A 111884-nucleotide genomic window follows, 5' to 3' on the forward strand; every position below is an offset into this window, starting at 1 on the left:
GCGGGAGCCGTCCCCGCCCGCCCTGCGGGCCGACGGCTCGGCGGCGGCGAGCGTGGAGCCGTCCGGCGACGTCATCAGCTTCACCAGGCTCCGCTGCCACAGCCACATCAGGCCGCCCAGCGCGAGCACGGTGACCAGCAGCTGGCCGAGCGCCGTCCCGTACGCCCCTTCGGATGCGGACCCCACGGCGCCCGGAGCCGAGGCCGGCGGCAGCCAGCGCACCACGTCCGCGAGCGGTTCCAGCGAGGACAGCCCGCCCGCCCGGCCCAGACGCTGCGCGCCGAAGTTCACGAACTGGATGCCCACCGCGATCACCAGCCCGCTGAGCACCGCCAGGTCGCGGCCCTTGCGCGAGGTCAGCAGCCGGATGTTGGCCGTGGCGACGGACCGGGCCAGCGCCACACAGATCAGCAGCGTCAGCGGCACGGCGAGCACACCGAAGGCCACGGCGGCGGCGCCGTGCGCCACCGCGATCACCGAGCCCAGGGCCAGGGCGAGCGTGAAGAGCGGCCCGATCCCGATCAGCGAGGACACCAGCAGCGCCCCGATCAGCGGGCGGGGCCGCAACGGCAGCATCACCAGCCGGCTCGGGTCCAGGGTCTCGTCACCGCTCGGGAAGAACAGCGGCATCACCGCCCAGCCGAGCGCCACGACCGCCGTCAGCAGCACCACCAGGGTGCCCGCCTGCGCATGGCCGCGGAGCGCGATCAGGCCGATCACCTGGGCCACCGCGAACAGCAGGGTGACGACGAGGGAGGCGATGTAGGCGGCCCGCCGCCCGGACGACTGGCGCAGGCCGTTGCGCAGGAGCGTCAGCTTGAGCCGTACGAAGACGGGGACGATGCCACGGCCGGGCACGGCCGGGACGGCGGAACCCGCGGGGGCGTCCAGCACCGTCATCGGGCACCGCCCAGCCAGTCCAGGGAGTCACCGGTGTCCCGGGCGCCCGCGCCGACGAGCTCCAGGAAGGCGTCCTGGAGCGAGGCCGCGTCCCCGCGCACCTCGGTCAGCGTGCCCTGGGCGCGGATCCGGCCCGCCGCCATGACGGCCACCCAGTCGCACAGGGACTCGACGAGCTCCATCACATGGCTGGAGAACACCACGGTCGCTCCGGAACGCGTGTAGCGCTCCAGCACCCCCCGGATGGTCTGCGCCGACACAGGGTCGACGCCCTCGAACGGCTCGTCGAGGAACAGCACCTCGGGGTTGTGCAGCAGCGCGGACGCCAGCCCGATCTTCTTGCGCATGCCGGTGGAGTAGTCGACGACCAGCTTGTGCTGCGAGCCGGCGAGGTCCAGTACGTCCAGGAGCTGGGTGGCCCGCTTGTCCACCTCGGCGCCCGGAAGTCCGCGCAACCGCCCGGTGTAACCGAGGAGTTCGCGCCCGGAGAGCCGCTCGAAGAGGCGCAGGCCCTCCGGCAGCACCCCGATCCGGGACTTCACCTCGACCGGGTCACGCCATACGTCGTGGCCGCCGATCTCGATCCGCCCCATGTCGGGCCTGAGCAGCCCGGTCACCATCGAGAGCGTGGTCGTCTTCCCCGCGCCGTTGGGGCCGACCAGGCCGATGAACTTGCCCGCGGGCAGGTCGAGATCGATCCCGGCGACCGCGACCTGCTCCCCGAACCGCTTCCACAGCCCCTCCACCCGTACGGCGGGCCGTGGCGCCGCGGCCACGCCCGCCGTGTCGGTCCCGCCCGCACTCTCCACCTGGTCCGGCATGGCACTGCCTTTCGATATCCCCGCGTGTGGGGACCACCCTACGAAAGACGGGTACGGGCGTCGGCCGCCTCCCGCGCGCAGGCGTACGCCAGCGGGCTGATCAGCTGGTCCGCGTCGGGCAGCCACAGATCGGCGCGGGAGGGGCGGCGGGCCCACTGCACCGCGCCGCGGCCGGCCACCCGGGTCGGCGGCGCGGCCACGTAGTGCCCCTCGCCGCGCCCCACCAGGCCGATCGCGGCACTGTCCCAGCCCAGCTCCCGTACGAGCGCGGGAGCCTGGGCCGCCGCGCCCGGCAGGGCGAAGAACAGCATCCGCCGGTCCGGGGTGCGGGTCACGGGGCCCGGAGCGAGGCCCATCCGCTCCATCCGCGCCAGCGCCAGGAAGCCGGCGGGCTCCGGCACGTCCAGGGCGTCGAAGGTCCGGCCGGCCGGCAGGAGGACCGACGCCCCGGGCTGCCTCGACCACATCCGGCGCGCGGCGGCGGCGCTGCCGGTCGCCAGCCCCGCCCAGTCGGGCCGGTCCGGATGGGCCCCGGGAGCGGCGCAGCCGGCGTCACCGCACGAGCAGCGCTCCGTCCCTCCGGCGGCCACGAGCCAGGTGCCGGGAAACACGTCCCAGCGGCGTTCCCCGGCGTACCAGGCGGCGGCGTCGAGCAGCTGTTCACCTCGCTGTTGGGGGACCCGGGCGGCTTCCGTCACTCCGATGAGCTCTTCCACGCCCCGCTCAACTCCCTTTGCCGACAGGGGTTACGGGCGCGCGTGCGCCCTTCCGGAGGGATCGATCCTGCACGCGGGGCGCACGGGTGCACGGCCGGGGGCGCGTGGGAGGAAAGGCACCGATGTGCGGGTAACCAGGTGCAGAACTGTGCCAACTCGCCACCGCTCGTACCCGATACAGATGAATATGCGCATTTCTTGTGTCGTGCCGGGCAGTGATCCCGTCGTCGGATCACTGCGGTCTCAGGGGGAAACATGGCAGCCAGGCCTCTCGTCGCCCGCCAGCCGAACGAACGGCTCCAGACGCTCATCCAGGAGGCGGCGTGCTCCAACGCCGGTCTCGCCCGCCGGGTCAACATGGTCGGGGCGGAGCGGGGGCTCGACCTGCGCTACGACAAGACCTCCGTGGCCCGCTGGCTGCGGGGGCAGCAGCCGCGCGGGAGAGCGCCGGGGATCATCGCCGAGGCGATCGGGCGCAAACTCGGCCGCACGGTCACGATCGACGAGATCGGCATGGCCAACGGCAAGAGCCTGGCCTCCGGCGTCGGCCTGCAGTTCGCGCCGACCGTGCTCGGTGCCGTCGAGCAGGTCTGCGAGCTCTGGCGCAGCGACGTGGGCCGCCGCGACCTGTTGTCCGGATCGGCGGTGGCCGCCTCCGCCCTGGTCGAGCCCAGCCGTGACTGGCTGATCACGGGCGCCGACCCGCAGGTGGCGCGGACGGCCGGGAGCAGGGTCGGGATGCCGGACGTGGCGGCGGTGCGGGCGATGACGGCCGCGCTCGTCGACCTGGACCACCGCTTCGGCAGCGGACATGTGCGGCCCGTCCTGGTGCACTACCTCAACAGCGTGGTGTCCGGGCTGCTTTCGGGCTCGTACCGCGAATCGGTCGGCCGTGAGCTGTTCGGCGCGGTCGCCCGGCTCACGGAGCTCGCCGGGTACATGGCCGTGGACACCGGCCAGCCCGGCCTCGCCCAGCGGTACTACATCCAGGCGCTGCGGCTGGCCCAGGCGGCCGGCGACCGGGCGTACGGGGGCTATGTGCTGGCCGCGTCGATGAGCCACCTGGCGGCCCAGCTCGGAAACCCGCGTGAGATCGCCCAGTTGGCGCGGGCCGCGCAGGAAGGGGCGCGGGGCCGGGTGACCCCGCGGGCGGAGGCGATGTTCCACGCGGCGGAGGCCCGGGGGCACGCGCTGATGGGCGACGCCCGCACCTGCCAGGCCGCGGCCGCCCGGGCGCTGGCCGCGCTGGACCAGGCCGACCCGGAGAAGGGCGACGACCCGGACTGGATCAGCCACTTCGACGCGGGCTACCTCGCCGACGAACTGGCCCACTGCCACCGTGACCTGGGACAGGCCGAGCCGGCCGCCCGCCGGGCGAAGGAGGCCCTGGCCGCCCTCCCGGAGTCCCGCACCCGGCGCCGTGGCATCGGCCTGGTGCTCCTGGCCACGGCGCAGGTGCAGCAGCGCGAGGTCGAGCAGGCCTGCCACACGGGGCTGCGGGCGATGGAACTGCTGGGTACGGTCCGCTCCAGCCGGGGTGCCGAATATCTCGACGACCTCCAGCAGCGGTTGGAGCCTTACGCCGACCGGCCCGCGGTACGGGAGTTCGGCGCCAGGCTGGAGTTGCAGGCCGCCTGACCGGCGTATTCGGCGAGTTGACCATGAACAGCGCCGTGGGTGCCGCATGTGTTACCCGCGGTGTGAAGGGGTGGTGAGCGCTCCTGGGCGCTTGGCGCCGGGCTCCGGACACCCGGTAGCGTGAGCCGACGATTCCATAGGTTCACACGTAGGAGTCCCGGTGACGCAGAGCGGACAGGGTGACGAGCGGCAGCTTCCCGCTGTACGGCCCGCGCACGAAGGTGTCGTGCTGCCCGCGGAGGGTGGTGCCCCCTGGACCCCGGGGGGTCCGGCGAGCGGGCAGCCGGACCAGGCCGCCCCCGCCGGCGGCCAGCCGTGGGGCCAGCCCTGGGGGCCGGGCGCCGCGCACCAGGACGGTCCGGGGCAGCTGCCACCGGAGCAGCACCAGCAGGGTGGCTACCAGCAGCAGGGGCAGTACCAGCCCCCGCAGCAGCCGTACGCCGCCCAGCCCGGCCCCTACCAGCAGGAGTCGTACCAGCAGGACGGGTACCACCAGCAGCAGTACGCCCAGCCCCTGCCTCCCGAGGCCGCGCCCACCGGGCACGGCATGGGGCAGGGCGGGGACGCGGACGCCACGCAGTACATCGCGCCCGTCCCCGGCGGCCCCCTCCCCGGGGGACTGCCGCCCGAGCGCCAGGCGGAGTCCACCCAGTACCTGGGGCAGTCCTCCGGCGCCTCCGGCCAGTCGTCCGACGCCGACGCGACCCAGTACATACCCCCGGTCCCCGGCGGCGCCCCGTACGGGATCCGGCCGGGAGCCCCCGGTGACCGGCAGCCGCCCGCGGAGTTCGACAGCCTCTTCCGCAGCGACGAGCCCGCGGGCGCCACGCAGCAGATGCCCCGCTTCGACGGGCCCCCGCAGCAGCGACGGCCCCAACCGGGGCCGTCGGCCGCCCAGCAGCCGCCGCAGGCGTACCAGCCGGGCCCCCAGGGCTTCCACGGCGGACACGGCGGCCACGACGCGGGCGGGCAGGACCAGGGCGGTGACGAGCCGCGCAGGCGGTCCGCGCACATCCCGCTCATCGCGGCGGTCGTCGTCGGCTGCGCCGTCATCGGGCTGGGCGCCGGAGCCCTGATGAGCGGGGGCGACGACAAGACCTCGGACGACAAGCAGCCGGTGGCCGCGCAGAGCTCATCCGCGGGCGAGGCGTCCCCGAAGGCCGCCGACGACCCCGCCGAGCCCCAGGCCCAGGAGCTCGACAAGCTCCTCGCGGACAGCAACAACAGCCGCTCGGCCGTGATCAGCGCCGTGGAGAAGATCAAGACCTGCCGCGAACTCGACCAGGCGGCCACCGACCTGAAGGGCGCCGCGACGCAGCGCCGGGGCCTGGTGACCCGGCTGGAGGCGCTGAGCGTCGACCAGCTCCCGAAGAACGCCGAGCTGAAGGACTCCCTCACCAAGGCGTGGCAGGCGTCGGCGGAGGCCGACGACCACTACGCCACGTGGGCGGGCCAGGCCAAGGACAACAAGAAGGTCTGCAAGGGCGGCAAGGCCCGTTCGACCGACGCGACCGCCAAGGCCGGTGCGTCGAGCAGCGACGCGACCATCCAGAAGCGCAAGGCCTCCGGGCTGTGGAACGCCATCGCGCGGAAGTACGGGCTCACCGAGCGGGCCCCCACGCAGCTCTGACGCGGCGGCGAGCGGTTCCCCGGCGGCCGCCGGGGAGCCGGAGGCGGGGCGGCCGGGTGGCCGTCAGCCGCCGGGCCGGGCGTCCACGAGGGTCTCCGTGACGTCCACGAAGCCCTTCTTCTCCGCGGTCAGCCGCCCCTGGCGGACCACCTGGAACGTCACCCGGCCGTTGACGATGCGCCCGTAGGCGGCCGTGCCGACCATGTCCTGGAAGCGCCAGCGCAGGACCGGGGTCAGGCCGCCGGTGTCCACCTCGGTACCGCGGTTGAGGCTGACGGAGATCCCGCCCGCCGTGATGTCGGGCCGGTCCATCGCCTCGACGACCGCCCTGAGCGCGGTGTAGGCGATCCACGTCGTCTGCACGCCCGGGTCCGTGGGGTCGATCCGGTTGTCCCCGAAGGCGTACTTCCCGATCACCTCCCGCATCTCGTTCCAGCGCGAGTCCCCGGACTCCGGGTACCAGCCCGTGACGAGGGCCCCCTCGAAGGGGCTGGACGGGCCGCCCGACCGGTTGATGAGGCCCTGCCCGACGCTGCCGAGCACGGACGAGATCCGCACCTCGCTGCCCTCGGGTTCGAGCCGGCGGAAGGAGTCGAAGAACGTCTCCGTGCCCTGGCCGAGCACCGCGGTCACACAGCCGTCGCCCGCCTTGTCGAGAGCCCTGGCCGCCTCGGAGTCGTACGAGGTGGCTCCCTCCGCCGCACTGATGTCGTACGGCGCCGGGCGGTCGCTCCGGCCGAGGGCCGCGTCGAGGAGGCCGGGCATGCTGTCGCCGACCAGCGTGTCGGGCCGCACGAGCGACACCCGCTCGCAACTGGCCGCCAGCTGCTCGCCGTTGCCCGCCATGAGCGCCGGCTGCCCGCCGTTGACCGGGTAGGAGAGATAGCTGGTGAACTCGTCGGACGAGGCGCCGTACCCGCCGATGTACGGGATCCCGGCCGCCTCCAGGGGCGCGAGGAACGCCCGCCCGTGCCGGCTGTACGAGCCGACGACCGCGGCCACCTCCGCGTCGGCCGCCCGCCGGGCGCACTTCGAGGCCCCGGCCGAGGTGTCCTGCTCGTTGCAGGTGAGCACCCGCAGCTCGTGGCCGTCGATCCCGCCGTTCTCGTTGATCCAGCGTGCGTAGGTCCTCGCCATGGCGGGCATGCCCGCCATGTTCACGGTGTCGGTGCCGGTGGTGTCGGGGGCCCAGGTCATCACGGTAACGGGCTCCCTGGATCCCCCCGAGGCTCCAGGAACGACGCCGCAGCCGGACATCAGCAGCGCCCCGGCCGCCACCGTTGTGAGGAACCTGTAGGGGCGGGGGGAGGTGAGGCGTCGCCATCCGGTCATGGGCATGAACCTTTGCGGTCCCCGGGTAACGCCTCGGTGCGGGGCGGTCGACGCACGGTGACGTGGAGGTGAATTACGGGGGGCCGCGCACGGCCCCGGGGAGGGAACGTACGATCGGCAACCGTGCAGCAAGGTTCGGAGAACACTTCCCGTCGCGGCCGTCGCTCCTCCACCATGGGCGGCATGCCGCTCAACGACATGCCGTGGTGGCGCTGGCGCAGCAACGTGCGCTCGGCGCTGCACATGCTCTCCGACCCCGTCTTCCACCACGAGTGCTGGCTCGCCGGCCGGGAAGGGTACGGCGACGTCACCGACGCCGTGTACCGCCTGGTCGAGGACACCTGGCTGGACAACTGGTCCGCCGAGAAATACGTGGGGACGATCTTCCGCGACTCCGCGGAGGCCGCCCTCGTGGACGTCGCCGCGCTGCGGGTGCTGCGCATCATGCACCAGATAGGCGCGGACGCCCCCGTCTCCGCCTACCTGGAGCATCCGGGCTGGCAGGAGGCGGTCGTCGCCGCCCGCGAGGCCCATGTGATGCTCGCCACCAACGACGCGGAGGACCCCGACACCCCGCCGCGCTCCCTGGACGTGCTCCGCATCATGACCAGATCGGCGTGACCTGCGGACGGTGTGGCACCCTACGGGGATGACCGCGCCGCAGCCCGCCGAATCCGTATCCGCTGCCTCGGACACCGCCGCCGAGCAGTACGTCCTCACCCTGTCCTGCCCCGACAAGCAGGGCATCGTGCACGCCGTGTCGAGCTACCTCTTCATGACCGGCTGCAACATCGAGGACAGCCAGCAGTTCGGCGACCACGACACCGGTCTCTTCTTCATGCGCGTCCACTTCTCGGCGGACGCCACGGTCACCGTGGACAAGCTGCGCGCCAGCTTCGCCGCGATCGGGGACTCCTTCCGGATGGAGTGGCAGATCCACCGGGCGAGCGACCGGATGCGGATCGTGCTGATGGTCAGCAAGTTCGGGCACTGCCTCAACGACCTGCTGTTCCGCTCCCGCACCGGCGCGCTGCCCGTCGAGATCGTGGCCGTGGTCTCCAACCACACGGACTTCGCCGAACTCGTCGCCTCGTACGGTGTCCCCTTCCGGCACATCCCCGTGAACCGGGAGAACAAGCCGGAGGCCGAGGCGCAGCTGCTGGAGCTGGTCCGCGGGGAGAACGTCGAGCTCGTCGTCCTGGCGCGCTACATGCAGGTGCTCTCGGACGACCTCTGCAAGCAGCTGAGCGGCCGGATCATCAACATCCACCACTCCTTCCTGCCGAGCTTCAAGGGTGCCAAGCCCTACCACCAGGCCCATGCCCGCGGTGTGAAGCTGATCGGTGCGACGGCGCACTACGTGACCGCCGACCTCGACGAGGGGCCGATCATCGAGCAGGAGGTCGAGCGCGTCGGCCACGGCGTCACGCCGGACCAGCTCGTGGCCGTGGGGCGCGACGTGGAGTGCCAGGCGCTGGCCCGCGCGGTGCAGTGGCACGCGGAGCGGCGCATCCTGCTCAACGGCCGCCGCACGGTCGTCTTCCCGTAAGGGGCCCCGCGCTCAGAGCCTGCTGAGGGAGGCCGCGGCGAACAGGACGTCGCGGATCGCCTCGCGGTCGCCCTCCTGACCGGCCGCCGCCTCGGCCGGCGGCACATGGCCGGCGACCAGCCGGCAGAACTCCACCCCGTCGAGCGCGACCTGCGCGACCGCGTGGTCGGGGGAGCCCAGGGCGGCCGGTGAGTCCAGCGCGATGTACCAGTCACCGCCGCCACGGCCCTCGACCTCCAGGTGGAGGGAGCGGCCCGGGGACCCGGCGGTGACCAGGTGGCGGGCCGGCGCGGCCAGTCCCGCACGGCGGCGCGCGGCCAGAGTGGCGGGCAGCAGCCGGGCCGCCAGGTCGATCATCCCGTGGAGATGGGCGGCGGCGGGCGGCTCGTAGGGGTAGTCCACCGCGTCCGCGATGTCGCCACCGTGCACCCAGCACTCGAAGGCCCGCTCCAGGAGCGAGTCCTGCAGCGGCAGGGCGAAGTGCCCGTACGGGACGGAGAGCTCCGAGACGCCCCGGCCGGCGAACGACACCGTGCGGACGAGGGAGTGGCTCTGGTCACGCCAGGGGTCCCGTACGGTCCGGGTGGGCGGCCTGCGGGCGGCCGACCAGTACGTCTCGGTGCGCTCCGTGGGCGGCAGCGGCTTGTCGCCCCCGCCCAGCGGGTCGTCCAGGCCGAGCGCCTTGGACACCAGCCCGTCGACGGCCGTCAGATGGCTGATCACCCCGGCGACCGTGGTCTTGCGGTTCACCTGACGGTCGCCCTCGAACCACTTCAGCCGCACCGGCGCGTGCCACTCCGCGTCGCCGATGTCGCGCAGCAGCGCGTCGAGCCGCGCGGTCTCGGCGTCGTACGGGGCGGCCCAGGACGGCACCGGGATCCGGGCGGGCCGGCGGCCGAGACAGCCCTCCAGGACGCGGGACCGGAGCATCGGGTCCAGGTCCAGGGTGCCGTCGGTGTGCAGCAGCCCCACCGCGTCGCGCAGCCGGTGCGCCTCGGCGGCGCAGGGCGCGCACGAGGTGAGGTGCTCGTCGACGGCCGCCGTCTCCTCGGCGGAGCAGGCGGCCAGGGCCCAGGCGCCGAGGAGGGACTTCAGCACCTTGTGCGGCAGCGGCGGGGCGGGCGGCTCCGGCTGGCCGGGCGGCTCCGGAGGTTCGGGAGGTTCGGGCGGCTCCGGCGGGGGCGGCGGTGCGGGCGGCTCCGGCGGGGGCGGCGGTTCCACGCCCGCCGGCCGGGCCGGGGGCAGCCTCTCCCGGTCGTCGGCGGCCGGCCGGGGGCCCGGTATGCGCCGCTCGACCGGCGGGCGCTCCCCGTCGCGGCCGTCGCCGCCCTGGGCCCCGTTCACGGCGTCGGTCCGTAACCGGGAGGCGCGGAGTCCGCCGACGGCCGGGTGTTCGCCGTGGAGAGCAGCTGGAGGCCGAGCCGCAGCCGGCGCCTGGCCTCGTCCCCGGTGACCCCGAGGTCGGCGGCGGCCTGCCGGTAGTCACGGCGCTGTACGTACGCGAGCTCCAGGGCGGCACGCAGCGGCGCGGGCATGGAGGCGACGATGTAGTCGGCCCGGGCCGCCGCGGTGGCCCTGAGGACCCGGCGCTCCAGCTCCTCGGCGCGTACGGCCGCGTCGGGCCCCTCCGCGCCGTCGTCCGTGTCGCGGAGCCGCTGCACCGAGCGGCGGTGGGTGAGCCGCGCCACCCAGGAGCGCATCGAGCCGTGCTTGGGGTCGTAGGCCTCGGGGTTCTCCCAGACGTAGCCGAAGACCTCGCGCGTGACCTGGTCCGCGGCGTCCTCGTCGTCCAGCATGCGGTGGGCCTGGCTGTGCACGAGGGCGGCGAACCGGTCGTAGAGCTCACCGAGGGCGGCCGCCTCGCCACGCGCAAGACGCTGCTGCATCCTGCGGTCCCAGCGCGGTGGTGCGTCCTTCACCATCCAGCCCCCAGCCCTGTGCCTCTCGTCGTGTCGAATGTAGTCGGCGGCATGGCCGGAGCACGCACCTTTGCGGCAAGTACGTCCCTCACGTGGCGCCGAATGATAGGGAATGCTTCACCCCTTGCCCTTTCCTGATCGCGTAAACGATCCTGAAGTGATCATTTCTGGATGGAACCTGTGCCAGGCCGGTGGGCGGAAGGGTGTTTCGCGGGCCGGGAAGCGGGCAGCCGCGAGGAGGAACGGAAACTTCCGGATCCTCCGGAGCCCCGGACGAGAGGCCGAGTCGCGTGACGCTGAAGGTGTACGAGACCGAGCAGGACGCCTGGACCGTGCTGCGGATCCACGGCGAGCTCGACCTCGTGAGCTCACCCGTCGTGCGCCAGTCCGTCCACGAGGCGGTGGCCGAGGGGCGGCACGACGTGATCCTCGACCTCTCCGGCGTGCTCTTCTGCGACTCCAGCGGGGTCGGCGTCCTGATCGCCTCCCGCCGCCTCATGAAGTCCTGCGGCGGCCGGCTGCGGATCGTCCTCCCGGCCCGTGGCGCGGTCGACGGCTCGCACGTCAACAAGGTGCTCGGCGCGCTGGGCGTACGCCGGCTCTTCGACGTCTACCCCGACTCGGACGCCGCCACCGACGACGAGTTCCGGCCGCTCAGCGCGTGACCACGGGCCCGGCACGCCGGACCGGCGCCAAGTTGTCACACTCCTGAACAGGCTCGGTGACACGTGACGCCGCTCGGCGTCGTACGCTCCCTCGCATGGACAGCGCAGAGTACGAGCGCAAGATCGCGCACCGGTTCGCCGCCTTCGACCAGGACGGCAACGGCTACATCGATCGCGCCGATTTCAACGCCGCGGCGGCCCGGCTGCTCGCCGAGTTCGGTACGACGGCCCGCTGCGACCGGGGCCAGTCGCTCTACACGGGCGCAGAGGCCTTCTGGCAGGGCATGGCGGGCATCGCCGACGTGGACGGGGACCAGCGCGTCAACCGCCAGGAGTTCGTCGGCGGCGCCGTGAAGCGGCTGCGCGACAGCCCCGAACGCTTCGCGGAGATCGCGCGGCCCTTCCTGCGCGCGGCGATCGCCGTCGCCGCGGGCAAGGACCCCGAGGGCGCGGGCCCCGTCTCCGCCCCGGTCGCCTCGGTGGAGCGCGCCCTGCGGGTGCTGGGAGCCGCGGACGACATCGCGAGCGTCGCCGCCCGGAGCCTGGACACCGACCAGGACGGCCGGATCGGCGAGGCGGAGGCCGTCGCCGCCTTCTCCGCCTACTTCACCGTGATCGAGCCCGACGCCTGAGCGACACGCCCCGGGGCAACACGCCCAACCTCACGACCAGTTCGCGCTCGTCCGCAGCCCGGCCCCGGCCTCTCCGGTGCCGGGCCGCGGTGCCGGTCCCGGGGTGGTCGTGGCTGACGGGGGGCGCACGGGCCGTGCCGTGCGGGTGACGCAGCGCATCCGGAGAGCGAGTGCGCCCCCGGGGCGGTCCGTCACCGGGCGGAGTCGTGGGTCCGCGCTCGGGTACGCTCCGTTGGATGCGAGTGGTACTGGAACCGGAGGATCCGGGTACGGCCCCTGAGGTCGCCCCGGGCACCGCGCGGTGTCCTGCTCGCGACCCATGGAGCTGCGACGGGCCCGCCGGGGACCCGGTCCCCGGGGCGCCGGCGCGGCTCTGTTCGACTCACCGCGGCACGCGTCGCACAGTATGGACCACGCGTACTCCTTCGCGCTGGAATATGCCCGAAGCGCTTGTTGCGGTGACTGTACGTCAACCATGCTGTCTCACAGGGGAGTCACGTTCCGTGACCCTGAGGAGGCGCTAGGCGATGTGTCCGCCGGTTCGGATGGTGTGAGCGGTGCAGGTGCTTCAGGTTCAGCTGGAGGTCGGGCCGGATCCCGCGGAGGTGGGACGGGCCCGCAGATGGGCGCGTTCGCGCCTGATCGGTTCCGGGATGGAGGACGACGAGCCGCTCGCGGAGACCCTGATCCTGCTGATCTCCGAGCTCGTCACCAACGCGGTGGTCCACACGGGCTGTCCGGCCGTGCTGCGGATGCTGTTCGGCTCGGCGAACCCGGCCGGCACCGCGAGGACCGTGCGGGTCGAGGTGGCCGACACCAGCTGCCGCCCGCCCCAGCCGCGCCACGCGGAGGGCGAGGACACCGGCGGGCGCGGACTGGAGCTGGTGGACGGCCTGGCGGACCGCTGGGGCTGGCAGCCGGAGGGCGCCGGCAAGCGGATCTGGTGCGAGATCGACCGCGGGGGGCCGGTGACGATCCCGGTGGTCCAGGAACAGCCCGGCGACCCGGCCCGCGCCTGAGGCGCTGCCCCGGGAGGCCGCTCAGCGCCCCGCGACCGTGGACCGGAACGTCCGCCGGTAGACCGTGGGCGACACCCCCAGCGCGGCCTGCACATGCTGCCGCAGGGAGGTGGCCGTGCCGAACCCGGCGTCCCGCGCCACCTGGTCGACCGACAGATCCGTGGACTCCAGCAGCTGCCGCGCCCGCTCCACCCGCTGCTGGGCGAGCCACTGCCCCGGGCTGACGCCGACCTCCTCGCGGAAGCGGCGGGTGAAGGTGCGTACGCTCATCGACTCCTGGCGCGCCATGTCGCGCAGCAGGATGGGCTGTTCCAGCCGCCCGAGCGCCCAGGTCCGTGCGGCCGTCGTGGTGGCGAGCCCCGCCTCGGGCATCGGACGCCGGATGAACTGCGCCTGGCCGCCGTCGCGGTGCGGGGGTACGACGGTGCGGCGGGCGACGTCGTTGGCGACGGCGGTGCCGTGGTCGCGGCGCACGATGTGCAGGCAGAGGTCTATCCCTGCGGCCACACCGGCCGAGGTCAGCACGTCCCCGTCGTCGATGAACAGGACGTCCGGATCGACGCGGACCTCGGGGAAGAGCCGCTGGAAGTGTTCGGCCGAGGACCAGTGGGTGGTGGCGGGGCGCCCGTCCAGGAGCCCGGCCGCGGCGAGGACGTAACCGCCGGTGCAGATGGAGACCATGCGGGTCCCCTGCCCGATGTACGCGAACGCGGCGGCCAGTTCGTCCGTGAGCCTGCCCTCGTGGTGGACGGGGCCCAGCTCGTAGGAGGCCGGGACGACGACGGTGTCGGCGGTGGCGAGCGCCTCGGGTCCGTGCTCGACCATGATGCTGAAGTCGGCGTCGGTGCGGACCGGGCCGGGCGGGCGCACGGAGCAGGTCACCACCTCGTACAGCCTCGCGCCGTCGCCGGTGGGGTCCATGTCCCGTGCGAGACCGAAGATCCGCTGGGGGATGCCCAGTTCGAAGGGGATGACCCCGTCCAGGGCGAGCACCACGACACGTCGGCGCATCTGGCTCCTGCTCTCTCTCCCGCGAATTGTGTGTGACCGGTGACGGCCTGATAAACGTACCGGCCATGAACGAAAAGCCGGGCCTCCTCTCGACTGTTCCCCCGACCCTCACCGTCCGCGCGGCGGCCCTGGCCGCAGCGCTCGTGACCGTGGCGGCGGGCCTCGGGGTCCGCTCGGCGGCCGGCGGGGACGTGGCGAAGTACGCGGGCGACGCCCTCTACACCGTGCTGATCCACACCCTCGTGGTGCTGCTCGCGCCCCGGGTGCGGCCCCTGACGGCGGCGGGCGCCGCGCTGGCCTTCAGCTGGGCGGTGGAACTGGCCCAGCTCACGGGCGTACCGGCGGACCTCGCGCGGCGGAGCACCGTGGCCCGGCTGGTGCTCGGCTCGACGTTCAACGCCCCGGATCTCCTCTGGTACGCGGCGGGAGCGGCCCTGGCCTGGGCCGTCCACCGCGGTCTCCGGTCCGGGCCCCGGGGCGCACGCTCCTGAGCCCGGTGGCCCGATCCCTGCGAACGGTGTCCTCCGGGCCACTCGCCCGGGGGTGGCCCCCGGCCGGATGCTGAGCGGCGTGACCCAGACAACCGACAGCGCGGTGACCGAGCGCGCCCCACGCCGCCGCTCCCGTCCGCTGATACACCGCGCGTGGATCGTCGCCGCCGTCACCTTCGTGACGATCATCGGCGGCGCGGCCTTCAACTCCCTGCCGGGCCTGCTCATCGACCCCCTCAACGCGGAGTTCCGCTGGTCCCGGGGCGAGATCGGCCTCGCCGTCTCCCTCGACATGGCGCTGTACGGGCTGACGGCGCCGTTCGCCGCGGCGCTGATGGACCGCTTCGGCATCCGCCGGGTCGTGGCCGTCGCGCTCGCCGCCGTCGCGACCGGGGCGCTGGCGAGCGTCTGGATGACGGCGTCCTGGCAGCTGCTGCTCTACTGGGGCCTGCTCGTCGGCCTGGGCACCGGCTCGATGGCGCTGGCCTTCTCGGCGACGGTCACCAACCGCTGGTTCGTGGCCCGGCGCGGCCTGGTGACCGGGATCCTGACCGCCGCCGGGGCCTCCGGCCAGCTGGTCTTCCTCCCGCTCTGCGCCTGGATCGTCAAGGACCACGGCTGGCGTCCGGCCTCGGTGACCGTCGCTCTGGCGGCGCTCGTCGTGATCCCCTTCGTCCTGCTCCTGATGCGCGACCACCCGGCGGACGTGGGCCTGGCCCCGTACGGCGGCGCGTACGCGGAGAAGCCGGCACCCGTCACCGGCGCCGCGAAGCGCACCGTACGCGTGCTGTTCGAAGCGGCCCGCACGGGCCCCTTCTGGCTGCTGGCGGGCTCGTTCGCGATCTGCGGCGCCTCCACCAACGGCCTGATCCGCACCTACTTCGTGCCCTCGGCCCACGACCACGGCATGCAGATCACCGCGGCGGCCTCGCTGCTGGCCGTCATCGGCGTCTTCGACATCATCGGCACGATCTTCAGCGGCTGGCTCACGGACCGCTTCGACGCCCGCAGGCTGCTCGCCGTCTACTACGCGCTGCGCGGCGTCTCGCTGCTGTTCCTGCCCATGCTGATGGCCCCCACGGTCCACCCGCCGATGGTCTTCTTCATCGTCTTCTACGGACTCGACTGGGTCGCCACGGTCCCGCCGACCCTGGCCCTGTGCCGCGAGCAGTACGGCGAGGACAGCGCGATCGTCTTCGGCTGGGTCCTGGCCTCCCACCAGGTGGGGGCGGCCCTGGTGGCATTCCTCGGCGGGTTGGTACGGGACGTGACCGGCTCGTACGACCTGGTCTGGTACGCCGCGGGCGCCCTCTGCGCGACGGCGGCCCTGATGGCCCTGGTGATCCACCGCAAGGACGCCCCGGCCGTGCAGCCGGCCGGCTAGCCCTTCCTGGCCACCCGGCCGGCTATCTTCCGTGCGTCCAGCGCCATCTCGCGGAGCATCCCGCTGATCGGGTTGGTGAAGCCCGTGAAGTAGAGGCCCGGTGCTCCCTCCGGGGTGCGGGCGCCGTGCACCACCGGGCGGCCGCGCGGGTCCAGGACGCCGAGGTGGCCGACCAGGCCCTCCAGGGCGCGTTCGTAACCGGTGGCGGCGATCACGGTGTCCGGGGTGATCCGGGTGCCGTCGGCCAGGACCACGGCGTCGCCGTCGAGTGACTCGACCGCGGCCACGGGCACCACCCGGCCCTTCCTCACCGCGTCGATCAGCCCGACGTCCTGGACGGGGATCGCGCCCTCCTTCACCCGGGAGTACAGGCCCGTGTCGGGACGGGGGAGGCCCTGTTCCGCCAGGTCGGGGACCGAGACGCGGCACATCAGACGGCCCGCCCGGTCCACCAGGCGGACCGGCAGTCTGCGGACCAGGACGGCGGTCGCCTGGGCGGGCCATCCGGCCGTGGAGCGGCGCACGATGTGCGGGGTCGTGCGGACCGCTATCCGCACCCGGGAGGCGCCGCCCTCCACCAGGTCCACGGCGATCTCCGCCCCGGTGTTGCCGATGCCGACGACGAGGACGTCCTTGCCCTCGTACGGGGCCGGGCCACGGTACTCACCGGCGTGCAGCAGCTCGCCGGTGAACTCCTCGCGGCCGGGCCACGCGGGAACGCGCGGGGTGTGGTTGAAGCCGGTGGCCACCACCACCGCCCGGCCGGTGAGCACCCGGCCGCCGGTCGCGCTCAGCTGCCAGGCGGTGCCGTCCTCGGTCCGGTCGATCCGGGACACCTCGACGCCCGTCACCACTTCCAGCTCGTGGTGCTCGGCGTACTTCTCCAGGTAGCGCACCATGTCGTCGCGCGACACCCAGCGCCCGAAGCGGCGGGGCATCGCCAGCCCCGGCAGCGCCGACCAGCGCCGGGTCGTGTGCAGGTGCAGCCGGTCGTAGTGGCGGCGCCAGGAGGCCCCGACGCTGCCGGACTTCTCCAGGACCACCGCCCGTACGCCCTGTTCCCGCAGGGCCGCCGCGGCGGCGAGACCACCCGGGCCACCGCCGATCACGTAGACCGGCCGGCCGTCGGTGCGGTCGATGGAGGCGGGCAGGGCGGCGCCGGGGGCAGGGGTTGATTCGGGCATGCTTCGGAGCGTAATAGGACATGGACATGATGGGTTCCGGTCCGGGCGGGAATCGGTTGCGAAATGATCACGGGCCCGTGCGCGGGGTCCGGTCAGAGCCCGGGGGCGCCCCACACCGGGAACCAGCGCCCCAGGTCCTCCTCCACCCGGAGGTCGTCGCCGAGCACGGCCCGCACCTGGAGTTCCAGCTGGTTGTCGCGCTTCTCCCCGCCGCCCGGGGCCGGGGCGAACGGGTAGAAGGTGCCCCTCTTGTAGAGGTAGACCAGCGCCAGCGAGCGCCCCTCCGGATCCCGGAACCCGATCATCGAGCAGAGCAGATGCGGGCCGAAGCCGCCGTCCTGGAGCAGGGTGTTGACCGCGTGCAGGTCGTTGACCAGGGCGGCCGTGCCGTCGACACCGGGCTCCTGCCGGGCGAGCAGCCAGGTGTAGCCGTAGGAGTCCCTGCTGAACTCGACCGGGATCCCGCCCCGCCCGGTGTCCGCGTCGAGCAGCTCCCGGACGTCCTGCTGGATCCGGGCGAACGTGCCGCCCTCCACCCCCGCGAAGCACACCGAGCCGAGGCCGGTCGGCGCGAAACCGGTGCCGGCCTGGAGGGTGAGCGCGGCGGACGGCACGGCGAAGAGCTGGTCGAGGTCGGGGCGGACCGGTTTGCTGCGCCCCAGGATGCTGTCGATCAGGCCCACGGAGGCTCCTTACGGGTGGGACAGGCCGGCGGAGATGCGGGCCAGCTGGTCCAGACGCTGTTCGAGGGTCGGATGGGAGGAGAGCAGCCGGCCCAGGCTCTCCTTGGCGGCGAACGCGGGCACGAAGTAGAACGCGTTGTACGGCTCCGCCTTCCGCAGGTCCTCCGTCGGGATCCTGGCCATCTGTCCGCTCACCTTGGTGAGGGCGGAGGCGAGCGCCGAGGGCCGACCGGTGAGCAGGGCGGCCGTGCGGTCGGCGGAGAGCTCGCGGTAGCGGGAGAGCAGCCGGGTCAGCAGGAAGCTGAGGGCGTACACCACCGCGCTGATCAGCGGGATGAGCATGATGATGATGCCCGCGGGGTCGTTGCCCCGGCTGTTGCGGGCGAAGCCGCCCCACAGGGCGACGCGGGTGATGATGCCCGCCAGGACGCCCAGGAACGACGCGATCGTCATCACGGCCACGTCGCGGTGCGCGACGTGCGACATCTCGTGGGCCAGGACGCCTTCGAGCTCCTCGGGCTCCAGTCTGCGCAGCAGCCCGGTCGTGGCGCAGACCAGGGCGGTCTTCTCGCTGCGGCCGGTCGCGAAGGCGTTCGGCACGTCGCTCCGCGCGATGGCCACCCGGGGTTTGGGCATGTCGGCGAGGGCGCAGATCCGGTCGATCGCACCGTGCAGCTCCGGCGCCTCCTGCGGGGTGACCTCCCGGGCGCCCATGACGTACGCGGCGATGCGGTCGCTGAACCAGAACTGGGCGATGAACAGACCGCCCACGGCGACCAGGATCACCGGCCAGGCGCCGCGCAGGACGGCCAGCAGTACGCCCACGAGGACCACGTACAGCAGGCCGATGAAGAACATCGTGCTCACCATGCGGGTGGTCAGTCCCCGGTCGGGGGCGTAACGGGAACGCGTTCGTGCCATGGGTGCCTCCAGCCCTCACCTGACTCCCATAGTGCTCCTTTCCCGGATAAACCGGAGGTGAGGGCTCAGGGCCTCTCGTCTGGATCTTGCCGGGCTCGCGGAGTCCGGCCTGATCCAAACGAAAGGCCCTAGGGCCAGAGGAGCTCGCGGGTCCAGCCGGCGCCGTCCCTGCGGTAGCGCAGCCGCACGTGCCGGCGCCGCTCGTCGCCCTGGAAGAACTCCACCTCCCGGGGTTCGACCACATAGCGCGTCCAGGTCTCGGCCTCGGTGTCCGGCTCCTTCCGGGCGCGCTCCCAGGCCGCCTCGGAGGCCCGTACGAGGTCCTCGTGCGCCGGGAGCACCTCGCTCTGCGACCCGGTCAGGGCGGCGGCCAGCGCCCCGGTGGACCTGGCCCGCAGATCGGCCCGGCTCTCCTCCCGGGTCGCGGGGGCGGCGTCGCCCCGTACGCGCACCTGGCGGCCCTGGGCGGGCCAGTAGAAGCCGAGCGCCGCGTGCGGGCGGGCGGCGAGCTGGCGGCCCTTCGCGCTGGTGGCGTGCGTGGCGAAGTGCCAGCCGCGCTCGTCCGCGTCGTGCAGCATCAGCGTGCGCACATCGGGCCGGCCCTCCGCGTCCGCCGTCGCCAGGGTCATGGTGTGGGGCTCGGTCTGCCCGGCGGCCACCGCCTCGGCGAACCAGGTGTGGAAGAGGGGCAGGGGAGCGGCGGGGGTGGCGGACGGGTCGAAGCGGGGGAGGGGCACGTCCCAGACGCGCTGGGCGTGGAGCAGGTCGCGGAAGTCCTTCTGTGCATCGCTCATGGCCCCATTCCACAGCGTTCCGCGCCGGCGCGGAAACGCCGACGGCGGACCACAGGGGTGGTCCGCCGTCGGTGAGACAGGACGTGGGGGCCGCGGAGGGGCGCGGCGCCCGGCGCGTGCGGGGAGTCTCCGGCCCGGGCCTACCTGACCGGCTTCTTGCCGGTGATGCCCAGGTGGACCAACAGGGCGAGGTTCGGCCGGATTTCGGCCTGCTTCACGCCCCAGGTGGTGAAGCCCTTCTGGTGCGAGGCGACCCCCGCCAGCATGACGACCAGGGAGCCTGCCACCGCTCCCGGACTGACGTCCTTGTCGACCCTGCCCTTGGACTGGAGCTCCTTGACCGCGTCCGTAAGGGAGTTGGTGACGGAGCTCAGGACCTTCATGCGGATCTTGTAGAACCGCTTGTCGCCCTCGGCCGCGCCGAGATCGACGACGCGGAGGATCGCGTCATGTCGTCGCCAGAAGTCGAGGAATCCGTCGACGAGTTCTTCGGAGGCCTGCCAGCCGGCCTTGCCGACCCAGGAGCGGCCGCCGACCAGTTCGGTCAGTCCGGCACCTTCCTTGGCCATTTCCTCGGCGAGTTCGAGAACGGCGCCCTCGACGTCGGGGAAATACTGGTAGAAAGTCGCGGGTGAAGTCCCCGCCTTCCGTGCGACGTCGATGACTTTGACGTCCCGGTACGGCGAGGAGCTGAGCATCTCGCTGAGGCAGTCGAGCAGCTTCTGCCGCGTCGCCTGACCTCGCCGACCAGCCACGCGGCCGTCGACGGTGCGTACTTGTCCTGTCATGCCGTCAGCTTACCGAGGGGTGATCCGAGCGCGATCTGACCGACTGCAAATGGGGAACGCCCCAGTGCGGGCGGGGTGAACAGCGCAATTCCCGACACGGTGCGATCGGATTTCGATCCGTTTCCGCGCGGGCGTGCGCGTTTATGGAATTGCGCTTCTCCCGGTGCCTCAGGGGCTCCGATGCGATGGTGTTATCAACAGCCTGTGGATAACTTCGGTGGACAACTCCGGTCCACGTGGGTCATGGAACCTTCACGATTCGGGCAAAGGTTCTATTCGACCCGCTCGGGGCGCGCCGGAAGGTCCCCGACGTTACGTTGAGTGTGACGGGCGTCACGGCTGCCCTCGCGAGCGCGCCGTGCACGCACCCCGACCCACTGCGACGGAAGGACCCGGGCCATGGCCGTATTCGCACAGTCCGCGCCGTGCTGGGTGGATGTGCAGCTCTCCGACCTGGAGGCCGGCAAGCGCTTCTACGGCGGGCTCTTCGGCTGGACCTTCCACGCGGAGGACGGCATGCCGTTCGCGGACGCGTACAGCGAAGGCGAGCTGGTGGCGGCACTCGCGGCCAAGCAGGACGGCCGTATGCCCACGACCTGGGGCGTCTACTTCTCCACCGACGACATCCGCGCCACCGTCGCGCTGATCCGTGAGGCGGGCGGCCAGGTGATCACCGATCCCGTACGGGCCGGCGCGGCCGGGGTCCTCGCTCAGGCGGCCGACCCCGGCGGCGCGGTCTTCGGCCTCTGGCAGGCGGGGGAACGCGCGGGATTCGAGAAGCAGAACGCACCGGGCTCCTTCTGCTGGACCGAGGTCTACACCCGGCAGCCCGCACGCGTGGACGCGTTCTACGAGGAGGTCTTCGGGTTCGGGGGCACCGACATCGACCTGCCCGGCGCGGAGGAGGGGGTTACGGAGCCGTTCCGGACCTGGTCCCCCGCCGGGACCGAGCCCGGTGAGGACACCGCGGTCGGCGGGCGCGCGGTCCTCACGGACGCGTTCCCCGCGATGCTGCCCAGCTACTTCCTCAGCTACTTCGCGGTCACCGACTGCGAGAACGCCGCCGACACCGCCGTACGCCTCGGTGGCCGGATCACGGCCCCTCCGCAGGACATCCCGTACGGGCGGATGGCGGTCCTCCAGGACGACCAGGGTGCGGCTTTCGCCGTCCTCCAGCCGACCGAGCTGCTCCCGTAGGCATCCCGGAGCCTTTCCGGAGGTGTCCTGAAAGGGATGGAGTGCCACACAACACTCCGTTCCGCCCCCGGGTTCGCCACCGGGCCCCGAGCCAGGAAGAATCAGGGTGCGCACCGCCAAGTGGTGCCCACTGGTGAGACGCTGCACAGGGCGGGATTTCGCGGGCTTCTGTTCCTGAGGTCCGTACGGGGAGGTGGCAGGCAAGTGGAGCAGCTGACGCAGCATGACCCGAGGCGGATCGGCCCGTTCGAGGTGCTGGGACGGCTCGGGGCCGGCGGCATGGGGCTGGTCTATCTGGCGCGGTCGGCGTCGGGCCGACGGGTGGCGATCAAGACGGTCCGTACGGAACTGGCCGAGGACCAGCTGTTCCGGGTCCGCTTCACACGTGAGGTGGAGGCCGCCCGCGCGGTCAGCGGGTTCTACACGGCCGCCGTGGTCGACGCCGACCCGAGGGCGGCCGTCCCTTGGCTCGCCACCGCCTACGTCCCCGCTCCCTCCCTCGAGGAGATAGTGAATGAGTGCGGGCCGATGCCGACCCAGGCCGTGCGCTGGCTGGCCGCCGGGATCGCGGAGGCCCTCCAGTCGATCCACGGGGCGGGGCTCGTCCACCGCGACCTGAAGCCGTCCAACGTCCTGGTGGTCGAGGACGGCCCTCGGGTGATCGACTTCGGTATCGCGTCCGGGGTCTCCAACACCCGGCTGACCATGACGAACGTCGCGGTGGGCACCCCCGCGTACATGTCCCCGGAGCAGGCCCGCGACTCGCGCAGCGTGACGGGCGCCAGCGATGTGTTCTCGCTCGGCTCCACCCTCGTCTTCGCCGCGACGGGCCACGCGCCCTTCCACGGGGCGAATCCGGTCGAGACGGTGTTCATGCTGCTGCGGGAGGGGCCTGACACCGAGGGGCTGCCCGACGATCTGCGGCCGCTCATCGAGTCCTGCATGCAGATGGACGCCTCCCGGCGGCCCACCCCCGCCGACCTCCAGTCCCAGCTGGCCCCGCACCTCTTCGCCTCCGGCAGCGACGACAGCGGCACGGCCTCGGCCTGGCTGCCGACCGTCGCGACCGCGATGATCGAGCAGCGCCGCGGCGGTGGCCGCGCCGTCGCCGTCGCGCCCCCCGTGGCCGTACCGCCGCCCCCGCAGCAGCCGCCGCCCGGCGCCGGGTACGGGGCGTGGCGCGGCGGAGGCGACCTGCGGACCGCACCGGCGCCCGCCCCGGTGTCGGCGCCCGCCCCCGACGGCGGTCCCGTGCAGCTGCCCGGCGCCAAGGTGCCGATCGGCCCCGGGCCGCGCCCCGTGGACGTACGGGGGCCCGCGGCCGCGCACGCCGACCCGGCCACCGGCTGGGTGCGCGCGCCCGGCGGTCACACCTCGGCGGCCCCGGCCGCTCCGGTGCCCGCCCCCGCGCAGCCCCCCGAGGCGGCGCCGGACCGCTGGCGGCCGTGGCGGTTCCGTATGTCGAACGACGTGTGGGGCACGCCCGTCGTGGTGGGCGATCTGCTGTACGTGACGTCCTTCGAGGTCCACGCCCTGGACGTGGGCAACGGGCGCCGCCAGTTCAAGACCCGCGACGTGGCCTGGTCGATGGCCGTCGACGGCGGCCGGATCCACGCCTCGGACGGCCCGTCGCTGTACGCGCTGGACGCGGCGACCGGCGCCGAGCGGTGGCGGCTCCAGACCGACGCCTGGGTGTACGCCCTCAAGGCCGACCGGGGCACCGTCCTGACCGGGACCAGGGGCGGCGGCGTACAGGCGTGGGAGGCGTCCAGCGGCGAGAAGCTGTGGGAGACCTCCGGGGTCCAGACGGACTTCGAGACGCCGGAGGCCGGGCCCGTCATCCACGAGGGCACGGTCTACCTGTGGCAGGACGCCCGGCTGCGGGCCGTCGACGCGCGCACCGGCACGGAACGCTGGTCGTACCCCGTCGGCGACGCCGCCTCCTGCGGAGGGGTCCCGGTCCGGATCACCCCCGCGCCCGACGGCTTCGTGTACGTCGCCGCGGGCACCCGGGTGCTGGCCGTGGACGCCGTCTCCGGCCGGGTGCGCTGGCACTTCGAGTCCCCGGCCGTCTTCCTCTCGCCACCCGCCTTCGCCCCGGGGCCCGCGGTCACCGGCGGCGGGGTGTACCTCGCGGACTACCTGGGCACCGTGTACGCCCTGGACGCCTCCACCGGCAAGGACCGCTGGCGGATCGCCACGGAGGCCCGGCAGTCCATCGAACCCGTGCTGGTCACGGCGGGCAACGTGCACGTCGGCAGCGGCAGCGCGCTGTACACCCTGGACGCGGTGACCGGGACGCCGAAGTGGCGGTTCGCGGCCGGCGGCGAGGTGGTCGGCGCACCGGTGGTCGCCGACGGCCGGGTCCACTTCGGTTCGGCGGACCACGTGCTGTACACCCTGGACGCGGCGGGCGGCCAGCTCCGCTGGAAGCTGGCCACGGGCGGCGAGATCACCGGCTCCCCGGTGGCGCAGGCGGGCGTCGTGTACGCGTGCAGCAAGGACCGCTGCGTGTACGCCCTGGACGCGCTGAAGGGGACCGGCACGGGCAACAGGGCCCGGGCCTGACGGCTCAGGGGTGGGGCGGGTTGTACCGCCCCTGGCCCCGCTGCTCCCCTTCGTCGGGGTACGGGCCCTCCTGGTACCGGCCCTCCGGGTGCTGCACCGGGTACGGGGCGGTGTCCTCGTCGGCGGGGGCCGCCCGGTGCCGGCCCGGCCCGGTGTACGGGTCCCTCTCGGGCTCCGGCGCCGGAGAGGTCTGTGCGGCCGGGCCCGGCTCCTGGGTGGGCGGCCAGGTGTCCGGGCGGTCGTCCGGCGGTACGGGATAGGGATCGGCGGTGTACCCCGACCGCGCCGCCCGCTTCCGCCGTCCCGACATCAGCAGCGCGCCCAGCAGGAGCAGGAGACCGCCCGCCAGCGCCTGCGCCACGCCCCAGCCCAGTCCGTTCCCGTCACCGTCGACCGTCAGGTTCCCGGCCTCCTGGCCCTGCCGGACCATCCACAGCACGGTGAAGCCGATGACGATCAGCCCGGCCAGGACCACCACCCAGCGCAGCCGGAGGACGACCCCCACGAGCGTCACCAGCGCGGCGAACAGGAAGGGCAGCAGGATCGAGCCCATCACGGACGACGAGACACCGCTGATGCCGCCGAACAGGTCCTGGATGCGGTAGTCCCGCCCGGGACGGCCGTCGAACCAGCTGTGGAAGGGGCTCTGCACGGCCGCCGCCGCCCCCACGAGCGCGACGACGGAGCCGAGGACATTGCGGATCATCGACAGCCTCCCGGGCCAAGGCGCACGGCTGTGCGCGCCGCTCCCCGGACCGACGCTACGCCCGGCCGATCCGGCCTGCCATCGGAGACCATGACGAGACCGTGACAGGGCCATGACCGGACTGCCCGTGAGCGCCCGGGATGCTGTGCGTTACGGTGTCGCGCGGCCGCGCGGCGGCCGGGAGGTCGACTACAGCAAGGGGGGCTGCATCGATGATGCGGCGACAGATGAGGTTCGCGGCCGTACTGGTCGTGGTGGTGCTCGCGCTCACCGGATTCTCCACGTCGAGCAGCGGCGGGAAGAGCAAGAGCCGCAGCGGCAAGAGCAGCAGCTCGGGCGGCGGCTGCTCCAACTCGAAGAAGAGCAACGGCAGCTACCACCACTACGACGACGATGACGATGACTACGACAGCTCGTCCGGCTCCTCCGGCGGCTCCACGTACGAGTCGGCCACCCCCGCGGCGTCCGCCTCCGAGTCGCCCGCCCTGCGCGTGATCCGGTGCGCGGCGCCCAAGAAGGGAAAGCGCAGGGCGACGACGGCCTCGTCGGTCGAGATCCGCTCGACCGCGGCGGCCACGCACACGTACGAGGTGGACGTGACGTTCGTCGACGCGAAGGGCCTGACCGTCGACACGGGGGAGACCGAGATCGATGTCGACGGCGGCGGTACGGAGATCATCTCCGTGGCGATGGACAGCCCGCGCCTGGTCTCCCGTGTGAAGCGCTGCCTGGTCACGGCGGAGCTGCGCTACTGACGCCGACGCCGGTATGGTGTCCGGTATGGCAACCAAGAAGTACACGGTCACGCTGCCGGAGGAGCTCGCGGAGGAGATCCGGAGCGAGGTGGGTCCGGGCGCGTTCAGCGCGTATGTCACGCACGCCATAGAACGCCAGCGTGAACAGGACCGGCTGGGCGAGCTGGTGGCGTGGATGCAGGAGAAGGACGGTCCCCTCACCGAGGAGGAGCAGGCGGCGGCCTCGGCGGAGCTCCGTGAGATCGAGCGGTGGTTCGAGGAGCGGCAGCCCGGGGCGCACGGCGGGGCGACGGCGGCATGACACCTGAACTGTGTCTTGTGCTGGACTGTGAAGCTCTGTCGCGTGCCGTGTCCCGAGAACGAGTCATGACGGGGATTCTCACCAAGGCACACCAGGTGGGGAGCCGCGTGGCGACCAGCTCCATGACTCTCATCGAGGCGTACCACGGCAAGGTCCGTCGCTCGGAGTGGAACTGGGTGATGTCCCGCATCGTCGTGGAGCCGGTCACCAAGGACGTCGCCGACGAGGCGATCGGCCTGCTGAGCGGGACCGGCCTTCACGGCCACAAGTACGCCATCGACGCGGCGCTCGCGGTCATCGCGGGACGGCAGCGCGGGCGGGTGGCGGTGTTCACCTCGGACGAGGACGACATGCGGAAACTGTGCCGGCCGGAGGTGCAGGTCCGGTCGTTGTGACCGGGAGCGCGGACAGGGCCCGAGCCGGTCGGCTCGGGCCCTGCGTGTGCGCGGACGACTCGCGGCCGCGGCGGCTCCCCCTCCGCGCCGCCGCGGCCGCTCCCCGTGCGGTGAGGTCTACTTGGCCGGCTCGCTGGTGGCGTGCGCGTCCTGGGTGGTGATCTCCTCGCCGGTCGCGTGCGCGTCCGTCGGCTTGAGCGGCGAGCCGGTGGCGTGGGCGTCCTGGGTGGTGATCTCCTCGCCGGTGGCGTGCGCGTCTGCGGGCTTGAGGATGTCGCTCTTGTCGGCCATGAAGTTCAACTCCTGAAAAGGTGGTGACTGATGGGGAGCCCGCCCGGCGGTTCCCCCGTGGATCGCCGGGCGGGCCTCCTGGGGCCGATCACCCTAACGGTGAGGCCACTCGCCGATCCGTCTGCCCCCCGACGCGACGGATCGATGAGTAGAGAGTGCCGTCAGGCGATAAACGATTGATGAACGCCTGTCAGGAGGCCCTGGCGACGGGGGCCGGGGCCAGGAGTTCACGTACGGACGCCGCCTCGGGGGAGCCCAGTTCGTCGAAGATCGAGAGCGCCTCCTCCCAGCAGACCTGGGCGCGGTCGGTCTGGCCGACGCCCGCGAGCCCGCGGCCCAGTGTGGTGAGTACGTTCGCCCGCCGCCACTCGCCACCGATGCCGCGCAGGATCGCCAGCGCCTGCTCGGCGTGCGACGCCGCGTGGGCGGGCTGACGGATGGCGAGGTGCAGTTCGGCCAGCCGGAACAGCGTCATGCCGTGCCAGAGCTGCTGCCGGCTGTCGCGGAATATCGACATGGCCTCGTTCAGCGCCTCCTGTGCGGAGGTGGTCCGCCCGGTACCGGTGAGCGCCAGCCCCAGGGCGTACTTCCCGTTGGCGAGGCGCAGGGCCAGGCCGGAGGTGTCCGCCTCGTAGATGCCCACGCCCTGCTGGGCGAGGTCCACGGCGCTCGCCGTCCTCCCCGTGGCCAGATGGACTCGGGAGAGGTTGCACAGGGCGGAGGCCTCGCCGGGCTTGTTGCCGTCCGCGCGGAAGGCGGCCAACGCCTCGCTCAGGTGGTTCTCGGCGTCGGCGTGCCGGTTCTCGTACAGGGCGATGATCCCCCGTTGGTTGGGGACCTGGCCGAGGGAGACCGGGTCGTCGGCCAGCCGGCCGAGCTCCAGCGCCCGCCGGGCCTCGGTCTCGGCCTCCGCGAAACGTCCGGAGACGCTGAGGGCGTGCGTCAGCATCGTCCGCGCCCGGCCCTCGGCCTGTGCGTCGCCCGCCGCCCTCGCCGCGTCGCTCACGGCCTTCGCCGCGGTGGCGAACTGGTGGGAGTTCGCACCGGATTCGCCCAGGTCCACCATGGCCATCAGGAGGTCGGCGGCGCGCCGGGGCATACCGGTCCCGGCGGACTGGGCCACGCACGCCAGCAGCCCGCTGGACTCCGAGAAGAGCCAGTCCAGCGCGGTCTCCCGTACCTGGAACGTGAGACCGGGGTACCCGGTGTGCGAGAAGTGGTCGAGCACCCGCTCCCCGGGCCGCTCCAGCGCGTACACCCCCGCCGCCGTGGCCAGGTAGAAGTCCAGCAGGCGCGAGAGCGCCAGCTCCCGTTCCACCGGGGGCTGTTCGTCGCGTTCCGCGCAGGCACGCGCGTAGAGGCGCACCAGGTCGTGATAGCGGTAGCGGCCCGGGGCCGCGGACTCCAGGAGGCTGGTGTCGACCAGGGTCTCCAGGAGGTCCTCCGCCGTGTGGGGGTCCAGGTTCAGCAGGGCGGCCGCCGCGGCGAGGGAGATGTCCGGGCCGTCCGCCAGGCCCAGGAGGCGGAAGGCGCGGGCCTGGGCCGGCTCCAGCTGGCCGTAGCCGAGCTCGAAGGTGGCCTTCACCGCGAGGTCGCCGGCCTGGAGTTCGTCGAGGCGGCGGCGCTCGTCGGCGAGCTTCGCCGCCAGCACGGAGACCGTCCAGGTGCGGCGGGACGCCAGCCGGGAGGCGGCGATGCGGATGGCCAGCGGCAGGAAGCCGCACGCGGCCACCACGTCCAGGGCCGCCTCGCGCTCGGAGCGGACGCGTTCGTCGCCGACGATGCGGGTGAAGAGCTGCAGGGCCTCCTCGGGCGACATCACGTCCAGGTCCACCAGGTGCGCGCCGGCCAGGTCGACCATGCGGACGCGGCTGGTGACCAGGGCCGCACAGCCCTCCGTGCCGGGGAGCAGGGGCCGGATCTGGGCCGCGTCATGGGCGTTGTCGAGCAGGACCAGGACGCGGCGGCCGTCGAGGGCGGAGCGGTAGAGCGCCGCCCGCTCGTCCAGCGAGTCGGGGATCGCGGAGTCCGGTGTGCCCAGGGCGCGCAGGAAGGCACCGAGCACGGTCTCCGGTTCGGCGGCCCGCGCGCCCGCGCCCTGGAGGTCGACGTACAGCTGGCCGTCCGGGAAGTGCGGGCGGGCCCGGTGGGCAACGTGCACGGCGAGGGTGGTCTTGCCGACGCCGCCGATGCCGGCCAGCGCGGAGACCGCCATCACGGAACCCTCGGCGGTCGAGAGCCGGTCGCTCAGCTCCCGTACGAACGCGGAGCGGCCCGTGAAGTCCGGGACGGTGGCCGGGAGCTGGGCCGGGCGCAGCGGCGCGGAGGCGGGGGCCGGCTCGTCGGCGGGGCGGGCCAGCTCCTCGTCGGCCCGCAGGATCCGCTGCTGGAGCTGGGCCAGCTCGGGGCGCGGGTCGACGCCCAGCTCCTCCGCGAGCAGGCGGCGGGTGTCGGCGTACACCGCGAGGGCCTCGGCCTGCCGGCCGCTGCGGTACAGCGCGATCATCAGCAGCTCGCGCAGCCGTTCGCGCAGGGGGTGCGCCGCGGTGAGCGCGGTGAGTTCGGAGACCGCCTCCGCGTGGCAGCCGACCTCCAGGTCCAGGTCGAGCCGGGTCTCGGTGAGCTGGAGGCGCCACTCCTCCAGGCTGGTGCGCTGGTTCTCCGTGTACGGGCCGGGGAGGGAGGCCAGCGCCTCACCGTCCCAGAGGCCCAGCAGCTTGTTGATCAGGGTGCGCGCCTGGCAGCGGTCGCCGCCGGCCCGGGCCTTCTCCGCCTCGGCGGCCAGGTCCTGAGCGAGCGTCAGGTCCAGGGCCTCGCGCGGGATCCGCACGGCGTAGCCCCCGGACTCGCTGACCAGGGTGTCCTGCCCGAGGATCTTGCGGAGCCTGGAGGCGTACGTCCGTACCGTCGCCAGCGCCTGGGACGGCGGGTCCTCGCCCCAGAGGGCGTCGATGAGTTCGGCCGCGGTGGCCGTGCGGCCGTCCCGCAGGAGCAGGGCCGCCAGCAGGGCCCGTTGCTGCGGGGAGCCGGAGGGCAGGGGCTCGCTGCCGCGCCAGGCGCGTACGGGGCCGAGCACGGTGAAGCGCAGTTCGGCGCCGGCCGCCGGTTCCCGCGGAGCGCGTTGCTCCGGAACGCGCACGCCAGGTCCGTTGTCGCGGTCCATGATGCCCCCTGTCCTGCTCGCCCCGCCGGTGCCGGTGCCGCTGCGCCCGGTACCGCTGGTGTCGCGCTCAACAGTCTGCCTTGTTATGGGCGGGCTCGTCAGCATCGGGTGACGCTCTGCACAGGCCCTCGACAAGGTTGGGGGGAGAGGGCCGCGCGGCCCCCGGGGAGAAGGGCCGGGAAAGGCAGGAGCCCCGCTCCTCCGCCGAAGCGGGGGAGCGGGGCTCCTTGGGTACTGCTCACTCGGCCGCGATCGGCCGACCCGGGCAACTAGGCCGGGGTGACGTTCTCAGCCTGCGGGCCCTTGGGTCCCTGAGTGACGTCGAAGTTCACGACCTGGTTCTCCTCGAGGGAGCGGAACCCGGACGCGTTGATCGCGGAGTAGTGGACGAAGACATCCGGGCCGCCGCCGTCCTGGGCGATGAAGCCGAAGCCCTTTTCAGCGTTGAACCACTTGACGGTTCCGGTAGCCATAAAGCCCTCCTTGGGCCAAAGGGTTGCCCTGCTCCAGAACCTGCAAACAAGTCTGAAAACTACAAAAGCCTGCGGGTTACATGCTCCGCAGGCTCTGTACTGCAAGGGAAACCAAACTGCAACTTGCGGGCGAGCCTAGCACGCAGTGTGCGGGGAGCGGTAGAGGGAAAGATCGCTTCACCCGGATGTTTGATTGAGCCGCCGGAGCGCTGACGTACATGGCCCGCGTCGCACTCGGGCCACCCACTCGGGGCGCCCCCGATGGTGCCGGCCGACGCGGGCAGGTCTAGCCTCGCGATGTGGACAATTCAACCGTCTCTCCTGTGGAAGGCGACGACCGTCGCATCAGGCCGCGCGTCGGCCACATCCAGTTCCTGAACTGCCTCCCCCTCTACTGGGGCCTGGCGCGGACCGGGACACTGCTCGACCTGGAGCTCTCGAAGGACACCCCGGAGAGACTCAGCGAGCAGCTGGTCAGGGGGGATCTCGACATCGGTCCCGTGACCCTGGTCGAGTTCCTGCGCAACGCCGACGACCTGGTCGCCCTCCCCGACATCGCCGTCGGCTGCGACGGGCCGGTCATGTCGTGCGTGATCGTCTCCCAGCTCCCGCTGGAGCAGCTGGACGGGGCCCGGGTGGCCCTGGGCTCGACCTCGCGCACCTCCGTGCGGCTGGCCCAGCTGCTGCTCGCCGAGCGCTACGGCGTCACCCCCGACTACTACACCTGCCCGCCGGACCTCGGCCTGATGATGCAGGAGGCCGACGCGGCCGTCCTCATCGGCGACGCCGCCCTGCGCGCGAACCTGCACGACGCCCCCAGGCTCGGCCTGCAGGTCCACGACCTGGGCCAGATGTGGAAGGAGTGGACGGGGCTGCCGTTCGTCTTCGCGGTCTGGGCGGCGCGCAAGGACTATCTGGCCTCGCACCCCGAGTACGTGGAGAAGGTCCACGAGGCGTTCCTGGCCTCCCGCGACCTCTCTCTGGAGGAGGTCACCAAGGTGGCCGAGCAGGCCGCGCGCTGGGAGGCGTTCGACGCGGAGGTGCTGGAGCGCTACTTCACCACCCTGGACTTCCGCTTCGGCCCGGACCAGCTGGCGGGTGTGCGCGAGTTCGCCCGGCGGACCGGCCCGACGACCGGCTTCCCGGCGGATGTGAACGTCGAACTGCTCGGAGGCTGACACCACCGGCGTACGGGAATGGTGCGGGAGAGAGAAGGCGAATCCCGCACCTTCCCCGTACCTTCCCGTCCCCTTCCGGGGCCTCACTTCACCGGGCCGCTTTCCCCTGATGCGCGGTCGCGGTATTCCGTTCCCTCGAATGGGGACGAATGCCGGGAGTTCTGTCCCGGAGTGCCCGGAGCGCCTCTCCCCGCAGTGCCTCTCCGGAGCCTCGCGGACGAATAGCGGATGGCTCCCGGAACGCCTTCCGGTTTCCTCCCGGTGAACCCCGGCCGTGCGGACGGACGACGTATTCACGCCTTTCCGTGTGGCGAAATCCCTGCTTCGTGCCCATAGGGGCGATATCGGAGGAAGGGGTCTCCGTGACCGTGCGACCCGCGCCGCCTAGGCTGCCGTCCGAGTCCCGGGGACCACAGGGGGAGACCGCATGCAGCCGCTGGAAGCCGGCGAACCGCACACCATCGGCGCCTACCGGCTGCTCGGCAGGCTCGGTGCCGGCGGGATGGGCCGGGTCTACCTGGGCCGCAGCGCGGGCGGACGCACCGTCGCGGTCAAGGTCGTGCACCCCCACTTCGCCCTGGACGAGCAGTTCCGCGCGCGGTTCCGCCGCGAGGTGGACGCCGCGCGGCGGCTGGGCGCGCAGTGGACCGCCCCGGTCCTGGACGCCGACCCCGACGCGGCCGTGCCGTGGGTCGCGACCGGTTACGTCGCCGGGCCGCCGCTCTCCGACGCGGTCACCCGCCACGGCCCGCTGCCCGAGTACGCGGTACGGACCCTGGGGGCCGGGCTCGGCGAGGCGCTCGACGCCGTACACGCGCACGGTCTGATCCACCGGGACGTGAAGCCGTCCAACGTCCTGCTCGCCCTCGACGGCCCCCGGCTGATCGACTTCGGCATCGCCCGGGCGCTGGGCGCCACCGTCTCGCTCACCTCCACCGGTGTCTCCGTCGGCTCCCCGGGCTACATGGCGCCGGAACAGATCCGCGGCCTGGACATCTCCGGAGCCGCAGACGTCTTCTCGCTCGGTGCGGTCCTCGCCTACGCCGCGACCGGCCTCGCGCCCTTCCCGGGCGACTCCTCCGCCGTACTCCTCTACAAGGTGGTGCACGAGGAGCCCGAACTCGGCGATCTGGAGGGCGATCTGCGGGAGCTGGTCGCCGCGTGCCTCGCCAAGGACCCCGCCGGCCGGCCCGCCCCCGTCGAGATCGCCCGCAGGCTCGCGCCCGGCGGGGCCGCCGCGCTCGTGGCACCGGGCTGGCTGCCCGGCCCGCTGGTGCGGGAGGTCAGCCGCTCGGCGGTGGCCCTGCTGGACCTGGAACCGCAGGACGCCCCGGTGCAGTCGGGGCCGGTGCCGTTCAGCAGCGCTTCCCTGGGCGGCGCGGCCCCCGGCGCCTTCGGTCCGCCCCTGCCGCCCCGGCCCTCCGGACCGCCCGCCCCGACGTCCGGATCCCCGGCCGGCCCGGGCACCCCCGGAGAGGCCGGCCCGGGCACCCCCGGAAAGCCCGGCCCCGGCGCCCGGCTCGCCGTCACCATGGACACCGGTCCGCGACCCGGCGCCCGCCGGGGCCGGCGGATCAGCTGCACGGTCGCCCTGGCCGTCGCCGGCGCGCTCGCCGCGGTGACCGTGGGCGCCGCGACCCTGGGGGACCTGTTCACCGGCGACGACAACGGCCACGGCAACGACGCGGCGTCCGGACGGACGCAGAGCCCGTCGGACGCCGCCTCGGAGCCCCCCGCGGCCTCCGTACCGGTGAGCGCGCTGCCCCGGGCCTTCGCCGGTACGTGGAAGGGGGCCGCCACCGAACGCAGCGGACTCTCGCACGGCACGGTCACCGCCGTGTTCACCGAGGGCGCCGAGGGCGAGGACGTGGTCCGGCTGACCCACCGGCTCGACGCGCTCGGGACGAGCGTCGTCTGCAAGGGCGTCGGCAAGCTCGTCTCCGGCACGGCGAAGGAGGTGAAGATCCGCGAGCGCACCGACCCGGACCACACCGACAGCGCCCTGTGCACCGGCGGCGACGCCGACCTCGTCTTCACCCTCACGGGGTCCGGCACCCTCCGCTACCAGTCCTACGAGGAGGCGGCGGGCAACCCGAAGGGCACGCTCAGCCGGTCCGGCGGCTGACCCCCGCAGGGCCTGGCGTACGCTGGATCGGTCCGTAGATCCGTTGAAAAACCGCCGAAAGGTGACAGCCCGGTGACCGAGAAGGCCGACCTCCAGCCCATCCTCGACCGAGCCGCCGAAGGCGGCCGGATCACCCCGGAAGAGGCCCTCGACCTGTACCGGTCGGCACCGCTGCACGCCCTGGGATCCGCGGCCGACGCCGTACGCCGCCGCCGCTACGCCGGCACCGAGCACATCGCGACGTACATCATCGAGCGCAACATCAACTACACCAACGTGTGCGTCACGGCCTGCAAGTTCTGCGCCTTCTACGCGCCCCCGAAGGACACCGCCAAGGGCTGGTCCCGCGACCTCGACGACATCCTGCGCCGCTGCGAGGAGACCGTCGAGCTCGGCGGCACCCAGATCATGTTCCAGGGCGGACACCACCCGGACTACGGCGTCGAGTACTACGAGGAGCACTTCTCCGCGATCAAGAAGGCGTTCCCGCAGCTGGTCATCCACTCGCTGGGCGCCTCCGAGATCGAGCACATGGCCCGGATCTCCAAGGTCTCCGCCGAGGAGGCCATCAGCCGGATCCACGCCGCCGGCCTCGACTCCTTCGCCGGCGCCGGCGCCGAACTGCTGCCCGCCCGGCCGCGTACGGCGATCGCCCCGCTCAAGGAGTCCGGCGAGCGCTGGCTGGAGATCATGGAGATCGCGCACGGCCTCGGCGTGGAGTCCACCTCCACCATGCTGATGGGCACCGGCGAGACCAACGCCGAGCGCATCGAGCACCTGCGGATGATCCGCGACGTCCAGGACCGCACGGGCGGCTTCCGCGCCTTCATCCCGTACACCTACCAGCCGGAGAACAACAAGCTGAAGGGACAGACGCAGGCCACGCTCTTCGAGTACCTGCGGATGATCGCCATCGCCCGGCTCTTCCTCGACAACGTCGCCCACATCCAGGGCTCCTGGCTGACCACCGGCAAGGAGGTCGGCCAGCTGTCCCTGCACTACGGCGCCGACGACCTCGGCTCGATCATGCTGGAGGAGAACGTCGTCTCGTCGGCCGGTGCCAAGCACCGCTCCAACCGGCTGGAGATCATCGACCTGATCCGCAAGGCGGGCCGCGTCCCCGCCCAGCGCGCCACAACCTACGAGCACCTGGTCGTCCACGACGACCCGGCCAACGACCCGGTCGACGAGCGGGTCGTCTCGCACATCTCCTCCACCGCGATCGACGGCGGCACCGCGCACCCGGAGCTGAAGCTCCTCAACGCCAACTGAGCCGTCCGTGCTGACCGTTCACGCCGCGCCGCTGGTCCTGCCGGTCGGCGCGGCGGCCGTCGAGGGCGGGGCCGTCGCCGTCGACGGCGACCGGATCGTGGCCCTCGGACCGTACGACGAGGTGACGGCCGCGCACCCCGCGGCCCGGGTGCGGCGGTGGCCGGGCGTCCTCACCCCGGGCCTGCGCCAGTGGGACGGTGTGCCGCTGCTGACCCGCTGCTACCACCCCGACCCGCGCGAGGCCGACGAGCTCGGCGAACAGCCCCTGGCCGGGGCGGACTTCGAGCGGCTGGCCGGCCGGATGGACGAGACCCGGCGGGCCGGCAGCGTACGCCGCGGACTGCAGCGCATGCTGCGCCACGGCACCACCCATGTCGCGGGCCCGTTCGACGACCGTGCCGTACGCACCGCCGTGGCCCGCTCGGGGCTCACGGCGGTCGCCGGGCCCCCCGGCGGGCTCCTGGACGCGCCGGACCTCGACCCGTTCGTCCACGGCGGTGACCTGCCGGGTTCCGTGCACGGCCCGCTCGCCGTCGGCGGACGCGCCGACCTCGCGGTCTTCGACGTACCCGACGAGGCGGCGCTGACCGGGGCGGGCGCCGGGGCCTGTGTCGCCACGGTGCTCGGCGGGCGGCTGGTCCACCGGAGGCGGTGAGCGCGGCCCGGCGGGCCCGTTCCGTCTACGGCACGGAGGGGCCGCCCAGGTAGCGGCCCTTGTCGTCGTACGGCCAGGCGTTGGAGACGCAGCCCTTGAGCCCCTTGATCTGCTGCATCATCGCGGGGGCCGGCCTGCCCGCGCCGGGGCAGGTCTCGTGGCCGTGCCCGAGCCAGTGGCCCACCTCATGATTGATGATCAGGGCGCGGTACTCGGTCGCCGGACCGTCGAACGTGGGTGAACCCAGCTGCCAGCGGGCCAGGTTGACCATGACGTTCTTCCCGCCCCGGCAGTTCACCTCGCCCCCGGTGTTCAGCCCGTACCGCCCGCAGAGCCGGTCGGTGGTCTTCGGCGTCCCTATCCTGATCACCAGCCCGGCCGAGTCGTCGCCGACCTGACGGAAGGTGCGGGCCCCGCCCTTGCCCCAGCCCCGCGGGTCGCCGAGGATCTCCGCCACGTCCTCGGCGGCGCTGTCGGGGTCCACGCCGATGCCGTCCTCCACCTCCACGCGGTAGCGGCTGCCGCCGCCGGAGGAGACGCCCTCACGGGCCACGGTGAAGGTGCCCGGGCCCGACTGCGGTACGGAGTCCGGGTCGACGGGCTCCTCGGTGTCCGCCGGGGCCTCGGCGGACACCGACGCCTCGGGGGAGGCCGAGGCCTTCGGTGCGGCCGCCTCAGGAGAGGCCCGGGCCGGAGCGGGCGAGGAGGCAGCCCGGTCGGCCGCGACCGCCGCGCCGTCGTCCTGCCACGGCGGTCCGATCCGCAGGAACGCCACCACGGCCGCCACCGCGACCACCGCACCCCCGGTGAGGACCGCGCGCCGCCGGAGCAGCTGTCTTCGGCGTGCCACGGAACGTCTCCGGGACCGTGTGCGCGAGGGACCCGAACGCGCGGCGGGCCTCCCTGCCGTCCGGCGGGGGCCGGTCGTGTTCCGTGTTCGATGTGTGTCGTCACTGTGCATGTTCCGGTGAGTATCCGTGGTCGTGGTGTGGCCGTCCAGGACGGATGATCTTCCGCCCCGCCCGGGGTCGCCGGGTGGGCACCGCGACGGAAACCCCTTTCTCCTCGCCGGGTGAGACGTCGATCGGAGCGGTGCTGTTCCCGAAACCGAGGAAGAGGATCTTCCGCGCGGGCGGGCGCCGGAGGACGGCACGCCCCGGCCGCACGCCGCCGCCGGGCGCCGGGAGGGGGGCTGCTTGAATGGGAGGGTGACCCGAGCCTCCCTGGACAAGCAGCCGCACGAAGTCGCCTCGATGTTCGACGACGTGGCGGCGAACTACGACCTCACCAACGACGTGCTGTCGCTCGGCCAGGCGCGGCTGTGGCGCAAGGAGGTCGCCCGGGCCGTCGACGCCCGCCCGGCGCAGAAGATCCTCGACCTGGCGGCCGGCACCGCCACCTCCTCGCAGCCCTTCGCGCGGGCCGGCGCCTACGTGGTGCCCTGCGACTTCTCCATCGGCATGCTCCGGGTCGGCAAGAAGCGCCACCCGTGGATGCCCTTCACCGCCGGCGACGGCACGAAGCTCCCGTTCAAGGACGAGACCTTCGACGCGGTCACGATCTCCTTCGGGCTGCGCAACATCCAGGACACCGGCGCCGCGCTGAGCGAGCTGTACCGGGTCACCAAGCGCGGCGGGCGCGTGGTGATCTGCGAGTTCTCCCAGCCGACGTGGACGCCTTTCCGGACCGTCTACACGGAGTACCTGATGCGCGCGCTGCCGCCGGTGGCGCGGGCGGTGTCCTCCAACCCGGACGCCTACGTCTACCTCGCCGAGTCCATCCGCGCCTGGCCCGACCAGGCCGGCCTCGCGGCGCTGCTGCAGAAGGCCGGCTGGTCGGACGTCGCCTGGCGCAACCTCACCGGCGGAGTCGTGGCACTCCACCGGGGCGTACGCGCCTGACCCCGCGGGGGCTCAGAGCTCCAGCCGGAAGCAGTACGCCTCCTGCTTCGACACCGGGGACGTGTACGTCTCGGCCCGCCGCATGCCGAGACGTACGGCCACCGCCACCGAGCGGGCGTTCCGCGTGTTGATCATCGCCACGACCTCCGGCACCCCGAGCGCCCTCATCCGCTCCAGCGTGGCCCGCCCGGCGGCCGTCGCGTAACCGTGCCCCCACGCGGCCCGGCCCAGCCGCCAGCCGATCTCTATCTCGCCGACCGGCCCGAACGACACGTGCGGCCACGGCTGGGCGCCCGTGAAGCCGAGGACCTCACCCGCGTCGTCCAGCAGGGTCCACAGACAGTGGCCGAGCTCCGCGTCGTGCCGGCGCTGGCGGGCGGTCAACTCCTCGTACACGGAGTACTCCGCGGGGCGTCCGCCGTGGAACTCCATCACCTCCGGATCGTGGAAGGCGCGGTACCAGGCCAGGGCGTCCTCGTCGGTGGGGACGCGCAGATGTACGGACGGGGCGGTGTCAGGCACGTGCGGCATCGGGGAGCCCTTCGGGAGGTTGATCAGCAGGCACCCATAGACTGCACGCGACATGTGCCGCGCGGCACGCGAATTCGAGTCTTCGGGAGATCCGACCGTGACCGAGCCCCTCTCCGAGCACAGCGCGGACGTGATCGTCGTCGGAGCGGGCCCAGCCGGCTCCACGACCGCGTACTACCTCGCCAAGGCCGGACTCGACGTCCTCCTGCTGGAGAAGACGGCCTTCCCGCGCGAGAAGGTCTGCGGCGACGGCCTCACGCCGCGCGCCACCAAGCAGCTCGTCTCCATGGGCATCGACATCTCCGAAGAGGCCGGCTGGCTGCGCAACAAGGGCCTGCGCATCATCGGCGGCGGCGTCCGCCTCCAGCTGGACTGGCCGGACCTCGCCTCGTACCCGGACTACGGTCTGGTCCGCAAGCGCGACGACTTCGACGAGCAGCTGGCCCGCCAGGCACAGAAGGCCGGCGCCCGGCTGTACGAGCGCTGCAACGTCGGCGAGCCGATCAAGGACGAGCGCACCGGCCGCATCACCGGCGTCCACGCCAAGCTCGGCGAGGAGAAGACCCCGGTCACCTTCCACGCCCCGCTCGTCGTCGCCGCCGACGGCAACTCCACGCGGCTCTCCCTCAACATGGGCCTGCACCGCCGCGAGGACCGCCCGATGGGCGTCGCCGTCCGTACGTACTTCACCTCGCCCCGCCACGACGACGACTACCTGGAGTCCTGGCTGGAGCTGTGGGACCGGCGCGGCGCCGAGGACCGTCTGCTGCCCGGCTACGGCTGGATCTTCGGCATGGGCGACGGCACGTCCAACGTCGGCCTCGGCATCCTCAACTCCTCCTCCGCCTTCAAGGAGCTCGACTGGCGCGAGGTGCTCAAGGCCTGGTGCGCCTCGATGCCGGAGGACTGGGGCTACACCCCGGAGAACATGACGACGCCGATCCGCGGCGCCGCGCTCCCGATGGCCTTCAACCGCCAGCCGCACTACACCAAGGGCCTGCTGCTCGTGGGCGACGCGGGCGGCCTCGTCAACCCGTTCAACGGCGAGGGCATCGCGTACGCCATGGAGTCGGGCCAGATCGCGGCGGACGTCATCGTCCAGGCCCACGCCCGCGCCACCCCCGCCCAGCGGGAACTGGCCCTCCAGCACTACCCGAAGGTCCTCAAGGACACCTACGGCGGCTACTACACGCTGGGCCGCGCCTTCGTGAAGATGATCGGCAACCCGAAGGTCATGAAGGTCGCGACGCAGCGCGGTCTGACCCACCCCGTCCTGATGAAGTTCACGCTGAAGATGCTGGCCAACCTCACCGACCCGACGGGCGGCGACGCCATGGACCGCATCATCAACGGCCTCTCGAAGGTCGCCCCGAAGGCCTGACCACCGCACGGCGATCCGGGCGGCCTCCGGACCGGGAGGCCGCCCGGACCTCTGCGATAGGTTTGCGGACCATGCGGGCACCGGGGACAGGGAACGGCGGAAGGCACCGTCTGCTGGGGGCGGCGGGGGCGGCGGGGGCGACGGCGGCCGTCGCGGGCGGCTGGGCCGTCGGGACGCTGCCCGCCCACGACCCGTGGGGGCTCTGGGTGCCGCACGGCACCGCCGTCACCGCGGCCGGCTACGCCCTGGCGTACGGCGGGCTGACCGTGCTCGTCATCGCCTGGTGGCTGTACGGCCGGACGGGCGCGGGCGTACGGGAGAGCCTGGTCACCCTGGTGTGGTGGGCGGCGCCGTTCGTGCTGGCCCCGCCGCTCTACAGCGCCGACGTCTACAGCTACATCGCCCAGGGCGCGATGGTCCTCGAAGGCCACGACGTCTACGAGACGGGCCCCTCCGTCCTGGATCCCGCCGGGCCGGGCGGGGACGCCGCCGCCAGCGTCGGCGGCCACTGGACCGACACCCCGGCGCCGTACGGGCCGTTCTTCCTCCTCCTGGCGCGAGGCGTGGCCTGGGCGACCGGCGGCACGATCGTGCCCGCCGTCCTGGCGATGCGGCTGATCGCCCTGGCGGCACTGGCGTTGATCGCCTGGGCGCTGCCGCGTCTGGCGCGGGAGCACGGCCGCAGCCCGGGCGCCGCGCTGTGGCTGGGCGCCCTGAACCCGCTGCTGCTGATGCACGTGGCGGGCGGGCTCCACAACGACGGGCTGATGATCGGGCTGATGCTGGCGGGCGTCGTGCTCGCGCTGCGCGGCCGGTGGGCCGGCGGTTCGGTGCTCATCGGGCTCGCCATGATGGTCAAGACCCCGGCGGCGGTGGCGCTGCTGTTCGTCGCCGTCCTGGTGGGCCGGGCCGCCGGCGGAGGGCTCGTACGCCGGGCGGCGAAGGGGCTTGCCGGGCCGGGCGCGGTGGCCGGGGCGGTCGTGGTGCTGATGACGCTGCTCGGCGGGACCGGCTTCGGCTGGGTGGGCACCCAGGGCGTCGCGGGGCGGATCCACACCGCGCTCTCGATGACCAGCGATCTGGGCCTCGGCCTCGGTGAACTCCTGCGGTTGCTCGCCGGGACCGACCCGGACCCGGTGAAGGCCGCCGTGCAGAACCTCGGCCTCGCCGCCGGGGTCGCCCTGATCCTGCTGCTGGCCTGGCGCTCCGCCGCCGGGCGGCTGGAGGCCGTGCACGGGCTGGGACTCGGTCTGGTGGCCCTGGTGGCGCTCTCCCCGATGGTGCAGCCGTGGTACCTGCTCTGGGGGACGGCCGTGCTCGCGGCGACGGCGGCCGACAGCAGGGTCCGGGACGTGCTCGTCGTGCTCTCGGCGGCACTCGTCTACGAGACGCAGCCCTCGGGCTCCACCCCGCCGTACGGCTTCGTGCTCGCCGGACTCACCTGTGCGGCCGGGGCGCTGCTCCTGCGCCGGGAGCGGGCCGGCGCGCACGGGCGGCCCGTACTGCCCGGTCAGCGCCGGGCCGAGGACAGCACGGCCGGACTCCGTACCGGGGTGTGAGGCGTCCGGACACGGCGAAGGGCCGTCACCCCGGATGCGGGTGACGGCCCTTCGCCGTGCTCAGGCCCGCTCGGGCGGGCAGAGCTTGTGAATCAGAGAACGCGGACGGCGCCCGACGGCGGGTCGTAGTCCAGGGACTTCTGCACGACACCGGTGCTGGAGTTCTGCGCGCCGACGAACTGGCCGCCGCCCACGTAGATCCCGACGTGGTACGCGCTGCCGGCGCCGCCCCAGTACAGGATGTCGCCGGGCTGGAGGTTGTCGAGCGAGACCTGGGTCCCGGCGGTCGACTGGCTCTGTGAGACGCGCGGCAGGTCGATGCCCACCGAGCCGAAGGCGGCCTGGACCAGACCCGAGCAGTCCCACGAGTTCGGGCCGGTGCCGCCGGAGACGTACGCGTCGCCGATCTGGGACTGCGCGAACGCGATGACGGACGCGGCGGACCCGGTGGCGCTGGACGACGACGAGGAGGACGAGCCGGAGGAGCCGGTGGAGGCGCTGAGCGTGGTGCGCTCGGCGGTGCGGGAAGCGCGCTCGGCGGCCTCCGCCTTTGCCTTGGCGGCTGCTTCGGCCTTCTTCTTGGCCTCCGCCTTGCGGACCGCCTCGGCCTTGGTCTTCTTGGCGGTCTTGGCGGCGGTGGCGGCCGCGGCGTCCTCGTGGGCCTGCGTCTCGAGGTCGAGAGCGACCGCCTGGGTCGCCTGCGCGGACGCGGCGACGGAAGTGGAGAGCCCGGCCGTGATGGTGGGCATCTCGATGGTCTGGGTCACCGGCTCGGCCTGGGCCGGGCCCGCGGCACCTGCGACCGCGATGGTGCTGAGGACGCCACCGGCAACTCCTGCCCGCAGCGCCGTCTTCGAGGCACGCTGGCGGGGCTTCCGGTGGCTGGGTATGTGAGCGGTGTGGGACATGAGTACTAGCGCTATCAGGGCTGTAGGGGTCCCATCAAGAAACGTGTGTTGCGACACAGTTACGTTCGGAATCTGTGAATCCGCTTATTACGGGGCCTTATTGACGCCCTAACGGGCAAAACGGGCACGCTTGTGCATGCCTGTGATCACGGCGTTCTTTCAATACGCCCGAATTGCCCGTCGCTTACCATCCGTTCACACGGTTGGCCAAGCCCGCTTCTCTTGGAGCCCGCATGGAGTGGTGCAGGTCACAGCATGAGTCTTCCGTGTGAGGCAACCGCGCGACCACGCGCCGCGTGCGGAGCGGGGCCGGCCCGCCCCGCGTCCGGCGGCCGCCCGGAAGATCGTGAATGCGTGCGCATTGTCCACATCGGTACCGGAGGCCCCCCGTCCGAGTGGCCCCGAACTTCGGGCGGCTCCTATATCACCGCCTCGGTGTCCACCGCCAATTTGCTTGTAGTGGCCGTCGATTGATAGAGCCAGGCGCCTTTGACCAGCGGTAACGCCGCGAGATGTCACGTCTCGTAACCGCACGGCCGCTTCGCGTACGAAGATCACTGCTCATACGACTTCATGATCGTTCGTCAGGTGGTGGAGATCACAAAGACGTTGCTGTACCCCGTGTCGCAGATCACAGGACGGCAGGCATAGGATGCGGGGCAGTCGGGCTTGTGAACTGCCTCACATGTGCACGATCTTGATGAGGTGGCGAGCCGGTCGCCCGATGCGGTCCAACGGTCAAGGACGACTGGAAGGAGCGAGGAGCGTGAATGCCTACGCGCCCATCCTCGTGCTCGGCGCCCTCGGGGCAGGGTTTGCGATCTTCTCCGTGGTCATGGCCACGCTTATCGGCCCCAAGCGGTACAACCGGGCAAAGCTCGAAGCGTACGAGTGCGGTATCGAACCCACCCCCACTCCAGCCGGAGGCGGCCGTTTCCCCATCAAGTACTACCTGACGGCGATGCTGTTCATCGTCTTCGACATCGAGATCGTCTTCCTCTATCCCTGGGCGGTCACCTTCGACGCCCTGGGGATCTTCGGGCTCGTGGAGATGCTGCTCTTCGTGCTCACCGTCTTCGTCGCCTACGCGTATGTGTGGCGCCGGGGCGGCCTGGAATGGGACTGAGGGGCTGAGGGGCACACCATGGGACTCGAAGAGAAGCTGCCGAGCGGCTTTGTGCTGACCACCGTCGAGCAGGCCGCCGGCTGGGTACGGAAATCCTCCGTCTTCCCCGCCACCTTCGGCCTCGCCTGCTGCGCCATCGAGATGATGACGACCGGCGCGGGGCGGTACGACCTGGCCCGTTTCGGGATGGAGGTCTTCCGCGGATCACCGCGGCAGGCGGATCTGATGATCGTGGCAGGACGGGTCAGCCAGAAGATGGCACCCGTCCTGCGGCAGGTCTACGACCAGATGCCGAGCCCCAAGTGGGTCATCTCCATGGGGGTTTGCGCATCGTCGGGTGGAATGTTCAACAATTACGCCATTGTTCAGGGTGTTGATCACATCGTCCCGGTCGACATCTATCTGCCGGGGTGCCCGCCGCGCCCCGAGATGCTGATCGACGCCATTCTCAAGCTCCACCAGAAGATCCAGGGCTCCAAGCTCGGGGTCAACGCGGAGGAGGCCGCCCGCGAGGCGGAGGAGGCGGCGCTCAACGCACTCCCCCTGATCGAGATGAAGGGGCTGCTGCGATGAGCGACGAGCAGAACGGCGGCGGGCAGGTGCCCGTCCCGCGCGACGACTCCGGTGAGGTCATCGGCGTACGCAAGGGGATGTTCGGCGCCAACAACGGCGGCGACACCTCCGGCTACGGCGGACTCGTCCGCACGGTGACCCTGCCCGGCGCCACCTCCCGGCCGTACGGCGGCTGGTTCGACGAGGTGGCCGACGAACTGGAAGGGGCCCTGGAGGAGCAGGACCTGCTCCCGGACAACGCCATGGAGAAGACGGTCGTCGACCGGGGCGAGATCACCTTCTTCGTCGCCCGCGAGCACCTGGTCCAGGTCGCCCGCACCCTGCGCGACGACCCCGCCCTGCGCTTCGAGCTCTGTACGGGCGTCAGCGGCGTCCACTACCTGGGCGACAAGGGGCGCGAGCTGCACGCGGTCTACCACCTGCGCTCGCTCACCCACGGGCGGCTGATCCGCCTGGAGGTGTCGGCGCCGGACAGCGACCCGCACATCCCGTCCCTCGTCGGGGTCTACCCGACCAACGACTGGCACGAGCGCGAGACCTACGACTTCTTCGGCCTGATCTTCGACGGGCACCCCGCCCTGACCCGGATCATGATGCCGGACGACTGGCAGGGCTTCCCGCAGCGCAAGGACTACCCGCTCGGCGGCATCTCCGTCGAGTACAAGGGCGCCCAGATCCCGGCTCCGGACCAGCGGAGGTCGTACAGCTGATGACCACTCCCCACGCAACTCCCAGGGCGACCACCGAGGGGACCGTATATACGGTCACCGGCGGCGACTGGGACGAGGTCGTCGAGTCCGCCGCCAAGTCGGACGACGAACGCATCATCGTCAACATGGGTCCCCAGCACCCGTCCACGCACGGCGTGCTGCGGCTGATCCTGGAGATCGACGGCGAGACCGTCACCGAGGCCCGCTGCGGCATCGGCTACCTCCACACCGGCATCGAGAAGAACCTCGAATTCCGGAACTGGACGCAGGGCACCACCTTCGTCACGCGCATGGACTACCTCACCCCGTTCTTCAACGAGGCGGCGTACTGCCTCGGGGTCGAGAAGCTCCTCGGCATCGAGGACCAGATCCCGGACCGGGCCACCGTGCTGCGCGTGCTCCTGATGGAGCTCAACCGGATCTCCTCGCACCTGGTGTGCATCGCCACCGGCGGCATGGAGCTCGGCGCCACGACGATCATGATCTACGGCTTCCGCGACCGTGAACTCGTCCTGGATCTCTTCGAGCTGATCACCGGCCTCCGGATGAACCACGCGTTCATCCGGCCCGGCGGCCTCGCCCAGGACCTGCCCATGGGTGCGATCGACCGGCTCCGCGAGTTCGTGAAGACCATGAAGAAGAACCTGCCGGAGTACGACAAGCTCGCCACCGGCAACCCCATCTTCAAGGCCCGTATGCAGGACGTCGGCTATCTCGACCTGACCGGCTGCATGGCGCTCGGCGCCACCGGCCCGGTCCTCAGGTCCGCCGGCCTCCCGCACGACCTGCGCAAGACCGATCCGTACTGCGGCTACGAGACCTACGACTTCGACGTCCCCACCGCGGACACCTGCGACGCCTACGGCCGCTTCCTCATCCGGCTGGAGGAGATGCGCCAGTCGCTCAGGATCGTCGAGCAGTGCCTGGAACGGCTGGAGCCGGGCCCGGTCATGGTCGCCGACAAGAAGATCGCCTGGCCCGCGCAGCTCGCGCTGGGACCCGACGGGCTCGGCAACTCGCTGGACCACATCAAGAAGATCATGGGCACCTCCATGGAGGCCCTGATCCACCACTTCAAGCTGGTGACCGAGGGCTTCCGGGTCCCGGCCGGGCAGACGTACACCGCCATAGAGTCCCCCAAGGGCGAACTGGGCGTGCACGTCGTCTCGGACGGCGGCACCCGCCCCTTCCGGGTCCACTTCCGCGACCCGTCCTTCACCAATCTGCAGGCCATGGCGGCGATGTGCGAGGGCGGCCAGGTCGCCGACGTCATCGTCGCCGTCGCGTCCATCGACCCCGTGATGGGAGGCGTCGACCGGTGACCGCGTCCAACCAAGAAGTCAGCCTGGGGATGCCGCAGCTCCCCGCCCCCGCCTATCCGGCCGAGGTGCTCGCCCGCCTCGAAGCGGACGCGAAGGAGGTGATCGCCCGCTACCCCGGCAGCCGTTCCGCCCTCCTGCCCCTGCTCCACCTGGTGCAGTCCGAGGAGGGATACGTCTCCCGTACGGGCATGGCGTTCTGTGCCGACCAGCTCGACCTCACCACCGCCGAGGTCACCGCCGTCGCCACCTTCTACACGATGTACCGGCGCAAGCCGAGCGGCGACTACCAGGTCGGGGTCTGCACCAACACCCTGTGCGCGGTGATGGGCGGCGACGCCATCTTCGACCAGCTCAAGGAGCACCTGGGCGTCGGCAACGACGAGACGACCGACGACGGCAAGGTCACCCTCGAACACATCGAGTGCAACGCGGCCTGCGACTTCGCGCCCGTCGTGATGGTCAACTGGGAGTTCTTCGACAACCAGACGCCCGAGAGCGCGACCCGCCTCGTCGACGACCTGATCGCCGGCCGCACCGTCGAACCCACCCGCGGCGCGCCCCTGTGCACGTACAAGGAGACCGCCCGGATCCTGGCCGGCTTCCCCGACACGCGCCCCGGCGCCGTCGAGGCGAGCGGCGGGGCGGGCGCCGCCTCGCTGATCGGTCTGAAGCTGGCCAAGGGCGAGGCCGCACCGCACGCGCGCGTGGTCGGACAGCGGGGCGAGACACCCCGGGACGAAACGCCGCAGAAGGGCGCCGAGCACCTCAGCTCGCACGACGCACCGCAGCAGACGTCGGCCTCCGACCCGGACAACCCGGCCGGGCCCGCCGCCGAGGAGGGGGAGTGATGACCTTGGCAGCCGAGATCGACAAGAACGGGACCAGCCCGGAGAAGCTCCTGGCCCCCGTCCTCTCCTCCTTCTGGGACGAGCCGGAGTCCTGGACGCTGGACACCTACCACCGCCACGACGGTTACGAGGGCCTGCGCAAGGCCCTCGCCATGGAACCCGACGACCTCATCGCGTACGTCAAGGACTCCGGTCTGCGCGGACGCGGGGGCGCGGGCTTCCCCACCGGGATGAAGTGGCAGTTCATCCCGCAGGGCGACGGCAAGCCGCACTACCTCGTGGTCAACGCCGACGAGTCGGAGCCCGGGACCTGCAAGGACATCCCGCTCCTCTTCGCCAACCCGCACAGCCTCATCGAGGGCATCGTGATCGCCTGTTACGCGATCCGCTCCTCGCACGCCTTCATCTATCTGCGCGGTGAGGTCGTCCCCGTCCTGCGGCGGCTGCACGAAGCCGTGCGCGAGGCGTACGAGGCGGGCTACCTGGGGACGAACATCCTCGGCTCCGGGCTCGACCTGGAACTCACCGTGCACGCGGGCGCGGGCGCCTACATCTGCGGCGAGGAGACCGCGCTGCTCGACTCGCTCGAAGGACGGCGCGGCCAGCCCCGGCTGCGCCCCCCCTTCCCCGCGGTCGCCGGTCTGTACGCCTGCCCCACCGTGGTGAACAACGTCGAGTCCATCGCCTCGGTTCCCGCGATCCTGAACAAGGGCAAGGACTGGTTCAAGTCGATGGGCAGCGAGAAGTCCCCTGGCTTCACGCTGTACTCGCTCAGCGGACACGTCACCAGCCCCGGCCAGTACGAGGCGCCGCTCGGCATCACGCTCCGTCAGCTGCTCGACATGAGCGGCGGCATGCGGGCCGGGCACCGCCTGAAGTTCTGGACCCCCGGCGGCTCCTCCACCCCGATGTTCACCGACGAGCACCTCGACGTCCCGCTGGACTACGAGGGCGTCGGCGCCGCCGGATCCATGCTCGGCACCAAGGCGTTGCAGTGCTTCGACGAGACGACCTGCGTGGTGCGGGCCGTCACCCGCTGGACCGAGTTCTACGCCCACGAGTCCTGCGGCAAGTGCACACCCTGCCGCGAAGGCACGTACTGGCTGGTCCAGTTGCTCCGCGACATCGAGGCCGGCAAGGGCGAGATGGCCGACCTCGACAAGCTCAACGACATCGCCGACAACATCAACGGCAAGTCGTTCTGCGCCCTCGGTGACGGTGCCGCCTCACCGATCTTCTCCTCGCTGAAGTACTTCCGCGAGGAGTACGAGCAGCACATCACCGGCAAGGGCTGCCCCTTCGATCCGGCCAGGTCGACCCTCTGGGCCGACGACAAGGACGACAAGAACACTCACCGGGGGGTGAACGCATGACAGTCACCACGAGTGCGCCCTCCGGGGGCGGCGAGGCGGCCGTTCCGCCCGAGGACCTCGTCACGCTCACGATCGACGGCATCGAGATCAGCGTGCCCAAGGGCACCCTGGTCATCCGCGCCGCCGAGCTGCTCGGCATCGAGATCCCGCGCTTCTGCGACCACCCGCTCCTCGACCCGGCCGGCGCCTGCCGGCAGTGCATCGTCGAGGTCGAGGGCCAGCGCAAGCCGATGGCGTCGTGCACCATCACGTGCACCGACGGCATGGTCGTGAAGTCGCAGATCACCTCGCCCGTGGCGGAGAAGGCCCAGAAGGGGGTGATGGAGCTCCTGCTCATCAACCACCCGCTGGACTGCCCGGTCTGCGACAAGGGCGGCGAGTGCCCCCTGCAGAACCAGGCGATGTCGCACGGCGGCGCCGACTCCCGCTTCGACGGGAAGAAGCGCACCTTCGAGAAGCCCGTCCCGATCTCCACCCAGGTGCTGCTGGACCGCGAGCGGTGCGTGCTCTGCGCGCGCTGCACCCGGTTCTCCAACCAGGTGGCGGGCGACCCGATGATCGAGCTGATCGAGCGCGGGGCGCTCCAGCAGGTCGGCACCGGCGAGGGCGACCCCTTCGAGTCGTACTTCTCCGGCAACACCATCCAGATCTGCCCGGTCGGGGCGCTGACCTCGGCGGCGTACCGCTTCCGCTCCCGGCCCTTCGACCTGGTGTCGACGCCGTCCGTCTGCGAGCACTGCGCCGGCGGCTGCGCGACCCGGACCGACCACCGGCGCGGCAAGGTCATGCGGCGGCTCGCCGCCAACGACCCCGAGGTCAACGAGGAGTGGCTCTGCGACAAGGGCCGCTTCGGCTTCCGCTACGCCCAGCAGCGCGACCGGCTCACCACCCCGCTCGTACGCAACGCGGACGGGGTGCTGGAGCCGGCGAGCTGGCCCGAGGCGCTGGAAGCCGCGGCGGCCGGACTCTCCGGGGCGCGCGGCAGGGCCGGGGTGCTCACCGGCGGCCGGCTGACCGTCGAGGACGCCTACGCGTACAGCAAGTTCGCCCGGGTCGCCCTCGACACCAACGACATCGACTTCCGGGCCCGCGTCCACAGCGGTGAGGAGGCCGACTTCCTCGCCGCCCGGGTCGCGGGACGCGGACGGGACCTGGACGGGAGCGGGGTCACCTACACGGCGCTGGAGAAGGCGCCGGCCGTGTTGCTGGCCGGCTTCGAGTCCGAGGAGGAGGCGCCCGGCGTCTTCCTGCGGCTCCGCAAGGCCTTCCGCAAGCACGGGCAGCGGACGTTCGCGCTCGCCTCGCACGCCAGCCGGGGCCTGGAGAAGGCGGGCGGCACCCTGCTCCCCGCCGCGCCGGGCACCGAGACCGAGTGGCTGGACGCCCTCGCAGGCGGGGTCGGCCTGGACGCCGACGGGGCCGCCGCGGCCGAGGCGCTGCGCGGCGAGGGCGCCGTGATCGTGGTGGGCGAGCGGCTCGCCGCGGTGCCCGGCGGGCTGACCGCCGCGCTGCGCACCGCCACCGCCACCGGGGCCGCACTGGTGTGGATCCCGCGCCGGGCCGGCGAGCGCGGCGCACTGGAGGCGGGCGCGCTCCCGTCGCTGCTGCCCGGCGGCCGTCCCGCGACGGACCCGCGGGCCCGGGAGGAGGTGGCGTCCGTCTGGGGTGTCGCCGAACTCCCCACCGGTTTCGGCCGGGACACCGGCCAGATCCTGGAGGCCGCGGCCACCGGTGAGCTGGCCGCGCTGCTGGTCGCGGGCGTCGACCCCGAGGACCTGCCCGACCCCGCGGGGGCGCTGCGGGCGCTGGACGAGGTCGGCTTCCTGGTCTCGCTGGAGCTGCGGCCCGGCGCGGTCACCGAGCGCGCCGACGTGGTCCTGCCCGTCGCGGCCGTCGCGGAGAAGGCTGGCACCTTCCTCAACTGGGAGGGCAGGGCGCGGATGTTCGAGGCCGCGCTGAAGCCCGAGCAGCTGCCGAGGACGCTCTGCCCGACCGACGCGCGGGTGCTGCACATGCTGGCCGACGCCCTCGACGTACGCCTCGCGCTGCCCGACCTGAGGGCGGCCCGGCGCGAGCTCGACCGGCTCGGCGGACGGCAGGGCGGCTTCGCCGACGACCCGCGCGCGACGTCCCGCCCGGTGCCCCGGCCCGGTGACGGCGAGGCGGTCCTCGCGGGCCACCGGATGCTGCTCGACCGGGGCCGGCTCCAGGAGGGCGACGAGGCGCTGGCCGGCACCCGGCACGCGGCCGTCGCCCGGCTCTCCCCGGCCACCGCCGCCGAGTCCGGGGTGAAGGACGGCGATCTGCTGGCCGTCACCGGCCCCGCCGGCACCACCGAACTCACCCTGGCGGTCACCGAGATGCCGGACCGGGTGGTGTGGGTGCCGCTCAACTCCGTCGGCCGGGGCGTCCCCGCCGACACCGGCGCCCAGCCGGGCGGACTGGTCCGGATCGGTCCCGCCGCCCCGGGCTCCCACGTCGCGACAACGGAGGTAGGAGAGTGACCGGCCTCGACCGACTCGCCGCGGCACCGGGCGGCACCGTCCTCGCCGCCGAGGACCTCTCGATGTTCGGCACGGACCCCTGGTGGCTCGTCGTCGTCAAGGCGGTGTTCTGCTTCGCGTTCCTGATGGTGACCGTGCTCTTCTCCATCGTGTGGGAGCGCAAGGTCGTCGCCTGGATGCAGCTGCGCATCGGCCCCAACCGGCACGGCCCCTGGGGCATGCTCCAGTCGCTCGCCGACGGCATCAAGCTGATGCTCAAGGAAGACGTCGTCGTCAAGCGCGCCGACAAGGTCGTCTACATCCTGGCCCCGATCGTGGCCGCCGCACCGGCGTTCATGGCGATCGCGGTGATCCCGTTCGGCCCGGCCGGCAACGAGGTCTCGATCTTCGGCCACCGTACGACGATGCAGCTGACCGACCTGCCGATCGCGATGCTGTACATCCTCGCGGTCGCCTCGGTCGGCATCTACGGCATCGTGCTGGCCGGCTGGTCCTCCGGATCGACGTACCCGCTGCTCGGCGGTCTGCGCTCCTGCGCCCAGATGATCAGCTACGAGATCGCGATGGGCGCCGCGTTCGCCTCGGTGTTCCTCTACTCGGGGTCGATGTCGACGTCGGAGATCGTGGCCGCCCAGGAGGACCGCTGGTTCGTCCTCCTGCTGCCGGTCTCCTTCATCATCTACATCGTCACGATGGTCGGCGAGACCAACCGCGCGCCGTTCGACATGCCGGAGTCCGAGGGCGACCTCGTCGGCGGCTTCAACACCGAGTACTCGTCGATCAAGTTCGCGATGTTCATGCTCGCCGAGTACGTCAACATGGTCACCGTCTCCGCGGTCTCCGTGACCCTCTTCCTGGGCGGCTGGCGGGCCCCGTACCCGGTCAGCACCTTCTGGGAGGGCGCGAACCACGGCTGGTGGCCGATGCTCTGGTTCGTCGTCAAGGTCCAGCTGCTCCTCTTCTTCTTCATCTGGCTGCGCGGCACGCTCCCACGCGTCCGCTACGACCAGCTGATGAAGCTCGGCTGGAAGGTCCTGATCCCGGTCTCCGTGGTCTGGCTGATGCTGGTCGCCACCGTCCGGGCGCTGAACAACGAGGGCTACGACTACTCGAAGATCCTGCTGTACGTCGCCGGAGCCGTGATCGCGGTCCTGCTGATCTCCTTCGTCGCCGACACGTTCCGCGACCGCAAGGCGAAGGCCGCCGAGGAGGCGGCCGGACCGGAGCCGGCGTTCGACCCGATGGCGGGCGGATTCCCCGTGCCGCCGCTGCCCGGCCAGACGCTGCCGCCGGTGCCCCGCAGGGGACCGCGACGCGAGCGGGAGCTCGTTGTCAGTGGCGGGCCGGATACTCAGAGTGACGACCATGTGGGTGCGAGTGACGGAAGGGAGGCCGACGGTGTCTGAGCCATCAGACCCCTCAGGGGAGAAGTTCCAGAATCCTGTGGCCGGCTTCGGCGTGACCTTCAAGGCCATGTTCAAGAAGCGGCTCACCGAGCAGTACCCGGAAGCGCAGAAGGTGACGGCGCCGCGCTTCCACGGCCGGCACCAGCTCAACCGCCATCCGGACGGGCTGGAGAAGTGCGTCGGCTGCGAGCTCTGCGCCTGGGCGTGTCCGGCGGACGCGATCTACGTGGAGGGCGCGGACAACACCGAGGAGGAGCGCTACTCCCCGGGAGAGCGCTACGGCCGCGTCTACCAGATCAACTACGCGCGCTGCATCCTGTGCGGACTCTGCATCGAGGCGTGCCCCACCCGGGCCCTGACCATGACCAACGAGTTCGAGCTCGCCAACACCACCCGCGAGAGCCTCATCTACACCAAGGACGAGCTGCTCGCGGGGCTGGAGGAAGGCATGGTCGACAGCCCGCACGCGATCTTCCCCGGCATGGACGAACAGGACTACTACCGGGGCCTGGTGGCCGAGGCCGCTCCTGGCACGGAGCGTCAGGCCGCCGTCTCCAAGGGAGAAACGGACAAGGAGGTGGACGTATGACCGCCGGCCTGGCCGCAGCGGCCACCACCACCTCGACCGGCGAGGCCGTCCAGTTCTGGATCCTCGGCACCGTCGCCGTCATCGGCGCGCTCTCCACGGTCCTGATGAAGAAGGCGGTGCACAGCGCGCTGTCGCTCGCCGGCACCATGATCGTGCTGGCGGTCTTCTACCTCGCCAACGGCGCCTACTTCCTGGGCATCGTGCAGATCGTCGTCTACACCGGCGCGATCATGATGCTCTTCCTCTTCGTGGTCATGCTCGTCGGCGTCACCGCGGCGGACTCCCTGAAGGAGACGCTCAAGGGACAGCGCTGGCTGGCCGCCGCCTGCGGACTCGGCTTCGGCGTACTGCTGATCGCCGGCATCGGACAGGCGTCCCTGAAGACCTTCAACGGCCTGGGGGCGGCGAACACCCGGCACGGCGGCAACGTCGAGGGCCTCGCCAACCTCATCTTCACCAAGTACGTCTTCGCGTTCGAGATCACCGGCGCCCTGCTGATCACGGCGACCGTCGGCGCGATGCTGCTCACCCACCGCGAGCGCACCGAACGCGCCAGGACACAGCGCGAGCTGTCCCAGGACCGGGTGCGCAGCAGCCATGTGCCGCCGCTGCCGGCCCCCGGCGTCTACGCCCGGCACAACGCCGTGGACATCGCGGGTCTGCTCCCGGACGGCACCCCGTCCGAGCTCACCGTCATGCAGACGCTGCGGCAGCGCGGTCAGATCCGCGACGTGTCCGACGAGTCGCTCGCCGACCTCAAGGCGCTGGAACAGCGCTCGGGGGAGCGGCTCGGCCGCGGACCGGCCCGTGACCAGGCGGAAGAAGAGGAGGAGGTCTCCCAGTGAATCCCGTCAACTACCTCTACCTCGCGGCCCTTCTGTTCACGATCGGCGCCTCCGGCGTGCTGATCAGGCGGAACGCGATCGTGGTGTTCATGTGCATCGAGCTGATGCTCAACGCCTGCAACCTCACGCTCGTCGCGTTCTCCCGGATGCACGGCAACCTCGACGGCCAGATCATCGCCTTCTTCACGATGGTCGTCGCCGCCGCGGAGGTCGTCATCGGGCTCGCGATCATCGTGTCGCTGTTCCGCTCCCGCCACTCGGCCTCGGTCGACGACGCCAGCCTGATGAAGCTGTAAGGGGTCGGAATCGTGGAAAACCTGATTGCGCTGCTGGTCGCGGCGCCTCTGCTCGGAGCGGCGGTCCTGCTCTGCGGCGGCCGCCGGCTGGACCGCGCCGGACACTGGATCGGCACGGTGCTCGCCGCCGCGTCGTTCGTCGTCGCGGTCGTCCTCTTCACCGACATGCTGGGCAAGGGCGCCGAGGACCGCGCCCTGCACCAGAAGCTGTTCAGCTGGATCCCCGTCGAGGGGTTCCAGGCCGACGTGGCCTTCCAGCTCGACCAGCTGTCGATGACGTTCGTCCTGCTGATCACGGGTGTGGGCACGCTGATCCACATCTACTCCATCGGCTACATGGAGCACGACGAGCGCCGCCGCCGCTTCTTCGGCTATCTGAATCTGTTCCTCGCGGCGATGCTCATCCTGGTCATCGCCGACAACTACCTCCTGCTGTACGTCGGGTGGGAGGGCGTCGGCCTGGCGTCGTACCTGCTCATCGGCTTCTGGCAGCACAAGCCCAGCGCGGCGACCGCCGCGAAGAAGGCCTTCCTGGTCAACCGGGTCGGCGACATGGGCCTGTCCATCGCGATCATGCTGATGTTCACCACCTTCGGCACGTTCGCCTTCGGGCCGGTGCTGGAGGCGACCGGGGAGACGAGCGAGGGCAAGCTCACCGCGATCGGCCTGATGCTGCTCCTCGCCGCCTGCGGCAAGTCGGCCCAGGTGCCGCTGCAGTCCTGGCTCGGTGACGCGATGGAGGGCCCGACCCCGGTCTCGGCCCTCATCCACGCCGCCACGATGGTGACCGCGGGCGTCTACCTCATCGTCCGCTCCGGTGCCATCTTCAACGCGGCGCCCGACGCCCAGCTGGTCGTCGTGGTCGTCGGTGCCGTCACGCTCCTCTTCGGTGCGATCGTCGGTTGCGCGAAGGACGACATCAAGAAGGCCCTCGCCGGCTCGACGATGTCGCAGATCGGCTACATGATCCTCGCGGCGGGCCTCGGCCCCATCGGCTACGTCTTCGCGATCATGCACCTGGTGACGCACGGCTTCTTCAAGGCCGGGCTCTTCCTCGGCGCCGGTTCGGTCATGCACGGCATGAACGACGAGGTGGACATGCGGAAGTACGGCGGCCTGCGGAAGTTCATGCCGGTCACCTTCGTCACCTTCGGCCTCGGCTACCTCGCGATCATCGGGTTCCCCGGCCTGTCCGGCTTCTTCTCCAAGGACAAGATCATCGAGGCGGCCTTCGCCAAGGGCGGCACCGAGGGCTGGATCCTCGGCGCGGTCACCCTGCTGGGCGCCGCGATCACCGCGTTCTACATGACGCGCGTGATGCTGCTGACGTTCTTCGGGGAGAAGCGCTGGCAGCCCACTGCGTCCGATGGCGGCTCCGCCGCGGGGTCGGGCCATGAGCCGCACCCGCACGAGTCACCGAGGTCCATGACGATCCCGATGATCGTGCTGGCCTTCGGATCGGTCTTCGCCGGAGGGTTCTTCTCCATCGGCGACCGCTTCCTGCACTGGCTGGAGCCCGTCACCGGCCACGACCACGGGCACGCCCCGGTCAGCGCGACCACCGTCACCGCCGCCACCATGGTGGTGCTGGTCATCGGTGTCGCCATCGCCTGGGCGATGTACGGGCGCAGGCCCGTCCCCGCCGTCGCCCCGCGCGGTTCGCTGCTCACCAGGGCGGCCCGCCGGGACCTCCTCCAGGACGACTTCAACCACGTGGTCCTGGTGCGCGGCGGCGAACACCTCACCCGCTCCCTGGTCTACGTCGACCACACGCTGGTCGACGGCGTCGTCAACGGCACGGCCGCTTCCATGGGCGGGCTCTCCGGCCGGCTGCGCAAGCTGCAGAACGGCTACGCCCGCTCCTACGCGGTCTCGATGTTCGGCGGTGCGGCGGTCCTCATCGCCGCGACCCTGCTGATGAGGGCGGTCTGATCCCATGTCCTTTCCCCTCCTGACAGCGACGGCGGCGCTCCCGGCGATCGGCGCGATCGCCACCGCCGCCGTCCCGGCCGCCCGGCGCACCGCCGCCAAGTGGCTCGCCCTGGTCGTCTCGCTGGCGACGCTGGTCCTGGCCGGCATCGTCTTCGCCCGCTTCGAACCGGGCGGCGACCGCTACCAGCTGACCGAATCGCACGCCTGGATCAAGGACTTCGGAGTCCGGTACGAACTGGGCGTCGACGGCATCGGGGTGGCGCTCCTCGCGCTCACCGCGCTGCTGATCCCCTTCGTCGTCCTGGCCGGCTGGCACGACGCCGATCCCCTGGAGACGAACTCCAGCCGCTGGCGCCCCACCCAGGGCTTCTTCGCCCTGATCCTGATGGTGGAGGCGATGGTGATCCTCTCCTTCACGGCCACCGACGTCTTCCTCTTCTACATCCTCTTCGAAGCCATGCTCATCCCGATGTACTTCCTCATCGGCGGCTTCGGGGACCGGGCGCACTCCGGCAGCGACGAGAACGCCGCGGCGCAACGCAGCTACGCCGCGGTGAAGTTCCTCCTCTACAACCTGGCCGGCGGGCTCATCATGCTGGCCGCCGTCATCGGGCTCTACGTCGTCGCGGGGAGCTTCTCGCTCTCCGAGATCGCCGAGGCCCGCGCCAACGGCTCCCTGTCCATGGCGACCTCGACCGAGCGGTGGCTGTTCCTCGGGTTCTTCTTCGCCTTCGCGGTGAAGGCCCCGCTCTGGCCGCTGCACACCTGGCTGCCCAACGCCATGGGGGAGGCCACCACCCCGGTCGCCGTCCTGATCACCGCCGTCGTCGACAAGGTCGGCACCTTCGCGATGCTCCGCTTCTGCCTCCAGCTGTTCCCGGAGGCCAGCAAGTGGGCGACGCCGGTGATCCTCGTCCTGGCGCTGATCTCCATCGTCTACGGCGCGCTGCTCGCCGTCGGCCAGCGCGACATCAAGCGGCTCATCGCCTACGCGTCGATCTCGCACTTCGGGTTCATCGTGCTCGGCATCTTCGCGATGACCAGCCAGGGCCAGTCGGGCGCCACGCTCTACATGGTCAACCACGGGATCTCGACGGCCGCGCTGATGCTGGTCGCCGGATTCCTGATCACCCGGCGCGGCTCGCGCCTCATCGCCGACTACGGCGGGGTGCAGAAGGTGGCGCCCATCCTGGCGGGGACCTTCCTCATCGGCGGCCTGGCCACCCTCTCGCTGCCCGGACTCGCCCCGTTCGTCAGTGAGTTCCTGGTCCTGGTCGGCGCGTTCAGCGCGTATCCGGTGGTCGGCATCATCGCCACCGTCGGCATCGTGCTCGCCGCGCTGTACGTCCTCGTCCTCTACCAGCGGACGATGACGGGACCGGTCAGGGAGCCGGTCAGGGGCATGCCCGACCTCAAGGCCCGTGAGCTGGTGGTGGCCCTTCCGCTGATCGCCCTGCTGATCTTCCTGGGCGTCTTCCCGAAGCCGCTCACCGAGGTCGTCAACCCGGCGGTCCAGCACACCATGCACGACGTACAGAAGAAGGACCCCCAGCCCGAGGTGGAGGCCGCCAAGTGAGCGCAACAGCTGTCCACAGCCTGTGGACGACGGCGAGCGGGGTGACATCGGCCGCCCCGGGCGACAGGTTCACCGCTCCGACCATCGAGTACGCCCAACTGGCACCCGTCCTGATCGTCGTCGGTGCCGCCGTGCTCGGGGTCCTGGTCGAGGCCTTCGTCCCGCGACGGGCCCGCTACACCACCCAGGTGTTCCTGACGATCGTCGCGATCGCCGCCGCTTTCGCCGCGGTGGTGGGGCTCGCCGCCGACGGGTACGCCACGAAGAACGCCCACATCGCCGCGATGGGCGCCGTGGCCGTCGACGGACCCGCCCTGTTCCTCCAGGGCACCATCCTGCTGGTCTCCGTGGTCTCGGTCTTCACCTTCGCCGAGCGGCGCCTCGACCCGGCCTCGCACGGCAGCCGAGTGGACTCCTTCGCCGCCCAGGCCGGTTCGGTGCCCGGCAGCGACGGGGAGAAGGCCGCGGTCAAGGCCGGGTTCACCACCACCGAGGTCTTCCCGCTGGCCCTCTTCTCCGTGGCGGGCATGCTGGTCTTCCCGGCGGCCAACGACCTGCTGACGCTGTTCATCGCGCTGGAGGTCTTCTCGCTGCCGCTCTACCTCCTGTGCGCCGTCGCCCGTCGCAAGCGGCTGATGTCCCAGGAAGCGGCCGTGAAGTACTTCCTGCTCGGCGCCTTCTCCTCGGCGTTCCTGCTCTTCGGGATCGCCCTGCTCTACGGTTACGCGGGCACCGTCTCGTACGCCGGCATCGCGAACGTCGTCGACGGCAGCGTCCAGCAGATCGACCCGGCGCTCGCCGGGACCATGGGCAACGACGCGCTGCTGCTGATCGGCGGGGCGCTGCTCCTCATGGGGCTGCTGTTCAAGGTCGGCGCGGTCCCGTTCCACATGTGGACCCCGGACGTCTACCAGGGAGCCCCGACCCCGGTCACCGGCTTCATGGCGGCCGCCACGAAGGTCGCCGCGTTCGGCGCCCTGCTCCGCCTGCTGTACGTGGTGCTGCCCGGCCTCACCTGGGACCTGCGCCCCGTCATGTGGGGGGTCGCGATCGTCACGATGCTGGGCGGGGCGGTCGTCGCGATCACCCAGACCGACATCAAGCGGCTCCTCGCCTACTCCTCGATCGCCCACGCCGGCTTCATCCTCGCGGGTGTCATCGCGGCCAGCCCGGAGGGCATCTCCTCGGTCCTCTTCTACCTCGGGGTGTACTCCTTCGTGACCGTCGGCGCCTTCGCCGTCGTCACCCTGGTGCGGGACGCCGGCGGCGAGGCCACCCACCTCTCGAAGTGGGCCGGTCTCGGCCGGCGCTCGCCGCTGACCGCGGCGGTCTTCGCCGTGTTCCTGCTGTCCTTCGCCGGGATCCCGCTCACCTCGGGCTTCTCCGGCAAGTTCGCCGTCTTCAAGGCGGCGGCGGACGGCGGCGCGAGCGGCCTCGTCGTCGTCGGTGTGATCTCGTCGGCCATCGCCGCGTTCTTCTACATCCGGGTCATCGTCCTGATGTTCTTCAGCGAGCCGAAGGCGGACGGCCCCACGGTCGCCGTCCCGTCCCCGCTGACGATGACCACGATCGCGGTCGGCGTCGCCGTGACCCTGGTGCTGGGCCTGGCCCCGCAGTACTTCCTGGACCTGGCGAGCCAGGCGGGCGTGTTCGTGCGGTAACGACGAAAACGCGCTGCGACGCCGGACGGGCTCGGAAAGTCAAGCCCGTCCGGCGTTGTCGTACGTGGCGCCTATGGTTGCTGTGGACGGGTGAAGACGGACGGACGGGCGCGACCATGAGTGTGACGACCGAGAGCGCTGCGCAGCAGACGCTGCACCGGGTGTTCGGGTACGAGGCGTTCCGCGGCGAGCAGGGCGCGGTGATCGAGCATGTCGTCGGCGGCGGCGACGCGGTCGTGCTCATGCCCACCGGTGGCGGCAAGTCCCTCTGCTACCAGATCCCCGCCCTGGTCAGGCCCGGCACCGGCGTCGTGATCTCCCCGCTGATCGCGCTCATGCAGGACCAGGTGGACGCCCTGCGCGCGCTCGGCGTCCGCGCCGGCTTCATGAACTCCACGCAGGACTTCGACGAGCGCCGCTCGATGGAGGCCCAGTTCGTCGCGGGCGAGCTCGACGTGCTGTATCTGGCCCCCGAGCGGCTGCGCCTCGACTCCACGCTCTCGCTGCTGGCCCGGGGCGAGATCTCCGTCTTCGCCATCGACGAGGCGCACTGCGTCGCCCAGTGGGGCCACGACTTCCGCCCCGACTACCTCGCCCTGTCCGTGCTGGGGGAGCGCTGGCCCGACGTGCCCCGGATCGCGCTGACGGCCACGGCGACCGACGCCACCCACCGGGAGATCACCCAGCGCCTGGGCATGCCCGAGGCCAAGCACTTCGTCGCCAGCTTCGACCGGCCGAACATCCAGTACCGCATCGTGGGGAAGTCCGACCCCAAGAAGCAGCTCCTGACCTTCCTCAAGGAGGAGCACGCGGGGGACGCCGGCATCGTCTACTGCCTCTCGCGCAACTCCACGGAGAAGACCGCCGAATACCTCTGCCGCAACGGCATCGAGGCCGTGCCGTACCACGCGGGCCTGGACGCCTCCACGCGTGCCGCCCACCAGTCGCGGTTCCTGCGCGAGGAGGGCCTGGTGGTCGTCGCGACGATCGCCTTCGGCATGGGCATCGACAAGCCCGATGTGCGCTTCGTGGCCCACCTGGACCTCCCCAAGTCCGTCGAGGGGTACTACCAGGAGACCGGCCGCGCGGGCCGTGACGGGGCACCGTCCACGGCCTGGATGGCGTACGGACTCCAGGACGTCGTCCAGCAGCGCAAGCTGATCCAGGGCGGCGAGGGCGACGAGGCGTTCCGGCGCCGGGCCGCCTCGCACCTCGACTCGATGCTGGCCCTCTGCGAGACCGTCCAGTGCCGCCGGGCCCAGCTCCTGACGTACTTCGGCCAGGAGCCAGGCGAGCAGGCCTGCGGGAACTGCGACACCTGCCTCACGCCGCCCGAGACCTGGGACGGCACGGTCGTCGCCCAGAAGCTGCTGTCCACGGTCGTCCGGCTGAAGCGCGAGCGGAACCAGAAGTTCGGCGCCGGTCAGATCATCGACATCCTGCTGGGCCGCCGTACGGCGAAGGTCATCCAGTTCGACCACGACCAGCTCTCGGTCTTCGGCATCGGCGAGGAGCTGGCCGAGGCGGAGTGGCGGGGCGTGGTCCGCCAGCTGCTGGCGCAGGGGCTGCTCGCCGTCGAGGGGGAGTACGGCACGCTGGTGCTGACGGAGGCGAGCGGCTCGGTGCTCGGCCGGGAGCGCGAGGTGATGCTGCGCAAGGAGCCGAAGCGGCCGACGACGCGGTCGTCGTCCGGCGGCGAGCGCAAGAGCAAGGCCGCGGCGGTGGCCGACCTCCCCGCCGAGGCCGTCCCGGTCTTCGAGGCGCTGCGCGCCTGGCGCGGCGCCCAGGCCAAGGAGCTGGGCCTCCCGGCGTACGTGATCTTCCACGACGCGACGCTGCGGGAGATCGCGGCCCTGCGTCCGGGCTCGCTCGCGGAGCTGGGCGGGGTCAGCGGGCTCGGCGAGAAGAAGCTCGCGACGTACGGCGAGGGAGTGCTGGAGGTGCTGGCAGGCCTGGACACCCCTGCCCCGGCGGACCCAGCCCCGGCGGACCCTGCCCCGACGGCCCCGGCCCCGGGCACCGCCTCTGCCGCGCCGTCCCGGCCGGTCTCCCAGGCTCCTGCCCCGGACCCGGAGTTCGGCTGGGACGAGGAGCCGCCGGAGTTCGACTGAGCGGGGCCGGGCCTGCGGACAGAGATTCCGGAGAGACGACCTCGACGGCCGGCCGCCCACGGGCGGGACCGCCCACCGCGGTTCGGGCCCGCGGCCTCAGCCCCCGTCGCCGCCCCCGGCCTGCGCCGCCTTGTCCTGGCGCACATTGCGGTGCACGGCCAGGGCCGGCCACTCCTCACGGGCCAGGGCCCGCGCCGCCCTCCGCGTGCCGCGGTCGCCCTCCCGTACCACCGAGGCAGCTCCACCGCCGCCGCCAGTGCCGCGAGCAACCGCCCCCGCCGGTCCGGGTGGCCCGCGGCCCGGGACTCCTCGAACCGCTGTCGCACCTGCTGCGCCGGGGACGCGGCGCCCGCCGGATGGCGGTGGTACGGGAACAGGCCGAGGAAGCGGCGGGCCTCCCTGCGCAGGACACCGCGCTCCACCAGGGCGTCCAGATACAGCCCTTCCGCCCGCCGCCCGGACTGCCGTACCCAGCGCCGGGCCGGGATCCCCGACCCGGATCTGCTCTTGCCGGCCGGCGGAAGGCTTCCCAGGAACGCCGCCAGCAGGGGATCCGGCGGGTCCAGCGGCTTCACGACCACCACCCGGCCGCGCTCCTCGGCCACCCGCCCCTGGAGCTCCAGCTCCGCCAGGACCGCCCCCGCGACCCCGTACTCCAGGAACCGGCCCCGGCAGTGCGGCTTGCCGCGTACGGGATCGAGGGCGAGCAGCAGCAGCTCCTCGGGGAGCGTGAGCGCGGCCTCGTTCACGGCGCCGGGACGATCCGGCCGGTGACCTCGCCCAGGCCGACCCGGGTGCCGTGTGGTCCGGGCGCCCAGGCGGTCAGGGTGACGGTGTCGCCGTCCTCCAGGAACGTCCGCTTGCCCTCGGACAGGTCCAGCGGATCGCGGCCGTTCCAGGTGAGTTCGAGCAGGGACCCGCGCTGGCCGGGCTCCGCGCCGCTGACCGTCCCGGAGCCGTACAGGTCCCCGGTGCGCAGCGAGGCGCCGTTCACCGTCATCTGCGCGAGCTGCTGCGCCGCCGTCCAGTACATGGAGGCGAACGGCGGCTCCGCGACGGTCTGCCCGTTGATCTCCACCGAGATCCGGATGTCGAAGCCGCCCGGCTCCTCGTCGTCCGCGTCCTCCAGATACGGAAGCAGCTCCTCGTCACGCGCGGGCGGCGCCGTGCGGGCCGCGTCCAGGGCCTCCAGCGGAGTCACCCACGCCGACACGGAGGTGGCGAAGGACTTCCCGAGGAACGGGCCCAGCGGCACGTACTCCCAGGCCTGGATGTCCCGGGCCGACCAGTCGTTCAGCAGGGAGAGCCCGAAGACATGGTCGCGGAAGTCACCGAGCGCCACCGGGGAGCCCTGCTCGGAGGGGACTCCGACGACGAAGCCGACCTCGGCCTCGATGTCCAGCTTCACCGACGGGCCGAACACCGGGGCGGGATCGGACGGCGCCTTGCGCTGCCCGGACGGGCGCACCACGTCGGTGCCGGAGACGACGACCGTGCCGGCCCGCCCGTGGTAACCGATCGGCAGGTGCTTCCAGTTGGGCGTGAGGGCCGCGCCGTCGGGACGGAAGATCCGGCCCACGTTGGTGGCGTGGTGCTCGCTGGCGTAGAAGTCGACGTAGTCCGCGACCTCGTACGGCAGGTGCAGGGTCACCTCGTCGAGCGGATACAGCAGCGGCTCCAGGTCCGGCCGGTGGGACGGCACCGTCACCCACGCCGTCAGGGCCCGCCGCACATCCCGCCACGCGGTGCGCCCCGCCGCCAGCAGCGGCGTCAGGCTCGGCTGCGCCAGCAGTCTGGCGTAGGGCGAGCCGAGTGCGTGGGCCGCCGCCCCCGCGTCCAGCACGTGTTTGCCTACACGGACTCCGATCCTTCGGTCCTCGGGGTGTCCAGGGGTGGAGAACACGCCGTACGGAAGGTTGTGCGGACCGAAGGGATCGCCCTCGGCCAGGTCGAGCGGGCTGCTCTGCTCGGGCATCTGTCGCTGCCCCTTTCCAGTCGCTTGAGGAACACGGTACGTCGGCGTCGCCGGTCGGCGGCAGTGCCTCAAGTAGGCGTGATGCCCGGAAAGTTACGTGATAACCCTGGTCAGCCCGCCGTGCGGGGGATCCGCTTCTCCCAGGTCCGGTGGAAGACGATCTCCTCACCGTCCCTGCACACGACCTCGTTGGACGTGATGAAGTCGTCGGCGTCCGCGCTCGTCTCCGAACGCGTCTCGATCCGTACGTCCCAGGACATCTCGGGCCGGTGCAGCCTGATCGTCCAGTCCGAGCGGGCCCTCGCCGACAGCGGGTCGTCCTCCTGGATCGTGTACGTCTCCAGGGCGTCCTCCGTGAACTCCAGTCCGTCGGGGTAGACGCGCGTACCGCCGTAGCGCGGATCGACCTCCAGCCGCCACTCGCCCTTGGCGACGTCCCGGACCACCAGGCGCTCGGGGCGCTGCTCGTCGAGCGTGACCGGGAAGGCGACGCCGAGCGGCTCCGCCTGCTCCGGTTCGCCGAAGGTGATGCCCGGGTCCTCGGTGTGCCGGCGCACCGGGAGCTCGACGAGGCTGCCCTCCGCCTCCAGCGTGAAGCCCGCCGAACCGGCCTGCGGCCAGATCCACGGCCAGTACGAGGAGGAGAGGGCGACCCGGATCCGGTGGCCGGGCGGGAAGGTGTGCCCGATGCCGTTCAGCTCGAAGTTCACGTACTCGGCCTCCCCGACGGGCCAGTCCTCCGCGCGGTCGCGCCCGTGACGGGTGGCCAGGTTGAGGGCGCCGCGGGTCACCAGGGTGGAGGACCCGTCCGGGGCCACGTCGCAGAGCCGGGCGATCACCTGGCCGCGCGGTACGTCCATCCGGAGCAGGAGCGTCACCCGGGGGCGGCCGAGGATCTCGATGGAGGCGTCCTCGACGGGGAACTCGAAGCACACCGACTTGGCGTCCTCGTCCCGCTGGTCGGGCGGCAGGTCGGCGTCGTTGCCGAACGGGAAGAAGCGGCCCGCGTCGAGCCCCGTCTGCTGCGGCGACCGGACGATCTGCGCCCCGCCCCCCAGGGCGTACGTGATCGGGGCGACGTTCTCCGACGGCCAGGCCGCGTCACCGACCCAGCGGCCGGGCAGCGTCTCGTAGACCGTGGCAGCGGGGTGCGAGCCGCTGATCCAGGACCGCAGCAGGGGCTCGTTCATCACCCCGGTGTCCTGGTCCTTCAGGTGCTGGTCCCACCAGCGCAGCGTCTCCTGGAGGAAGCCGATCGCAGGCCCCGGCGGGAGCCCGCGGTCCGGGTACTGGTGCGACCAGGGGCCGATCAGCCCGCGCACCTGCCCCGGGTCCAGATGCTCGACGAGCCGCAGCACCGTGTCGCGGTACGGGTCGTGCCAGCCGCCCACCGCCAGGACCTTCGCCTTGATCGCGCCGTAGTCCTCGCAGACGCTGCCGTGCTTCCAGTAGTCGTCGCGGGTCTGGTGCGCCAGCCACGTGTGGATGAACGGCTCCACCGTCTCCAGGCGCCGCAGCCACATGCCCCGCCAGTCGTCACCGACGTCCGCCGGGTCCGGGGGCCGGCAGACGAACGCCAGCATGGTGGAGGCCCAGGCGTGCATGTCCACACCGAGGACGGAGCCGCCCATGTAGTGGACGTCGTTGTCGTAGCGGTCGTCGGCCGAGCACACGGTGACGATCGCCTTCAGCGGCTCCGGTGCCAGCGCGGCGATCTGGAGCGAGTTGAAGCCGCCCCAGGAGATGCCGAACATGCCGACCCGGCCCGAGCACCACTCCTGCTGCGCCAGCCAGTGCACGACCGCCACACCGTCGGCGAGCTCCTGCGCGTCGTACTCGTCGCCCGGCATGCCCTCGCTGTTGCCGTGCCCGCGGACATCGACGCGTACGGAGGCGTAGCCGTGGCCCGCGTACCAGGGGTGGCGCTGCCAGTCGCGGGGCGCCGTCCAGTCGCTGAGCCGGTAGGGCAGGTACTCCAGCAGGGCGGGCACCGGTTCGTCGGTGACCGGCCGCCAGATCCGCGCGTACAGCTCGGTGCCGTCCGCGAGGGGGATGTAGAGGTCCTCGTGGGTGGTCTCGTACGGGAAATCGGTACGGATGTGCATGGCGGTACCTCAGTGGACGGGGTGCATGGTGCGCCTGAGCCAGGGAGCGGCGGCGATGACGGCCACACCGGCCGCCACCGCGATAGCGCCATTGACACCGAAGTAGGCGGGGTTGGAGACCTCGCCGTAGAGCTTCACGATCTGTGCCTGAATGCCGTTGGCCAGGGCCAGCGACAGGAACCACAGCGCCATCGTCTGGCTGGCGAACGCCTGCGGGGCGAGCTTGGTGGTGGCGGCCATACCGGAGGTCTCCAGCAGGATGTCGCCGAGACCGAGCAGCAGATAGGAGCCGACGATCCACCAGGCGGCCATCCGGTACGTCTCGCCGGAGTGGCCCGAGGTGGGAATCACCATCAGGAGGAAGGACAGGCCGCCGAGGATCACCCCGATCGCGATCTTGTTCGAGACATGGGGCTGGCGCCGCCCCATCCGGACCCAGACGGCGGCCACCACGGGAGCCAGCGCGACCTCGAAGGCGCCCAGCGCGGAGGCGTACCAGCTCGCCGGGAAGTGGAAGCCGAAGATCTCCGTACGGGCGTTCGTCGAGGCCAGCAGCATCATCGTCGAGTACGCCTGGAAGAGGATGAAGTTGAAGACGACGGAGGCCAGGAACAGCACGACGTACGGCCGGAGCCTGCCGCGCTCCTCCAGGGTGACCCGGGGGCTCCTGAACATCACGACGAAGTACACGACCGGCGCGATCACCGAGACGAGGGTGAGCAGGTCGACGAAACGGTCCATCGTGAGCCAGCCGGCCAGCGCCAGGGCCGTCGCCACCAGGGCGGCCACCACGAGGCCGGCCACGATCGTCAGCACGGCGCGGCGCATCGGGCCGGGCGCGAGCGCGTACTCGGCGGCGTGCTTTCGCCCGGCCAGGTGACGCCGGCCCGCGACGTACTGGATCAGGCCGAGCGTCATGCCGAACGCGGCGGCCGAGAAACCCCAGTGCCAGCCCGCGTGGTCGCCGAGCCAGCCGGTGACCAGCGGGCCGGCGAAGGCGCCGATGTTGATGCCCATGTAGTAGAGCGCGAAGCCGGCGTCGCGGCGCTGGTCCTCCGTGCGGTAGAGCTTGCCGACCATCGAGGCGACATTGGGCTTGAGCAGGCCCGTGCCCGCGCTGATCAGGCCGAGGCCCACCCAGGTCATCGTGGCGGTCGGCACGGCCATGGCGTAGTGGCCGCAGGCGATGAGGATGCCGCCGTACAGGACGGCCCGGTACGAGCCGAGGATCCGGTCGGCCAGCCAGCCGCCCGCGACCGACACCAGATAGACGAGCGTGCCGTAGGCGGCGGACACCGAGGCGGCGGTGCCGGGGTCCATGCCCAGGCCGTCGTTCGAGACCTTGTCGGCGAAGAAGAGGACCAGGATCGCCTGCATCCCGAGGAACGAGAAACGCTCCCAGACCTCCAGGCCGGACAGGGTCATCAGACCCCGTGGCTGGCCGAAGAAGGCGTGGTCGTCTCCGGGCGGCGGCTGGGCCGGTCCGGTACCGGCCGGGGCGTGGGACAAAGCGGCAACTCCTGATCGTATGAGCTGATGCCGAACATACCGGCGGTGGCGGGAAGGCGCCCACGGTGATCCAAAGGGGACCGGATACGCTGAGTTGAGTGAGGACAGCGACACATCGACATTCCGTGTGATCGTCAGCAGACAGGAGATCCCCTCGTGACCGTCGTCGGGCCGTTCGGACTGAGCGTGCGGGACCAGGCTCTTGAGGCCGATGTCCAGGCCGGTTTGGCCGCTGTCGAGGCGGGGCTGCTGGATGCCACCAAAAGCGAGGTCCCGTTCATCACGGAGGCCGCACAGCACCTCGTCAGCGCGGGGGGCAAGCGCTTCCGGCCGCTGCTGGTGATGCTCGCGTCCCAGTTCGGCGACCCTGACGCCCCGGGCGTCGTCCCCGCGGCCGTGGTCGTCGAGCTGACGCACCTGGCGACGCTGTACCACGACGACGTGATGGACGAGGCGGACGTGCGGCGCGGGGTGGACAGCGCCAACACCCGCTGGGGCAACTCCGTCGCCGTCCTGACGGGCGACTTCCTGTTCGCCCGCGCCTCGCACATCCTGGCCGACCTCGGGCCGGAGGCCGTCCGCATCCAGGCGGAGGCGTTCGAGCGCCTGGTCACCGGCCAGATCCTGGAGACCGCGGGCCCGCGCGACGGACGCGACCCCGTCGACCACTACATGGACGTGCTCGGCGGCAAGACCGGCTCGCTGGTCGCCGTGTCCGGCCGGTTCGGCGCACTGATGGCGGGGGCCGACGAGTCGGTCGTCGACATCCTCACCCAGTACGGCGAACGGCTCGGCATCGCCTTCCAGCTCGCCGACGACGTCCTGGACATCGCCTCCGACTCCCACGAGTCGGGCAAGACGCCCGGCACCGACCTGCGCGAGGGCATCCCCACCCTGCCGGTCCTCCACCTGCGCGCGCGGGCGGCGGCCGAGGGCCGTCCGGAGGACAAGGAGCTCGTGGAGCTGCTCGACGGCGACCTCGCCGACGACGCCAAGCTCGCCGAGGCCCTGCGCGCCCTGCGCGCCCACCCGGCCCTGGAGCAGGCGCGCCGCGACACCGTCCGCTACGCCGAGGAGGCGCGGGCCACGCTGTCACCGCTGCCCGAGTGCTACGCGAAGGCCGCGCTCGAGGAGCTGTGCGACGCTGTGGTGCACCGGGCCGGCTGACCCCCTAGGGGCCCGGCGGACCGTGCGCTCCCGGGGTCATCCCGGAGAGGTACGCCCAGTTGCTCCCGTGGGCTGACGCTTGGCACCGCCCGATTTGGTCAGATGGATAACAACCACTCCTGACCACATCGGGTGAGAATGGCGGCGGGGAGTGGACGTGCAACGGGATGGCAGCCGCCGACCACGGAGGTAGAGCACACATGGCACCGAACGACAGCGCAGAGACCAACGGCGAGGCCACGGGCACTGTCGTGGGCCGCCGGAAGGCGGCGCGCTACATCGTCCCGTTCGCGGTGGCGGGCGTGGCGGCGGCGACGATCGGACTCGTCCCGGCACTCGCGGACTCCGGCGACCCGGAGCTCCCGGACATCACCGCGCAGGAACTCATCGAGAAGATCGCCGCATCGGACCAGGAGCAGCTCTCCGGCACGGTGAAGGTCACCACCGACCTCGGCATCCCGTCGCTCGGCGGGCTCGCCGGCTCCTTCGCACCGGGCGCCGGATCGGGGTCGGGCGGGTCGACCGCGTCCCCCGACGCCAAGCTGATGGAGCTCACGTCCGGGACGCACACGCTCCGCGTCGCGGCCGACGGCCCCGACAAGCAGCGCCTCTCGATCCTCGGCGACGGCTCCGAGTACAGCCTCGTCCACAACGGGGACGACGTCTGGGGCTACGACAGCGAGAGCAACGAGGTCTACCACGCGGAGTCCGACGGCAGCGGCAAGGCCAAGGAGCACAAGGCGCCGAAGGGCGTCCCGGCCACCCCGAAGGAGCTCGCCGAGGAGGCACTCGCCGCCGCCGGTGACACCACGTCGGTCACCGTCGACGGCACGGCCCAGGTGGCGGGGCGCGACGCCTACAAGCTCGTGATCAAGCCGAAGCAGTCCGGTTCGACGATCGGCTCCGTCACCGTCGCGGTCGACGCCTCGACCGGCGTACCGCTGAAGTTCACGCTGGCCCCGAGCAGCGGCGGCAAGGCCGCGGTCGACGCCGGCTTCACGAAGGTCGACTTCGGCAAGCCCGACGCCTCGTCGTTCTCCTTCACCCCGCCCAAGGGCGCCAAGGTGACCGAGGCCGACGAGCTGGAGGCCGAGGCGGGGAAGAGCGGCTCGGCGGACAAGGCACGCAAGGACCTGGGCGCGCTGGAGGACTTCAAGGGCCTCAACGTCATCGGCGAGGGCTGGAACGCCGTCGCCCGGATCGAGGTCCCGGGCGGGGCGGGGCTGCCCACCGAGGGCTCCGGCGACGCCCCGGCCCAGGCGCAGCAGTTCCTGGACGCGCTCGGCGACAAGGTCACCGGTGACTTCGGCTCGGGCACGGTCTTCAAGACGCGTCTGGTCAACGCCCTGCTGACGGACGACGGCAAGGTCTACGTCGGCGCGGTCACCGAGGACGCGCTGGTGAAGGCGGCCGGCACCGCCGAGTAGCACCCACCGGCAGGACCCCGCCGGTGAAGGCGGCCGACACCGCCCGAGCAGGACGCACCGCCCGCCCGCCCCGTCGTACGCTCCGTACGGCGGGGCGGAGCCGTGACGGCGGGGCGACGGGGACGGCGTGGCGACGGGGACGGCGGGAGACGACCGGGAGTGCGCATGACCGACACAGCGGCCGCGGCAGCGGGGCCGGACACGGGGCGGGAGCCCGGCGCGGTGATCGAGACGCGCGGGCTCACCAAGCGCTACCGCGGCGGCCAGTTGGCCGTCGACGGGCTCGACCTCGCCGTGCCCGCCGGAAGCGTCTTCGGCTTCCTGGGCCCCAACGGCTCCGGGAAGACCACCACGATCCGGATGCTCATGGGGCTCATCGACCCGACCTCCGGCACCGCACACGTCCTCGGCCGCCCCATGCCCGCCGCCGCCCGGACGGTCCTCCCGCAGGTCGGCGCGCTCATCGAAGGACCCGCGCTGTACGGGTTCCTGAGCGGCCGGGACAACCTCGTACGCTTCGACTCCGCCGACCCGTCGGCCGATCCGCGCACCCGGCGCGCCCGGGTGGAGAACGCTCTGGACCGGGTCGGGCTGGCCGCCGCGGCGGGCAGGAAGGCCAAGGCGTACTCGCTCGGGATGAAGCAGCGCCTCGGGCTGGCCGCCGCTCTCCTCCAGCCGCGCCGGCTCCTGGTGCTGGACGAACCGACCAACGGCCTCGACCCGCAGGGCATGCGCGAGATCCGCACCCTGGTCCGGGAGCTGGCGGGCGAGGGCACCACCGTCTTCCTCTCCTCCCATCTGCTCGACGAGATCGAACAGGTCTGCACGCACGCGGCGGTGATGGCCCGCGGCCGGCTCCTCGTCCAGGGACCGGTCGCCGCGCTCTCCGCCGGGGCCCGGGGCCGGCTCGCGGTCACCACGCCCGACCCCGGCGCCGCGGCCCGCGTCCTCGCGGAACACGGGGCGACGGGTCTCGTGACCGACGGGGACCGGGTGAGCGCCGACGCGCCCCCGGGCGGGGTGGAGCTCGCGGACCTCAACGCGGCGCTGGTGCGCGCCGGCGTACGCGTACGGGCCTTCGGCGTCGAACGGGCCTCGCTGGAGGACGCCTTCGTCGCACTCACCGGAGAGGGATTCGATGTCGCAGGCTGAACTCATGGCGCCCCCGGCCCCCCGCGCCCCGCGCCGCGCGCTGTGGAGCCTCGGGATCCTCCGCTCCGAACTGGCCACCACCTTCCGCCGCTGGCGGACCCTGGCCCTCCTCGGGGTGCTGGCGGCCGTGCCCGTCCTCATCGGCATCGCCGTCCGGATCGAGACGGGCGACGGTTCGCGCGGCGGACCCGGCGGCGGGGGCGGCCCCGCCTTCCTCTCCCAGGTCACCAACAACGGGCTGTTCCTGGTCTTCGCGGCCCTCTCCGCGACGCTCCCCGTCTTCCTCCCGATGGCCGTCGGCGTCATCGCGGGGGACTCCGTCGCGGGCGAGGCGAGCGGCGGCACCCTGCGCTATCTGCTGGTGGCACCGGCGGGCCGCACCCGGCTGCTGCTCGCGAAGTACGCGTCGGTGCTGGTGTTCTGCCTGGTCGCCACCCTGGTCGTGGCGGCGTCCGCGCTCGCGGCCGGTGCGCTGCTCTTCCCCGTCGGCGAGGTCACGACGATCTCGGGGACCCGGATCAGTTTCGGCGAAGGACTCCTGAGGGCCGGGCTGATCGCGGTCGCGGTGGCGGTCTCCCTCACCGGCTTCGCGGCGCTGGGCCTCTTCGTCTCGACGCTCACCGACAGCGGGATCGCGGCGATGGCGGCCACCGTCGGAGTGCTGATCACCGTGCAGATCCTGGACGCGATGCCGCAGCTCGACGTGGTGCACCCGTATCTCTTCCCGCACTACTGGCTGTCCTTCACGGACCTGCTCCGCGACCCGGTGTACGGGGACGAACTGGCGAAGAACCTGGGCCTTCAGGCCCTGTACGCGGCGGTGTTCGGCTCTGCGGCCTGGGCGCGCTTCACGACGAAGGACGTCACCGTCTGAGATGAGGAACGTCACGTCCGGGAGACGGGAGACGGGGCGCCGGCGTCCGAGGGGCCCGGCACGGTCCGTCCGTGCCGTCGGCCGGTCGAGCCGTCCCCCGATCGGCTCGTCGCGGCACGAACGGCACGAACGGTGCTCTGCGCGGAACGTCACGACACGGTACGTTCCGTTTCCAGCCTGGTCATTGTTCGACTTTTGGCGACGACCTGTCAATAAGCGGTGGCCGGAATCCCCCTATGCTCACCGAATGATCACATCGCCGAGTTCCCTGCGTCGTAGCGAGAGGTCACGACGGGCGACGCTGGACGCCGCCCTGGAGCTGTGCACGGAGAAGGGGTACGGCCGGGTCACCGTCGAGGCCATCGCGGCCCGGGCCGGAGTGAGCAAGAAGACGATCTACCGCTGGTGGCCGTCCAAGGTGGCCGTGATGCTGGAGGCCTTCGTCCAGGTGCTCGTCGGTGTCACGCCGTTCGAGGAGACGGGTGACATCGAGGCCGACCTCCGGACGCACATCAACGGTCTGGTGCGGCTGATCTCGACGCCGCCGTACGGACCGGCCTACTCCGGGATCCTGTCGGAGATGCATCACGACGACGAGCTGGCGCGGGCGGTCCGCGAGCAGCTGGTCGGCCCTCGCTTCGAGGCCGCCGTCGGGCGCATGCGGCGCGCGCAGGAGCAGGGGCAGATACCGGCCGGAGCCGATCTGCCGCTCGCGGTCGAGATGCTCTACGGACCCGTCTACTACCGCCATGTGCTGCGGAAGCCGCCGCAGGACGAGGCGACCGTCGCCGCCCTCGTCGCCCACGTCCTGCGCTCCCTCACCGGCGGCCCTCCGGCGGACGCTCCGGAGGGCCCTCCGGAGCGCGTCAGCTGAAGAAGACCTTCGCCCGTGCCGCCGCCCCGGTGTCGGTCAGTACGTCGCCCGGCCTGCTGCCGTTGCCCAGCAGCACCCCGCCCCAGCGCATCCCGAGGTAGCGCGCCGAGTTGCGCAGGGTGCCTGCCAGGGGCTCGGCGACCTCCGGTTCGGTGTCCGCGAGCGCGGTGACCCCCCACAGGGTCTTGTCGGCCATCCGCTGCTTGAAGTCGACGCCCGGGGCCTCCAGCCAGCCCGACCAGTGGTCCAGGTAGCGCTTGGTGGAGGTGGAGACCGCGTACCAGTAGAGCGGGGAGGCGATGACCACGTCGGTGGCGGCGAGGGTCGCCTCCAGCAGCGTCGCCGAGTTGCCCGTCGGGGTGTAGTGGCCGTCCGCGTGCCGCCGGTCCTCGAAGTCGGGCAGCGGCAGCTCCCGCAGGTCCAGCCACCGCTGCTCCGTACCGGAGGGGAGCTGTTCGGCCGCGAGCCTGGCCAGCGTCTCGGTGTTGCCCCCGGTGCGGCTGCTGCCGAGCAGGAAGAGGAAGTTGCGCGTGGTCATGCCAGGCCCCCAATTGAATGCATACGGCTTTTACCGGCGTACGCATCATATGCATGTGCATGAAGTTTTGGGGAGGTGTTTTTCGGACGCCGGACTCCGTGGCGTGGGCCGCTATGGGCCGCGCCGCCCCGCGCTCAGGCGAACAGGCGCTCCAGGGTCACCGCGACGCCGTCGTCCCCGTTGGAGAGGGTGATCTCGTCGGCGGCGGCCCGCAGCTCCTCGTGTGCGTTCGCCATCGCCACCCGGTGGCCCGCGCGGCGGAACATGGGCAGGTCGTTGGGCATGTCGCCGAACGCCACCGCGCCGGCGGGATCGAGGCCCAGCAGCTCCGCCGCCAGGTCGATGCCGGTGCCCTTGTCCACGCCGAACGGTGCCAGCTCCACCGTGCCCGGGCCCGCCATCGTGACGGACGCCAGGTCGCCCACCGCCCCACGGGCCGCGCCCGCCAGTTCGTCGTCCGTCAGCTCCGGGTGGCGTATCAGGACCTTGATGACGGGCGCCGCCCACAGCTCCGCGCGATGCCGGGCGCGCTGGGCGGGCAGTGAGGGGTGCGGCATGCGGTACCCGGGCTCGATCAGGGTCCGGCCGTCGGCGCCGTCCTGGTCCACCGCCGCGAACACCTGCCCCACCTCGGCCTCGATCTTGCCGAGCGCCGTGTCGGCCAGCTCCCGGTCCAGCGTCACCGAACGCACCATCCGGGCCGACCCGGCGTCGTAGACCTGTGCGCCCTGCCCGCAGACCACCGGCCCGTCGTAGCCGAGGTCCGTGAGCAGGGCGCGTATGCCGGGCACCGGCCGGCCCGTGACGATCAGATGCCGTGCGCCGGCCGACGCGGCGCGGGTCAGGGCGGCACGGGAGCGTGCGCTCACGGTGTCGTCGGAGCGGAGCAGCGTGCCGTCCAGATCGGTGGCGACGAGGGTGAATGCGGCGGGTGGCGTGACCATGGGGTCAGCCTAGAGAGATCGCCTTTCCGCCGTACGCCGCTGACCTGCGCGGACGGTCGGGCCCCGTCACTGGACGCAGAATTCGTTGCCCTCCGGGTCCACGAGCACCTGCCACGTCCCGCCGGGTTCCTCGACGGTCCGCAGCACACTCGCGCCCAGCCCGACCAGTCGCTCCGTCTCCGCGTCGCGCTGCCCGGGGGCCGCGTGGACGTCCAGGTGCAGCCGGTTCTTCGCCGTCTTGGGCTCCGGTACGCGCTGGAAGAGCAGCCGGCGGCCGTGCCCCGCCCCGCTCCTCTCGTCGTACGGGTCGTCCGGATGCCGCACCGCGGCGAGATCGCGCCACGCGCGGCGCCCGTGCGACTCGACCGTGAGGGCCTCGGGCACCGCTCCGGCGCCGAGCAGTTCCACGATCAGCGGGCTGTTGTCCTCCACGGCGTAACCGAGGGCCTCGGCCCAGAAGTCGGCCTGGGCGTGCGGGTCTCCGGCATCGATGACGAGCTTCCAGTGCAGGGTCATGGAAACCGTTTATACTGGTTACATGAATGACGGGGCAACGGGCACGCCGGAACCGGGAATGATTCTCCGTACACCTACGGGCCGTGCTTTCCGCTTCGACCCGGGCGCCCTCTGTCTGGAGCTGCTGCTCACCAGTGATCCCGGCGGGCTGCCGTGGAGCCTGGAGACGCTGCGTGAGCCCGCCGACCTGGTGCGGTGGGCGGGGGAGAGCCGGCTGCCGGACGGGCCCCCGCTCTCCGTGGACGCCACGGATCTGGGCCGCGCCCGTGAACTGCGGGGCGCGCTCTGGCGGATGACCATGGCCCGCGCCCGGGGCGAGTCCCTCGCGCCGGGCGACACGGACGTGGTGAACGCGGCGGCCGCCAGGGCCCCGCTGGTGCCCGCGATGACGCCCGGCGGGGAGCGGACCCGGGCGGCGGCCGGAGCGACGGGCACGGCGATGCTGTCGACGGTCGCCCGTGACGCGGTGGACCTGTTCACCGGGCCGTACGCCCACCGGATCCGGGTCTGCGAGGCGCACAACTGCGCCCTGCACTTCGTCGACACCTCGCGTCCCGGCAGGCGCCGCTGGTGCGCGATGGGCCGGTGCGGGAACCGCGCCAAGGTGCGGGCGCACCGCGCCCGGCTGACCGGGCCCGGGGGCGCCGGGGAGTGAGGGGTGAGCCGTGACGCCGGCCCTCCGGGTTCATCGTGGCGGGCAGGCCGCGCAGACGTGTCCGCCGCACGCGGCCAGCAGTTCACCGGCCGCCGCGCTCACCGCGGGATCGGCGTCCGCGGCCAGCCGCTCGGCCGTCGTCCGGCCGGCCAGGACGGCCCGGTGCGCGTCCCTGGTCCACTCCGGGTGGTGGGTGTGATCGTGGGTCAGGATCGTCCCCAGCAGGGCCAGCACGCCCGCGCGGTCCTTGACGGTCTCCATGGCGGCGAGTTCCCACAGGAACGGCACCGTGGCGACCGTCGCGTCGAACGCGGCCCTCGCGCCGATCCACCGCCCCAGGTCGCTCAGCGCGTCCTCGGCCGACTCGATGTCACCCCAGGCGATCCGTGACAGCGTCCCGGGGACCTGGGACGCGGAGCCCTGGGCATGGCGGAGCTCATGCCACGGAACGTGCCTCATGTCCCCCAGGATCGTCCCCATCCGGGCACTCAATCAGCCTTTGCGGGTGCCGTCCACCATGCCTGCCGTACTCATCGGATCGGGTTCCGGCGGCCCGTCCAGCGCGGCCAGGTACTGCCGTACGGCGTCGACGTCGCCGGCGTGCGCGATCAGCCCCACATGGTTGTCGGGCCGGATCACCACGACGGTGTCCCCGTCGGTGCCGTACGCCGCGCGGGCGAGCCCCTCGCGGTCGTGCAGGGCGCCCCGAGCGGCGGCCGCCGTTCCGGGTTGCGGGGCGTCGGCGGCGTACACCGGGAAGGCCCGCACCGCCTCACCGTGGGCGGCCGCCGCCTCCCGCAGCGCGCGCTCCGCGCCCGCCCCGAAGCCCAGCACCGTGATGTGCGGGCCCGCGAAGACGCGGAACAGGCGGGTGGGCGCACCGGTCGCGGTGTCCATGCAGGGGGCGTCCGGGGCGCGGTCGCCCGACCGTACGGGGCCGGCGCCGCCGGGCCCGGCCAGGGAGCTCCAGCGGTAGCCGCGGCCGGGTGCCGCCGCCGACGGGGTGATCGCGGTGTCCAGTCCGCCGCCCGGCTTCCTGACCGCCTCCAGCGTGGCCCGCAGCCGCTCCGAGGTGAAGTCCAGCGTCCGGGCGGCCACCGGCAGCCGCTCCTCCTCGTAGGTGTCCAGCAGCGCGGTGCCCGCCCGGCCGCGCAGCACCTGGGCGAGCTTCCAGCCGAGGTTGAAGGCGTCCTGGATACCGGTGTTCATGCCCAGTCCGCCCGCGATGGCGTGCACATGGGCGGCGTCCCCGGCCAGCAGGACCCGGCCCACCCGGTAACGCTCCGCCAGGCGCACGTTGACCCGGTACGTCGAGAGCAGTGTGGCGTCCGTGAGGTGCGCCCCCGGAAGCCGGGTGTGCCGGGCGAAGAGCCGCCGGAAACCGTCGGGGCTGGGGGCGAGGGGCCGGCCGTCGGCGTCGCGCTCCGGGCCGGCCTGGAACCACCAGCCCGCCCGGGTGCCGGGGATGGGGCAGAGCATGACCGCGCCGTCCTCGTCGAACCACTGGTGCCAGATGCCCCGGTCCAGGACGCCGGGGGTGATCTCGACGTCGCCGCAGACCATCGCCTGCTCCTCGTCGGTCTCCCCGTCGAACGGGACGCCGAGCAGCTTCCGTACGCGGCTGTGGGCACCGTCGCAGCCCACCACGTACCGCGCGCGGACGCCGGAGCCGTCGGCGAGGGCGACGGTCACCGAGGTGCCGTCGTCGGTGAGGCCCACGACCTCGGTGCCCGTCTCCACCGCCACGCCGTAGCCGGTCAGCCGGTCGCGCAGGATCTCCTCCAGCCGCCACTGGGCGATCAGCCGGCCCCGGTCGTAGGGGGCGTCCGGCGTCGGCGAGGAACCGGCGTACGGATCGGCGTCCGAGACCGGCACACCGTCGCGGTACTTGCGCATGGGGAGCGGCGCCGAACCCGCCGCCAGCACCGCGTCCAGCACCCCCAGGTCCTCCAGCACCTCCAGGGAGCGCGGATCGGGGCCCTTGGCGCGTGAACTGCGCGGGTACCGCGGCGCCTTGTCCACGACCCGGACGGCGACGCCGCGCCTGGCCAGGTCGCAGGCCAGGGTCAGTCCGGTCGGGCCCGCGCCCACGATCAGTACGTCGGTCATGCCTGCTCCTCGGTCGCGTTCTCCTGAGCACACAGGAAAACGCAACCGAGTAAAAAAGGCAACTGAGTAACTATTTAATGGCCGGGGTGTCCGCGTCCGGCGCCGAAGCGGAAGCCGTCCCGATGGGTGCCGTCGCCTCCGCCGCCCGTACGGCCAGCCGCAGGGCCTCCGCCCTCGTGCGGCGCGCCGTCCGCAGCGCGTCCCAGGTCAGCAGCATCAGCGCCACCCAGACCAGGGCGAAGCCGGCCCAGCGCTCGGGCGGCATCTCCTCGTGGAAGTAGAGGATGCCGAGCGCGAACTGGAACACCGGGGCCAGATACTGCAGCAGACCCAGGACGGAGAGCGGCACCCGGATCGCCGCGGCACCGAAGCAGACCAGCGGGATCGCGGTGACGAGCCCGGTCGCGGCGAGCAGGGCCCCGTGCCCCGCGCCCCCGGCCAGGAAGGTCGCGTCCCCGCTCGCCCCGAGCCACAGCAGGAACCCGAGCGCGGGCACGAACAGCACGGCGGTCTCGGCGGCCAGCGACTCCAGCCCGCCCATGTTGACCTTCTTCTTCACCAGGCCGTACGTCGCGAAGGAGAACGCCAGCACCAGCGAGATCCACGGCGGCTGCCCGTAGCCGATCGCCAGCACGAGCACCGCCGCGAAGCCGGTCGCCACCGCCGTCCACTGCACCGGCCTCAGCCGCTCACCGAGCAGCAGGACACCCATGGCGATCGTGACCAGCGGGTTGATGAAGTAGCCGAGGGACGCCTCGACGACGTGGCCGTTGTTGACGGACCAGATGTAGAGGCCCCAGTTGACCGAGATGACGGTCGCGGCGAGCGCGATCAGCGCCAGCCTGCGGGGCTGCCGTATCAGCTCGCCGATCCATGCCCAGCGGCGCAGGAACAGCAGGGCGACACCGACGACGCCCAGCGACCACACCATCCGGTGGGCGAGGATCTCCACGGCCCCCGACGGCTCCAGCAGCGGCCAGAACAGGGGCACGAGGCCCCACATCCCGTACGCGCCGATTCCGTACAGCAGGCCGGCCCGCTGTTCGTTCTTCCCCTTCACGGGCCCTCCCGGCGTTCCTGCGACTCCTGCGACGGCGAGCCGCCGACTGCACGACGGTAGCGCCGCAAGAGCCCCCCTGTCATTGCCGTCTCATGGAAACGGTCGTGACGGGCGGAAGGTGTGCCCGTTCAGGCGGCGGCGACCGCCGAGGCGACCGTCTCGGCCAGGGGGGTGGTGGGCCGGCCGGTCAGGCGGGCCAGGTCGCCGCTCGTACCGGCGAGCAGGCCGCGTGCGATGGCCTCGTCGACGTCGACGAGGATCGCGGCGAAGGACTCGGGCAGCCCGGCCCCGACGAGGACCTCCTGGTGGACGGAGGCCGGGACCCGGTTGTACGTGATCTCCTTGCCGGTGGCCTCGGCGACCGTCGCCGCGTACTCGTCCAGCGACCAGGCGGTGTCACCGCTCAGCTCGTACGCCGCGCCGAGGTGGCCCTCGCCGGTGAGGACCGCGACCGCGGCGGCGGCGTAGTCCGCCCGGGTGGCGGAGGCGATGCGCCCGTCGCCCGCGTTGCCGATGACGGCGCCGTGCTCCAGGACCGGGCCCAGGTTCGCCGTGTAGTTCTCGGTGTACCAGCCGTTCCGCAGGAAGGTGTACGGCAGTCCCGAGTCGAGGATCAGCCGCTCGGTGGCCTTGTGCTCCTCGGCCAGCAGGAAGTCGGCGTCGGGCCCGCCCAGGATCCCCGTGTACGCGAGCTGCGCGACCCCGGCCGCCTTCGCGGCGTCGATCACCGCGGTGTGCTGCGCGACCCGCTTGCCGACCTCGCTGCCGGAGATCAGCAGGACGCGGTCACCGGACCGGAACGTGCCGGCGAGGGTCTCGGGGCTGTCGTAGTCGGCGACACGGAGCTCGACGCCGCGCGCGGCGAGCGGGGCGGCCTTCTCCTTGTCGCGGACGACGGCGACGACCTGGTCGGCCGGGACCGCGTCGAGCAGCTGCTCGACGACGAGACGGCCGAGGGCTCCGGTGGCTCCGGTGACGACGATGCTCATGGGGGTTCTCTCCTGATGGCGCTGATCATGCTGCGAATGGAACACCACTCACCATAGGAGGTGTACTAACCCTGGGAAAGTACCCACTTTGAAGTAAGGTACTGGTATGACCGTAAGCATCCTGGACGAAGTGGGCGGCCGCCGCCCGGACGTCAACCAGCAGAACTGTCCCTCCCGGCTGGTCCTCGAACACGTCACCAGCCGGTGGGGCGTCCTCGTGCTGGCCGCCCTGCTGGAGCGCTCGTACCGGTTCAGCGAACTGCGCCGCACCGTCGGCGGCGTCAGCGAGAAGATGCTGGCCCAGACCCTCCAGACGCTGGAGCGCGACGGTTTCGTGCACCGGGACGCGAAGCCGGTGATCCCGCCCCGCGTGGACTACTCGCTGACCCCCCTCGGCAGGGAGGCCGCCGACCAGGTCTGGGCGCTGGCCCGCTGGGCGGAGCAGCGGCTGGACACGGTGGAGGACTCCCGCCAGGCATACGACGAGGCCCGGAACCAGTCGGCTCCGGGCCCCGGCGTCCGGGTCTGACGGCGGATCAGCCGACCACGGTCCAGGTGTCGCCGCCCGCCAGCAGGGTGCTCAGATCGCCCTTGCCGTGCTGCTCGATCGCGGCATCCAGCTGATCGGACATGAGGGCGTCGTAGACCGGGCGCTCCACGCTGCGCAGCACGCCGATGGGCGTGTGGTGCAGGGTGTCGGCGTCGGCCAGCCGGGACAGCGCGAACGCCGTCGTGGGGCTGGGGTTGTGGGCGTCGTGGACGAGGATCCGCGACTGGTTCTCCTCGGTGACGGCGACGACGTTCAGGTCGCCCGTGAGCGGGTCGCGCACGACGCCCTTGGAGCCTTCGGCGCCGAAGCGGATCGGCTGGCCGTGCTCCAGGCGGATCACCGCCTCCTCCGCCCGCTCCTTGTCCTTCAGCACCTCGAAGGCGCCGTCGTTGAAGATGTTGCAGTTCTGGTAGATCTCCACCAGCGCGGTGCCCGGGTGGTCGGCGGCCGCCCGCAGGACGCTCGTGAGGTGCTTGCGGTCGGAGTCCACCGTGCGGGCGACGAAGGAGGCTTCGGCGCCCAGGGCGAGGGAGACCGGGTTGAAGGGGGCGTCGAGCGACCCCATCGGCGTCGACTTGGTGATCTTGCCGACCTCGGAGGTGGGGCTGTACTGCCCCTTCGTGAGCCCGTAGATCCGGTTGTTGAACAGCAGGATCTTGAGGTTGACGTTGCGCCGCAGGGCGTGGATCAGGTGGTTCCCGCCGATGGACAGTGCGTCGCCGTCACCGGTGACGACCCAGACGGACAGATCGCGGCGGGAGGTGGCCAGGCCCGTCGCGATGGACGGGGCGCGGCCGTGGATGGAGTGCATCCCGTACGTGTTCATGTAGTACGGGAAGCGGGACGAGCAGCCGATGCCGGAGACGAACGTGATGTTCTCCTTGGCCAGCCCCAGTTCGGGCATGAAGCCCTGGACCGCCGCGAGGACCGCGTAGTCCCCGCAGCCCGGGCACCAGCGCACCTCCTGGTCGGACTTGAAGTCCTTCATGGACTGCTTGCCCTCGGCCTTGGGGACCAGCTGGAGGAGCTCGTTGGCGTGGGCGTCAGGCACTGATGGCCTCCTTGAGGGCGGTGGCGAGCTGCTCGGCCTTGAAGGGCATTCCGTTGACCTGGGTGAAGCTCTGCGCGTCCACGAGGTACTCCGCCCGCAGCAGCAGGGCCAGCTGACCGAGGTTCATCTCGGGGACCACGACCTTGTCGTAACGCCTCAGCACCTCACCGAGATTCCGCGGGAACGGGTTGAGGTGGCGCAGATGCGCCTGCGCGATCGTCTCCCCGGCCGCCCGGAGCCGGCGCACCGCCGCCGTGATCGGCCCGTACGTCGAACCCCAGCCCAGCACCAGGGTCGTCGCGCCGGCCGGGTCGTCGACCTCCACGTCCGGGACCCGGATGCCGTCGACCTTCGCCTGACGGGTGCGGACCATGAAGTCGTGGTTGGCCGGGTCGTACGAGATGTTGCCCGTGCCGTCCTGCTTCTCGATCCCGCCGATCCGGTGCTCGAGACCGGGGGTGCCCGGCACCGCCCAGGGGCGGGCCAGCGTCTCCGGGTCCCGCTTGTACGGCCAGAACACCTCGGTGCCGTCGGCCAGTTCGTGGTTCGGCCCGGTCGCGAACCGCGTCCGCAGATCCGGGAGACCGTCGATCTCGGGGATCCGCCACGGCTCGGAGCCGTTCGCCAGATACCCGTCCGAGAGCAGGAAGACCGGCGTCCGGTAGGTCAGCGCGATCCGGGCGGCGTCCAGGGTCGCGTCGAAGCAGTCCGCCGGGGTCCTCGGCGCCACGACCGGGACCGGTGCCTCGCCGTTGCGCCCGTACATGGCCTGGAGCAGGTCGGCCTGCTCCGTCTTGGTCGGCAGACCGGTGGACGGACCGCCGCGCTGGATGTCGATGATCAGCAGCGGCAGCTCCAGCGACACCGCGAGGCCGATCGTCTCCGACTTCAGCGCCACACCCGGACCCGATGTGGTCGTCACCCCCAGCGACCCGCCGAACGCCGCACCGAGCGCCGCCCCGATCCCGGCGATCTCGTCCTCCGCCTGGAACGTCCGCACACCGAAGTTCTTGTGCTTGCTGAGCTCGTGCAGGATGTCGGACGCCGGGGTGATCGGATACGAACCCAGATACACCGGCAGATCGGCCAGCCGCCCCGCCGCGATCAGTCCGTACGACAGGGCGAGATTCCCCGAGATATTGCGGTACGTGCCCGTCGGGAAAGCCTGCGACGCGGGTGCGACCTCGTACGAGACGGCGAAATCCTCCGTCGTCTCACCGAAATTCCAGCCCGCGCGGAACGCCGCCACATTCGCCTCGGCGATCTCCGGCTTCCTGGCGAACTTCGACCGGAGGAATGTCTCCGTCCCCCCGGTCGGACGGTTGTACATCCAGGACAACAGCCCGAGCGCGAACATGTTCTTCGACCGCTCGGCCTCCTTACGGGAAAGACCGAACTCCTTCAATGCCTCGATCGTCAAGGTCGTCAACGGCACGGGATGCACGTTGTACGCATCGAGTGAACCGTCCTCGAGAGGAGATTCGGCGTAACCGACTTTCGCCATCGGGCGTTTCGTGAACTCGTCCGTGTTCACAATGATGTCGGCCCCGCGCGGCACATCGGCGATATTCGCCTTCAGTGCCGCGGGATTCATCGCGACCAGCACATTCGGCGCGTCGCCCGGAGTCAGGATGTCGTGGTCCGCGAAATGCAGCTGGAACGAGGACACACCCGGCAGCGTGCCTGCGGGCGCCCGGATCTCGGCCGGGAAGTTGGGCAGCGTCGACAGGTCGTTCCCGAACGACGCGGTCTCCGACGTGAACCGGTCGCCCGTCAGCTGCATGCCGTCGCCCGAGTCACCCGCGAAACGGATGATCACCCGGTCCAGGCGGCGGATTTCCTTCTCGGTGGCACCCGTACGATCAATGTGCGGGGCGCGCTGCTCCCCGACGACAGCCTCGCTGGCCTCATCGGACTTTCCGGCTGGGCTACTGACCTGGCTGGTCACTGAACTGGACCTCCCTCGGGGCGGCGGCTCGGGACCGGCCGACCCGCCGGCGGTCCAGGCCCCACCCTACTTCTGTAAGGGTCGCCTTCCTCGGACCGGTCATATGGTGGACGCGTTTTCGAGACATGAATGCGTCACGCTTTGCCATATTTTTCCGGACCCTTCGGTCACTGGACGAACCGTCCGGCTCTCATCCTTTCGTCCTAGGTATCGGGGAAGCCTTCGCCTTCCCGCCGGTGGATCATCCAGATCGTCGTGAGTAGATCATCGCTTCGTCATGAGTTCAGATAAGTGAGAACGGCGAGAACACGCCGGTGATCCCCGTCACTGGGGGACAGGCCGAGTTTCAGGAAGATGTTGCTGACGTGCTTCTCCACGGCTCCGTCGCTGACGACCAGCTGCCGGGCGACGGCCGAATTCGTACGCCCCTCCGCCATCAGACCGAGGACCTCACGCTCGCGCGGCGTGAGCCCCGCCAGCACGTCCTGCTTGCGGCTGCGGCCCAGCAGCTGGGCCACCACCTCGGGGTCCAGGGCGGTCCCGCCCTTCGCCACCCGCACCACGGCGTCCACGAACTCCCGGACCTCGGCGACCCGGTCCTTCAGGAGGTAGCCCACCCCACGGCTGCTGCCGGCCAGCAGCTCGGTGGCGTACTGCTCCTCGACGTACTGCGAGAGCACCAGCACCCCGATGTCCGGGTACTCCTTGCGGAGCCGCACCGCCGCCCGTACGCCCTCGTCGGTGTGGGTCGGCGGCATCCGCACATCGGCGACCACCACGTCCGGCAGCGCGTCCTGCCCCGCGAGGTCGCCCACCGTCTTCAGCAGCGCCTCCGCGTCCCCGACCCCGGCGACGACATCGTGCCCGAGATCGGTCAGCAGCCGGGTGAGTCCCTCCCGGAGCAGCACCGAGTCCTCGGCGATGACGACCCGCACTCTTTCCTCCACGACGTTGTGTCCCCCACTGTCGGTGTTCCCTGCCCGACGCTCTGCGCGGGCGCGTGTCCGTCCAGCATTCCAGCATCGGTGCCCGCGTGTGCCGTACACCAGCGGTTCCGTCCCGGCGGACGCGCCGCGGTGCCCCGGCCGCCGGGTGAGGGCGGCCGGGGCACTGCGGCTCCCGCGGACGGGGCCGGAGGTTCAGCCCCGCCAGGGCAGCTCGGCCGTGACGGTCGTCGGGCCGCCGGCCGGTGAGTCGACGACGAGGATGCCGTCCACCGCGTCCAGCCGCTCCGTCAGCCCGGCCAGCCCGCCGCCCGTCGACACACCGGCCCCGCCGCGTCCGTCGTCGGTGACCTGGAGCATCAGCCGGTCCGCCGCCCGCCAGACGTCGACCGAGGCGCGGGTGGCCCGGGCGTGCTTGCTGACGTTCTGGAGGAGCTCGGAGACCGTGAAGTACGCGATGCCCTCGATGGCCTGCGCGGGCCGCGACTCCAGGTCCACCACGACCTTCACGGGGACGGTGCAGCGGGAGGCGATGGCGGAGAGGGCGGCGTCGAGTCCGCGGTCGGTGAGGACGGCGGGGTGGATGCCGCGTGCGAGGTCGCGGAGTTCCTGGAGGGCCACTTTGACCTCGCCGTGGGCTTCGTCGACCATGCGGGCGGCGGCTTCGGGGTCGTCGGTGAGTTTCTCCTTCGCCAGCCCCAGATCCATGGCGAGGGCGACGAGGCGGGCCTGTGCGCCGTCGTGGAGGTCGCGTTCGATGCGGCGCAGGTCCGCGGCGGCGGTGTCCACGACCACACCCCGGTCCGACTCCAGCTCCGAGACCCTGGTCGCCAGCCTCGACGGACCGAGCAGCCCCAGGACCATCGCCCGGTCCACGGTCGCCAGACCACGGATGATCCACGGGGTGACCAGCACGAGAGCCAGGCCGAGCGCGGCGGTGACCGCCAGTTCGAAGGACGAGTCGAGATAGACCTGGTGCGTCCCGTCGCCGTACAGCTGGATGCCGTCGACACCCACGTACGCGGGGAAGACCCAGTGCCACAGCGGGTAGGTGAACGCCGCCCAGCCGTACGACCAGAACGTCACCGCGACGCCGAAGGCGAACACCGCCCAGGGCATGTGCAGCACCGCGTAGAGCAGATGCCGCCAGGACACCCCGCTCTTCAGCACCGCGCCGACCCAGGACATCAGGCCGCCCTTCCCGCGCACCGGCGCGGGCTCACCGACGTCCAGCCCGAGCAGCCCGCGCGCCCGGCCCCGCTCCACGATGCCGAAGCCGCGGCACATGACGAGACCGGCGGCGAGTATCGGGATGCCGAGGAAGGTGATCAGCATGCCGAGGCCCAGCGACACCATCGTGATCGCGAAGCTGAACAGCACCACGCTGATCGGCAGGCTCAGGAGCAGGTAGGCCAGCTCGCGCCACGTACGCGCCTCGAAGGGCGCGCGCAGCGCCGCGGGGAAGAAGTGCTTCTCCGGCGGGTGGCCCCCCGCCCCGGTGCCGGGCCTGTGCTGGTCCCGGGTGTCCGGTCCGTATGCCGTGGCCATCAGTGGCGTCCGTCCGTTTCTTCTGAGCGGGAACTTCCCGCGGGCCGATACAACGGCTGATGTCTCAAGACTGCTGTGCCGGGGTCTCCCGCACCATGAGGGCGGTCTCCGTATCCGGCAGGGGGTTTTCCCCACCATGGGGGCGGCCCGTCCTGTGTCCGGGCCGCGGGAATCCGGTGCCGCCGTGTCACGCCGCGCCGGTCCGCTCGCCGCCCGGGGCCAGACGGTCGCGCCAGGGCAGCTCCGCGGTGACCGTGGTCGGGCCGCCCTCGGGGGAGTCCAGGACGAACAGGCCGTCGACCGCGCCCAGCCGGTCCGCCAGCCCCGCCATGCCCGTACCGCCGTCGAGCCGGGCGCCGCCCTTCCCGTCGTCGCCGACCCGGAGCATCAGCCGGTCGCCCGACCGCCACACATCGACCGACGCGGCGGCGGCACGGCTGTGCTTGCTGACGTTCTGGAGGAGCTCGGAGACCGTGAAGTACGCGATCCCCTCGATCGCCTCGGCCGGCCGGGCAGGCAACTCCACCGACACGGTCACGGGGACGGTGCAGCGGGAGGCGATGGCGGAGAGGGCGGCGTCGAGTCCGCGGTCGGTGAGGACGGCGGGGTGGATGCCGCGTGCGAGGTCGCGGAGTTCCTGGAGGGCGACCTTGACCTCGCCGTGGGCTTCGTCGACCATGCGGGCGGCGGCTTCGGGGTCGTCGGTGAGTTTCTCCTTCGCCAGCCCCAGGCCCATGGCGAGGGCGACGAGGCGGGCCTGTGCGCCGTCGTGGAGGTCGCGTTCGATGCGGCGCAGGTCCGCGGCGGCGGTGTCCACGACCACACCCCGGTCCGACTCCAGCTCGGCGATCCTGCGCTCCAACTCGTCCGAGGGCGAGAGCAGTCCCCGCACCATCGCCCGGTCCGCGTTGGTCAGCCAGCGCGCGAGGTACGGGAGCACGGGCCAGAGGACGAACAGGCTCACCAGCGTCACGGCGAACGTCGCCACGCCCCAGGGCAGCCGGATGAACGAATACAGCAACGCCCGCCAGCCCACCGGGTCCTTGAGCCCCGACCACAGCCAGCTGAAGAACCCCTGACCCCGGTGGCCGCGCACCATCGGGCTGGGCTCCTCGATCCGCACCCCGAGCATCCTGCGCGCCCGGGCGCGTTCGGCCCGGCCGAGAGCGCGCGCACCACCGAGTCCCAGCGCGAGCAACGGCAGCCCGATGACCGTGACCGAGAGACCGGCACCCACGCCCACCAGGAAGACGGTGTAGACGAACCCGGCGATCGCCATCGGCAGATTGGCCAGGAGATACGCGATCTCCTTCCACGTCCACCGGTCGAGGGCGAAGCGCGGGGGCGGCGGCCGGTCGTTGTCCGGCGGGGAGGGGGTCATGGTCATACGACCAGCGTGCCGGGCCGGGGGCGCGCACGCCATGGGGTTCGTGGGTGAGGCCGAGTAGGGATAACCCCACCTCGCGCGGTGCCTCGGGGGGCCTCGGGGACTGCCTCCCTGACTGCCTCCCTGGCCGACCGTCCGGCCGCCTCCCTGGGTGCCCCTCCGGCCGCCTCCCGTCCCGTCCGTTCCGCGACGGGGCTGCTGACCGCTGCTTACCGTCTCTTTGCCAGGGCCTAGACTCCCGTGCGTACAGACCGTCGGACAGGTTGAGGGAGCGAGGGGCGGACGTGGCGGACGTGCCGGGACCGACCGTTCTCGCGTCGGACTACTTCCAGAGCTACTCAGTGGTCGGGCTGCTCGCCCTGGTGGGCGTGGTGTTCGTCGCCGTCGCCTTCGGGGCGGGCCGACTGCTGAGGCCCGTGGTCCCGACGCCCGAGAAACTCCTCACGTACGAATGCGGCGTGGACCCCGTGGGCGAGGGATGGGCGCATACCCAGGTTCGCTATTACGTGTACGCCTTCCTGTACGTGATCTTCGCCGTCGACTCCATCTTCCTGTTCCCGTGGGCGACGGTGTTCGCGGCTCCGGGATACGGGGCGACGACGCTGGTGGAGATGTTCATCTTCCTCGGTTTTCTGGCCGTGGGACTGCTCTACGCATGGAAGAAGGGCGTCCTCGAATGGGCGTGACGAGCCGGCCGAACCCCGAACCCCCCGTGTCGCTGCCCGATCCGACGACGCTGCCCGGGCCGAAGAAGCTCGGCGTGCTGTCCCGGCTCGCGCCCGAACCGATGAAGGTCGTCCTCAACTGGGGCCGCCGCTACAGCCTCTGGGTCTTCAACTTCGGACTCGCCTGCTGCGCCATCGAGTTCATCGCCGCCTCCATGGCGCGGCACGACTTCATCCGGCTCGGCGTCATCCCCTTCGCCCCGGGCCCCCGGCAGGCCGACCTGATGGTCGTGTCCGGCACGGTGACGGACAAGATGGCCCCGGCCGTGAAGCGGCTCTACGAGCAGATGCCGGAGCCGAAGTACGTCATCTCCTTCGGCGCCTGCTCCAACTGCGGCGGGCCGTACTGGGACTCGTACTCCGTGACGAAGGGCGTCGACCAGATCATCCCCGTCGACGTCTACGTGCCCGGCTGCCCGCCCCGGCCCGAGGCGCTCCTGCAGGGCATCCTGAAGCTCCAGGAGAAGATCGCCCGCGAGTCGCTCGCCGAGCGGTACAGCACGGACGGGACGGCCCGCCCGTCGGCCGCGGCCCTGAGCAGCGGCCTCGTGGAAGCGCCGAAGGCCCCGGCGGCCCCGGAGTCGCCGAAGGCGTCGGGGGAGGAGGGGAAGTGACCGCCGCGGACCTCTACAGCACGCTGCCCGACGCCGTCACGGACGTCTTCGGCGCTGACGCCACCGCCGCGCACGCGTACGACCTGCTGACCGTCGACGTCCCCGCCGCCTCCTGGACCGCCGCACTGGAAACGGCCCGCGACGCGCTCGGCTGCACCTACTTCGACTGGCTGAGCGCCGTCGACGAACCGGGCACCGGCTTCCGCGTCTGCGCCCATGTCGCGGGCCTCGGCGAGGGTACGGTCCGGCGCCTGCTGATCCGTACGACCGTCCCGCACGACGCGGCCACCCTGCCGACCGCCGTCGGCGTCTACGCGGGCGCCGCATGGCACGAGCGTGAGACGCACGAGATGTTCGGCATCGGCTTCGAGGACCACCCGCATCTGGTGCCGCTGCTGCTGCCCGAGAGCTTCGAGGGCCACCCGCTGCGCAAGGACTTCGTCCTGGCGGCCCGGGTCGCCAAGGCCTGGCCCGGAGCCAAGGAACCGGGGGAGTCCGAACACGGCGGACCCAAGCGGCGCACCATGCTGCCGCCCGGGGTGCCGGACCCCAACGAATGGGGCCCGCTCAAGGGCCAGCTGCCGCCCGCTCCGGCCCGCCCGGCCCGGGGGGCACGCGCGGCGGGCGACCGCCCGGTGCGCAGGGCCCGCAGCGCGAGCGAGGGCTCGGCGGCACAGCGGCCGGACGCGGCACAGCCATCGGGCGCGGAATCGGGTGCGGAGGAGGGCCCGCAGGCGGCGGCCCCGCCGCGCCGCAGCCGCAGCGCCTCCCAGGGTTCGGCCAGCCAGCAGCAGCCGGTGACCCCGCCGCCGGCCGAGACGCCGGGCCCGGCGCAGGATGCACCGTGGCACGACCCCCGCCCGGCCTTCGACGAACCGTCCGGTGAATCCAAGCCCCTCCGGCGTTCGAGGAGCGGGGGCCCGGGGGCGGAGCCCCCGGTTCGGGAAGGGGCGGGCAGGGGTGAAGCCCCGACCCCCGAACCCCCTGCCGAACCTTCCGCCGAGCAGACCCCCGAGACCCCGGAGACCCCGGAAGCCCCCCGACCCCCCGACACCCCCGCCGGAGGCGATACCGCGTGAACGACGTACTGGACGTCGCGCTCCGCCTCGTCATCGTCTTCGCCGTGTTCATGGTGCTCCCGCTCGTCGTGGGGCAGACCGAACACAAGGTGATGGCCCATATGCAGGGCCGCCTCGGACCCATGTACGCCGGCGGATTCCACGGCTGGGCCCAGCTCGTCGCGGACGGGGTGAAGTTCGCGCAGAAGGAAGACGTCGTACCGGCCGAGGCGGACCGCCGCATCTTCCAGCTGGCCCCCGCCGTCGCCCTGCTCCCGTACCTCCTCGTGATCGTCGCCATCCCGATCGGCCCCGGTGAGGGGGCGGTCGGTCAGGTGGTCGACGCGGGCATCTTCTTCGTGCTGGCCGTCATGGGCGTCGGCGTGCTCGGCTCGCTGATGGCCGGCTGGGCCTCGGCCAACAAGTTCTCCCTCCTCGGCGGACTCCGTACCGCCGCCCAGCTCCTCGCGTACGAACTGCCGATGCTGCTCGCCGCGGCCTCCGTGGCCATGGCGGCCGGAACCGTCTCGCTCCCCGGCATCCTCAACGCCTTCGAGTGGTGGTGGCTGCCCTGGCAGATCGTCGGCGCGCTGGTCTTCTTCGTGGCGGGTCTGGCGGAACTCCAGCGCCCGCCCTTCGACATGCCGGTCGCCGACTCCGAGATCATCTTCGGGGCGTACACCGAGTACACGGGCCTCCGCTTCGCGTTGTTCCTGCTCGCCGAGTACGCCGGGATCGTCGTCCTGTGCGGCCTGACGACCGTCCTCTTCCTCGGCGGATGGCACGGGCCGTTCGGCGCCGACGGGCTCGGCTGGGTCTGGACCCTGCTCAAGACCGGCATCCTCGCCTTCGTCGTCATCTGGCTCCGGGTCACCTACCCCCGCCTGCGCGAGGACCAGCTGCAGAAGCTCGCCTGGACCACGCTCATCCCCCTCGCTCTCGCGCAGATCGCGCTCACCGGCATCGTGAAGGTGGCGATCAACTAGTGCCCCCGATCCCCGGCTCAGGCCTGGCCAAGGGCCTCGCCGTGACCCTGCGGACCATGACGAAGCGCACGGTCACCGCGCAGTACCCGGACGTCATGCCCGAACTGCCGCCCCGTACCCGGGGCGTCATCGGACTGTTCGAGGAGAACTGCACGGTCTGCATGCTCTGCGCCCGTGAATGCCCCGACTGGTGCATCTACATCGACTCCCACAAGGAGACGGTGCCCCCGGCCGCCCCCGGTGGCCGCGAGCGCAGCCGCAACGTCCTGGACCGCTTCGCGATCGACTTCGCCCTGTGCATGTACTGCGGTATCTGCATCGAGGTCTGTCCTTTCGACGCGCTGTTCTGGTCACCGGAGTTCGAGTACGCGGAGACCGACATCCACGAACTCACCCACGAGCGCGACAAGCTCCGCGAGTGGATGTGGACCGTTCCCGAGCCGCCCGCGCTCGACCCGGGCGCCGAGGAGCCCAAGGAGATCGCCGCCGCCCGCAAGACCGCCGACAAGCTCCAGGCCCAGGAGGCCAAGGAAGCCGCAGAGGCCAAGGAAGCAGCGGAGGCCCAGGAAGCCGAGCAGGCCGGTTCGGGGCGGACGCCGGGCCAGGCACCGGAAGCGGAGGGGCAGGAATGACCCTCGCGGCCACGGCCGGCCACCCCGGCTTCCTCTCACCCACCGGCGTCGAGATCGCCTTCCTCCTGGTGGGGATCGCCACCTTCGGCGCGGCCCTCATCACGGTCACGACCAAGCAACTCGTGCACGCGGCCCTCTGGCTCGTCGTCGCGCTCGGCGGCATAGCGGTCGAGTACCTCCTCCTCACGGCCGAGTTCATCGCGTGGGTGCAGGTACTGATCTACGTCGGTTCCATCGTCGTCCTCCTCCTCTTCGGGCTGATGCTCACCCGAGCCCCCATCGGCCGGTCCCCGGACGCCGACTCGGGCAACCGGTGGGTCGCGCTCGGTGTGTCCGTCGCCGCCGCGGCCACCCTCGTCTGGGTCGTCGCGGACGCCTTCCGTACGACCTGGATCGATCTGGACGGCCCCGCCCAGGGCTCCACCAAGGCATCCGGCGAGTTCCTCTTCCGGAACTGGGTCCTCCCCTTCGAAGCGCTCTCCGTCCTCCTGCTCGCCGCCCTCGTGGGCGCGATCGTCCTGTCCCGCAAGGGCCGCCAGGACCAGCAGGACCGCCAAGGCCGGCCGGCCGTGAACCGGGAGGACAAGAGCTGATGCACCTCGCCTATCCCGCCGTCCTCGCCGTCCTCCTCTTCTGCACCGGGCTGTACGGCGTACTCGCGCGCCGCAACGCGATCCTCGTCCTGATGTCCGTCGAGCTCATGCTCAACGCCGTCAACCTCAACCTCGTCGCCTTCGACGTCTGGCTCCGCGACGCGCTCCACGCGGGCCAGGCCCTCACCCTCTTCACGATCGCCATCGCCGCCGCCGAGATCGGCATCGGTCTGGCGATCGTCCTGGCCGTGTACCGCAACCGCGGCAGCTCGGACGTCGACCGCCTCCGTGACACCGCGGAGACCGACGACGCCGACGCACTCCCCGACGCCGAGGACGACGAAGCCGACGCCGCCCGGGACATCACCGCAGACCAGGCCACTGCTCCGGCAGGGAAGGCAAAGAAGGCAGAGGCCACCGCGTGACCACCACGACCCTCGCCGTCCTCGTCCCCCTCCTCCCCTTCCTGGGCGCCGCCGCAGGACTGCTCCTGGGCCGGACCGCGCCCGGCTTCGTCCGCCCCCTCGCCGTGCTCCCGACCCTCGCCGCCGCCGTCATCGCGGCCGTCGTCGCCGCACGCCAGGGCGGCGGACGCGCCATCGACGCCGCGACCCAGCTGACCCCCACCGGCTCGGTCCCGATCGACCTCGCCCTGCACCTCGACGGCTTCGCCGTCCTCGTCGCCGTCCTCGTCGGGCTCGTCGCCACCTGCGTACAGATCTACTCGACGGCGTACCTCAAGGACGACGCCCGCTACCCCTCGTACGCGGCGCTCGTCTCCCTCTTCACCTCCGCGATGCTGCTCGTCGTCTACTCCGGCGACCTCATGGTGCTCCTGGTCGGCTGGGAGATCATGGGCATCTGCTCGTACTTCCTCGTCGGCCACTACTGGGAGACCCCCGAGGCCCGCGCGGCCTCCCTCAAGGCCTTCCTCGTCACCAAGCTCGGCGACGTGCCGTTCCTCATCGGCCTGTTCGCCCTCGCCGCCGACACGGGCACCTTCCGCATCACCGGAATCCTGGCCGCCGTCACCAACGGCGGCCTCGACCACCCCACCCTCATCGCCCTGCTGCTCCTGGCCGGAGTCGCCGGCAAGTCCGCGCAGTTCCCCCTGCACACCTGGCTGCCCGACGCGATGGCCGGCCCCACCCCCGTCTCCGCGCTCATCCACGCCGCGACGATGGTCGCCGCCGGTATCTACTTCGTGGCCCGGCTCTTCCCCGTCTTCGCCGCCTCCGGCGCCGCCCTCGTCGTCCTCGCCGTCATGGCGGCCGTCACGATGATCGGCTCCGGACTCGCCGCACTCGCCCAGGACGACATCAAGCGCGTACTGGCGTACTCGACGATCGGCCAGCTCGGCTACATGTCCGGCGCCCTCGCCGTCGGCGACCGCGGGGCCGCCGTCTTCCACCTCCTGTCGCACGGTGCGTTCAAGGCCGTCCTCTTCCTCGCGGCGGGCGTCGTCATCCACGCGGCGGGGACCAACTCACTCGCCGCCATGTCCCGCATGGGCGGGCTGGCCAAGCGGATCCCCGACGCCTACTGGACGATGACCGTCGCCCTCCTCGCGCTCGCCGCCATCCCTCCGTTCGCCGGCTTCTTCTCCAAGGAAGCCGTCCTCGTCGCCGCCGAGCACACCGCCTTCGGCGACCGCGACATCGCCCCGGCAGCCGCCGGCTGGACGGTCCTCGTCGCCGGGCTCGCCGCAGCGGTCCTCACCGCCGCCTACGCCACCCGGCTGTGGCTCCTCACCTTCCGCGGACGCGGCCCCGAGGCCCCCGACCACGGCAAGCAGCCCGTCGCGATGACCTCCGTCCTCTGGGTCCTCGCCGTCCCCACCATCGCCTTCGGCCTCACCACCGGTGTCCTCACCGACTGGTTCGACGGACACAGCCTCACTCCCTCCCTCACGACAGCCGTGCTCTCCACGGGCGTAGGACTCGTCGGCGGACTCGTCACCTACGGGGCGTGGCGGCACACCACCGCGCTCGCCGAGCGCCCCCCGGTCGGCGCGGTCGCCGCCCACCCGGACGCCGAGCCCGCTCTCGTCGAGGCCGAGGCGATCACCTCGCACACCGCCGCGTACGGCACGATCGCGGACGCACCCGACCCCTCGGACCCCGGCCGGCTCCTGCTGGGGCCGCTGCACCGCCACGCGGTCACCGGCTTCCACCTCGACGCCCTGTACACAGCGGTGTTCGTACGCCCCGTGGGCGCCGCGGCCCGGCTCGTCCGCTTCCTGGACCGCGAGGTCGTCGACACCTACGTACGCGGCTCCGGGAGCATCGCCCGCGGACTCGGCACCCTGATCCGCCGCGCCCAGACCGGCAACGTGCAGACCTACCTCGGCGCGCTGCTCGCCGGAACCCTTGTCCTGGCGATCGCCGCCGTCGTCCTTGCCAACGTCTACGCCGGGGCGTGAGCCGTGTTCGATATCAACGCATCAGTGATGCAGGTCCTTCTGGCGTTCATCGTCGTCGCCCCGCTCCTCGGCGCGGTCGCCGCGCTCCTGCCGGCCCCGCCCGGGCTCAAGGGCAGGAACCCCGACCAGGCCGTGCTCCGCCACGGAGTCACCGTCACCGGCGCCGTCCTCATCGCCGCCCTCGTCCTGGCCGCGGGCTTCGACCACGACCACCCCTCGACGATGCAGGCCACCACGGACATCAGCTGGATCCCGGCACTCGACGTCCGGATCCACCTCGGTACCGACGGCATCTCGCTCCCCCTCCTCGTCCTGACCGCGCTGCTGACCTTCCTCTGCGCGCTCCACAGCTACTTCAAGCCGCCCGCGGGCCCCTCCCCGAAGGCCTTCGTCGCTCTCGTCCTCGTCCTCGAGTCCGGCACCCTCGCGACCTTCGCCGTCCTCGACCTGCTGCTGTTCTTCCTGGCCTTCGAGATGGTCCTCATCCCGATGTACTTCCTCATCGCCCGCTGGGGCGGCGACCGGAAGCAGCCCGCCGCCTGGAAGTTCATCCTCTACACGCTGCTCGGATCCGTGATCATGCTGCTCGGGCTGCTCCTCATCGGACTGAAGAGCGGCACCTTCGACATGGTGGCACTCGCCACTGACAACGGCCGTGGCCTCACCACATCCGTGCAGGTCATCGCCGTACTGGCCGTCGGGATCGGCCTGGCCGTGAAGACCCCGATGTGGCCCCTGCACAGCTGGCTGCCCGACGCCCACACCGCGGCTCCGACCGTCGGGTCCGTGCTCCTCGCGGGCGTCCTGCTGAAGATGGGTACGTACGGGTTCGTCCGCATCCTGCTCCCCGCCACCCCCGACGGGATGCAGACCTTCGCGCCGTACCTCGCCGCGTTCGCCGTCGTCGGGATCATCTACGGATCCCTCGCCTGCCTCGCGCTGGCCCGCCCCGGCGCCAAGGGCGACCTCAAGCGCCTGATCGCCTACTCCTCCGTGGGCCACATGGGCTTCGTCCTCCTCGGCATCGCGACGATGACCCCCACCGGCGTCAACGGCGCGCTCTTCGCCAACATCGCCCACGGACTCATCACCGGCCTGCTGTTCTTCCTGGTCGGCGCCGTCAAGGACCGCTACGGGACCGCGGACCTCGACACCCTGTCCGGCGCCACCGGAGCCGCCCTCTACGGCCGTGCGCCCCGCCTCGGCGGCCTCCTCGCCTTCGCCGCCGTCGCCTCGCTCGGACTCCCCGGCCTCGCCGGGTTCTGGGGCGAGATGCTCACCCTGTTCGGCGCCTTCGACCCCGCCGAAGGGCTCAGCCGCCCCGCCTTCCTCACCTTCATGTCCATCGGCGCCCTCGGCACCCTGCTCACGGCCGCGTACATGCTGATCGTCGTACGCCGTGTCTGCATGGGCGAGCACCGTGAGCAGCCGCAGCCGGTCACCGACATCCAGCGCCACGAATTCGCCGCCTGGACCCCGCTCGCCGCCCTGACCGTCCTCGCCGGACTCTGGCCCGCCGTCCTCCTCGGCCTCACCGACCCGGCCGTGCAGAAGCTCCTCGCAGGAGGCAAGTCGTGACCGTGGCAGCCGACAGCGCAACCGGGGCGGCGAGCCTCGTCCAGTCCGTCGACTGGCTCGCGATCGCACCCCCCGTCACCGCCGCGTCCGTGGCCCTGCTCGTCCTCGTCGCCGACCTCTTCGTCGAGGAACGCCGCAAGCCGCTCCTCGGCTACGGAGCCGTCGCCGGGCTCGTCGCCGCGCTCGCCCTGCTCGTCCCGCTGCGCGCCGGTGACCGCTCCACCTTCTGCCTCACCGGCACCACCCAGGCGTGCAGCTACACCGCCGACCACTTCGCCCTCGTCATCCAGGCCCTGGTGCTCGGCGGAGCCCTGCTCACCGCGCTGCTCTCGATCGGCGACACCCGCAAGCTGCCGGCCGGCGAGTTCTGGTTCCTGCTGCTGTCCTCCGCGGCCGGAGCGGCACTCCTGCCAGCCGCCCGGGACCTCGCCACCCTCGTCGTCGCCCTCGAAGTCGCCTCGCTCCCCGCGTTCGCCCTCGTCGGCATCAAGCGCGGCGACCGCCGCTCCTCCGAAGCGGCCCTGAAGTTCTTCCTGTCCTCCGTCGTCGCCACCGCCGTGATGCTCCTGGGCGTCAGCTTCGTCTACGCGGCCACCGGCACCATGCACCTCACGGAGATCGCCGCCCGCCTCGACGACGTACCGGGGCAGTTCGAAACCCTCGCCGAGGCGGGCGTCGTCCTCACCCTCGTCGGCTTCGCCTTCAAGACGGCCGCCGCACCCTTCCACTTCTGGGTCCCCGACACCTACGTGGGCGCCCCGCTCCCCATCGCCGCCTACCTCTCCGTCGTCGGCAAGGCGGTCGGCTTCTCCGGAATCATCCTCGTCACGGTGATCGCCTTCCCGTCGTACGCCGACGTCTGGGGCCCCGCCCTGGCCGTCCTCGCCGCGCTCACCATGACCGTCGGCAACCTCGCCGCACTCCGGCAGAGCGCCGCCCGCGCCCGGAGCGCCGTACGCCTCCTCGCCTGGTCGTCCGTGGGCCAGGCGGGCTACCTGCTCGTCCCGATCGCCGCCGCCGCGTACTCCAGCGACGCCCAGATCGGCTCGACCGTCGCCTACGCGCTCATGTACGCCGTGGTGAACCTCGGGGCCTTCGCCGTGGCCGCGCTCGTCGCCCGTACGCACCCCGGCAACCGCCTCGACGACTACCGCGGCCTGTACGCGACGCGCCCCCTGGCCGCACTCCCCATGGGCTTCTTCCTGCTCTGCCTGGCCGGTCTGCCGCCCGGCATCATCGGGCTCTTCGCCAAGGTGACGGTGTTCTCCTCGGCGGTCGACGCGGGGCTCGGCTGGCTCGCCGTCGTCATGGCCGTCAACGTCGTGATCGCCTTGTACTACTACCTTCAGTGGACCGCCGCGCTCTTCAGGACCCCGGAGCCGTCAGCGGCCTCCGACGAGGCTCCGGCCGCCCCCGGGCACCGGGTCCCCGCCCCGGTCACGCTGGCGATCGCCCTCACCGCCGTAGCCGGAATCACACTCTCCGGCGCCCCCCAGCTCATCCTCCGTTTCGCCACCCTCAGCCTCTTCTGACCGCCTCCGACCGGCTTGCCCGTGGAGCCACGCTCAGGGCATGGTCGTGCGTGCACGCGACACGCAGAGCAGCGGGACAGCGGCACACAGCGGCACAGTCGAAACGCAGACAAGAAGAGCACAGAGGAGCCAGAGCGGTGCTGAACGGGTTCAAGGACTTCATCCTCCGCGGGAACGTCATCTCCATGGCCATCGGCCTGGCCGTCGGAGCCGCCTTCACCGCCGTGGTCACCGGCTTCAGCAACGCGTTCATCGTGCCGCTGATCGGCCTCTTCACCCGGGGCACCGGCGACTTCAGCAAGGCCTCCTACACCGTCGACGGCGTGAAGTTCCCCTACGGCCTCTTCATCAGCGCCGCCATCGCCTTCCTCATCACCGCCGCGGTGCTCTACTTCCTGGTCGTCGTCCCCATGGCCAAGGTCCAGAACCGCTTCACCACCAAGGAAGAGGAAGAGAAGGCCGACATCAAGGCCGCCCTGCGCGACTGCCCCCGCTGCTACAGCGAGATCCCGTCCGTCGCCACCCGCTGCGCCCACTGCACCAGCGACGTCGAGCCGGACCCGGAGGCCCGCGCGCTCGCAGGGCTCCCCGCCCAGCGCTGAACCCCGCCGCGGCCCCGGGAGGCCCGCGGCACCCACCCGTACGGCCCAGGGGCGGATCCATCCGGATCCGCCCCTGCTGCCTGTGCCACCGGCCACCTCGCACAAGGGAACTAGCTTCCCTCGCCTCGCGTTGACCTGTACGGGAGGCTCCACTGGGAGTGGAGCACCACCGAGCAAGGGTTCCCCTGCTGCACCACTTGGAGGGCGTACCGTGCACCGCCGGCACAACGGGCTGAAAACCGCTGTACTCCTCGGGGGCCTCTCGGCCCTCATCATCGTCATCGGCAGCTTCTTCGGCCGGACCGGTCTGATCGTCGCGCTCCTCGTCGCGCTCGCCACCAACGCCTACGCGTACTGGAACAGCGACAAGCTCGCCCTGCGCGCCATGCGGGCGCGCCCGGTCAGCGAATTCGAGGCGCCACAGCTCTACCGGACCGTCCGGGAGCTCTCCACGGCGGCCCGCCAGCCCATGCCCCGGCTCTACATCTCCCCGACGCAGGCGCCCAACGCCTTCGCCACCGGACGCAACCCGCGCAACGCGGCCGTCTGCTGCACCGAGGGGATCCTCCAGATCCTCGACGAACGGGAGCTGCGCGGCGTCCTCGGCCATGAGCTGAGCCATGTCTACAACCGCGACATCCTCATCTCGTCCGTCGCCGGCGCCCTCGCCTCGGTCGTCATGTTCCTGGTCAACTTCGCCTGGCTCATCCCCGTCGGCCGGTCCGACGACGACGACGGCCCGGGCCTCCTCGGCATGCTCCTGATCATGATCCTCGGCCCGCTCGCCGCCTCCGTGATCCAGCTCGCCGTGAGCCGTTCCCGCGAGTACCAGGCCGACGCGTCAGGCGCTCAGCTCACCGGGGACCCGCTCGCCCTGGCGTCCGCGCTGCGCAAGCTCGACGCCGGTACGAAACAGCTTCCGCTCCCACCCGAACCGCGGATCGAGACCGCGAGCCACATGATGATCGCGAACCCGTTCCGTCCCGGCCAGGGCATGTCCAAGATGTTCTCCACCCACCCGCCCATGGCCGAACGCATCGCCCGACTCGAGCAGATGGCAGGGTACCGACCGTGAACACAATCCTGAACGTCATTTGGCTGATCCTGTGCGGGCTCTGGATGTTCCTCGGCTATATCGCCGCAGGGCTCCTGCTCTGCATCACGATCATCGGCATCCCCTTCGGCGTCGCCGCGTTCCGTATCGGCGTCTACGCCCTCTGGCCCTTCGGCTACACGGTCGTCGACCGCCACGACGCCGGAGGCCCCTCCCTCATCGGCAACGTCCTCTGGGTGATCCTGGCCGGCTGGTGGCTCGCGCTCGGTCACATCTTCACCGGCATCGCCCTGTGCGTCACGATCATCGGCATCCCGCTGGGCATCGCGAACTTCAAGCTCATCCCGGTCTCGCTGATGCCCTTCGGCAAGGAGATCGTCCGCACGGACCAGCCGTTCGCGACCCGCTGACCGAGAGGTCCGGCAGGCAACCGGACCCGTCTCCTCAAGCGTCTTGGCTTGCAGGAACAAGTGACGGGTAGGTAGGCGAACATGAGCATCATCAGTTGGATCATCCTCGGGCTGCTGGCGGGCGCCATAGCCAAGCTGCTCCTGCCGGGCCGCGACCCCGGCGGCATCATCGGCACGACCCTCATCGGCATCGTGGGCGCCTTCCTCGGGGGCTGGCTGTCGTCCCGCTTCCTGGACCGCCCCATCAGCACGGACTTCTACGACACGGCCACCTGGGTCGCCGCCATCGCCGGATCCCTGGTCCTGCTGATCGCCTACCGGCTGCTCTTCGGCAACTCCCGCGACCGCCGCTGACGCGGTCGCACCATCCCTCCGACACGGCTACGGGGCGGGTCCTGCCGACACCGGCACGACCCGCCCCGCCCGCGTTCCGCTGCCCACGGCAGCGACCCGTCTACCGGTAATTGGCGAACTGCACCGCGAAGTCGAGGTCCTTGCCCTTGATCAGCGCCTGCACCGCCTGCAGGTCGTCCCGGCTCTTGGAGCTGACCCGCAGCTCCTCGCCCTGGACCTGCGCCTTGACGCCCTTCGGGCCCTCATCGCGGATGATCTTCGCCACCTTCTTGGCGTTCTCCTGGGAGATGCCCTCCTCGATCGAGGCGAAGATCTTGTACTCCTTGCCGGAAAGCTGCGGCTCACCCGCGTCCAGCGACTTCAGGGAGATCCCGCGCTTGATCAGCTTGGACTGGAAGATGTCGAGGATCGCCTTGACCCGCTCCTCGCCGTTCGCCTCCATCAGGATCTTCTCGCCCGACCAGGAGATCGACGCGCCCGTTCCCTTGAAGTCGTAGCGCTGGGAGATCTCCTTGGCGGCCTGGTTGAGGGCGTTGTCGACCTCCTGCCGCTCGACCTTCGAGACGATGTCGAAACTGGAGTCGGCCATGACGTGTGGCTCCTTGCGTCGTATGCGTTGGGGTACGGACAAAGCCTAAGGGCTGTCCCGCACTTCCTGGCGGGCGCGCGACGACAGCTACGGCACCTCGCCGCGTTGTCGGAACGCCCGAATACATCCAGTATTCGGGCGCCCCTCCGCCTTGCGATGTACCGCATCTGACGCCGCGCGCTGATCCACCAGGAAGTGCGGGACAACCCTTAGCCACACCCGCGCGCACCCGGTGCTGATCAATCAGGTGGCGTAGCACCCCCGGGCATCAGGTATCGTTTACGACGTCGCCAAGGGCCCCGCACCGGGACCCGACGCGTCGTTCCAGGCGGTGTGCCCGAGTGGCCAAAGGGAGCAGACTGTAAATCTGCCGGCTCAGCCTACCCAGGTTCGAACCCTGGCGCCGCCACAGGACGGGAAACCCCGTCCGACCTGATTCAACACCAGGTCGGACGGGGTTTCTGCGTATGTACGAGCGTGCGCGGGCGGCCCTACGCGTCCTGCTGCCGGCGCACCATCTCGGTGATCCAGGCCGGTGCGTACGGGGACGTGCAGCCCGGGGGCGTCGGGTAGTCCTTCAGCACCTCCAGGCGCTCCCCGATGCCGAGCGCGCGGGCGCGGTGCTCCTCGTGCGAGATGCCGATCTGGGCCAGGCAGTGGTTCATCGCCCACTGCAGGCGGTCCGGCGCGTCCTTCATCCGTGCCTCGATCACGTCGAGCAGCCCTGCGAGGTCGAGCCCCTCGGGCCGCTTCGCCACGCGTTCCGTGGTGAGCGCCCAGCCGGCGCTCGCGACCACCGGGTCGGGATCGGCGGACCAGGCCAGGCGCAGTTCCTCGGCGTGCGGGCTCTTCTTCACCACGTAGCCGACGAGCCAGTCGTGCACCTTCGGGGTGCCCGCCCCGCGCAGCATGGCGTCCAGCTCGTCCCGCTCGAACGCCTTGGGACGGCAGATCAGCAGCGCCAGCAGCCGCGCCGCGGTGTCGCCCGTGTCCCAGAGCACGCGGGCGAGTTCCTGCTGCGTCTTCAGCCGCTTCGCGAGCGCGCGCAGCCTGCCGAGGTTCACGGCGTGGTCGTCGCCGTGCTTCTCGTTCACCGCACGGATCCTCGGATCCTCCAGTGCGGCGAGCTCGGCCATCACCTCGGTCACCGTCGTCCCGGTCACCCGGCGGCCTCCCGTCCTCGCGCGGAGCATGTGGAGCATTCAGCGTACGGCCGCGGCCCGCCGGCTCAGCGGCCCTTCGCGGCCTGGCGCCGCAGCAGGTGGAGACCGGCCCAGGCGACCAGTACGGCCATGCTCGCGATGAAGACCAGCCCGGAGTCCTGGAGCCCGATGTGGTCGGAGAGGACGCCCACCCCGATGACGGGCAGCGAGATGCCCAGGTACGCCACCACGAAGAGCGTCGAGATCACCGCCGCCCGCCGGTCCGCGGGCGACGCCGAGGCCACCTGGGACAGGGCCGCCCGGAAGGCCAGCCCCTGGCCCGCGCCGCCGAGGAGCGCGCTCAGCACGATCAGCGGCAGGAGCTGCCACCAGATCGCGGCCGCGAGCAGCACCAGCCCGCCGAGGAGGCCGGCGCAGCCCAGCGACAGCGACCTCTGCTCACCGATCCCGCCCACCGCCGACTGCCCGGCGACCGACGCGAAGAAGGCCAGCGCGACGATCAGCCCGCTCACGGCGTGGTTGTCCACGTCCAGGAACTCCGAGAGGAACGCCGGGCTCACCGAGGTGAACACCCCGAACAGGGCGAACCCCACGAACGAGGCGAGCGCCGCGGGCCGGAACACCGCCCTGACCTCGGGCGGCAGCCCGGGCCGCTGCGGCCGCACGGTCCTCAGGGGGCGGCGCTCGGCCACGGTCTCCCTCAGGCCCAGCACGACGACCACCGACGCGGCCACCAGCACCAGGTGCACGATGAACGGCAGATGGAGCGGCCAGGGGGCGTACTGCGCGAGGATCCCCGCGAGCAGCGGCCCGCAGCCCAGGCCGCCCATGTTGGCGGCCGTCGCCACGAACGAGGCGCGGGACGAGCCCTGACGGGGTGCCAGCTCCATGACGTACGCGGTGGCGGCCCCCGTGAACAGCCCCGCCGAGAGCCCCGACAGCAGGCGTCCCGCGAAGAGCCAGCCCAGGGCGGTGGCGCACAGGAAGCAGACGGCGCTCACCGCCGCGCAGCCCAGGCCGGCCAGCAGGACGGGCCGTCTGCCGACCGCGTCGGAGGCGTTGCCCGCCAGCAGGAGCACCCCGATGACGCCGAAGGCGTACACGGCGTACACGACGGTCACCATCAGCTCGGAGAAGCCGAGTTCGTCCTGGTAGAGGCTGTACAGCGGGGTCGGCAGAGTCGTCCCCGCCATGCAGACGGCGAACACCGCCCCGCCGAGACAGCAGGCGAGCCAACCTCGGCTGTCCGGGCCACCGTTCATGCGGCCGACGCTATCCCGCGGAATCTCCGGCGGGCGGCAACGCCTCGCGCGGCGGGGCGTCGGGCGTCCCGGGGCTCAGTTCCCCGCGACGTCCTTCACCGCGACCGCCACCGGCTTGCCGCCGCTGATCAGCTCCAGCGTCAGGCCCGCCGTCGCCGGGGTGTCCAGCAGCTCCAGCAGCACCGCCGCCACGTCGTCGCGGGGGACCGGTCCGCGGCCCGTCGAGGCGGCGAGCAGGACCTGGCCGGTCCCGGCGTCGTTCGTGAGCATCCCGGGGCGCAGCACCGTCCAGTCCAGGGCGCTCCTGGAACGTACGTACGCGTCCGCCTCGCCCTTGGCCCGCTGGTAGATGTCGAACACCTCGTCGCCCCGGTGGTCGGGGTCGGCGCCCATGGAGGACACCACGACGTAGCGCCGCACCCCCGCCCGCTCCGCCGCGTCCGCGAAGAGCACGGCAGCTCCGCGGTCCACCGTGTCCTTACGGGCCGAACCGCTGTCGGGGCCGGCGCCTGCCGCGAAGACCGCGGCGTCCGCCCCTCGCAGAACCTCGGCCGCCTCCTCGACGGACGCCGATTCGAGGTCGAGGACGACGGCCTCGGCCCCCGCCGCCCTCAGGTCCTCGCTCTGCTGCGGGTTGCGGATGACGCCCACCGCTTCGTCACCGCGCGCGGCGAGCAACCGCTCCAGCCGCAGCGCGATCTGACCATGTCCACCTGCAATGACAATGCGCATGCTTCCGACCGTACGCCGCGGGGAGCGCGCGCGCTCAAGGCCCGCCGCAGGGCCCGGAATCGGTGCGCCCCTGGCGGGGGAGGTCGAGGGCCGCGGCGGCGGCGCCGGAGTCCCGGTACTCGCGTACGGCGCTGGTCCGCGCCACCACACGCCCCCGGTGCACCACGATCCTGCTGTACGCGAGGGAGAGCGCCCCGGCCAGCCCGTCGCCGCGCACGGCGAGCAGCTCGGCGGGGAAGCCGGCCTCGACGCGCACCCCGGGCAGGCCCAGGGCCGCGCGGGCGGTGCCGGAGACGGCGTCGTAGGCGTGCTCGGGGGAGAGGCCCTCCTGCGAAGCCAGCAGGTACGCCGCCTCCAGGGGGTCGCCGCGGCCGACGGGGTTGGCGCTGTCGCGCAGGGCCCCGCTGCCCGCGATCACCGGGACCCCGGCGGCCCGCAGCAGCCGTACCGGGGGCGTGCCCCGCAGCCGGGCGCCGGAGCAGCCGCCCTGGGGGAGGCAGACCACGGTCACACCGGCGGCGGCGAGCCGGTCGGCGGTGCGGGCCGCCTCGTCGCCGGGAAGCCGCGAGAGGCCCGCACAGGGGCCGAGGGAGACGCCGGGGCGCAGACCGCCGGCCATGGCGGCCAGCCGGGCGAGGCGGGCCGGGTCGTCACCGTCCGTGTGCAGGTCGACGGGGAGCCCGTGGGCGGCGGCGAGCTCCAGGACGGCTTCCGTGTGGCCCGCCGGATCGGGGTCGAGGTCGGGGGAGCCGCCGATCACGCCCGCCCCCATGTCCACGGCGTCGCGGAGCGCGGCGAGGCCGTCGGCGCCCGCGACGCCGGTGAGGAGCCGGGGCACGGCGACGGCGGTCAGCCCGGTGAGGCCCCGGAGGGACTTGCGGGCCGCCAGGACGCCCTCCAGGGGCCCGAGGCCCTGTACGTCGCCCACGCGCACATGGGCGCGCAGCGCGGTGGCCCCGTGGCTGAGCTGGAGGAGCGCGGCCTCGGTCGCCCGGCGCCGTACGTCCTCGGGGCGGTGGGACGGCGGCCCCTCCACGGTCCCGGAGAGTGCCGTGTCGGCGTGCGCGTGGGGTTCGGCGGGCGCGGGCAGCAGGAGATAGCCGCGCAGGTCGATGCGGGTCCCCGGGGTGGTGAGGCTGCCCGCCGTACCCACGGCCTCGATGCGCGGCCCCGCGATCCGTACGTCGACGGCGCGCCCGTCCGTGAGCCGGGCTCCGCCGAGGAGGAGCGCGGGCGCCTCGCCGGGGCTTTCGGACATCGCACCGCTCCTGGGGGGAATGCAGGATCACGCAAGGTGCGGCGAGCGTAGGCCGGGGCTCCGTCCGCTCCGAGGAGGAGCGCATTAGTCGTACGAATGTGGCCTCGTGGGGCGGTTGGGGAGAGGGGCGTCACAGGGGCCCGCGAGCCGGTCCGGCGAGGTGGCGTACCGGCTGATCAAGGGCCTGATCAGGAGGGCCTTCGCAGGGTCCGCCCGGGGGGCGCGAGGGGGCCCGGTGGGGGCCGCGGAAACGGATTTGGGCGATCGGCGAGAGACCGTGTAATGTCTTCCTCGCTCGCCCCAATAGCTCAGTCGGTAGAGCGTCTCCATGGTAAGGAGAAGGTCTGCGGTTCGATTCCGCATTGGGGCTCTGGTGATCGGGAAACCCCGCTTCGGCGGGGAGACCCGGCATCAAAGCGGTGTAGCTCAGTCGGTAGAGCAAGCGGCTCATAATCGCTGTGTCACCGGTTCAAGTCCGGTCACCGCTACTAACGGTAGCCGATTGTGGGGTCGGTCCTTCGATCGGCTACTCTTTTTTGCGTTCATCCGTCCATCCGTCCGTCTTAGGAGCACTCACGTGGCTGCCACCGACGTCCGCCCGAAGATCACGCTGGCCTGCGTGGAGTGCAAGGAGCGGAACTACATCACCAAGAAGAACCGGCGTAACAACCCGGACCGTCTTGAGATGAAGAAGCACTGCCCGCGCTGCAACTCGCACACCGCGCACCGCGAAACGCGCTGAAACAGGCTCGTACACGAGGCCGTCCCCACTGGGGGCGGCCTCGTGTCGTTTATCTTGATGGCTCGGGCTGTCCCTCGCCCCATTCGACTTTCATCAGGAGGTACCGGGCCCATGGCGCTCGACCAGTCCTTCGTCGGGCGGACCTATCCGCCCACCCCGGCGTACGAGGTCGGCCGGGAGAAGATCCGGGAGTTCGCGGAGGCGGTGGGTGACGCCAACCCCGCGTACGTGGATCCGGAGGCCGCCAAGGCCCTGGGGCACCCGGATGTGATCGCCCCGCCCACCTTCGTCTTCTCCATCACCTTCAAGGCCGCGGGTCAGGTGGTGCAGGACCCGCAGCTGGGCCTGGACTACAGCCGCGTGGTGCACGGTGACCAGAAGTTCGCCTATGTGCGCCCCGTGCGGGCGGGGGACCGGCTGACGGTCACCTCGACGATCGAGGCCATCAAGACGATGGCGGGCAACGACATCGTGGACATCCGCGGTGAGGTGCACGACGAGTCCGGTGAGCACGTGGTGACCGCCTGGACCAAGCTGGTGGCACGCGCCGCCGAGGAGGCGTGATGACGGCGACCATCGCCTACGGGGACGTCGAGGTCGGTACGGAGCTGCCGGCGCGGTCCTTCCCGGTGACCCGGGCCACGCTGGTGCAGTACGCGGGCGCCTCCGGCGACTTCAACCCGATCCACTGGAACGAGAAGTTCGCGCACGAGGTCGGGCTCCCCGACGTGATCGCGCACGGCATGTTCACCATGGCCGAGGCGATCCGGGTCGTCACGGACTGGGCCGGCGACCCGGGTGCGGTCGTCGAGTACGGGGTCCGGTTCACCAAGCCGGTCGTCGTGCCGAACGACGACACCGGGGCGCTGATCGAGGTGAGCGGCAAGGTCGCCGCCAAGCTGGACGACAACACGGTGCGGGTCGACCTGACCGCGATGAGCGAGGGCAAGAAGGTGCTGGGCATGTCCCGCGCCGTCGTGCGGCTCGGCTGAACCGCCGTACACGTGATGAAGGGGCACGGTCCATGGACCGTGCCCCTTTCGTTCGGCCGGACGACGGGCGCTTGCCAAGTTAGTGATTGAGTACTAACTTCGTCTCATGGCAAGGATGAGTGCAGATGAGCGGCGCGAGAGCGTCATCCGCGCGGCGGTCACCGAGTTCGCCCGCGGCGGGTACAGCGCCACCTCCACCGAGGCGATCGCCAAGCGTGTGGGTGTCTCGCAGCCGTACCTCTTCCGGCTCTTCCCCAACAAGCAGGCGATGTTCCTCGCCGCCGCCGAGCGCTGCCTCCTGGAGACCCGGCAGGTCTTCGAGAAGGCCGCCGAGGGGCTGGAGGGCGAAGCGGCCCTGCACGCCATGGCCGAGGCGTACCAGCGGCTGATCGTCGTCGATTCCGACAAGCTCCAGATGCAGATGCAGATGTGCGCGGCCGTCGCCGCCGCGGAGGCCGCGGGGGACCACGCGTTCGGCGAGTCGGTGCGGGCCGGGTGGCTGGAGCTGTTCGACTCGGTCAACCTCCTGCTCGGTGCCGATGTGGGCGAGGCCACCCAGTTCCTCGCGTACGGCATGCTCGTCAACACCTTGTCGTCGCTGGGCTTCCCGGCCGGACACCGGATCTGGTCCGGCTTCTACGACTCGGCCCAGCCGGTCGGCTGAACGTCTCAGGTCCGGGCCCGGCCCGGTTCTCTGTCCACGTAAGTTAGTAATGAATAACTAACCCCAGGGGGGGAGCAGTGGATCAGCACACCACCGGCCGCGCAGGAGCGGTCTGGGCCCTCGTCATCACGAGCGTCGCCGGCTTCATGGCGGCACTCGACAACCTCGTCGTCACCACCGCCCTGCCGTCCATCCGCGAGAGCCTCGGCGGCCGGCTGGAGGAGCTCGAATGGACGGTGAACGCCTACACCCTCACCTTCGCCGTCCTGCTGATGACGGGCGCCGCACTCGGTGACCGCTTCGGCCGGCGCCGGCTGTTCCTGGCCGGCCTCACGGTCTTCACCGCGGCCTCCGCCGCTGCCGCCCTCTCACCGGGCATCGAGGAGCTCATCGCCTTCCGTGCCGTCCAGGGCGTCGGCGCCGCGGTCATGATGCCGCTCACCCTCACCCTGCTCACCGCCGCCGTCCCGCCCGCCAGGCGCGGCATGGCCCTCGGCTTCTTCGGCGCGGTCACCGGCCTCGCCGTCGCCAGCGGCCCCCTGATCGGCGGAAGCCTCACCGAACACATCTCCTGGCAGTGGATCTTCTGGCTGAACGTCCCGGTCGGCCTGATCCTGCTGCCCCTGGCACGCCTGCGGCTGGCCGAGTCGTACGCCCCCGAGGCCAAGCTCGACGTGCCCGGCACCGTCCTGGTCAGCGCCGGTCTGTTCGGCATCGTCTACGCGCTCGTCAGCAGCACCAGCGACGGCTGGACCGACCCGCTCGTGCTGACCGGCCTGATCGCGGGGACGCTCCTCCTGGCCGTCTTCGTCCGCCACGGATTCCGCGCGAAGAACCCGGTCCTGCCCATGCGGCTCTTCCGCGACCGCGCCTTCTTCGGGATCAACATGGCGAGCCTGCTGATGTTCCTGGGCATGTTCGGCTCGATCTTCCTGCTCAGCCAGTTCCTCCAGAACGTACTGGGCTACTCGCCGACCGAGGCCGGCCTGCGGATGCTGCCGTGGACCGGGATGCCGATGCTCGTCGCACCCGTCGCGGGATACCTCTCCGACCGGTTCGGCGGCCGGCCCGTGGTGGTGACCGGCCTCTTCCTCCAGGCCGTGGGCCTAGGCCTCTTCGCCACCGTCCTGGAACCGGACGTCGCCTACACCGCGCAGCTGCCCGGCCTGATCGTCGGCGGCGTCGGCATGGCCATGTACTTCGCACCCGCCGCCAGCCTCGTGATGTCCAGCGTGCGGCCGGGGGAGCAGGGCATCGCCTCCGGGGCCAACAACGCCCTGCGCGAGGTCGGCGGTGCCCTCGGGGTCGCCGTACTGGCCGCGGTCTTCTCCGCCCAGGGCGGATACGGCTCCCCCCAGGCCTTCACCGACGGGACCGTGCCGGCCCTCTGGATCGGCGCCGGCGTGGTGGCCCTGGCCGGGCTCACGGCCCTGCTCATCCCGCGCCGCAAGCCGGCCTCCGGCCCGGCACCCGAGGCCGCCGAGGAGCGTGTCCCCGTCGCCGCCTGACCTCAGGCCCGCCCCGTACGGTCCACGGCCCGCTCCCCGGGCCGTGGACCGTACTCTTGTCCCCGTGCAGGAACTCCACGACGCCCCCCTCGCCCCCCTGACCACCTTCCGGCTCGGCGGCCCGGCCGACCGCCTCCTGACGGCCACCACCGACGCGGAGGTGATCGCCGCCGTCCGCGAGGCCGACGACAGCGGCACCCCCCTCCTGGTCATCGGCGGCGGCTCCAACCTGGTCATCAGCGACAAGGGCTTCGACGGGACCGCCCTGCGCATCGCCACCAAGGGCTTCGAGCTCTCCGGTACGACGCTGGAACTGGCGGCGGGCGAGGTCTGGACCGACGCCGTGGCCCGTACGGTCGAGGCGGGACTGGCCGGGATCGAGTGCCTGGCCGGGATCCCCGGGTCCGCCGGGGCGACCCCCATCCAGAACGTCGGCGCCTACGGGCAGGAGGTGTCCTCGGTCATCACCGAGGTCGTCGCCTACGACCGGCACTCCCGGGAGACGGTCACCCTCCCGAACGAGGCCTGCGCCTTCTCGTACCGCCACAGCCGCTTCAAGGCCGAACCCGACCGCTTCGTCGTGCTCCGGGTCCGCTTCGGGCTGGAGGACGCGGGCGGGCAGTCCGCGCCCCTGCGCTACCCCGAGACCGCCAGGGCCATGGGCGTCGAACAGGGCGACCGCGTCCCCGCCGCCTCCGCCAGCGAGACCGTCCTGCGGCTGAGGGCGGGCAAGGGCATGGTGCTCGACCCGGAGGACCACGACACCTGGTCGGCCGGGTCCTTCTTCACCAATCCGATCCTCGACGAGGCGCAGCACGCGCTCTTCCTCGCCCGCGCCACCGAGCGCCTGGGCGCGGACGTCACGCCCCCGGCCTTCCCCGCCGGCGACGGCCGGGTGAAGACCTCGGCGGCCTGGCTCATCGACAAGGCGGGCTACACCAAGGGGTACGGCACGGGCCCCGCGCGCATCTCCACCAAGCACACCCTCGCGCTCACCAACCGGGGCGACGCGACCACCGACGACCTGCTGGCGCTGGCCCGCGAGGTCGTCGCCGGGGTCCAGGAGGCCTTCGGGGTCACCCTCGTCAACGAACCGGTGACGGTGGGCGTCAGCCTGTAGGCCCGGCGCCGGGGCTCAGGGCCGCGGGCCCGGGATCAGTACGCCACCCCCACGCCCTGCTTCACCGCCGCCGGCTCGTCGATCAGCGCCAGCATCGCGTGGGCCACATCGGCCCGCGCGAGGGACCGGCCGCTGCGCGGGGTGCCGCCCCCGACCGTCCGGTACGCCCCCGTCAGCGGGCCGTTCGTCAGCTTCGGCGGCCGCACCGACGTCCAGTCCGTCGCGCTCGCGGCCAGCGCGGCCTCCATCCGGGTCAGATCGGCGTACACCTCCTTGAGGACCGCGCCGATCACCCTGCGGACCACGCGGTCCAGCAGCGGGTCGTCCGCCGGCTCCGGGCCGACCGGGGCCGCGCTCACGACCACCAGCCGCCGCACCCCCTCCGCCTCCATCGCCTCCAGCACCCGCACGGTGAGCCGCTCCGTGACGTCACCGGCCTTCCGGCCCCGCGCGCCGAGCCCGGAGAGCACGGCGTCCCGCCCCGCGACCGCCCCGCGCACCGCCGCCGTGTCGTCCAGCGGCACCACCGCGTGCAGGGCGGCACCCCGCAGCCCCTCCGGCAGCACGGCGGGATCCCGCACCACCGCCGTCACCTCGTGCCCCGCCGCCAGCGCCTGCCGGACAACCTCCTGGCCGACGGCTCCCGTCGCCCCGAACACCGTGAGCCTCATCGCGCACGCCCCTCCTGAGTGGGTGAGTATTCACTTACCCATAGGGTGAGTGGGCGCTCACCCCTACGTCAAGCCTTGCTGGAGCATCCATGGAGCAGAAGCCGGCCCGCGTCCGCATCCTCGACGCGGCCCATGAACTCATGCTCCGCATCGGCCTCGCGCGCACCACGACGAAGGAGATCGCCAAGGCCGCCGGCTGCTCCGAGGCCGCGCTCTACAAGTACTTCGCGAACAAGGAGGAGCTCTTCGTGACCGTGCTCGGCGAACGCATGCCGAGACTGGGCCCGCTCCTCGGCGATCTGGAGGCGGGCCGGGGCGACCTGGAACAGAACCTCACCGAGGTCGCCCGTCAGGCCGCGCTCTTCTACCAGCAGACCTTCCCGGTCCTCGCCTCGCTGTACGCCGAACCCCGGCTCAAGCACCGCCACGAAGCGGCGATGCGCGAGATGGGCACCGGCCCGCACAAGCCGATCCAGGGCCTCGACGCCTACCTCCGCGCCGAACAGCGGGCCGGCCGTGTCCGCCCCGGAGCCGACACCCACGCGGCCGCCTCCCTGCTGCTGGGCGCCTGCGCGCAGCGCGCCTTCGCCTACGAGACGGCCGCGGCCCCGCAGTCCCTGGACGCCTTCGCCGCGTCCCTCGCGCGCACCCTGCTGAGCGGCATCAGCTAGCCAGCCACGCGTCGATCCCGCCCAGCAGCTTCTCCCGCACCTCCACCGGTGCCACCGACCCCCGCACGGACTGCCGGGCCAGCTCGGCCAGCTCCTCGTCGGTGAACGCGTGGTGCCGCCGTACGAGGTCGTACTGCGCGGCCAGCCGCGAGCCGAAGAGCAACGGGTCGTCCGCGCCGAGCGCCATCGGCACCCCCGCGTCGAACAGAGTGCGCAGGGGTACGTCGGTGGGCTTCTCGTAGACGCCGAGCGCCACGTTGGACGCCGGGCAGACCTCGCAGGTCACCCCGCGCTCCGCGAGCTTGCGCAGCAGCCCGGGGTCCTCGGCCGCCCGTACGCCGTGCCCGATCCGGGCCGCGTCGAGGTCGTCCAGGCAGTCCCGGACGCTGGAGGGGCCGGAGAGCTCGCCGCCGTGCGGGGCCGCCAGCAGACCACCCTCGCGGGCGATGGCGAAGGCGCGGTCGAAGTCGCGCGCCATGCCCCGGCGTTCGTCGTTGGAGAGGCCGAAGCCGATGACACCCCGGTCCGCGTACCGCACGGCGAGCCGGGCCAGCGTCCTGGCGTCCAGCGGGTGCTTCATCCGGTTCGCCGCGATCACCACCCGGATCCCGAGCCCGGTGTCACGGGCCGCACGGTCCACGGCGTCCAGGATGATCTCGATCGCCGGGATCAGCCCCCCGAGCAGCGGGGCGTACGACGTGGGGTCGACCTGGATCTCCAGCCACCCCGAGCCGTCCGCCACGTCCTCCATGGCGGTCTCGCGCACCAGCCGCTGGATGTCCTCCGGCGAGCGGAGGCAGGACCGGGCGATGTCGTAGAGGCGCTGGAAACGGAACCAGCCGCGCTCGTCCGTGGCCCGCAGCTTGGGCGGCTCACCGCCGGTCAGGGCGTCGGGCAGGTGCACGCCGTACTTGTCCGCGAGTTCGAGCAGGGTCGTGGGCCGCATCGACCCGGTGAAGTGCAGGTGCAGGTGGGCCTTGGGCAACAGCCGTACGTCACGCTCCATCGATCGATCTTGCCGCACCGGAGGGGCCCGGCGGTAGCCGGATTCCCGTGTGAGTTAACCGTCGAACAAAAAAGTGGCCCCCGGCCGGAGCCGGGGGCCACACCACTCAGGGGGAGATTCCGCGTCAGTCGCGGGCCTCGCCCAGCAGCTTCTGGAGCCGGGAGACACCCTCGACGAGGTCGTCGTCGCCCAGCGCGTAGGACAGCCGCAGGTAACCCGGCGTACCGAACGCCTCGCCCGGCACCACGGCCACCTCGGCCTCGTCCAGGATGAGGGCGGCGAGCTCGACGGAGTCCGCCGGGCGCTTGCCGCGGATCTCCTTGCCGAGCAGCCCCTTCACCGACGGGTACACGTAGAACGCGCCCTCGGGCTCGGGGCAGAGCACGCCGTCGATCTCGTTGAGCATCCGCACGATCGTCCTGCGACGGCGGTCGAAGGCGGACCCCATCTCGGCGACCGCGTCCAGCGGACCCGAGAGGGCGGCGAGCGCGGCGGCCTGCGCGACGTTGTTGACGTTGGACGTGGCGTGCGACTGCAGGTTGGTCGCGGCCTTCACGATGTCCTTCGGGCCGATGATCCAGCCGACCCGCCAGCCGGTCATGGCGTACGTCTTGGCCACACCGTTGACCACGATGCACTTGTCCCGCAGCTCGGGCACCACCGCGGGGAGCGAGGCGGCGGCCGCGCCCCCGTAGACCAGGTGCTCGTAGATCTCGTCCGTCATGACCCACAGGCCGTGCTCGACGGCCCAGCGGCCGATCGCCTCGGTCTCGGCCTCGCTGTAGACGGCACCCGTCGGGTTGGACGGGGAGACGAACAGGACGACCTTCGTGCGCTCGGTGCGCGCTGCTTCGAGCTGCTCCACGGAGACCCGGTAGCCGGTGGTCTCGTCGGCCACGACCTCGACCGGGACGCCGCCGGCGAGACGGATGGACTCGGGGTAGGTCGTCCAGTACGGGGCGGGGACGATGACCTCGTCGCCCGGGTCGAGGACCGCGGCGAAGGCCTCGTAGATGGCCTGCTTGCCGCCGTTGGTCACCAGGACCTGGGAGGCGTCGATCTCGTAGCCGGAGTCGCGCAGCGTCTTCGCCACGATCGCGGCCTTGAGCTCGGGGAGCCCGCCCGCCGGGGTGTAGCGGTGGTACTTCGGGTTGCGGCACGCCTCGATGGCGGCGTCCACGATGTAACCGGGGGTCGGGAAGTCGGGCTCACCGGCGCCGAACCCGATCACCGGACGCCCGGCGGCCTTGAGGGCCTTGGCCTTGGCGTCGACGGCGAGGGTGGCGGACTCGGAGATGGCACCGATGCGGGCCGAG

General features: G+C 71.8%; 106 protein-coding genes, 3 tRNA genes and 1 pseudogene (2 of these 110 cut by a window edge). 67 read left to right on the plus strand and 43 right to left on the minus strand.

The features are described from left to right. The 3 genes in view from ACZ607_RS22635 to ACZ607_RS22645 are tightly spaced (at most 38 nt apart) and all read right to left on the minus strand, a layout consistent with a single transcriptional unit that may run on beyond the window. Window positions 1–900: the 5' portion of a transporter gene (locus tag ACZ607_RS22635; RefSeq protein ID WP_469737219.1), read on the minus strand. The gene continues 750 nt to the left of window position 1, outside the view; only the first 900 of its 1650 coding nucleotides appear in the window; it begins with the start codon at window positions 898–900; its stop codon lies off the left edge, out of view. Beyond that, complete coding sequence (locus tag ACZ607_RS22640; protein WP_469737221.1) at window positions 897–1721, minus strand: ABC transporter ATP-binding protein; 825 nt, start codon at window positions 1719–1721, stop codon at window positions 897–899. Before ACZ607_RS22640 ends, ACZ607_RS22635 begins: the two co-directional genes overlap by 4 nt. 38 nt (window positions 1722–1759) lie before the next feature. Continuing rightward, window positions 1760–2437, minus strand: a complete 678-nt coding sequence (locus tag ACZ607_RS22645) for a bifunctional DNA primase/polymerase (RefSeq protein WP_469737223.1) — start codon at window positions 2435–2437, stop codon at window positions 1760–1762. 255 nt (window positions 2438–2692) lie between these two features. Here ACZ607_RS22645 and ACZ607_RS22650 point away from each other — a divergent pair, with 255 nt between their 5' ends. Together ACZ607_RS22650 and ACZ607_RS22655 are read left to right on the plus strand one after the other, a co-directional pair. Continuing rightward, window positions 2693–4075, plus strand: a complete 1383-nt coding sequence (locus ACZ607_RS22650) for a transcriptional regulator (RefSeq protein WP_469737225.1) — start codon at window positions 2693–2695, stop codon at window positions 4073–4075. A gap of 160 nt (window positions 4076–4235) precedes the next feature. Then, on the plus strand, window positions 4236–5705 hold the full coding sequence (locus ACZ607_RS22655; RefSeq protein WP_469737227.1) for a hypothetical protein: 1470 nt from the start codon (window positions 4236–4238) through the stop codon (window positions 5703–5705). Window positions 5706–5768: 63 nt separating this feature from the next. Here ACZ607_RS22655 and ACZ607_RS22660 read toward each other — a convergent pair whose 3' ends face one another. Next, the gene (locus ACZ607_RS22660; protein ID WP_469737229.1) at window positions 5769–7037 is read right to left on the minus strand and encodes an ABC transporter substrate-binding protein; all 1269 of its coding nucleotides are present in this window, start codon (window positions 7035–7037) and stop codon (window positions 5769–5771) included. 174 nt (window positions 7038–7211) lie between these two features. Here ACZ607_RS22660 and ACZ607_RS22665 point away from each other — a divergent pair, with 174 nt between their 5' ends. Further along, a complete protein-coding gene (locus ACZ607_RS22665) occupies window positions 7212–7658 on the plus strand; it encodes an SCO4402 family protein (protein ID WP_033297487.1) in 447 nt (148 codons plus the stop codon). A 28-nt stretch (window positions 7659–7686) separates the two neighbouring features. Beyond that, window positions 7687–8586 carry a formyltetrahydrofolate deformylase gene (gene purU, locus ACZ607_RS22670; protein WP_469737231.1) on the plus strand — a complete coding sequence of 300 codons (900 nt, stop codon included), beginning with the start codon at window positions 7687–7689 and terminating at the stop codon, window positions 8584–8586. Window positions 8587–8598: 12 nt separating this feature from the next. Here the strand turns inward: purU and ACZ607_RS22675 are convergent, their stop codons facing one another. Both ACZ607_RS22675 and ACZ607_RS22680 read right to left on the minus strand, forming a co-directional pair. After that, entirely contained in the window at window positions 8599–9930 is a 1332-nt protein-coding gene (locus tag ACZ607_RS22675; protein WP_469737233.1) for a maleylpyruvate isomerase N-terminal domain-containing protein, read from the minus strand. Then, the gene (locus ACZ607_RS22680; protein ID WP_469737235.1) at window positions 9927–10508 is read right to left on the minus strand and encodes an RNA polymerase sigma factor; all 582 of its coding nucleotides are present in this window, start codon (window positions 10506–10508) and stop codon (window positions 9927–9929) included. Before ACZ607_RS22680 ends, ACZ607_RS22675 begins: the two co-directional genes overlap by 4 nt. A gap of 287 nt (window positions 10509–10795) precedes the next feature. Here ACZ607_RS22680 and ACZ607_RS22685 point away from each other — a divergent pair, with 287 nt between their 5' ends. From ACZ607_RS22685 to ACZ607_RS22695, 3 genes are all read left to right on the plus strand, one after another. After that, window positions 10796–11170, plus strand: a complete 375-nt coding sequence (locus tag ACZ607_RS22685; RefSeq protein ID WP_469737237.1) for an STAS domain-containing protein — start codon at window positions 10796–10798, stop codon at window positions 11168–11170. A gap of 95 nt (window positions 11171–11265) precedes the next feature. Then, the gene (locus ACZ607_RS22690) at window positions 11266–11802 is read left to right on the plus strand and encodes an EF-hand domain-containing protein (protein WP_469737239.1); all 537 of its coding nucleotides are present in this window, start codon (window positions 11266–11268) and stop codon (window positions 11800–11802) included. A 557-nt stretch (window positions 11803–12359) separates the two neighbouring features. Then, window positions 12360–12821, plus strand: coding sequence for an ATP-binding protein (locus ACZ607_RS22695; protein ID WP_469737241.1), 462 nt, complete (start codon window positions 12360–12362; stop codon window positions 12819–12821). A gap of 21 nt (window positions 12822–12842) precedes the next feature. On the opposite strand, the gene ACZ607_RS22700 is transcribed toward ACZ607_RS22695, so the two are convergent. Continuing rightward, complete coding sequence (locus ACZ607_RS22700; RefSeq protein ID WP_469737243.1) at window positions 12843–13832, minus strand: GlxA family transcriptional regulator; 990 nt, start codon at window positions 13830–13832, stop codon at window positions 12843–12845. 65 nt (window positions 13833–13897) lie between these two features. Here ACZ607_RS22700 and ACZ607_RS22705 point away from each other — a divergent pair, with 65 nt between their 5' ends. Both ACZ607_RS22705 and ACZ607_RS22710 read left to right on the plus strand, forming a co-directional pair. After that, on the plus strand, window positions 13898–14323 hold the full coding sequence (locus tag ACZ607_RS22705) for a ribosomal maturation YjgA family protein (RefSeq protein ID WP_469737245.1): 426 nt from the start codon (window positions 13898–13900) through the stop codon (window positions 14321–14323). A gap of 67 nt (window positions 14324–14390) precedes the next feature. Further along, complete coding sequence (locus tag ACZ607_RS22710; protein ID WP_469737247.1) at window positions 14391–15707, plus strand: MFS transporter; 1317 nt, start codon at window positions 14391–14393, stop codon at window positions 15705–15707. Here ACZ607_RS22710 and ACZ607_RS22715 read toward each other — a convergent pair. The 5 genes from ACZ607_RS22715 to ACZ607_RS22735 all read right to left on the minus strand — a co-directional run bounded on the left by ACZ607_RS22715 (window position 15704) and on the right by ACZ607_RS22735 (window position 20077). Then, the gene (locus tag ACZ607_RS22715) at window positions 15704–16891 is read right to left on the minus strand and encodes a flavin-containing monooxygenase (RefSeq protein WP_469737249.1); all 1188 of its coding nucleotides are present in this window, start codon (window positions 16889–16891) and stop codon (window positions 15704–15706) included. The two genes, ACZ607_RS22710 and ACZ607_RS22715, sit on opposite strands and share 4 nt — an antisense overlap. A 92-nt stretch (window positions 16892–16983) precedes the next feature. Further along, a complete protein-coding gene (pspAB, locus tag ACZ607_RS22720; protein WP_469737251.1) occupies window positions 16984–17574 on the minus strand; it encodes a PspA-associated protein PspAB in 591 nt (196 codons plus the stop codon). 9 nt (window positions 17575–17583) lie between these two features. After that, window positions 17584–18495, minus strand: a complete 912-nt coding sequence (htpX, locus tag ACZ607_RS22725) for a zinc metalloprotease HtpX (protein WP_469737253.1) — start codon at window positions 18493–18495, stop codon at window positions 17584–17586. A 128-nt stretch (window positions 18496–18623) separates the two neighbouring features. Then, window positions 18624–19289: a pyridoxine/pyridoxamine 5'-phosphate oxidase gene (locus ACZ607_RS22730; RefSeq protein ID WP_469737255.1), complete on the minus strand. Its 666-nt coding sequence runs from the start codon at window positions 19287–19289 to the stop codon at window positions 18624–18626. A 140-nt stretch (window positions 19290–19429) separates the two neighbouring features. Next, window positions 19430–20077 (minus strand): TetR family transcriptional regulator, encoded by a 648-nt coding sequence (locus ACZ607_RS22735; RefSeq protein WP_099173951.1) that lies wholly within the window; start codon window positions 20075–20077, stop codon window positions 19430–19432. A 399-nt stretch (window positions 20078–20476) separates the two neighbouring features. Between ACZ607_RS22735 and ACZ607_RS22740 the strand changes: the two genes are divergently transcribed. Together ACZ607_RS22740 and afsK are read left to right on the plus strand one after the other, a co-directional pair. Beyond that, window positions 20477–21274: a VOC family protein gene (locus ACZ607_RS22740; RefSeq protein ID WP_469737258.1), complete on the plus strand. Its 798-nt coding sequence runs from the start codon at window positions 20477–20479 to the stop codon at window positions 21272–21274. Window positions 21275–21478: 204 nt separating this feature from the next. Continuing rightward, a complete protein-coding gene (gene afsK / locus ACZ607_RS22745; protein WP_469737260.1) occupies window positions 21479–23842 on the plus strand; it encodes a protein serine/threonine kinase AfsK in 2364 nt (787 codons plus the stop codon). 4 nt (window positions 23843–23846) lie between these two features. Here the strand turns inward: afsK and ACZ607_RS22750 are convergent, their stop codons facing one another. Continuing rightward, complete coding sequence (locus ACZ607_RS22750) at window positions 23847–24548, minus strand: hypothetical protein (RefSeq protein WP_469737262.1); 702 nt, start codon at window positions 24546–24548, stop codon at window positions 23847–23849. Between the two features lie 212 nt (window positions 24549–24760). Between ACZ607_RS22750 and ACZ607_RS22755 the strand changes: the two genes are divergently transcribed. From ACZ607_RS22755 to ACZ607_RS22765, 3 genes are read left to right on the plus strand one after another with little or no spacing between them, the layout of a single operon-like run. Further along, window positions 24761–25303 carry a hypothetical protein gene (locus ACZ607_RS22755; protein WP_469737264.1) on the plus strand — a complete coding sequence of 181 codons (543 nt, stop codon included), beginning with the start codon at window positions 24761–24763 and terminating at the stop codon, window positions 25301–25303. A 25-nt stretch (window positions 25304–25328) separates the two neighbouring features. After that, a complete protein-coding gene (locus ACZ607_RS22760) occupies window positions 25329–25604 on the plus strand; it encodes a hypothetical protein (RefSeq protein WP_469737266.1) in 276 nt (91 codons plus the stop codon). Then, the gene (locus ACZ607_RS22765) at window positions 25601–25999 is read left to right on the plus strand and encodes a hypothetical protein (RefSeq protein WP_469737268.1); all 399 of its coding nucleotides are present in this window, start codon (window positions 25601–25603) and stop codon (window positions 25997–25999) included. The genes ACZ607_RS22760 and ACZ607_RS22765 overlap by 4 nt, the downstream gene beginning before the upstream one ends. A gap of 117 nt (window positions 26000–26116) precedes the next feature. Here ACZ607_RS22765 and ACZ607_RS22770 read toward each other — a convergent pair whose 3' ends face one another. From ACZ607_RS22770 to ACZ607_RS22780, 3 genes are all read right to left on the minus strand, one after another. Then, window positions 26117–26290, minus strand: a complete 174-nt coding sequence (locus tag ACZ607_RS22770; protein WP_164493613.1) for a hypothetical protein — start codon at window positions 26288–26290, stop codon at window positions 26117–26119. Window positions 26291–26480: 190 nt separating this feature from the next. Then, on the minus strand, window positions 26481–29453 hold the full coding sequence (gene afsR / locus ACZ607_RS22775; RefSeq protein ID WP_469737270.1) for an SARP-family global regulator AfsR: 2973 nt from the start codon (window positions 29451–29453) through the stop codon (window positions 26481–26483). 269 nt (window positions 29454–29722) lie between these two features. After that, window positions 29723–29926, minus strand: a complete 204-nt coding sequence (locus ACZ607_RS22780) for a cold-shock protein (protein WP_003967102.1) — start codon at window positions 29924–29926, stop codon at window positions 29723–29725. Window positions 29927–30225: 299 nt separating this feature from the next. Between ACZ607_RS22780 and ACZ607_RS22785 the strand changes: the two genes are divergently transcribed. The 4 genes from ACZ607_RS22785 (at window position 30226) to ACZ607_RS22800 (ending at window position 35156) form a co-directional block, all read left to right on the plus strand. Beyond that, a complete protein-coding gene (locus tag ACZ607_RS22785) occupies window positions 30226–31104 on the plus strand; it encodes a menaquinone biosynthetic enzyme MqnA/MqnD family protein (protein ID WP_469737272.1) in 879 nt (292 codons plus the stop codon). 427 nt (window positions 31105–31531) lie between these two features. Next, window positions 31532–33229 (plus strand): serine/threonine-protein kinase, encoded by a 1698-nt coding sequence (locus ACZ607_RS22790; protein ID WP_469737274.1) that lies wholly within the window; start codon window positions 31532–31534, stop codon window positions 33227–33229. Between the two features lie 72 nt (window positions 33230–33301). Further along, window positions 33302–34501, plus strand: coding sequence for a cyclic dehypoxanthinyl futalosine synthase (gene mqnC / locus ACZ607_RS22795; RefSeq protein WP_469737276.1), 1200 nt, complete (start codon window positions 33302–33304; stop codon window positions 34499–34501). Window positions 34502–34508: 7 nt separating this feature from the next. Next, entirely contained in the window at window positions 34509–35156 is a 648-nt protein-coding gene (locus tag ACZ607_RS22800; protein ID WP_469737278.1) for an imidazolonepropionase-like domain-containing protein, read from the plus strand. 25 nt (window positions 35157–35181) lie between these two features. On the opposite strand, the gene ACZ607_RS22805 is transcribed toward ACZ607_RS22800, so the two are convergent. Continuing rightward, a complete protein-coding gene (locus ACZ607_RS22805; RefSeq protein WP_469737280.1) occupies window positions 35182–36117 on the minus strand; it encodes a DUF3152 domain-containing protein in 936 nt (311 codons plus the stop codon). A gap of 247 nt (window positions 36118–36364) precedes the next feature. Between ACZ607_RS22805 and ACZ607_RS22810 the strand changes: the two genes are divergently transcribed. Beyond that, window positions 36365–37057, plus strand: a complete 693-nt coding sequence (locus tag ACZ607_RS22810; RefSeq protein ID WP_469737282.1) for a demethylmenaquinone methyltransferase — start codon at window positions 36365–36367, stop codon at window positions 37055–37057. A gap of 12 nt (window positions 37058–37069) precedes the next feature. On the opposite strand, the gene ACZ607_RS22815 is transcribed toward ACZ607_RS22810, so the two are convergent. Beyond that, window positions 37070–37588 (minus strand): GNAT family N-acetyltransferase, encoded by a 519-nt coding sequence (locus ACZ607_RS22815; protein WP_469737284.1) that lies wholly within the window; start codon window positions 37586–37588, stop codon window positions 37070–37072. A gap of 97 nt (window positions 37589–37685) precedes the next feature. Between ACZ607_RS22815 and ACZ607_RS22820 the strand changes: the two genes are divergently transcribed. After that, window positions 37686–38969 carry a geranylgeranyl reductase family protein gene (locus ACZ607_RS22820; protein ID WP_469737286.1) on the plus strand — a complete coding sequence of 428 codons (1284 nt, stop codon included), beginning with the start codon at window positions 37686–37688 and terminating at the stop codon, window positions 38967–38969. Window positions 38970–39040: 71 nt separating this feature from the next. After that, window positions 39041–40528: a polyprenol phosphomannose-dependent alpha 1,6 mannosyltransferase MptB gene (gene mptB, locus ACZ607_RS22825; protein WP_469737288.1), complete on the plus strand. Its 1488-nt coding sequence runs from the start codon at window positions 39041–39043 to the stop codon at window positions 40526–40528. 92 nt (window positions 40529–40620) lie between these two features. Here mptB and ACZ607_RS22830 read toward each other — a convergent pair whose 3' ends face one another. Then, window positions 40621–41436, minus strand: coding sequence for a C40 family peptidase (locus ACZ607_RS22830; protein WP_469737290.1), 816 nt, complete (start codon window positions 41434–41436; stop codon window positions 40621–40623). 766 nt (window positions 41437–42202) lie between these two features. Here ACZ607_RS22830 and ACZ607_RS22835 point away from each other — a divergent pair. The 15 genes from ACZ607_RS22835 to recQ all read left to right on the plus strand — a co-directional run bounded on the left by ACZ607_RS22835 (window position 42203) and on the right by recQ (window position 60308). Continuing rightward, a complete protein-coding gene (locus tag ACZ607_RS22835; RefSeq protein ID WP_003992243.1) occupies window positions 42203–42562 on the plus strand; it encodes an NADH-quinone oxidoreductase subunit A in 360 nt (119 codons plus the stop codon). An 18-nt stretch (window positions 42563–42580) separates the two neighbouring features. Continuing rightward, the gene (locus ACZ607_RS22840; RefSeq protein WP_069171248.1) at window positions 42581–43135 is read left to right on the plus strand and encodes a NuoB/complex I 20 kDa subunit family protein; all 555 of its coding nucleotides are present in this window, start codon (window positions 42581–42583) and stop codon (window positions 43133–43135) included. Further along, window positions 43132–43845, plus strand: coding sequence for an NADH-quinone oxidoreductase subunit C (locus ACZ607_RS22845; RefSeq protein WP_469737292.1), 714 nt, complete (start codon window positions 43132–43134; stop codon window positions 43843–43845). Before ACZ607_RS22840 ends, ACZ607_RS22845 begins: the two co-directional genes overlap by 4 nt. Beyond that, window positions 43845–45167 (plus strand): NADH-quinone oxidoreductase subunit D, encoded by a 1323-nt coding sequence (locus ACZ607_RS22850; RefSeq protein ID WP_147958981.1) that lies wholly within the window; start codon window positions 43845–43847, stop codon window positions 45165–45167. The genes ACZ607_RS22845 and ACZ607_RS22850 overlap by 1 nt, the downstream gene beginning before the upstream one ends. Window positions 45168–45196: 29 nt before the next feature. Continuing rightward, window positions 45197–46015 (plus strand): NADH-quinone oxidoreductase subunit NuoE, encoded by an 819-nt coding sequence (gene nuoE, locus ACZ607_RS22855; RefSeq protein WP_469737294.1) that lies wholly within the window; start codon window positions 45197–45199, stop codon window positions 46013–46015. Continuing rightward, window positions 46015–47388 (plus strand): NADH-quinone oxidoreductase subunit NuoF, encoded by a 1374-nt coding sequence (gene nuoF, locus ACZ607_RS22860; protein ID WP_469737296.1) that lies wholly within the window; start codon window positions 46015–46017, stop codon window positions 47386–47388. The genes nuoE and nuoF overlap by 1 nt, the downstream gene beginning before the upstream one ends. Beyond that, the gene (locus ACZ607_RS22865; protein WP_469737298.1) at window positions 47385–49892 is read left to right on the plus strand and encodes an NADH-quinone oxidoreductase subunit G; all 2508 of its coding nucleotides are present in this window, start codon (window positions 47385–47387) and stop codon (window positions 49890–49892) included. Before nuoF ends, ACZ607_RS22865 begins: the two co-directional genes overlap by 4 nt. Continuing rightward, window positions 49889–51298 (plus strand): NADH-quinone oxidoreductase subunit NuoH, encoded by a 1410-nt coding sequence (gene nuoH / locus ACZ607_RS22870; protein WP_469737300.1) that lies wholly within the window; start codon window positions 49889–49891, stop codon window positions 51296–51298. The genes ACZ607_RS22865 and nuoH overlap by 4 nt, the downstream gene beginning before the upstream one ends. Then, window positions 51258–51887: an NADH-quinone oxidoreductase subunit NuoI gene (gene nuoI, locus ACZ607_RS22875; RefSeq protein ID WP_469737302.1), complete on the plus strand. Its 630-nt coding sequence runs from the start codon at window positions 51258–51260 to the stop codon at window positions 51885–51887. Before nuoH ends, nuoI begins: the two co-directional genes overlap by 41 nt. Next, complete coding sequence (locus ACZ607_RS22880; protein ID WP_469737304.1) at window positions 51884–52732, plus strand: NADH-quinone oxidoreductase subunit J; 849 nt, start codon at window positions 51884–51886, stop codon at window positions 52730–52732. The genes nuoI and ACZ607_RS22880 overlap by 4 nt, the downstream gene beginning before the upstream one ends. Continuing rightward, the gene (gene nuoK / locus ACZ607_RS22885; RefSeq protein ID WP_099173920.1) at window positions 52729–53028 is read left to right on the plus strand and encodes an NADH-quinone oxidoreductase subunit NuoK; all 300 of its coding nucleotides are present in this window, start codon (window positions 52729–52731) and stop codon (window positions 53026–53028) included. Before ACZ607_RS22880 ends, nuoK (ACZ607_RS22885) begins: the two co-directional genes overlap by 4 nt. 12 nt (window positions 53029–53040) lie before the next feature. Next, window positions 53041–54960, plus strand: a complete 1920-nt coding sequence (nuoL, locus tag ACZ607_RS22890; protein ID WP_469737306.1) for an NADH-quinone oxidoreductase subunit L — start codon at window positions 53041–53043, stop codon at window positions 54958–54960. A gap of 4 nt (window positions 54961–54964) precedes the next feature. Continuing rightward, the gene (locus tag ACZ607_RS22895) at window positions 54965–56536 is read left to right on the plus strand and encodes an NADH-quinone oxidoreductase subunit M (protein ID WP_469737308.1); all 1572 of its coding nucleotides are present in this window, start codon (window positions 54965–54967) and stop codon (window positions 56534–56536) included. Then, window positions 56533–58197: an NADH-quinone oxidoreductase subunit NuoN gene (gene nuoN / locus ACZ607_RS22900; protein WP_469737310.1), complete on the plus strand. Its 1665-nt coding sequence runs from the start codon at window positions 56533–56535 to the stop codon at window positions 58195–58197. The genes ACZ607_RS22895 and nuoN overlap by 4 nt, the downstream gene beginning before the upstream one ends. A gap of 116 nt (window positions 58198–58313) precedes the next feature. After that, a complete protein-coding gene (gene recQ / locus ACZ607_RS22905; RefSeq protein ID WP_469737312.1) occupies window positions 58314–60308 on the plus strand; it encodes a DNA helicase RecQ in 1995 nt (664 codons plus the stop codon). A gap of 96 nt (window positions 60309–60404) precedes the next feature. Here recQ and ACZ607_RS22910 read toward each other — a convergent pair. The 4 genes and pseudogenes from ACZ607_RS22910 to ACZ607_RS22925 all read right to left on the minus strand — a co-directional run bounded on the left by ACZ607_RS22910 (window position 60405) and on the right by ACZ607_RS22925 (window position 65897). Further along, window positions 60405–61057 (minus strand): annotated as a pseudogene (locus tag ACZ607_RS22910) (GOLPH3/VPS74 family protein). Continuing rightward, on the minus strand, window positions 61054–62283 hold the full coding sequence (fahA, locus tag ACZ607_RS22915) for a fumarylacetoacetase (protein WP_469737314.1): 1230 nt from the start codon (window positions 62281–62283) through the stop codon (window positions 61054–61056). Before fahA ends, ACZ607_RS22910 begins: the two are co-directional and overlap by 4 nt. A gap of 110 nt (window positions 62284–62393) precedes the next feature. After that, a complete protein-coding gene (locus ACZ607_RS22920; RefSeq protein ID WP_469737316.1) occupies window positions 62394–64388 on the minus strand; it encodes a CocE/NonD family hydrolase in 1995 nt (664 codons plus the stop codon). Window positions 64389–64397: 9 nt separating this feature from the next. Continuing rightward, complete coding sequence (locus ACZ607_RS22925) at window positions 64398–65897, minus strand: peptide MFS transporter (protein WP_469737318.1); 1500 nt, start codon at window positions 65895–65897, stop codon at window positions 64398–64400. 156 nt (window positions 65898–66053) lie between these two features. Here ACZ607_RS22925 and ACZ607_RS22930 point away from each other — a divergent pair, with 156 nt between their 5' ends. The 5 genes from ACZ607_RS22930 to ACZ607_RS22950 all read left to right on the plus strand — a co-directional run bounded on the left by ACZ607_RS22930 (window position 66054) and on the right by ACZ607_RS22950 (window position 71391). After that, a complete protein-coding gene (locus ACZ607_RS22930) occupies window positions 66054–67064 on the plus strand; it encodes a polyprenyl synthetase family protein (RefSeq protein ID WP_469737320.1) in 1011 nt (336 codons plus the stop codon). Between the two features lie 200 nt (window positions 67065–67264). Further along, window positions 67265–68491, plus strand: coding sequence for a LolA family protein (locus ACZ607_RS22935; RefSeq protein ID WP_469737322.1), 1227 nt, complete (start codon window positions 67265–67267; stop codon window positions 68489–68491). Between the two features lie 165 nt (window positions 68492–68656). Then, window positions 68657–69643, plus strand: a complete 987-nt coding sequence (locus ACZ607_RS22940; RefSeq protein WP_469737324.1) for an ABC transporter ATP-binding protein — start codon at window positions 68657–68659, stop codon at window positions 69641–69643. Then, window positions 69630–70517, plus strand: a complete 888-nt coding sequence (locus ACZ607_RS22945; RefSeq protein ID WP_469737326.1) for an ABC transporter permease — start codon at window positions 69630–69632, stop codon at window positions 70515–70517. Before ACZ607_RS22940 ends, ACZ607_RS22945 begins: the two co-directional genes overlap by 14 nt. A gap of 247 nt (window positions 70518–70764) precedes the next feature. Then, window positions 70765–71391 carry a TetR/AcrR family transcriptional regulator gene (locus ACZ607_RS22950; protein ID WP_469737328.1) on the plus strand — a complete coding sequence of 209 codons (627 nt, stop codon included), beginning with the start codon at window positions 70765–70767 and terminating at the stop codon, window positions 71389–71391. On the opposite strand, the gene ACZ607_RS22955 is transcribed toward ACZ607_RS22950, so the two are convergent. From ACZ607_RS22955 to ACZ607_RS22965, 3 genes are all read right to left on the minus strand, one after another. After that, the gene (locus tag ACZ607_RS22955) at window positions 71384–71929 is read right to left on the minus strand and encodes a flavodoxin family protein (RefSeq protein ID WP_469737330.1); all 546 of its coding nucleotides are present in this window, start codon (window positions 71927–71929) and stop codon (window positions 71384–71386) included. The genes ACZ607_RS22950 and ACZ607_RS22955 overlap by 8 nt on opposite strands. A gap of 134 nt (window positions 71930–72063) precedes the next feature. After that, window positions 72064–72873, minus strand: a complete 810-nt coding sequence (locus ACZ607_RS22960) for an HAD family hydrolase (protein ID WP_469737331.1) — start codon at window positions 72871–72873, stop codon at window positions 72064–72066. Window positions 72874–72939: 66 nt separating this feature from the next. Beyond that, a complete protein-coding gene (locus tag ACZ607_RS22965; RefSeq protein WP_469737333.1) occupies window positions 72940–73389 on the minus strand; it encodes a VOC family protein in 450 nt (149 codons plus the stop codon). A 22-nt stretch (window positions 73390–73411) separates the two neighbouring features. Between ACZ607_RS22965 and ACZ607_RS22970 the strand changes: the two genes are divergently transcribed. Further along, window positions 73412–74044, plus strand: a complete 633-nt coding sequence (locus ACZ607_RS22970) for a CGNR zinc finger domain-containing protein (protein ID WP_469737335.1) — start codon at window positions 73412–73414, stop codon at window positions 74042–74044. A gap of 30 nt (window positions 74045–74074) precedes the next feature. Here the strand turns inward: ACZ607_RS22970 and ACZ607_RS22975 are convergent, their stop codons facing one another. From ACZ607_RS22975 to ACZ607_RS22990, 4 genes are all read right to left on the minus strand, one after another. Then, complete coding sequence (locus tag ACZ607_RS22975) at window positions 74075–74524, minus strand: hypothetical protein (RefSeq protein ID WP_469737337.1); 450 nt, start codon at window positions 74522–74524, stop codon at window positions 74075–74077. Window positions 74525–74536: 12 nt separating this feature from the next. Then, window positions 74537–76153, minus strand: coding sequence for an FAD-dependent oxidoreductase (locus ACZ607_RS22980; RefSeq protein WP_469737338.1), 1617 nt, complete (start codon window positions 76151–76153; stop codon window positions 74537–74539). Between the two features lie 70 nt (window positions 76154–76223). Next, complete coding sequence (gene rarD, locus ACZ607_RS22985; protein WP_469737340.1) at window positions 76224–77213, minus strand: EamA family transporter RarD; 990 nt, start codon at window positions 77211–77213, stop codon at window positions 76224–76226. A gap of 128 nt (window positions 77214–77341) precedes the next feature. After that, the gene (locus tag ACZ607_RS22990; RefSeq protein WP_469737342.1) at window positions 77342–78202 is read right to left on the minus strand and encodes an SDR family oxidoreductase; all 861 of its coding nucleotides are present in this window, start codon (window positions 78200–78202) and stop codon (window positions 77342–77344) included. A 106-nt stretch (window positions 78203–78308) separates the two neighbouring features. Here ACZ607_RS22990 and ACZ607_RS22995 point away from each other — a divergent pair, with 106 nt between their 5' ends. Beyond that, on the plus strand, window positions 78309–78731 hold the full coding sequence (locus ACZ607_RS22995; RefSeq protein WP_469737344.1) for a winged helix-turn-helix transcriptional regulator: 423 nt from the start codon (window positions 78309–78311) through the stop codon (window positions 78729–78731). A 7-nt stretch (window positions 78732–78738) separates the two neighbouring features. On the opposite strand, the gene ACZ607_RS23000 is transcribed toward ACZ607_RS22995, so the two are convergent. The 5 genes from ACZ607_RS23000 to ACZ607_RS23020 form a co-directional block, all read right to left on the minus strand. Beyond that, window positions 78739–79740, minus strand: coding sequence for a 2-oxoacid:ferredoxin oxidoreductase subunit beta (locus ACZ607_RS23000; protein ID WP_469737737.1), 1002 nt, complete (start codon window positions 79738–79740; stop codon window positions 78739–78741). Window positions 79741–79795: 55 nt separating this feature from the next. Further along, window positions 79796–81751 carry a 2-oxoacid:acceptor oxidoreductase subunit alpha gene (locus tag ACZ607_RS23005; protein WP_469737346.1) on the minus strand — a complete coding sequence of 652 codons (1956 nt, stop codon included), beginning with the start codon at window positions 81749–81751 and terminating at the stop codon, window positions 79796–79798. Between the two features lie 275 nt (window positions 81752–82026). After that, a complete protein-coding gene (locus tag ACZ607_RS23010) occupies window positions 82027–82686 on the minus strand; it encodes a response regulator (protein WP_469737739.1) in 660 nt (219 codons plus the stop codon). A 204-nt stretch (window positions 82687–82890) separates the two neighbouring features. Continuing rightward, window positions 82891–84243, minus strand: a complete 1353-nt coding sequence (locus ACZ607_RS23015) for a sensor histidine kinase (RefSeq protein WP_469737348.1) — start codon at window positions 84241–84243, stop codon at window positions 82891–82893. 187 nt (window positions 84244–84430) lie between these two features. Further along, window positions 84431–85630, minus strand: a complete 1200-nt coding sequence (locus ACZ607_RS23020; RefSeq protein ID WP_469737350.1) for a sensor histidine kinase — start codon at window positions 85628–85630, stop codon at window positions 84431–84433. 284 nt (window positions 85631–85914) lie between these two features. Between ACZ607_RS23020 and ACZ607_RS23025 the strand changes: the two genes are divergently transcribed. The 14 genes from ACZ607_RS23025 to ACZ607_RS23090 all read left to right on the plus strand — a co-directional run bounded on the left by ACZ607_RS23025 (window position 85915) and on the right by ACZ607_RS23090 (window position 98190). Continuing rightward, entirely contained in the window at window positions 85915–86316 is a 402-nt protein-coding gene (locus ACZ607_RS23025; RefSeq protein ID WP_099173887.1) for an NADH-quinone oxidoreductase subunit A, read from the plus strand. After that, a complete protein-coding gene (locus ACZ607_RS23030) occupies window positions 86307–86969 on the plus strand; it encodes an NADH-quinone oxidoreductase subunit B (RefSeq protein ID WP_469737352.1) in 663 nt (220 codons plus the stop codon). Before ACZ607_RS23025 ends, ACZ607_RS23030 begins: the two co-directional genes overlap by 10 nt. After that, the gene (locus tag ACZ607_RS23035; protein WP_469737354.1) at window positions 86966–88048 is read left to right on the plus strand and encodes an NADH-quinone oxidoreductase subunit C; all 1083 of its coding nucleotides are present in this window, start codon (window positions 86966–86968) and stop codon (window positions 88046–88048) included. The genes ACZ607_RS23030 and ACZ607_RS23035 overlap by 4 nt, the downstream gene beginning before the upstream one ends. Then, complete coding sequence (locus tag ACZ607_RS23040) at window positions 88045–89013, plus strand: complex I subunit 1/NuoH family protein (protein WP_469737356.1); 969 nt, start codon at window positions 88045–88047, stop codon at window positions 89011–89013. The genes ACZ607_RS23035 and ACZ607_RS23040 overlap by 4 nt, the downstream gene beginning before the upstream one ends. Further along, window positions 89013–89645: a NuoI/complex I 23 kDa subunit family protein gene (locus ACZ607_RS23045; RefSeq protein WP_469737358.1), complete on the plus strand. Its 633-nt coding sequence runs from the start codon at window positions 89013–89015 to the stop codon at window positions 89643–89645. Before ACZ607_RS23040 ends, ACZ607_RS23045 begins: the two co-directional genes overlap by 1 nt. Further along, complete coding sequence (locus ACZ607_RS23050; RefSeq protein WP_469737360.1) at window positions 89642–90238, plus strand: NADH-quinone oxidoreductase subunit J family protein; 597 nt, start codon at window positions 89642–89644, stop codon at window positions 90236–90238. Before ACZ607_RS23045 ends, ACZ607_RS23050 begins: the two co-directional genes overlap by 4 nt. Further along, entirely contained in the window at window positions 90238–90663 is a 426-nt protein-coding gene (gene nuoK, locus ACZ607_RS23055; protein ID WP_469737362.1) for an NADH-quinone oxidoreductase subunit NuoK, read from the plus strand. The genes ACZ607_RS23050 and nuoK (ACZ607_RS23055) overlap by 1 nt, the downstream gene beginning before the upstream one ends. Then, window positions 90660–92660 (plus strand): NADH-quinone oxidoreductase subunit 5 family protein, encoded by a 2001-nt coding sequence (locus tag ACZ607_RS23060; protein WP_469737364.1) that lies wholly within the window; start codon window positions 90660–90662, stop codon window positions 92658–92660. The genes nuoK (ACZ607_RS23055) and ACZ607_RS23060 overlap by 4 nt, the downstream gene beginning before the upstream one ends. Window positions 92661–92687: 27 nt before the next feature. After that, window positions 92688–94238 (plus strand): complex I subunit 4 family protein, encoded by a 1551-nt coding sequence (locus ACZ607_RS23065; protein WP_469737741.1) that lies wholly within the window; start codon window positions 92688–92690, stop codon window positions 94236–94238. Continuing rightward, window positions 94235–95770 carry an NADH-quinone oxidoreductase subunit N gene (locus tag ACZ607_RS23070; protein WP_469737366.1) on the plus strand — a complete coding sequence of 512 codons (1536 nt, stop codon included), beginning with the start codon at window positions 94235–94237 and terminating at the stop codon, window positions 95768–95770. The genes ACZ607_RS23065 and ACZ607_RS23070 overlap by 4 nt, the downstream gene beginning before the upstream one ends. A gap of 137 nt (window positions 95771–95907) precedes the next feature. Then, the gene (mscL, locus tag ACZ607_RS23075) at window positions 95908–96372 is read left to right on the plus strand and encodes a large conductance mechanosensitive channel protein MscL (RefSeq protein ID WP_469737368.1); all 465 of its coding nucleotides are present in this window, start codon (window positions 95908–95910) and stop codon (window positions 96370–96372) included. A 211-nt stretch (window positions 96373–96583) separates the two neighbouring features. Next, entirely contained in the window at window positions 96584–97447 is an 864-nt protein-coding gene (htpX, locus tag ACZ607_RS23080; protein ID WP_099173877.1) for a zinc metalloprotease HtpX, read from the plus strand. Beyond that, window positions 97444–97836, plus strand: coding sequence for a YccF domain-containing protein (locus tag ACZ607_RS23085; protein WP_469737370.1), 393 nt, complete (start codon window positions 97444–97446; stop codon window positions 97834–97836). Before htpX (ACZ607_RS23080) ends, ACZ607_RS23085 begins: the two co-directional genes overlap by 4 nt. An 81-nt stretch (window positions 97837–97917) precedes the next feature. Beyond that, window positions 97918–98190 (plus strand): GlsB/YeaQ/YmgE family stress response membrane protein, encoded by a 273-nt coding sequence (locus ACZ607_RS23090; protein WP_099173875.1) that lies wholly within the window; start codon window positions 97918–97920, stop codon window positions 98188–98190. A gap of 100 nt (window positions 98191–98290) precedes the next feature. On the opposite strand, the gene ACZ607_RS23095 is transcribed toward ACZ607_RS23090, so the two are convergent. Next, window positions 98291–98779: a YajQ family cyclic di-GMP-binding protein gene (locus ACZ607_RS23095; RefSeq protein WP_099173874.1), complete on the minus strand. Its 489-nt coding sequence runs from the start codon at window positions 98777–98779 to the stop codon at window positions 98291–98293. A 327-nt stretch (window positions 98780–99106) separates the two neighbouring features. Between ACZ607_RS23095 and ACZ607_RS23100 the strand changes: the two genes are divergently transcribed. Beyond that, window positions 99107–99188: transfer RNA gene (locus tag ACZ607_RS23100), tRNA-Tyr, on the plus strand. Window positions 99189–99270: 82 nt separating this feature from the next. On the opposite strand, the gene ACZ607_RS23105 is transcribed toward ACZ607_RS23100, so the two are convergent. From ACZ607_RS23105 to ACZ607_RS23120, 4 genes are all read right to left on the minus strand, one after another. Further along, a complete protein-coding gene (locus ACZ607_RS23105) occupies window positions 99271–99972 on the minus strand; it encodes a DNA alkylation repair protein (protein WP_469737373.1) in 702 nt (233 codons plus the stop codon). Window positions 99973–100007: 35 nt separating this feature from the next. Beyond that, window positions 100008–101204 (minus strand): MFS transporter, encoded by a 1197-nt coding sequence (locus tag ACZ607_RS23110; RefSeq protein ID WP_469737375.1) that lies wholly within the window; start codon window positions 101202–101204, stop codon window positions 100008–100010. A 75-nt stretch (window positions 101205–101279) separates the two neighbouring features. After that, entirely contained in the window at window positions 101280–101936 is a 657-nt protein-coding gene (locus ACZ607_RS23115) for an SDR family oxidoreductase (protein ID WP_469737377.1), read from the minus strand. Between the two features lie 34 nt (window positions 101937–101970). Next, complete coding sequence (locus ACZ607_RS23120; RefSeq protein ID WP_469737379.1) at window positions 101971–103194, minus strand: amidohydrolase family protein; 1224 nt, start codon at window positions 103192–103194, stop codon at window positions 101971–101973. Window positions 103195–103491: 297 nt separating this feature from the next. On the opposite strand from ACZ607_RS23120, the gene ACZ607_RS23125 reads away from it, so the two are divergent. The 8 genes from ACZ607_RS23125 (at window position 103492) to ACZ607_RS23160 (ending at window position 108220) form a co-directional block, all read left to right on the plus strand. Continuing rightward, window positions 103492–103564: transfer RNA gene (locus tag ACZ607_RS23125), tRNA-Thr, on the plus strand. A 45-nt stretch (window positions 103565–103609) separates the two neighbouring features. After that, a tRNA-Met gene (locus tag ACZ607_RS23130) sits at window positions 103610–103682 on the plus strand. A gap of 89 nt (window positions 103683–103771) precedes the next feature. After that, entirely contained in the window at window positions 103772–103936 is a 165-nt protein-coding gene (gene rpmG, locus ACZ607_RS23135) for a 50S ribosomal protein L33 (RefSeq protein ID WP_003956487.1), read from the plus strand. A gap of 111 nt (window positions 103937–104047) precedes the next feature. Then, complete coding sequence (locus ACZ607_RS23140; protein ID WP_099173868.1) at window positions 104048–104500, plus strand: MaoC family dehydratase N-terminal domain-containing protein; 453 nt, start codon at window positions 104048–104050, stop codon at window positions 104498–104500. Continuing rightward, window positions 104500–104928 (plus strand): MaoC family dehydratase, encoded by a 429-nt coding sequence (locus tag ACZ607_RS23145; protein ID WP_469737381.1) that lies wholly within the window; start codon window positions 104500–104502, stop codon window positions 104926–104928. The genes ACZ607_RS23140 and ACZ607_RS23145 overlap by 1 nt, the downstream gene beginning before the upstream one ends. Window positions 104929–105043: 115 nt before the next feature. Next, the gene (locus ACZ607_RS23150) at window positions 105044–105592 is read left to right on the plus strand and encodes a TetR/AcrR family transcriptional regulator (protein WP_469737383.1); all 549 of its coding nucleotides are present in this window, start codon (window positions 105044–105046) and stop codon (window positions 105590–105592) included. Between the two features lie 77 nt (window positions 105593–105669). Beyond that, complete coding sequence (locus ACZ607_RS23155) at window positions 105670–107100, plus strand: MFS transporter (protein ID WP_469737385.1); 1431 nt, start codon at window positions 105670–105672, stop codon at window positions 107098–107100. 64 nt (window positions 107101–107164) lie between these two features. Then, window positions 107165–108220: a UDP-N-acetylmuramate dehydrogenase gene (locus tag ACZ607_RS23160; RefSeq protein WP_469737387.1), complete on the plus strand. Its 1056-nt coding sequence runs from the start codon at window positions 107165–107167 to the stop codon at window positions 108218–108220. A 35-nt stretch (window positions 108221–108255) separates the two neighbouring features. Here ACZ607_RS23160 and ACZ607_RS23165 read toward each other — a convergent pair whose 3' ends face one another. After that, the gene (locus ACZ607_RS23165) at window positions 108256–108891 is read right to left on the minus strand and encodes an NAD(P)-dependent oxidoreductase (RefSeq protein ID WP_469737389.1); all 636 of its coding nucleotides are present in this window, start codon (window positions 108889–108891) and stop codon (window positions 108256–108258) included. A gap of 89 nt (window positions 108892–108980) precedes the next feature. On the opposite strand from ACZ607_RS23165, the gene ACZ607_RS23170 reads away from it, so the two are divergent. Next, the gene (locus ACZ607_RS23170) at window positions 108981–109562 is read left to right on the plus strand and encodes a TetR/AcrR family transcriptional regulator (protein WP_469737391.1); all 582 of its coding nucleotides are present in this window, start codon (window positions 108981–108983) and stop codon (window positions 109560–109562) included. Here ACZ607_RS23170 and ACZ607_RS23175 read toward each other — a convergent pair. Both ACZ607_RS23175 and ACZ607_RS23180 read right to left on the minus strand, forming a co-directional pair. Further along, window positions 109555–110568, minus strand: coding sequence for an adenosine deaminase (locus tag ACZ607_RS23175; RefSeq protein ID WP_469737393.1), 1014 nt, complete (start codon window positions 110566–110568; stop codon window positions 109555–109557). The genes ACZ607_RS23170 and ACZ607_RS23175 overlap by 8 nt on opposite strands. A 124-nt stretch (window positions 110569–110692) precedes the next feature. Next, window positions 110693–111884 carry the 3' portion of a pyridoxal phosphate-dependent aminotransferase gene (locus tag ACZ607_RS23180; RefSeq protein ID WP_099173860.1) on the minus strand. The gene runs 35 nt beyond the window's last position, so only the last 1192 of its 1227 coding nucleotides appear in the window; its start codon lies beyond the right edge, outside the window; the stop codon is at window positions 110693–110695.

The organism is Streptomyces sp. NPDC104381 (genome assembly GCF_055583745.1).

Coding starts and splice junctions, on each gene's coding strand:
- ACZ607_RS22640 (WP_469737221.1), bottom strand. CDS start 1,721: ATGCCGGACCAGGTGGAGAGTGCGGGCGGGACCGACACGGCGGGCGTG.
- ACZ607_RS22650 (WP_469737225.1), top strand. CDS start 2,693: ATGGCAGCCAGGCCTCTCGTCGCCCGCCAGCCGAACGAACGGCTCCAG.
- ACZ607_RS22660 (WP_469737229.1), bottom strand. CDS start 7,037: ATGACCGGATGGCGACGCCTCACCTCCCCCCGCCCCTACAGGTTCCTC.
- ACZ607_RS22665 (WP_033297487.1), top strand. CDS start 7,212: ATGGGCGGCATGCCGCTCAACGACATGCCGTGGTGGCGCTGGCGCAGC.
- purU (WP_469737231.1), top strand. CDS start 7,687: ATGACCGCGCCGCAGCCCGCCGAATCCGTATCCGCTGCCTCGGACACC.
- ACZ607_RS22680 (WP_469737235.1), bottom strand. CDS start 10,508: ATGGTGAAGGACGCACCACCGCGCTGGGACCGCAGGATGCAGCAGCGT.
- ACZ607_RS22690 (WP_469737239.1), top strand. CDS start 11,266: ATGGACAGCGCAGAGTACGAGCGCAAGATCGCGCACCGGTTCGCCGCC.
- ACZ607_RS22700 (WP_469737243.1), bottom strand. CDS start 13,832: ATGCGCCGACGTGTCGTGGTGCTCGCCCTGGACGGGGTCATCCCCTTC.
- ACZ607_RS22705 (WP_469737245.1), top strand. CDS start 13,898: ATGAACGAAAAGCCGGGCCTCCTCTCGACTGTTCCCCCGACCCTCACC.
- ACZ607_RS22710 (WP_469737247.1), top strand. CDS start 14,391: ATGCTGAGCGGCGTGACCCAGACAACCGACAGCGCGGTGACCGAGCGC.
- ACZ607_RS22715 (WP_469737249.1), bottom strand. CDS start 16,891: ATGCCCGAATCAACCCCTGCCCCCGGCGCCGCCCTGCCCGCCTCCATC.
- htpX (WP_469737253.1), bottom strand. CDS start 18,495: ATGGCACGAACGCGTTCCCGTTACGCCCCCGACCGGGGACTGACCACC.
- ACZ607_RS22730 (WP_469737255.1), bottom strand. CDS start 19,289: ATGAGCGATGCACAGAAGGACTTCCGCGACCTGCTCCACGCCCAGCGC.
- ACZ607_RS22735 (WP_099173951.1), bottom strand. CDS start 20,077: ATGACAGGACAAGTACGCACCGTCGACGGCCGCGTGGCTGGTCGGCGA.
- ACZ607_RS22740 (WP_469737258.1), top strand. CDS start 20,477: ATGGCCGTATTCGCACAGTCCGCGCCGTGCTGGGTGGATGTGCAGCTC.
- ACZ607_RS22750 (WP_469737262.1), bottom strand. CDS start 24,548: ATGATCCGCAATGTCCTCGGCTCCGTCGTCGCGCTCGTGGGGGCGGCG.
- ACZ607_RS22755 (WP_469737264.1), top strand. CDS start 24,761: ATGATGCGGCGACAGATGAGGTTCGCGGCCGTACTGGTCGTGGTGGTG.
- ACZ607_RS22760 (WP_469737266.1), top strand. CDS start 25,329: ATGGCAACCAAGAAGTACACGGTCACGCTGCCGGAGGAGCTCGCGGAG.
- ACZ607_RS22765 (WP_469737268.1), top strand. CDS start 25,601: ATGACACCTGAACTGTGTCTTGTGCTGGACTGTGAAGCTCTGTCGCGT.
- ACZ607_RS22770 (WP_164493613.1), bottom strand. CDS start 26,290: ATGGCCGACAAGAGCGACATCCTCAAGCCCGCAGACGCGCACGCCACC.
- afsR (WP_469737270.1), bottom strand. CDS start 29,453: ATGGACCGCGACAACGGACCTGGCGTGCGCGTTCCGGAGCAACGCGCT.
- ACZ607_RS22780 (WP_003967102.1), bottom strand. CDS start 29,926: ATGGCTACCGGAACCGTCAAGTGGTTCAACGCTGAAAAGGGCTTCGGC.
- ACZ607_RS22790 (WP_469737274.1), top strand. CDS start 31,532: ATGCAGCCGCTGGAAGCCGGCGAACCGCACACCATCGGCGCCTACCGG.
- ACZ607_RS22805 (WP_469737280.1), bottom strand. CDS start 36,117: ATGCACAGTGACGACACACATCGAACACGGAACACGACCGGCCCCCGC.
- ACZ607_RS22815 (WP_469737284.1), bottom strand. CDS start 37,588: ATGCCGCACGTGCCTGACACCGCCCCGTCCGTACATCTGCGCGTCCCC.
- mptB (WP_469737288.1), top strand. CDS start 39,041: ATGCGGGCACCGGGGACAGGGAACGGCGGAAGGCACCGTCTGCTGGGG.
- ACZ607_RS22830 (WP_469737290.1), bottom strand. CDS start 41,436: ATGTCCCACACCGCTCACATACCCAGCCACCGGAAGCCCCGCCAGCGT.
- ACZ607_RS22840 (WP_069171248.1), top strand. CDS start 42,581: ATGGGACTCGAAGAGAAGCTGCCGAGCGGCTTTGTGCTGACCACCGTC.
- ACZ607_RS22845 (WP_469737292.1), top strand. CDS start 43,132: ATGAGCGACGAGCAGAACGGCGGCGGGCAGGTGCCCGTCCCGCGCGAC.
- ACZ607_RS22850 (WP_147958981.1), top strand. CDS start 43,845: ATGACCACTCCCCACGCAACTCCCAGGGCGACCACCGAGGGGACCGTA.
- nuoE (WP_469737294.1), top strand. CDS start 45,197: ATGCCGCAGCTCCCCGCCCCCGCCTATCCGGCCGAGGTGCTCGCCCGC.
- nuoF (WP_469737296.1), top strand. CDS start 46,015: ATGACCTTGGCAGCCGAGATCGACAAGAACGGGACCAGCCCGGAGAAG.
- ACZ607_RS22865 (WP_469737298.1), top strand. CDS start 47,385: ATGACAGTCACCACGAGTGCGCCCTCCGGGGGCGGCGAGGCGGCCGTT.
- nuoI (WP_469737302.1), top strand. CDS start 51,258: ATGTGGGTGCGAGTGACGGAAGGGAGGCCGACGGTGTCTGAGCCATCA.
- ACZ607_RS22880 (WP_469737304.1), top strand. CDS start 51,884: ATGACCGCCGGCCTGGCCGCAGCGGCCACCACCACCTCGACCGGCGAG.
- ACZ607_RS22895 (WP_469737308.1), top strand. CDS start 54,965: ATGTCCTTTCCCCTCCTGACAGCGACGGCGGCGCTCCCGGCGATCGGC.
- recQ (WP_469737312.1), top strand. CDS start 58,314: ATGAGTGTGACGACCGAGAGCGCTGCGCAGCAGACGCTGCACCGGGTG.
- fahA (WP_469737314.1), bottom strand. CDS start 62,283: ATGCCCGAGCAGAGCAGCCCGCTCGACCTGGCCGAGGGCGATCCCTTC.
- ACZ607_RS22920 (WP_469737316.1), bottom strand. CDS start 64,388: ATGCACATCCGTACCGATTTCCCGTACGAGACCACCCACGAGGACCTC.
- ACZ607_RS22935 (WP_469737322.1), top strand. CDS start 67,265: ATGGCACCGAACGACAGCGCAGAGACCAACGGCGAGGCCACGGGCACT.
- ACZ607_RS22940 (WP_469737324.1), top strand. CDS start 68,657: ATGACCGACACAGCGGCCGCGGCAGCGGGGCCGGACACGGGGCGGGAG.
- ACZ607_RS22945 (WP_469737326.1), top strand. CDS start 69,630: ATGTCGCAGGCTGAACTCATGGCGCCCCCGGCCCCCCGCGCCCCGCGC.
- ACZ607_RS22950 (WP_469737328.1), top strand. CDS start 70,765: ATGATCACATCGCCGAGTTCCCTGCGTCGTAGCGAGAGGTCACGACGG.
- ACZ607_RS22955 (WP_469737330.1), bottom strand. CDS start 71,929: ATGACCACGCGCAACTTCCTCTTCCTGCTCGGCAGCAGCCGCACCGGG.
- ACZ607_RS22960 (WP_469737331.1), bottom strand. CDS start 72,873: ATGGTCACGCCACCCGCCGCATTCACCCTCGTCGCCACCGATCTGGAC.
- ACZ607_RS22965 (WP_469737333.1), bottom strand. CDS start 73,389: ATGACCCTGCACTGGAAGCTCGTCATCGATGCCGGAGACCCGCACGCC.
- ACZ607_RS22970 (WP_469737335.1), top strand. CDS start 73,412: ATGAATGACGGGGCAACGGGCACGCCGGAACCGGGAATGATTCTCCGT.
- ACZ607_RS22975 (WP_469737337.1), bottom strand. CDS start 74,524: ATGGGGACGATCCTGGGGGACATGAGGCACGTTCCGTGGCATGAGCTC.
- ACZ607_RS22980 (WP_469737338.1), bottom strand. CDS start 76,153: ATGACCGACGTACTGATCGTGGGCGCGGGCCCGACCGGACTGACCCTG.
- ACZ607_RS22990 (WP_469737342.1), bottom strand. CDS start 78,202: ATGAGCATCGTCGTCACCGGAGCCACCGGAGCCCTCGGCCGTCTCGTC.
- ACZ607_RS22995 (WP_469737344.1), top strand. CDS start 78,309: ATGACCGTAAGCATCCTGGACGAAGTGGGCGGCCGCCGCCCGGACGTC.
- ACZ607_RS23000 (WP_469737737.1), bottom strand. CDS start 79,740: ATGAAGGACTTCAAGTCCGACCAGGAGGTGCGCTGGTGCCCGGGCTGC.
- ACZ607_RS23015 (WP_469737348.1), bottom strand. CDS start 84,243: ATGGCCACGGCATACGGACCGGACACCCGGGACCAGCACAGGCCCGGC.
- ACZ607_RS23020 (WP_469737350.1), bottom strand. CDS start 85,630: ATGACCATGACCCCCTCCCCGCCGGACAACGACCGGCCGCCGCCCCCG.
- ACZ607_RS23030 (WP_469737352.1), top strand. CDS start 86,307: ATGGGCGTGACGAGCCGGCCGAACCCCGAACCCCCCGTGTCGCTGCCC.
- ACZ607_RS23050 (WP_469737360.1), top strand. CDS start 89,642: ATGACCCTCGCGGCCACGGCCGGCCACCCCGGCTTCCTCTCACCCACC.
- nuoK (WP_469737362.1), top strand. CDS start 90,238: ATGCACCTCGCCTATCCCGCCGTCCTCGCCGTCCTCCTCTTCTGCACC.
- ACZ607_RS23065 (WP_469737741.1), top strand. CDS start 92,688: ATGCAGGTCCTTCTGGCGTTCATCGTCGTCGCCCCGCTCCTCGGCGCG.
- ACZ607_RS23090 (WP_099173875.1), top strand. CDS start 97,918: ATGAGCATCATCAGTTGGATCATCCTCGGGCTGCTGGCGGGCGCCATA.
- ACZ607_RS23095 (WP_099173874.1), bottom strand. CDS start 98,779: ATGGCCGACTCCAGTTTCGACATCGTCTCGAAGGTCGAGCGGCAGGAG.
- ACZ607_RS23105 (WP_469737373.1), bottom strand. CDS start 99,972: ATGCTCCGCGCGAGGACGGGAGGCCGCCGGGTGACCGGGACGACGGTG.
- ACZ607_RS23110 (WP_469737375.1), bottom strand. CDS start 101,204: ATGAACGGTGGCCCGGACAGCCGAGGTTGGCTCGCCTGCTGTCTCGGC.
- ACZ607_RS23115 (WP_469737377.1), bottom strand. CDS start 101,936: ATGCGCATTGTCATTGCAGGTGGACATGGTCAGATCGCGCTGCGGCTG.
- ACZ607_RS23120 (WP_469737379.1), bottom strand. CDS start 103,194: ATGTCCGAAAGCCCCGGCGAGGCGCCCGCGCTCCTCCTCGGCGGAGCC.
- ACZ607_RS23140 (WP_099173868.1), top strand. CDS start 104,048: ATGGCGCTCGACCAGTCCTTCGTCGGGCGGACCTATCCGCCCACCCCG.
- ACZ607_RS23145 (WP_469737381.1), top strand. CDS start 104,500: ATGACGGCGACCATCGCCTACGGGGACGTCGAGGTCGGTACGGAGCTG.
- ACZ607_RS23150 (WP_469737383.1), top strand. CDS start 105,044: ATGAGTGCAGATGAGCGGCGCGAGAGCGTCATCCGCGCGGCGGTCACC.
- ACZ607_RS23165 (WP_469737389.1), bottom strand. CDS start 108,891: ATGAGGCTCACGGTGTTCGGGGCGACGGGAGCCGTCGGCCAGGAGGTT.
- ACZ607_RS23170 (WP_469737391.1), top strand. CDS start 108,981: ATGGAGCAGAAGCCGGCCCGCGTCCGCATCCTCGACGCGGCCCATGAA.
- ACZ607_RS23175 (WP_469737393.1), bottom strand. CDS start 110,568: ATGGAGCGTGACGTACGGCTGTTGCCCAAGGCCCACCTGCACCTGCAC.